General features: G+C 46.2%; 88 protein-coding genes, 1 tRNA gene, 2 pseudogenes and 1 riboswitch (2 of these 92 cut by a window edge). Of the genes and pseudogenes, 53 read left to right on the top strand and 38 right to left on the bottom strand.

From position 1 onward, the window contains the following. Positions 1-263, bottom strand: partial view of a lactate/malate family dehydrogenase gene (locus HQ29_RS03715; RefSeq protein WP_036867624.1) — the 5' end (the start) only. 724 nt of this gene lie to the left of the window's left edge; only the first 263 of its 987 coding nucleotides appear in the window; it begins with the start codon at positions 261-263; the stop codon falls past the left edge of the window. A gap of 175 nt (positions 264-438) precedes the next feature. Here HQ29_RS03715 and HQ29_RS03710 point away from each other — a divergent pair, with 175 nt between their 5' ends. The 10 genes from HQ29_RS03710 to HQ29_RS03665 all read left to right on the top strand — a co-directional run bounded on the left by HQ29_RS03710 (position 439) and on the right by HQ29_RS03665 (position 10,283). Further along, positions 439-729 carry a hypothetical protein gene (locus HQ29_RS03710; protein WP_052079486.1) on the top strand — a complete coding sequence of 97 codons (291 nt, stop codon included), beginning with the start codon at positions 439-441 and terminating at the stop codon, positions 727-729. 269 nt (positions 730-998) lie between these two features. Beyond that, positions 999-1,850: a bifunctional methionine sulfoxide reductase B/A protein gene (locus tag HQ29_RS03705; protein WP_036867622.1), complete on the top strand. Its 852-nt coding sequence runs from the start codon at positions 999-1,001 to the stop codon at positions 1,848-1,850. An 855-nt stretch (positions 1,851-2,705) separates the two neighbouring features. Beyond that, positions 2,706-4,250, top strand: coding sequence for a glycine--tRNA ligase (locus HQ29_RS03700; RefSeq protein WP_036848069.1), 1,545 nt, complete (start codon positions 2,706-2,708; stop codon positions 4,248-4,250). A 14-nt stretch (positions 4,251-4,264) separates the two neighbouring features. Next, complete coding sequence (locus tag HQ29_RS09860) at positions 4,265-4,837, top strand: FKBP-type peptidyl-prolyl cis-trans isomerase (protein WP_052089775.1); 573 nt, start codon at positions 4,265-4,267, stop codon at positions 4,835-4,837. Between the two features lie 6 nt (positions 4,838-4,843). Beyond that, positions 4,844-5,608: a 5'/3'-nucleotidase SurE gene (gene surE, locus HQ29_RS03690; RefSeq protein ID WP_036791257.1), complete on the top strand. Its 765-nt coding sequence runs from the start codon at positions 4,844-4,846 to the stop codon at positions 5,606-5,608. 20 nt (positions 5,609-5,628) lie between these two features. Continuing rightward, positions 5,629-6,780, top strand: a complete 1,152-nt coding sequence (gene lpxB / locus HQ29_RS03685) for a lipid-A-disaccharide synthase (RefSeq protein WP_036867620.1) — start codon at positions 5,629-5,631, stop codon at positions 6,778-6,780. 105 nt (positions 6,781-6,885) lie between these two features. Then, positions 6,886-6,967: transfer RNA gene (locus HQ29_RS03680), tRNA-Leu, on the top strand. Positions 6,968-7,176: 209 nt separating this feature from the next. Continuing rightward, positions 7,177-8,160: a dihydroorotate dehydrogenase-like protein gene (locus tag HQ29_RS03675; protein WP_036791253.1), complete on the top strand. Its 984-nt coding sequence runs from the start codon at positions 7,177-7,179 to the stop codon at positions 8,158-8,160. Between the two features lie 27 nt (positions 8,161-8,187). Beyond that, on the top strand, positions 8,188-9,324 hold the full coding sequence (locus HQ29_RS03670) for a DNA polymerase III subunit (protein ID WP_036867618.1): 1,137 nt from the start codon (positions 8,188-8,190) through the stop codon (positions 9,322-9,324). Beyond that, positions 9,321-10,283: an alpha/beta hydrolase gene (locus HQ29_RS03665; RefSeq protein WP_036867617.1), complete on the top strand. Its 963-nt coding sequence runs from the start codon at positions 9,321-9,323 to the stop codon at positions 10,281-10,283. Before HQ29_RS03670 ends, HQ29_RS03665 begins: the two co-directional genes overlap by 4 nt. A gap of 110 nt (positions 10,284-10,393) precedes the next feature. Here the strand turns inward: HQ29_RS03665 and HQ29_RS03660 are convergent, their stop codons facing one another. Beyond that, entirely contained in the window at positions 10,394-11,125 is a 732-nt protein-coding gene (locus HQ29_RS03660) for a hypothetical protein (RefSeq protein ID WP_036867616.1), read from the bottom strand. 310 nt (positions 11,126-11,435) lie between these two features. On the opposite strand from HQ29_RS03660, the gene HQ29_RS03655 reads away from it, so the two are divergent. From HQ29_RS03655 to HQ29_RS03625, 9 genes and pseudogenes are all read left to right on the top strand, one after another. Then, the gene (locus tag HQ29_RS03655; RefSeq protein WP_036864214.1) at positions 11,436-13,430 is read left to right on the top strand and encodes a urocanate hydratase; all 1,995 of its coding nucleotides are present in this window, start codon (positions 11,436-11,438) and stop codon (positions 13,428-13,430) included. 50 nt (positions 13,431-13,480) lie between these two features. After that, the gene (gene ftcD, locus HQ29_RS03650; RefSeq protein ID WP_036867614.1) at positions 13,481-14,386 is read left to right on the top strand and encodes a glutamate formimidoyltransferase; all 906 of its coding nucleotides are present in this window, start codon (positions 13,481-13,483) and stop codon (positions 14,384-14,386) included. Positions 14,387-14,389: 3 nt separating this feature from the next. Next, entirely contained in the window at positions 14,390-15,649 is a 1,260-nt protein-coding gene (hutI, locus tag HQ29_RS03645) for an imidazolonepropionase (RefSeq protein ID WP_036867613.1), read from the top strand. A 40-nt stretch (positions 15,650-15,689) separates the two neighbouring features. Beyond that, the gene (locus tag HQ29_RS03640; protein WP_036848096.1) at positions 15,690-16,316 is read left to right on the top strand and encodes a cyclodeaminase/cyclohydrolase family protein; all 627 of its coding nucleotides are present in this window, start codon (positions 15,690-15,692) and stop codon (positions 16,314-16,316) included. Positions 16,317-16,342: 26 nt separating this feature from the next. Next, positions 16,343-17,842 carry a histidine ammonia-lyase gene (hutH, locus tag HQ29_RS03635; RefSeq protein ID WP_036867611.1) on the top strand — a complete coding sequence of 500 codons (1,500 nt, stop codon included), beginning with the start codon at positions 16,343-16,345 and terminating at the stop codon, positions 17,840-17,842. A gap of 186 nt (positions 17,843-18,028) precedes the next feature. Next, positions 18,029-18,748 carry a leucine-rich repeat domain-containing protein gene (locus HQ29_RS09855; protein ID WP_052089772.1) on the top strand — a complete coding sequence of 240 codons (720 nt, stop codon included), beginning with the start codon at positions 18,029-18,031 and terminating at the stop codon, positions 18,746-18,748. A 15-nt stretch (positions 18,749-18,763) separates the two neighbouring features. Beyond that, positions 18,764-19,258, top strand: a pseudogene (locus tag HQ29_RS10660) (leucine-rich repeat domain-containing protein); the annotation flags it as partial. 168 nt (positions 19,259-19,426) lie between these two features. Beyond that, positions 19,427-21,709 carry a TIR domain-containing protein gene (locus HQ29_RS09850; protein WP_316930805.1) on the top strand — a complete coding sequence of 761 codons (2,283 nt, stop codon included), beginning with the start codon at positions 19,427-19,429 and terminating at the stop codon, positions 21,707-21,709. Position 21,710: 1 nt separating this feature from the next. Further along, positions 21,711-22,133 (top strand): hypothetical protein, encoded by a 423-nt coding sequence (locus HQ29_RS03625; protein WP_036791224.1) that lies wholly within the window; start codon positions 21,711-21,713, stop codon positions 22,131-22,133. Positions 22,134-23,234: 1,101 nt separating this feature from the next. Here the strand turns inward: HQ29_RS03625 and HQ29_RS03615 are convergent. The 4 genes from HQ29_RS03615 to HQ29_RS03600 form a co-directional block, all read right to left on the bottom strand. Next, complete coding sequence (locus tag HQ29_RS03615; protein WP_036848104.1) at positions 23,235-25,355, bottom strand: M3 family metallopeptidase; 2,121 nt, start codon at positions 25,353-25,355, stop codon at positions 23,235-23,237. Positions 25,356-25,574: 219 nt separating this feature from the next. Beyond that, positions 25,575-28,367, bottom strand: a complete 2,793-nt coding sequence (locus tag HQ29_RS03610; protein ID WP_036867607.1) for an outer membrane beta-barrel protein — start codon at positions 28,365-28,367, stop codon at positions 25,575-25,577. A gap of 414 nt (positions 28,368-28,781) precedes the next feature. Continuing rightward, the gene (locus tag HQ29_RS03605) at positions 28,782-30,155 is read right to left on the bottom strand and encodes a DUF5723 family protein (protein WP_036867605.1); all 1,374 of its coding nucleotides are present in this window, start codon (positions 30,153-30,155) and stop codon (positions 28,782-28,784) included. A gap of 18 nt (positions 30,156-30,173) precedes the next feature. Beyond that, on the bottom strand, positions 30,174-31,769 hold the full coding sequence (locus tag HQ29_RS03600; protein ID WP_152566480.1) for a hypothetical protein: 1,596 nt from the start codon (positions 31,767-31,769) through the stop codon (positions 30,174-30,176). Between the two features lie 245 nt (positions 31,770-32,014). Between HQ29_RS03600 and HQ29_RS03595 the strand changes: the two genes are divergently transcribed. The 5 genes from HQ29_RS03595 (at position 32,015) to HQ29_RS03575 (ending at position 39,793) form a co-directional block, all read left to right on the top strand. Continuing rightward, positions 32,015-34,303, top strand: a complete 2,289-nt coding sequence (locus tag HQ29_RS03595; RefSeq protein ID WP_036867601.1) for a T9SS type A sorting domain-containing protein — start codon at positions 32,015-32,017, stop codon at positions 34,301-34,303. A 41-nt stretch (positions 34,304-34,344) separates the two neighbouring features. Further along, positions 34,345-35,526 (top strand): DUF4369 domain-containing protein, encoded by a 1,182-nt coding sequence (locus tag HQ29_RS03590; RefSeq protein WP_036867599.1) that lies wholly within the window; start codon positions 34,345-34,347, stop codon positions 35,524-35,526. A gap of 195 nt (positions 35,527-35,721) precedes the next feature. Further along, on the top strand, positions 35,722-37,524 hold the full coding sequence (gene sppA, locus HQ29_RS03585; protein ID WP_036867597.1) for a signal peptide peptidase SppA: 1,803 nt from the start codon (positions 35,722-35,724) through the stop codon (positions 37,522-37,524). Between the two features lie 90 nt (positions 37,525-37,614). Beyond that, positions 37,615-38,727: a tetraacyldisaccharide 4'-kinase gene (gene lpxK, locus HQ29_RS03580; RefSeq protein ID WP_036867595.1), complete on the top strand. Its 1,113-nt coding sequence runs from the start codon at positions 37,615-37,617 to the stop codon at positions 38,725-38,727. Beyond that, on the top strand, positions 38,717-39,793 hold the full coding sequence (locus HQ29_RS03575) for a mannose-1-phosphate guanylyltransferase (protein ID WP_036867593.1): 1,077 nt from the start codon (positions 38,717-38,719) through the stop codon (positions 39,791-39,793). Before lpxK ends, HQ29_RS03575 begins: the two co-directional genes overlap by 11 nt. A gap of 9 nt (positions 39,794-39,802) precedes the next feature. On the opposite strand, the gene HQ29_RS03570 is transcribed toward HQ29_RS03575, so the two are convergent. Next, entirely contained in the window at positions 39,803-42,736 is a 2,934-nt protein-coding gene (locus tag HQ29_RS03570) for a golvesin C-terminal-like domain-containing protein (protein ID WP_052089767.1), read from the bottom strand. 81 nt (positions 42,737-42,817) lie between these two features. Between HQ29_RS03570 and HQ29_RS03565 the strand changes: the two genes are divergently transcribed. The 4 genes from HQ29_RS03565 to HQ29_RS03540 all read left to right on the top strand — a co-directional run bounded on the left by HQ29_RS03565 (position 42,818) and on the right by HQ29_RS03540 (position 48,194). After that, positions 42,818-44,179, top strand: coding sequence for a UDP-N-acetylmuramoyl-tripeptide--D-alanyl-D-alanine ligase (locus tag HQ29_RS03565; protein ID WP_036867883.1), 1,362 nt, complete (start codon positions 42,818-42,820; stop codon positions 44,177-44,179). A 487-nt stretch (positions 44,180-44,666) separates the two neighbouring features. After that, complete coding sequence (locus tag HQ29_RS03555) at positions 44,667-45,479, top strand: class I SAM-dependent methyltransferase (RefSeq protein ID WP_036867590.1); 813 nt, start codon at positions 44,667-44,669, stop codon at positions 45,477-45,479. 54 nt (positions 45,480-45,533) lie between these two features. Further along, complete coding sequence (locus tag HQ29_RS03550; protein ID WP_036867588.1) at positions 45,534-46,049, top strand: isoprenylcysteine carboxyl methyltransferase family protein; 516 nt, start codon at positions 45,534-45,536, stop codon at positions 46,047-46,049. Positions 46,050-46,877: 828 nt separating this feature from the next. Continuing rightward, positions 46,878-48,194 (top strand): mechanosensitive ion channel family protein, encoded by a 1,317-nt coding sequence (locus HQ29_RS03540; protein WP_052089765.1) that lies wholly within the window; start codon positions 46,878-46,880, stop codon positions 48,192-48,194. A gap of 93 nt (positions 48,195-48,287) precedes the next feature. On the opposite strand, the gene galK is transcribed toward HQ29_RS03540, so the two are convergent. From galK to HQ29_RS03525, 3 genes are read right to left on the bottom strand one after another with little or no spacing between them, the layout of a single operon-like run. Then, on the bottom strand, positions 48,288-49,442 hold the full coding sequence (galK, locus tag HQ29_RS03535; protein WP_036867584.1) for a galactokinase: 1,155 nt from the start codon (positions 49,440-49,442) through the stop codon (positions 48,288-48,290). A gap of 33 nt (positions 49,443-49,475) precedes the next feature. Continuing rightward, complete coding sequence (locus HQ29_RS03530; protein ID WP_036867583.1) at positions 49,476-50,786, bottom strand: MFS transporter; 1,311 nt, start codon at positions 50,784-50,786, stop codon at positions 49,476-49,478. Positions 50,787-50,813: 27 nt separating this feature from the next. Continuing rightward, positions 50,814-51,881, bottom strand: a complete 1,068-nt coding sequence (locus tag HQ29_RS03525) for an aldose epimerase family protein (protein ID WP_036867582.1) — start codon at positions 51,879-51,881, stop codon at positions 50,814-50,816. A gap of 727 nt (positions 51,882-52,608) precedes the next feature. Between HQ29_RS03525 and miaA the strand changes: the two genes are divergently transcribed. From miaA to HQ29_RS03505, 4 genes are read left to right on the top strand one after another with little or no spacing between them, the layout of a single operon-like run. Further along, positions 52,609-53,541: a tRNA (adenosine(37)-N6)-dimethylallyltransferase MiaA gene (miaA, locus tag HQ29_RS03520; protein ID WP_036867580.1), complete on the top strand. Its 933-nt coding sequence runs from the start codon at positions 52,609-52,611 to the stop codon at positions 53,539-53,541. After that, positions 53,538-54,347 carry a 3-deoxy-8-phosphooctulonate synthase gene (kdsA, locus tag HQ29_RS03515; RefSeq protein ID WP_036867578.1) on the top strand — a complete coding sequence of 270 codons (810 nt, stop codon included), beginning with the start codon at positions 53,538-53,540 and terminating at the stop codon, positions 54,345-54,347. The genes miaA and kdsA overlap by 4 nt, the downstream gene beginning before the upstream one ends. Before the next feature lie 36 nt (positions 54,348-54,383). Next, a complete protein-coding gene (locus tag HQ29_RS03510) occupies positions 54,384-55,865 on the top strand; it encodes an arylsulfatase (RefSeq protein WP_052089759.1) in 1,482 nt (493 codons plus the stop codon). Between the two features lie 16 nt (positions 55,866-55,881). Beyond that, positions 55,882-56,787 (top strand): glycosyltransferase family protein, encoded by a 906-nt coding sequence (locus HQ29_RS03505; protein WP_036867576.1) that lies wholly within the window; start codon positions 55,882-55,884, stop codon positions 56,785-56,787. Positions 56,788-57,074: 287 nt separating this feature from the next. Here HQ29_RS03505 and HQ29_RS03500 read toward each other — a convergent pair whose 3' ends face one another. The 7 genes from HQ29_RS03500 to HQ29_RS03465 form a co-directional block, all read right to left on the bottom strand. Further along, complete coding sequence (locus tag HQ29_RS03500; protein WP_036867574.1) at positions 57,075-57,800, bottom strand: HesA/MoeB/ThiF family protein; 726 nt, start codon at positions 57,798-57,800, stop codon at positions 57,075-57,077. Beyond that, on the bottom strand, positions 57,791-58,900 hold the full coding sequence (gene thiH, locus HQ29_RS03495) for a 2-iminoacetate synthase ThiH (protein ID WP_036867572.1): 1,110 nt from the start codon (positions 58,898-58,900) through the stop codon (positions 57,791-57,793). Before thiH ends, HQ29_RS03500 begins: the two co-directional genes overlap by 10 nt. A gap of 28 nt (positions 58,901-58,928) precedes the next feature. Next, positions 58,929-59,699: a thiazole synthase gene (locus HQ29_RS03490; protein WP_036867570.1), complete on the bottom strand. Its 771-nt coding sequence runs from the start codon at positions 59,697-59,699 to the stop codon at positions 58,929-58,931. A gap of 12 nt (positions 59,700-59,711) precedes the next feature. After that, the gene (gene thiE, locus HQ29_RS09845; RefSeq protein ID WP_052089757.1) at positions 59,712-61,709 is read right to left on the bottom strand and encodes a thiamine phosphate synthase; all 1,998 of its coding nucleotides are present in this window, start codon (positions 61,707-61,709) and stop codon (positions 59,712-59,714) included. Between the two features lie 42 nt (positions 61,710-61,751). Next, entirely contained in the window at positions 61,752-63,524 is a 1,773-nt protein-coding gene (gene thiC / locus HQ29_RS03480) for a phosphomethylpyrimidine synthase ThiC (RefSeq protein WP_036867568.1), read from the bottom strand. A gap of 56 nt (positions 63,525-63,580) precedes the next feature. After that, on the bottom strand, positions 63,581-63,781 hold the full coding sequence (thiS, locus tag HQ29_RS03475; protein WP_036848169.1) for a sulfur carrier protein ThiS: 201 nt from the start codon (positions 63,779-63,781) through the stop codon (positions 63,581-63,583). A gap of 138 nt (positions 63,782-63,919) precedes the next feature. Next, positions 63,920-64,041, bottom strand: a riboswitch (TPP riboswitch). Between the two features lie 491 nt (positions 64,042-64,532). Further along, on the bottom strand, positions 64,533-67,376 hold the full coding sequence (locus tag HQ29_RS03465) for a M16 family metallopeptidase (RefSeq protein WP_036867867.1): 2,844 nt from the start codon (positions 67,374-67,376) through the stop codon (positions 64,533-64,535). 454 nt (positions 67,377-67,830) lie between these two features. Here HQ29_RS03465 and HQ29_RS03460 point away from each other — a divergent pair, with 454 nt between their 5' ends. The 14 genes from HQ29_RS03460 (at position 67,831) to HQ29_RS03395 (ending at position 83,651) form a co-directional block, all read left to right on the top strand. Continuing rightward, positions 67,831-68,481, top strand: a complete 651-nt coding sequence (locus HQ29_RS03460; RefSeq protein ID WP_036848175.1) for a CoA transferase subunit A — start codon at positions 67,831-67,833, stop codon at positions 68,479-68,481. Between the two features lie 21 nt (positions 68,482-68,502). After that, entirely contained in the window at positions 68,503-68,886 is a 384-nt protein-coding gene (gene kal / locus HQ29_RS03455) for a 3-aminobutyryl-CoA ammonia lyase (RefSeq protein ID WP_036791144.1), read from the top strand. A gap of 148 nt (positions 68,887-69,034) precedes the next feature. Next, positions 69,035-69,853 carry a 3-keto-5-aminohexanoate cleavage enzyme gene (gene kce / locus HQ29_RS03450; protein WP_036791142.1) on the top strand — a complete coding sequence of 273 codons (819 nt, stop codon included), beginning with the start codon at positions 69,035-69,037 and terminating at the stop codon, positions 69,851-69,853. A gap of 46 nt (positions 69,854-69,899) precedes the next feature. Next, positions 69,900-70,940, top strand: coding sequence for an L-erythro-3,5-diaminohexanoate dehydrogenase (kdd, locus tag HQ29_RS03445; protein ID WP_036791139.1), 1,041 nt, complete (start codon positions 69,900-69,902; stop codon positions 70,938-70,940). Positions 70,941-70,945: 5 nt separating this feature from the next. Further along, complete coding sequence (gene kamA, locus HQ29_RS03440; RefSeq protein WP_036791136.1) at positions 70,946-72,190, top strand: lysine 2,3-aminomutase; 1,245 nt, start codon at positions 70,946-70,948, stop codon at positions 72,188-72,190. Positions 72,191-72,217: 27 nt separating this feature from the next. Further along, complete coding sequence (gene kamB, locus HQ29_RS03435) at positions 72,218-73,219, top strand: lysine 5,6-aminomutase reactivase subunit KamB (protein ID WP_200878514.1); 1,002 nt, start codon at positions 72,218-72,220, stop codon at positions 73,217-73,219. Then, on the top strand, positions 73,216-74,616 hold the full coding sequence (gene kamC, locus HQ29_RS03430) for a lysine 5,6-aminomutase reactivase ATPase KamC (RefSeq protein WP_081964559.1): 1,401 nt from the start codon (positions 73,216-73,218) through the stop codon (positions 74,614-74,616). Before kamB ends, kamC begins: the two co-directional genes overlap by 4 nt. A gap of 26 nt (positions 74,617-74,642) precedes the next feature. Then, complete coding sequence (gene kamD, locus HQ29_RS03425; RefSeq protein ID WP_036792633.1) at positions 74,643-76,199, top strand: lysine 5,6-aminomutase subunit alpha; 1,557 nt, start codon at positions 74,643-74,645, stop codon at positions 76,197-76,199. 28 nt (positions 76,200-76,227) lie between these two features. Further along, entirely contained in the window at positions 76,228-77,019 is a 792-nt protein-coding gene (kamE, locus tag HQ29_RS03420) for a lysine 5,6-aminomutase subunit beta (protein ID WP_036791130.1), read from the top strand. A 12-nt stretch (positions 77,020-77,031) separates the two neighbouring features. After that, positions 77,032-77,691, top strand: coding sequence for a 3-oxoacid CoA-transferase subunit B (locus HQ29_RS03415; protein ID WP_036867562.1), 660 nt, complete (start codon positions 77,032-77,034; stop codon positions 77,689-77,691). Between the two features lie 43 nt (positions 77,692-77,734). After that, positions 77,735-78,943, top strand: coding sequence for an acetyl-CoA C-acetyltransferase (locus tag HQ29_RS03410; RefSeq protein ID WP_036867560.1), 1,209 nt, complete (start codon positions 77,735-77,737; stop codon positions 78,941-78,943). Between the two features lie 7 nt (positions 78,944-78,950). Then, entirely contained in the window at positions 78,951-79,724 is a 774-nt protein-coding gene (locus HQ29_RS03405; protein WP_036791122.1) for an enoyl-CoA hydratase-related protein, read from the top strand. A 28-nt stretch (positions 79,725-79,752) separates the two neighbouring features. Next, positions 79,753-80,595 carry a 3-hydroxybutyryl-CoA dehydrogenase gene (locus HQ29_RS03400; RefSeq protein ID WP_036867558.1) on the top strand — a complete coding sequence of 281 codons (843 nt, stop codon included), beginning with the start codon at positions 79,753-79,755 and terminating at the stop codon, positions 80,593-80,595. 263 nt (positions 80,596-80,858) lie between these two features. Beyond that, positions 80,859-83,651: a M60 family metallopeptidase gene (locus HQ29_RS03395; RefSeq protein WP_036867556.1), complete on the top strand. Its 2,793-nt coding sequence runs from the start codon at positions 80,859-80,861 to the stop codon at positions 83,649-83,651. Positions 83,652-84,392: 741 nt separating this feature from the next. Here the strand turns inward: HQ29_RS03395 and proS are convergent. After that, positions 84,393-85,874: a proline--tRNA ligase gene (gene proS, locus HQ29_RS03385; protein WP_036867553.1), complete on the bottom strand. Its 1,482-nt coding sequence runs from the start codon at positions 85,872-85,874 to the stop codon at positions 84,393-84,395. Positions 85,875-86,188: 314 nt separating this feature from the next. Between proS and era the strand changes: the two genes are divergently transcribed. The 4 genes from era to HQ29_RS03365 are packed head-to-tail and all read left to right on the top strand — an operon-like array spanning position 86,189 to position 91,461. Then, complete coding sequence (gene era / locus HQ29_RS03380; RefSeq protein ID WP_235300043.1) at positions 86,189-87,109, top strand: GTPase Era; 921 nt, start codon at positions 86,189-86,191, stop codon at positions 87,107-87,109. 31 nt (positions 87,110-87,140) lie between these two features. Continuing rightward, positions 87,141-88,457, top strand: a complete 1,317-nt coding sequence (der, locus tag HQ29_RS03375) for a ribosome biogenesis GTPase Der (RefSeq protein ID WP_036867552.1) — start codon at positions 87,141-87,143, stop codon at positions 88,455-88,457. A 25-nt stretch (positions 88,458-88,482) separates the two neighbouring features. Continuing rightward, positions 88,483-88,938 carry a PH domain-containing protein gene (locus HQ29_RS03370; RefSeq protein WP_036867551.1) on the top strand — a complete coding sequence of 152 codons (456 nt, stop codon included), beginning with the start codon at positions 88,483-88,485 and terminating at the stop codon, positions 88,936-88,938. A gap of 51 nt (positions 88,939-88,989) precedes the next feature. Next, positions 88,990-91,461, top strand: coding sequence for an outer membrane beta-barrel family protein (locus HQ29_RS03365; RefSeq protein ID WP_082226827.1), 2,472 nt, complete (start codon positions 88,990-88,992; stop codon positions 91,459-91,461). A gap of 373 nt (positions 91,462-91,834) precedes the next feature. Here HQ29_RS03365 and HQ29_RS03360 read toward each other — a convergent pair whose 3' ends face one another. Next, positions 91,835-92,368, bottom strand: coding sequence for a hypothetical protein (locus HQ29_RS03360; RefSeq protein WP_036867547.1), 534 nt, complete (start codon positions 92,366-92,368; stop codon positions 91,835-91,837). Between the two features lie 105 nt (positions 92,369-92,473). Then, the gene (locus tag HQ29_RS03355; RefSeq protein WP_036867545.1) at positions 92,474-93,136 is read right to left on the bottom strand and encodes a Crp/Fnr family transcriptional regulator; all 663 of its coding nucleotides are present in this window, start codon (positions 93,134-93,136) and stop codon (positions 92,474-92,476) included. A gap of 136 nt (positions 93,137-93,272) precedes the next feature. On the opposite strand from HQ29_RS03355, the gene hcp reads away from it, so the two are divergent. Continuing rightward, positions 93,273-94,913: a hydroxylamine reductase gene (hcp, locus tag HQ29_RS03350; RefSeq protein ID WP_200878516.1), complete on the top strand. Its 1,641-nt coding sequence runs from the start codon at positions 93,273-93,275 to the stop codon at positions 94,911-94,913. A gap of 85 nt (positions 94,914-94,998) precedes the next feature. Here hcp and HQ29_RS03345 read toward each other — a convergent pair. From HQ29_RS03345 to HQ29_RS03265, 15 genes and pseudogenes are all read right to left on the bottom strand, one after another. Next, a pseudogene (locus HQ29_RS03345) lies at positions 94,999-95,553 on the bottom strand (outer membrane beta-barrel protein); the annotation flags it as partial. A 608-nt stretch (positions 95,554-96,161) separates the two neighbouring features. Next, positions 96,162-97,418: an NADH:ubiquinone reductase (Na(+)-transporting) subunit F gene (gene nqrF, locus HQ29_RS03330; protein ID WP_036791091.1), complete on the bottom strand. Its 1,257-nt coding sequence runs from the start codon at positions 97,416-97,418 to the stop codon at positions 96,162-96,164. A 46-nt stretch (positions 97,419-97,464) separates the two neighbouring features. After that, positions 97,465-98,082: an NADH:ubiquinone reductase (Na(+)-transporting) subunit E gene (nqrE, locus tag HQ29_RS03325; protein WP_036791089.1), complete on the bottom strand. Its 618-nt coding sequence runs from the start codon at positions 98,080-98,082 to the stop codon at positions 97,465-97,467. Between the two features lie 43 nt (positions 98,083-98,125). After that, positions 98,126-98,755 (bottom strand): NADH:ubiquinone reductase (Na(+)-transporting) subunit D, encoded by a 630-nt coding sequence (locus HQ29_RS03320; protein WP_036791087.1) that lies wholly within the window; start codon positions 98,753-98,755, stop codon positions 98,126-98,128. Between the two features lie 9 nt (positions 98,756-98,764). Beyond that, complete coding sequence (gene nqrC / locus HQ29_RS03315; RefSeq protein ID WP_036867535.1) at positions 98,765-99,472, bottom strand: NADH:ubiquinone reductase (Na(+)-transporting) subunit C; 708 nt, start codon at positions 99,470-99,472, stop codon at positions 98,765-98,767. A 30-nt stretch (positions 99,473-99,502) separates the two neighbouring features. Then, positions 99,503-100,723, bottom strand: a complete 1,221-nt coding sequence (locus HQ29_RS03310) for an NADH:ubiquinone reductase (Na(+)-transporting) subunit B (RefSeq protein ID WP_036791084.1) — start codon at positions 100,721-100,723, stop codon at positions 99,503-99,505. 27 nt (positions 100,724-100,750) lie between these two features. Further along, positions 100,751-102,097, bottom strand: coding sequence for a Na(+)-translocating NADH-quinone reductase subunit A (locus HQ29_RS03305; RefSeq protein ID WP_036864333.1), 1,347 nt, complete (start codon positions 102,095-102,097; stop codon positions 100,751-100,753). 882 nt (positions 102,098-102,979) lie between these two features. Further along, positions 102,980-103,348 carry a MarR family winged helix-turn-helix transcriptional regulator gene (locus HQ29_RS03300; RefSeq protein ID WP_036864338.1) on the bottom strand — a complete coding sequence of 123 codons (369 nt, stop codon included), beginning with the start codon at positions 103,346-103,348 and terminating at the stop codon, positions 102,980-102,982. Positions 103,349-103,391: 43 nt separating this feature from the next. Further along, positions 103,392-105,833 carry an FAD-dependent oxidoreductase gene (locus HQ29_RS03295; protein ID WP_036867533.1) on the bottom strand — a complete coding sequence of 814 codons (2,442 nt, stop codon included), beginning with the start codon at positions 105,831-105,833 and terminating at the stop codon, positions 103,392-103,394. Between the two features lie 436 nt (positions 105,834-106,269). Continuing rightward, complete coding sequence (gene dusB / locus HQ29_RS03290; protein WP_036867531.1) at positions 106,270-107,280, bottom strand: tRNA dihydrouridine synthase DusB; 1,011 nt, start codon at positions 107,278-107,280, stop codon at positions 106,270-106,272. 20 nt (positions 107,281-107,300) lie between these two features. After that, entirely contained in the window at positions 107,301-108,971 is a 1,671-nt protein-coding gene (locus HQ29_RS03285) for a SulP family inorganic anion transporter (protein WP_036867529.1), read from the bottom strand. A 17-nt stretch (positions 108,972-108,988) separates the two neighbouring features. Further along, positions 108,989-109,423 (bottom strand): dUTP diphosphatase, encoded by a 435-nt coding sequence (gene dut, locus HQ29_RS03280; RefSeq protein WP_036848509.1) that lies wholly within the window; start codon positions 109,421-109,423, stop codon positions 108,989-108,991. A 20-nt stretch (positions 109,424-109,443) separates the two neighbouring features. Continuing rightward, on the bottom strand, positions 109,444-110,424 hold the full coding sequence (thiL, locus tag HQ29_RS03275) for a thiamine-phosphate kinase (RefSeq protein WP_036867527.1): 981 nt from the start codon (positions 110,422-110,424) through the stop codon (positions 109,444-109,446). Positions 110,425-110,562: 138 nt separating this feature from the next. Next, positions 110,563-111,285, bottom strand: coding sequence for a DNA repair protein RecO (gene recO, locus HQ29_RS03270; RefSeq protein WP_036867524.1), 723 nt, complete (start codon positions 111,283-111,285; stop codon positions 110,563-110,565). 99 nt (positions 111,286-111,384) lie between these two features. Beyond that, positions 111,385-112,839 (bottom strand): aminoacyl-histidine dipeptidase, encoded by a 1,455-nt coding sequence (locus tag HQ29_RS03265; RefSeq protein ID WP_036791063.1) that lies wholly within the window; start codon positions 112,837-112,839, stop codon positions 111,385-111,387. A gap of 157 nt (positions 112,840-112,996) precedes the next feature. Between HQ29_RS03265 and HQ29_RS03260 the strand changes: the two genes are divergently transcribed. After that, positions 112,997-113,656: a thiamine diphosphokinase gene (locus tag HQ29_RS03260; protein ID WP_052089755.1), complete on the top strand. Its 660-nt coding sequence runs from the start codon at positions 112,997-112,999 to the stop codon at positions 113,654-113,656. 6 nt (positions 113,657-113,662) lie between these two features. Then, on the top strand, positions 113,663-114,322 hold the full coding sequence (locus HQ29_RS03255) for a ribonuclease H1 domain-containing protein (RefSeq protein WP_036867520.1): 660 nt from the start codon (positions 113,663-113,665) through the stop codon (positions 114,320-114,322). A gap of 126 nt (positions 114,323-114,448) precedes the next feature. On the opposite strand, the gene HQ29_RS03250 is transcribed toward HQ29_RS03255, so the two are convergent. From HQ29_RS03250 to HQ29_RS03240, 3 genes are all read right to left on the bottom strand, one after another. Beyond that, positions 114,449-114,859: an HIT family protein gene (locus HQ29_RS03250; RefSeq protein ID WP_036791056.1), complete on the bottom strand. Its 411-nt coding sequence runs from the start codon at positions 114,857-114,859 to the stop codon at positions 114,449-114,451. 26 nt (positions 114,860-114,885) lie between these two features. Further along, on the bottom strand, positions 114,886-115,275 hold the full coding sequence (locus HQ29_RS03245; protein WP_036848278.1) for a hypothetical protein: 390 nt from the start codon (positions 115,273-115,275) through the stop codon (positions 114,886-114,888). A gap of 63 nt (positions 115,276-115,338) precedes the next feature. Beyond that, positions 115,339-115,343, bottom strand: partial view of a hypothetical protein gene (locus tag HQ29_RS03240; protein WP_152566478.1) — the end only. 373 nt of this gene lie beyond the right edge of the window; only the last 5 of its 378 coding nucleotides appear in the window; its start codon lies beyond the right edge, outside the window; it ends in the stop codon at positions 115,339-115,341.

Genomic DNA, 115,343 nt, shown 5'->3' with positions numbered 1-115,343 from the left:
GGGACACTCACCGTATATGCCACAAATGCAACCGGAGGCAGGGTCGTCAGCTGTTCCGGTTCTGTTATGATATCGACCTGAATGGGATAGACGCCACATTCGTAAAGCTCTTCCCGCATTCCCAACAGCTTTTTCTCATCCCGTCCGAAGAGAATCAGGTGAGAAGAAAAACGCATTGCCACCGACATAAAAGCCAGTGCACTTCCGATGTGTCCGGTAGCTCCGATGATCAGGAAAGGGGCAGAGGTAAGGAATCTGTTCATTTACTCTTTTGTCTTTTCTTATACTCACAAAGATACGTTTTTTGTAGAAGCAGAAAAGCAGAAGAAAACTTGCACGTTGGGAAAATTATCACTAATTTGGCAACAAGTCAACAGAGACAATTATGAGTACATAATCGTCTTTAGTCATAAACTCTATAAAGAACCACTCTTAATTATGTCGAGAACTTTTACATTCAACGAACTGAGAAGACTAAAAGATATGTTGCCTGACGGCACTATTCAACGTATAGCGGATGAGTTGGGATTAAAACCTGAAACAGTCCGCAACTATTTTGGAGGAGCTAACTTCAGAGAAGGAAGAAGCACCGGTATACACATCGAGCCGGGTCCTGATGGAGGAATCGTTAAACTGGATGACACCACTATCTTGGACTATGCGCTCAAAATAATGAGAGAAGAGAGAGGAGACAACTTCGACTTCTTTCCCCGTGGCGTAGAGGAATAAATCTGTTTTTATAGCGATAGATAAGACCCTTGTCTCACGGTCAAGGTTCATATATGTTTGTATGAGAAAGATCGTGAGCGTAGGGTCTTTTTTGAACAATCCGGATTAGAATCAATCCTGCTAACCATTTTATTACCATGAGAACAAATTACTATTGTCAGAAATTAAATGTCGTGCCTCTGTTTTGGGGCTTTTTGCTACTAATCTTTATCGGCTTGTCCGGCTGTAAGAGCCCGTCTGCCGTAAAACCTAACACCAATACAGACAAAATGAACAAGTATAAGAAGCTGACTCCGGAAGAGGAGGCGGTGATCGTGGGAAAGGGAACGGAGGCTCCTTTCACCGGCAAACTGCTGGATGAGAAACGCTCCGGAACGTATGTCTGCAAGCGATGCGGCGCTGCGCTGTACCGCTCGGAAGACAAGTTTGATAGCGGTTGCGGTTGGCCGTCGTTCGATGATGAGATCGAAGGGGCAGTACGAAGAGTGCCCGATGCCGACGGATACAGAGTGGAGATCATCTGCGCCAACTGCCATGCCCATCTGGGTCATGTATTCGAGGGAGAGGGCTTCACGTCGAAAGATACCCGCCATTGCGTCAACTCTATATCCATGGAGTTCATCCCCGATTCGGCTAAAGAGCTTCGCCGTGCCTACTTTGCCTCCGGATGTTTTTGGGGAACAGAGTACTTTTTCAGCAAGAAAGAGGGTGTGAAGCGGACGGCTGTCGGATTTATGGGAGGCACTTTGGAGCATCCCTCATACGAGGATGTCTGCACCGGCACTACCGGACACTTGGAGTGCGTAGAGGTAGAGTACGATCCTACAAAAGTCTCTTACGAAGAGCTTGTACGGCTGTTTTTCGAGACGCACGACTTTACACAGCCCGATGGACAAGGTCCCGATATAGGCTCTCAATACCTTTCCGCCATATTCTGTTCGGACAAAGCAGAAGAGGAGACAGGCAAGAAGTATCTGGAGATCCTGAAAGAGAAAGGGTACAAACCGGCTACAACGCTCCGGAAAGCAAGCAAATTCTGGAAAGCAGAGGAGTATCACCAAGGCTATTACGATAGAAAAGACACCACTCCATACTGTCACGGCTATAAGAAGATCTTTTAGTCCGCTACGAAGAAAAATAACGAAAAGAGAGGCAGAACCGCCACATGGTTCTGTCTCTCTTTTATTTTATCCTTCGCTCTTCCCCATACAATCCGCAGGGAAATATATAAGGCATTTCGGTGAGAGCTTTTATATAAAAACAGAGCCCCGATGAGGGTCGGGCAGAACCTCGTCCGGAAGATAAGATTGAGTAGCCGAAAGGGACCAATCAACAATAACAATCTCATAAACAACAAGATACAAGAAATCGCGAATTTGCACTCAGCACTCCTCTCTATCGCTTTCAGGGCTCATTTTCGCGTTAATAGGTGTAAATTTTAACACCCTCACCTGTAAACATTTCTTAATAAAGAAATCTGCCTTTTCAGGGGTATTTTAGGGCAAAAACGCGTAGTCTGCTGATTATTAACATTTTAATGATTTTGGCTAAACACGTTAATCGAATCCGGTAAACGTGTTTAATGAAATCGGTAAACGTGTTTACTGAAAAATTAAACACGTTAAGCCGAAAGAATATGCTGGTTTAGCATTTTGGCTTAACAGGTATCGGAATTTGTGTTAATAAAACAGCCCGAATTTAACAGTTCGATCGTGCTCTGAAAACGACCCCTCCGATCAAAATAGAGAGCCGAAAAAAGCGAGCATTTTTCGGTATGGAATATATAAAAACGAAGGGCTGAAAATTGCGTTCGATAAGATATTTTAGCAAGGAATTACACCTTAAAATGAAACAGAGGAGATTGAAAAAGAAAATGTATCCCCTTGTTACAAGAAATGGTTATCTTTGTAGGTTGAGATTCGTATGCGATCTCACAAAGATTTCGAGAACAACTAAAAACAAGATAAACAGTAGCCATGGCAAAACAAGAAGAGGTATTCAAGAAACTCATATCGCACTGTAAAGAGTACGCATTCGTCTTCCCCTCGTCCGAGATATATGACGGACTGGGCGCGGTGTACGACTACGCTCAAAACGGGGTCGAGCTAAAGAACAACATCAAGAGATATTGGTGGGAAAGCATGACCCTCCTTCACGACAATGTCGTAGGGATAGACTCTGCCATCTTTATGCACCCGGAGATATGGAAAGCCTCCGGTCACGTGGATGCGTTCAACGATCCTCTCATAGACAATAAAGACTCCAAGAAGAGATACAGAGCGGATGTGCTTATCGAAGATCACCTTGCCAAGATAGACGATAAGATTGCAAAAGAGGTCGAAAAAGCGGCAAAACGCTTCGGCGACAGCTTTGACGAGGAGATGTACAAGCAGACCAATCCTCGTGTTATGGGATACATAGAGCAGCGCAATGCGATACACGAACGCTTCTCTACCTATCTGAACGACTCCGACTACGAGGCTCTTCGCAACCTTATATTGGAACTGGACATCGTCTGCCCCATATCCGGAACAAAAAACTGGACGGAAATACGCCAGTTCAACCTCATGTTTGCCACCGAAATGGGCTCTACGGCAGACAGCTCGTTCAAGGTTTATCTGCGCCCGGAAACGGCTCAGGGTATCTTCGTGAACTATCTCAGCGTGCAAAAGACCGGACGGATGAAGATTCCTTTCGGGATAGCACAGATCGGTAAGGCGTTCCGCAACGAGATCGTGGCACGTCAGTTCATCTTCCGCATGAGGGAATTCGAGCAGATGGAAATGCAGTTCTTCGTTCGTCCCGGCACGGAATTGGAGTGGTATGAAAAGTGGAAAGATATTCGGATGAAGTGGCATCAGGCTTTGGGATTCGGTGCAGAAAATTATCGTTTCCACGATCACGAAAAGCTGGCACACTATGCCAACGCCGCTTCGGACATCGAGTTTAAGATGCCGTTCGGGTTTAAGGAGGTGGAGGGTATCCATTCCCGTACCGACTTCGACCTCTCTCGCCACGAGGAGTTCAGCAAGAAGAAGTTGCGCTACTTCGATCCGGAGCTGAACGACAGCTATATCCCCTACGTCGTTGAGACCTCCATCGGTGTGGATAGAATGTTCCTGAGCATCCTTGCAGCCTCCTATGCGGAAGAGGAGTGCGGAGAGGGGGATACAAGAGTGGTGCTTCGCCTGCCGGCTGCACTGGCTCCGGTGAAGCTTGCAGTGCTTCCGTTGGTACGCAAGGACGGCTTACCCGAAAAGGCGCAAGAGGTGATGGAGATGCTCAAGTACGACTTCGCCTGCCGATACGATGAGAAAGACTCCATCGGCAAACGCTACCGTCGTCAGGATGCAATAGGTACTCCGTTCTGCATCACGCTTGATCATCAGAGCTTGGAAGACAATACCGTAACCATTCGTTACAGAGACGATATGACGCAGGAACGTGTTGCAATAGACCGACTTCACGGCATCATCGCGGAAAAAGTAAGCATGAAGAGCCTGCTCAAAAAACTTAAATAATAAACCTAACGCTTATGACAAAGAAGATATACAGCCTGTTGCTGGTTGCTCTGATCTCTTTCCTCTCCGTGGGTTGTGAGACTTCCACCACTCAAGAGATACAGACAGAGAACCAAAAGAAGAGCGAGGCGTATGTGGAGAAGATCTCTAAAGATCCTTCTTACCATGCCATTCCTTTCCCGTTTGCGGTATATCCCGTTTACTACAAGCAGCGCATGGCGCCGAAGATAAAGGATAAGAAGCCGAAACAAAACAGCAAAGTGAGCATCCGATACGTGGGCAAGCTGGTGGATGGTACCATATTCGACAATGCCAGCTACGTCGAGGATGTGATGAATACGGATCCGAACTACGTGCCTAAGCAGAAACCGATAGCAATGGAAATCATGGCTGTCCGTCCCAATATGCAGGTACAGGGCAGTGTCATCATGGGTATGCAGGTGGCTTTACAGTATATGTCTATCGGAGAGAAGGGTACGGTCGTGATCCCCTGGCAGTTGGCTTACGGAGACAGAGGCATTTCGGATATTCCTGCCCGCTCTGCCCTTATCTTCGATTTGGAATTGGTAGATATTCTTCGAGAGTAAACCGATATGCAAAAGCGTCCTTGTATTCTTATCTCCAACGATGACGGTGTCTTCGCCAAGGGCTTGATGGAGCTGATCATCGCCCTGAAAGATCTTGGAGACATTGTGGTTGTGGCTCCCGATGGGCCTCGCAGCGGTTATTCGAGCGCAATAACCTCCTCCGTTCCTATCCATTACTCCTGCGTCCGAAGAGATCCCGGCATCACGATATACAGTTGTAGCGGAACTCCTGCAGACTGTGTCAAACTGGCTCTGAACGTCATCCTGCCCGAAAGACCCAATATGGTGGTCGCCGGTATAAATCATGGGGGCAATCAGAGTATATGTGTAAACTATTCCGGTACACTTGGAGCTGCAATAGAGGGAACGATATTCGACATCCCCTCTTTTGCCGTATCTCTCATAGAGGGAACGCAGGACTCCGACTATCTTCAAAGCTGTCGCTATGCTCGTGCAGTGGCTCGCCGTCTTCTCAAAGACGGGTTGCCAAAAGGGACTTATCTCAATCTGAATGTCCCGAATGTACCCATAGTGAGAGGGATGAGGCTGTGCAGCCAGGCAGACGGGAAGTTTTATGACGAGTACGTCAAGCAGACCACTCCGATGGGCAAAGAGGTCTATTGGATGGCAGGAGCGTTGATGAGTCATGAGCCGCACAATCTCGGCTGCGATCTTTCCGTAGCTGAAAAAGGCTTTGCAACACTTGTTCCCTGCAAGATAGACGTTACAGACTACGAAGCGATGAGGGAACTCAAACACTGGGAGATCTAAAGAGCGCACAGAGATCCGGGATGAAGTATTTTATAATAGCCGGAGAAGCCAGTGGAGATACACATGCGGCGGATCTGGTAAGAGCCATAAAGAAAAGAGACGGCAACGCTTCCTTTGCATTCGTAGGAGGAGAAGCACTCTCGGAAGCAACGGGAGAAACCCCCATAGTACACTACTCCGGTATGGCATTCATGGGTGTATGGGAGGTGCTGAAACACTTGGGTACGATAAGGAAGTATGCAAAAAAGGTTCAGCAGGCACTGCTGGAGTTTTCGCCTGATGTTGTGATACCGGTGGACTATCCGGGATTCAACTTTCGTTACATCCTCCCATTTGTAAAGGAACAACTCCCCTCTGCAAGGCTCTACTATTATATCTCTCCGAAGGTGTGGGCATGGAAGAAGAAACGTATTGCCAAGCTGCGCACCCAAACGGACAAAGTCCTTTGCATCCTGCCTTTTGAGGTAGATTTCTTTAAGAAACACGACCTGCACCAGGTGGTATATGTGGGAAATCCGACCCTCGCCGGCGTAAAGCGTTTTCTGCAAGAGAAACCGCACCTTAACGGGAAAAACATTCATCCCGAAGAGCGCGATACGATAAACAGGAAACCTGTCTGCGCAATCCTCTGCGGCAGCAGGACAGCAGAGATACGTGCCAACCTGCCGGTAATGATACGTGCGGCGGAAGAGGTAGAGGGCGGATGCCATATTATTATAGCCGGAGCACCCGGACAAAAAGAGGATCTGTACGCTTCTATTCCCGAAGCAAAAGGGTATCCTGTTCTGTTTGGACACACTTTCGATATTCTCTCCCGCTCTCATGTCGCCATGGTTACCTCCGGCACGGCAACACTTGAAACCTGCCTACTTGGCACGCCTCAGGTGGTCTGTTATGCGCATGGAGCAGGCTATCTTGCCAACTTCGTATTCAAAAGATTCTTTTCGGTTCCCTTTATCTCACTCGTAAATCTTATAGCGGATCGCCCTGTGGTACAAGAACTTTTCGGAGGAAAGTTCACGACAAAGAGGGTTAAAGAGGAGATCGAAAAGATATTGAAAAACAAGAACTATATGCACGCCATGCTGACCGGATACGAAAACGTGTCCGAAAAATTAGGCGAGAGCGATGCCTCCGAAAGAGCCGCAGAAGAGATTTGCGAAAGAGACTGAGTGAAGAATAAATTGAAAAAATATTGCTCAAACGCTTGCGAGATTAAAATATCCTCTCTATCTTTGCACTCACGAAAGAAGAACATCTGAGTGCGATTCTAAAATGCGGCTGTGGTGTAATTGGTAGCCACGCTAGACTTAGGATCTAGTGTCGAGAGACGTGGGGGTTCGAGTCCCTTCAGCCGCACGAAAGATGAAAAATGAAAGCCTGTAAGAGCAATGCTTTTACAGGCTTTTCTGTTTGATAGTTCGCCTATCTTCGTTATCTTTGTTTTCTGTAACGACCTATCTTAAAGTAAAAAGAGAGGTTGTGTGTAGTCCAAAAGGACAGAAGAGTCGGAAAGACTGCACTAACATATAGAACTTGAAATCTAAATAATCACACTAATAAAGCGTATGGATAAGTTATCTACGACCTTTGCAGGACTTCAATTATCTTCCCCCATTATAGTCTCCAGCTCAGGACTTACCTCTAAAAGTCATAATCTGCTTCGCTACGAACAGGCAGGAGCAGGTGCTCTGGTACTAAAGTCTCTCTTTGAAGAGCAGATAGATAGCGATATAGAACACTTGTATGGAGGAGCAGACTCTCCGGAAGCCATGGATTATCTTATGGCTTATGTCAGAGATAACGCCCTGGAAAACCATCTGACTCTACTTCGAGAAGCCAAGCAGGTGCTTTCCATTCCGGTCATCGCAAGCATCAACTGCTTCAAAAAAGACTCATGGATATCTTTTGCCAAAGAGATCGAAGCTGCCGGAGCAGATGCCATAGAGCTAAACTACATGAGCATAGATACCTCTTTCTCTTCTCCTTACGGTGCTATGGAGACAGAGTGTATAGAGATGGTAGATGCACTATGCAAGCAGACCAAACTTCCTGTAATCGTAAAACTGCCGAAGTACTTCTCCAACATTGTTCGTCTTGTACACGACCTTAAAAAGGTTGGAGCCGCCGGCGTTGTTCTCTTTAATCGCAGCTATGCGATGGATATAGAGGTCGAAAGTATGAGAGTAAAGTCAGGAAACATCTTCACTCGTCCTGAAGATATAGAAGATCCTCTGCGTTACACGGCATTGGTACACGGCGCCATACCGGACATGGATGTAGCTCTCTCTTCCGGAGCACACGATACTCAAGGTGTCCTTAAAGGTCTTCTTGCCGGTGCTTCTGCGGTACAGATGTGTAGCAGTATCTACAGAGATGGAGAGGGATTGATCACTCATGTACTGGGTGAACTGATACGATGGATGGATAGACACAAATACTATAACATCAAAGAGTTTATGGGACATCTTTCCGCTAAGGATGATGAGTTGTCTGCAATGTATCTTCGTACACAGTTCATGAAGTACTACTCCAACCATAAACCGAACTAATCAGGTTCGGACACCTCATTGATCTTTATGATAGATCCTTTTGAGAATATCATAGGGCAGGAGAAGAGTGTCGCCTATTTGAAGCAAAACATTGCTTCCGGCACTCTTCCTCATGCCCTTCTTTTTTATGACAGGGATGGAGGAGAAGGACTTCCCCTCGCTCTTGCCACCGCAAAGGTTTTGCTCGCACGTGGACGAAGCGAAGAAGAAAAAAGCACAATATACAAGAGAGTAGATACTCTTTCTCATCCTGACCTGTTACCGCTCTATCCTATTGTAAAGAAGGATAAACTTGAAACGTCCGAAGACTATCTCCCTCTCTTTCGAGAGCAACTCTCAAAGGAGCCACGCCTTACCTATAAAGAGTGGGGCGATGCCCTTTCGCTTCAAAATACCCAACTCTCCATATCCGTTAAAGAGGCGGAGTATATCGAAGAGAAACTATCCTATCGTCCTTATGAAGCAGACTATCGGGTAGTCCTCTGTTGGCTTCCTGAGAAGATGAATATTTCGTGCGCCAACAAACTCCTAAAATTACTGGAAGAACCTCCAAAAGGAGTACAGTTTCTTTTTGTTGCAACAGCTCCCGAACTGCTCTTATCTACTATTATCAGCAGAGTGCAACGCATTCCGGTGCATCCCATAATGCCCGAAACAATGTCTCAATGGCTTGTGAAAAATTATGGTATTGCGGAAGAGATCGGAAAGCGTATAGCTCACCTATCTTCCGGCAGTATTGTCTTGGCTAAAATGCTCTTGGAAAGTGGAGAAAAGACAACGGAAGAAGCTCTTAGAGCTTACAAGATACTTACCCTATCCATGCGAGGAAATGCCAAAGAGATGAAGCAGGAAAGTGAAGAACTGCATACGGAAAGTAGAGAATATCTCACGGCTCTCTGCAAAGAGTTGGCAGATGCCGTGCGAGAGGCATTTATATGCGGTTTAACTTCTGCCGAGCAAGATCAGGAGGTTCTTCTATATTCCAGAAAAGATAATATTAGGATAGTACGCCAGCTCTCCTGCGTGATTTCGGGAAGGAATGTGGAACAGATTTCCGATGCCATAGATACGGCACGAAAAGAGCTGATGCAGAATGTCAGCGCAAAGATGGTTTTCTTTGATTTGATGCTACAACTGTTCAAATCTTTCTCTGCAAGAGCATGAAACAGACAGCTTCTTACCAAAAAGATATTCTGGGAGAAAAGTTTGAACAGCTCCAAACAACTCAACCGGAAGACTATGAGGGAAAAGTCGTCTGCACGTTAGTCCGAAGAAAGACAAACGCCTCCTCTCAAAAAGCTGTGTTGTACATCCATGGCTTCAACGACTATTTCTTCCAAACCGAGATGGCAGAGCGATTTTGCTCTAAGGGATACCACTTTTATGCGATAGACCTCCGAAAATATGGTCGCTCCTGGATGCCTCACCAACTATTCAACAATGTCCGCGATCTTAAAGAGTATGATGAGGATATACAGTGGGCATTGGAGCAGATCCGAAGCGAGGGTAATAAAAAAGTGCTACTGTGCGGACACTCCACCGGAGGGCTGCTGGTAACCTATTATGCACTTCGCTATCCGGATAGCGATCTGTATCATGCCCTATTCTGCAACAGTCCGTTTTATGGCTTTCAGATAAGTGCTTTAGTTCAAAAAGTACTACCGGTGGTCAGTAAAATCGGCAACCGATATCCGGAGCTACCATTACCCGTTGTTCCTTTTACCGACTTTTATGGAAAAGCTCTGCACATATCGGAGCATGGAGAGTGGAAATATGATCTCAGACTTAAGCCTCACGTTCCAAGTGATACTAAGCTGGCTTTTGTATCGGCAGTGGAACAGGCACATCGCTATCTGGATGAACATACGGAGATAAAGGTCCCTATGCTGGTGATGTGTTCGGATAAATCTTTCACACCGGTACAATGGGATAGTCGAATAATGACCTCCGATATTATCCTGAATGTAGAACACATTCGGGCTTATACCAAGCGACTAAGCGGAGACATCACTTTCTCCCCCATTGCCAATGCCATACATGACTTGGTATTGTCTCCAAAAGAGGTCAGAGAGGAGGTATACCAAAAGCTCTTCAAATGGTGCGAGCGTGTAATGCCAATATGAAAACCCGGAGCCTTCAAACTCTCTTTACAAGATAGAAAAGGTGTCTCTTCAAACTCTTTCGAGTTCTAAGGGACACCTTTTTCTATATCAACAATCAGTACATCTACCTGTTATTGCACTTCGAAGAAGTAAGTAATATTGGAGTAAAGTCCTTTGGCTCCATCCTTTGCAGCAGACTCTTCCGGGGTATAAGTCTTACGTATCACCTCGTTGAGCAGATATCGTCCTTTCCACAAAGGCAACATCTCAAGCATGCCTTCATTAAGTCTATAATAGTTTTTCCTCCAACCATTGTCTGCCAAGATATTCAGAGCAATTCTTTTGGGTACTTCATTGTTCTTGAAAACAGGGAACTTGAAGACTTGAGAGCCATTCTGTTCAGAACGTGTAGGAGGAAGAAGAGAAAGTCCATTCTCGAAAGGACTCTTTTCCATAGGGGATGCTTTAGGATTTCCCACCTTTATCCAGAAAACAGAGAGGTAGTGCAGCTCCGATCCTTGCCACTTTGTAGGAGAGAAGCAGTCGTAGTGTACTCTGTACCAACCCTCTTCAGTAGGAGTAAAAGATGCGGAATAGCAGATTTCTTCCGCCTCTGCCTTCAGATCTATAACAGCTCCGGAAGGAGTGGTAACTTTAAACTCTCCGCTCCACAGTCCCTTCAACCAATCCTTTATCGGGGTTTTATCACTCATGGAAAACTCTCCGAAGAAAAGCTCCACCTTGTGCGCTTCTCCGACAACACCTGTCGTTTTGGACTCCAACCACATGGTGTGTGCACTCGCTACCGGAGCAATCATAAATAGAAGAAGGGGAAGAAAAATCCTGCTTAAATGTTTGTTCATAATGTTGTCTGTTGTTTGTTCTTATGTTTTTGGTAATATTTCCGTTTTATTTGTGCAAATATCATCAATAGTAAAGAGTATCCCAATACCAATCTATGGGTAATTTTTCCGCTGTTTCCACTGAAACATTACCATTCTTCAAGAAAGAAGAAAAAGGCTTTTGAGTAGCAGATCTTTGACATCCCTTTCTTTTGTAGGGGTGCTATATTTTTCGTATCTTGCGAGACATTTTTGAGATCCCATTTACCCCATAAAGAGCGGATCTTATACTTGTAAAATGGAATAAATCACATATAACCTAATACATAATATGGATGCCAAAATTTTTACGTTAGAGGCTTCTCTGCCTCAATATCCGACTTTTGAAGAAGGCATTCGTCGAGCTCCGGACCGTGGTTACCGCCTGACTCCTGCTCAGACGAGAGTGGCACTTCAAAATGCTTTAAGATATATTCCCGTAGAACTTCATGAAAAACTTGCTCCGGAATTTCTGGAAGAGTTGAAGACCAGAGGTAAAATTTATGGATATCGTTTCCGTCCACAGGGAGATCTGAAAGCAAAATCTGTAGATGAGTATAAAGGAAAATGCTTGGAAGGGAAGGCTTTCCAAGTGATGATAGATAATAATCTCTGTTTTGATGTTGCGCTGTATCCATACGAACTTGTTACCTACGGAGAGACAGGACAAGTCTGCCAAAACTGGATGCAGTACCGCCTCATCATGAAATATCTTGAGGAACTCACCCAAGACCAAACACTGGTCATCGAGAGTGGGCATCCTCTTGGATTGTTTGCATCCAAGCCGGATGCTCCGCGTGTAATCATTACCAACTCGATGATGATCGGATTGTTCGATAACATCAAAGATTGGGAAATTGCAGCACAAATGGGTGTGGCAAACTACGGACAGATGACAGCCGGAGGATGGATGTATATAGGTCCTCAAGGTATTGTGCATGGTACTTTCAACACACTTTTGAATGCAGGTCGCCAACGTCTCAACATCCCGACAGGAGGCAATCTTGCAGGAAAACTCTTTATATCTTCCGGATTGGGAGGCATGAGTGGAGCTCAACCGAAAGCTGCTGACATTGCAGGAGCAGTATCCATCACGGCAGAAGTGGACTATTCACGTATCATTACACGCCACTCTCAAGGATGGGTTAAATATATTGCTCACTCCATACAAGAAGCATTTGAGATCGCACGAAAAGGTATCGAAAGCAAAGAGCCGATCTCTATTGCATTTCATGGAAATATCGTAGATCTGTTGGAGTATGCTCTTAAAGAGAACATACATATAGATCTGCTCTCCGACCAAACCAGCTGTCATGCCGTGTATGAAGGAGGATATTGCCCGGTGGAACTCTCTTTTGAAGAGCGCACAAAACTTCTAAAAGAAGATCGGGATGCCTTTGCCGCTGCGGTGGATAGAAGCCTAAGACGCCACTATGAAGTGATCAAAGGATTGGTGGCAAAGGGCACATACTTCTTCGACTATGGTAATGCGTTCATGAAAGCAATCTACGACAGCGGAGTGCAAGAGATCTCCAAAAACGGCATTGACGATAAAGACGGCTTTATATGGCCAAGCTATGTTGAAGATATAATGGGTCCGGAGCTGTTCGACTATGGTTATGGCCCGTTCCGTTGGGTATGTCTGTCCGGAAAAGAAGAAGATCTTCGTGCAACAGACCACGCTGCCATGGAGTGTATAAATCCGGATCGCAGAGAGCAAGACCGAGACAACTATATTTGGATACGAGATGCAGAAAAGAATGCTCTTGTAGTTGGGACAAAGGCTCGTATCCTCTATCAGGATGCGGTAGGCAGACAGCAGATAGCTTTACGCTTCAATCAGATGGTGCGTGAAGGCAAAGTCGGTCCTATCATGTTGGGACGAGATCACCACGATACTGCCGGAACAGACTCTCCTTTCCGTGAGACATCGAACATCAAAGATGGTTCAAACGTGATGGCAGACATGGCAGTACAGTGCTTTGCAGGCAATGCCGCTCGTGGTATGAGCCTTATCGCTCTTCACAATGGTGGTGGCGTTGGTATCGGTAAAAGTATCAACGGCGGATTTGGTATGGTCTTGGACGGCTCCGAACGTGTCGATACCATTCTCCGCACAGCAATGTTGTGGGACGTTATGGGTGGTGTAGCCAGACGTTCATGGGCTCGCAATGAGAATGCCATGAGTACCTCCGAAGAGTTCAACCGCACACATGCCGGAGAGGGATACCATATCACCATTCCTTATCTTGTTGATGATACTCTCCTCGACAATCTTCTGAAATAAAACCTATAAAACTAAATACAAACAATTTTCACATTCAACCACAATTTAAGATGGCAACTGTAAAAAGACTTATGGAGTGCGTGCCTAACTTCAGTGAAGGTCGCAACAAAGAGATTATAGAAAAGATTGTTCAACCATTCCGTGCTACGGATGGTGTCAGACTTCTTGATTATAGCAGCGATGAGGATCACAATCGCACGGTAGTTACCGTTGTTGGAGATCCCGAACCTCTAAAAGCTGCTGTTTTGGAAGCAATTGGGATAGCTCAACAACATATAGACCTTACAAAACATGAAGGACAACACCCTCGTATGGGTGCTGTGGATGTTGTGCCGTTCATTCCTATCAAAAATGTCACCGTGGACGATGCCATAGCTCTATCCAAAGAGGTAGGAGCGGAAATAGCAAGCCGCTACAACATCCCTGTATTCCTTTATGAAAAGTCTGCCTCTGCACCTCATAGAGAAAACCTTGCAGCTATCCGTAAGGGTGAGTTTGAAGGAATGGCAGAAAAGATCAAACAAGAAGAGTGGAAGCCTGACTTTGGTCCGGCAGAACGTCACCCAACCAGCGGAACAGTAGCCGTAGGTGCACGTATGCCTCTTGTTGCGTACAATGTAAACCTCAACACTTCCGATCTTGAGATTGCATCTGCCATCGCAAAGAAGGTTCGCTTCATCGGCGGGGGGCTTCGTTTCTGTAAGGCAATGGGTGTAGAGCTCACAGAAAGAGGCATCACTCAAGTCTCCATGAACCTCACCGACTACACAAAGACTGCCGTTTACCGTGCACACGAAATGGTACGCATGGAAGCTCGCAGATATGGTGTGGAGATCGTAGGTGCTGAGATTGTAGGTCTTGTACCTATGGCTGCTCTTATAGATGTGGCAGAGTACTATCTTGGTCTTGAACAGTTCTCTATCGACCAGGTATTGGAAAACAAAATAATGGAATAAACGATGAAACCCATCGGCAATATTTTTATCAAGAACATTGCTCAGATTGTAACCTGCGAGGGAAACAAGGCAAAGCGAGGAGCGCAAGAGATGAATGCCATCGGTGTCATCGAAGGTCCTGCTGCCATCATAGCTCGCGACGGCATCGTAACATACGTTGGCAGCATGGCGGGTGTCTCCGAAGAGGAGACCCGTGGCTGTCATGAAGTAGATGCTTCGGGGTGTTGCATCCTTCCCGGATTTGTCGATAGCCATACCCATCTTGTCTTTGGTGGGTATAGAGAAGACGAGTTTCAGTGGAGACTTGCAGGAGACAGCTATATGAGTATCATGGAGCGCGGTGGTGGTATTGCCAGCACTATGCGAGCCACTCGCAATGCGACCCTTGAAGAGCTTACCGCTTCCGGAAGATCGCATCTCGATGCCATGCTCAGACAAGGTGTTACCACAGTGGAAGCCAAGAGCGGCTACGGTATGGACCTGGAGACAGAGATCCGTCAGCTTGAAGCCGTGGCAGAGTTAGAGCGTACACATCCTATATCTCTCTACTCCACATTCATGGGGGCACACGATACTCCTCCCGAATACAAGGGGAAAGAGATGGAGTTTATCCACTTCCTGCTTGACAAGGTCATGCCTGTGGTAAAAGAACGCAACCTTGCAGAGTGTTGCGACATCTTCACAGAAAAAGGAGTATTCGATCACGAACAGACGCGTGTACTGCTCAATGGAGCCAAGAAGATGGGCTTTGCGGTAAAGATGCACGCCGATGAGATTGTACCTTTTGGAGGAGCGGAAGTTGCTGCAGAGCTGGGATGCTTGTCGGCAGACCACCTGCTTCAAATCTCGGATAAAGGTATTGCCGCAATGGCAGACAGCAACACCGTAGCCACCGTACTGCCTTGTACGGCATTCTCCTTGAAAGCAGAGTATGCACCAGCCCGCAAGATGATAGATGCCGGCTGTGCTGTGGCAATGGCTTCAGACCTCAATCCGGGCAGCTGTTTCTCCTCTTCCGTTCCTCTTATGATCGCTCTTGCCACCATATACATGAATATGACAGTAGAGGAAGCCATTACCGCTCTTACCATCAATGGTGCTGCGGCAATAGGTCGTGCCGATCAAGTGGGCAGTATTCAGGTAGGCAAGCAAGCCGACATGGCTATTATCCGCTTCCCCTCATACAAGTTCCTCTCCTACCACTTCGGTATGAATCTGGTACGAGACACCATCAAGAGTGGTGTTCGTTACCCTGTAATCTGATTTCTATACAAAACTCAAACTAATTTATTCCCCTAAGACAATGCTTAAAGACTTAAACATACAAGAATTTATACTTGAAACCGCAGGTTCGGAACCTGTACCCGGAGGTGGCAGTATCTCTGCTCTGAATGGTGCCATAGCAGGTGCACTCGCTCAGATGGTTGCCAATCTCACCATTGGCAAGAAGCGTTATGTGGATGTAGAAGAGGAGATGAAAGAGTTGGCTGTCAAGGCTGAAGCTCTTCGCCAAGAACTCATCGCAGACATCGACAGAGACAGCGATGCTTACCGCTTGGTATTTGAAGCATTCAAGCTTCCCAAGGAAACAGACGAAGAGAAAGCCTATCGTACCGAACAGATACAGGAGCGTACCAAACTTGCAGCCAATATCCCGATGGCGGTGGCAAGACGTGCATACGAACTGCTAACCCTTGCCGAGACTGTTGTGGCAAAGGGTAACAACAACGCCATTACCGATGGTTGTGTGGCAATGATGTGTGCTCGCACCGCAGTCTTGGGCGCACTCCTCAATGTTCGTATCAACCTCACCTCTATCACCGATCAGGAGTTTGTGCGTACTTTGGCAGAAGAAGCAGATCGCTTGGAAGCCGATGCCATCGCAAGAGAGAAGGTCATCTTCGAGAAAACAAAGGTATCTCTACAATAATAGAGATACAGACAACCCCATTTGTTATGGAAAGAAAGATTATTGTAGGCGGTACAGACCTTACCATCGAGCAGTTGGAGGAGTTCATCCTCTACCCTCATATCGTGGAGTTGGTACCGGAAGCCATTCAGAAGATAGAGCATTGTCGGGAGTATCTCGACCGAAAGGTTGCCACTTCAGACCGTCCGTTGTATGGTATCACTACCGGATTTGGCTCTCTTTGTAACAGAAGCATCTCTTCCGAAGACCTTACCACGCTGCAAGAAAACCTCATCAAGAGCCACGCCTGCAGTACAGGGAAAGAGGTCAAAAAAGAGATCGTCCGCCTGATGATGCTTCTTAAAGCACACGCACTATCCTTCGGGCATAGTGGCGTGCAGCTTTGTACGGTAGAGTGGATCGTGGAGATGCTCAACAAAGACATCACTCCGGTGGTGTTCGACAGAGGTTCTCTCGGAGCATCAGGCGACCTCGCTCCTCTTGCCAACCTCTTCTTGCCGATGATCGGATACGGAGAAGTGTTCTACAAAGGCGCAAGAGTACCGGCGAAAGAAGCACTGGCAGAGGCAGGTATCGCCCTTGTTACGCTCAAAAGTAAGGAAGGACTCGCCCTGCTCAATGGTACGCAGTTCATGTCTTCCCATGGAGTCTATGCCCTCATACAGGCAAAAAAGATTCTCACCATGGCTACCGGTATAGCGGCTCTATCTCTTGAAGGATTCAACGGACTGGATGCTCCTTTCACGGAAGAGCTGCACACCATCCGCAACCATAAGGGACAAGTGGAGATCGCACGCCACATGAGAAAGATTCTCGAAGGCAGCACTCACATCCGTGAGCCGAAACCATACGTGCAAGATCCGTACTCTTTCCGCTGTATTCCTCAAGTACACGGAGCATCATACGATGCCATCGCACACGTTCGCCGTGTTGTGGAAGAGGAGATCAATGGCGTAACGGACAACCCGACCATATTCCCCGATCAGGATATGATCCTTTCGGGAGGCAACTTCCATGGTCAGCCGTTGGCTATCGTATACGACTTCCTTGCTCTTGCACTTGCCGAGCTGGGAAATATCTCCGAACGCCGTGTGGCTCAACTCATCTTCGGTCTGCGCGATCTGCCCGAATTTCTTGTGGCAAAGCCGGGACTCAACTCCGGTTTCATGATTCCGCAATACGCCGCAGCCTCTATGGTGAGTCAGAACAAGATGTACTGCTTCAACGCTGCATCCGACTCCATCGTCAGCTCGAACAATCAAGAAGATCACGTCTCCATGGGTGCCAATGCAGCCACAAAGCTTCTACCGCTCATAGACAACCTCTATCGCATCTTCGGTATAGAGCTTATGAATGCAGCACAAGCCTTTGAGTTCCGCCGTCCGGCTACTACCTCCCCTGTTCTCGAAGCTCTTCTCAAAGAGTTCCGTACCGTAGTACCGAGAGTGGAGGACGACGTTGTGATGTACCAACAGATAGAAGATGCTTATCGCTTCGTTCAGACCTATCCTTTCATCGCAATGTAATTTCACATTCAGATATACCGACTTTCATACTTCAGCGTCCGCATCTTTCAAGATTGCGGACGCTGTTTTTATTATCCGTTTTGCTATCAGAAACTTATCTATTAAAATAGTCTTAACTTCTCTTATTATTTACTACCTTTAGCTCTACATTTTATTACAACGTTATCTTCCCCTTTATATCTCAATATGGATAGAACACACAAACCGAACTCAATCCTTAAACTTGAAAAAAAGTATAGCATCACGCTTGAAAATATGACCGGTCTTGAAGTAAATTATAAGCATAAAAAATACTTTCAGCTGGACACAAATGGAGAGGTTGTAAGGTTATCTTTAATTCGTTCAAATATAGAAGAGTTTGAAAATATAGATTTATTTCCTTTTCTAGAAGACTTGAATCTTTCCTTAAACAATCTTAAAAAGATTGATAAGATAAAAAATCTCTCAAGATTAAAAAATTTAGATCTATCAAATAATCAGCTGTATGAATTTGAGAGTTTCATAAAACTCACAAACTTAAAACGTCTAAATCTGTCAAATAATCAAATATATGAGATTAAAAATTCTAATGGACTTAACAATCTGGAATTACTAAATCTATCAAACAATCAAATCGGTAAGATTCGAGACTTTAAAGAATTAGAAAATTTAGAAATTCTCTACCTCTCAAATAACCGATTAAACAATATTGATAATATTGACGGACTGACAAAATTGCGTTCTCTAGTTCTTTCTCACAATCAAATAGGTAAAATATCTAGACTCAATGAATTGACAAAATTAGAGAACCTAGATCTTTCTTATAATCAAATAGCTAGAATAGAAGGTTTTGATGGACTTATTGAATTAACAATTTTAGATCTTTCCCATAATCAGATAACTAAAATAGAAGGGCTCAATCAATAAAAAAAACTATATACTCTATACCTATCTAACAACCAACTAACTTCAATAGAGAATCTTGAAGACTCTGTAAGCTTAAAATATCTTCACCTCTCTCATAATCAAATAGATAAAATATCTGGACTTAATAGATTGACAAAATTGGAGAGCCTAGATCTTTCTTATAATCAGATTGCTAGAATAGAAGGACTTAATAATCTTCCAAAACTTAATCACATTTCTCTGTCTAACAATCAAATATTTGCAATAAGTGGCCTAAGCAATCTTGTAAGTTTAAATAGTTTATATCTTTCCCAAAATAATATAAATAAAATAGAGGGTCTTAATGAGCTTAAAAAGTTGAAAGACCTTTTTCTAGAAAACAATAATTTGAGCAAAATAGAAGGTCTTAATGAGCTTACAAACTTGAGTAGACTATCTATCTCCAATAATGATTTGAATAAAATTGAAAATCTTGGCAGCCTTAAAAATTTACATGAGTTATCTCTCTCTAATAACCAATTAAGCAAGATAGAAGGTCTTGATGAACTCATCTATATAGATTGTCTATATCTATCAAACAATAAGTTAGAAGAGATTAAAGACCTTAAAAACCTTAACCACTTAAAGTCATTATATCTTTCAAATAATAACATAAAAAACATTATAGAGCTTTTACCTGGCACATTACAACGAATATCAATGCTGCAAATCAATGGGAATCCATTTCTATACGAAGAAGGAATTATTTTAGCTCCATTTACAAATCATAAAAACGATATCCTAAATCTACTTTCTGAGAAAAAAGAAAAAAAAGAGGAATTTGAGTATCCTTACAAAGTAATGTTACTCGGGAATCATGAAGCGGGAAAGAGTACTTTTTTGAGATATTATGATAAGAAATATACATTGAATGGAAGTACTCACATTTTACAGATATTTAAGTCCCAAAAAGAAAGCTTCCCAAAGATAAATTTTTATGACTTTGGAGGGCAAGATTATTACCATGGTATCTATCAAGTATTCTTTTCCAATAATGCTCTAAATATGCTTTTTTGGTGTGATAAGACAGATCGAAACAAAAAAGGAAAAGACAGAGAAGGTATCAATATTTTGAACTTTAACAGAGCCTATTGGCTTTCTCAAATCCAATATGCTTCTCAGAGAAAGGAACTATATCAGTCCAAAGAAGAAGAGGAAGAAGATACTTTTGTGATACAGACTCATGCAGATAATTCCAAACAAAAAACAATAGAGAAAACAGCACCTCAAGTAATAGAGCAGTTTTTTATCTCGTTACCCGATACTAAAGAGTCCGAAAAAGAAGAAAAAAGAAAAAGAAAAGAAAGAAGAAAAGGATACAATAATGCTCTTCGCTACTTGGTGTTTAGACTAAAAAGTGAAATAGAGAAAAAGGATACACAGAAACAGTATCCTGAAAGTCAAATAAAGTTGTATAAGAAAATACAATCTCTTCAAAAAGAAACAGGATATAATTGTAGAGAAATAAGAGAGCTATTTCCTAGTTATAAAGAGAGTAAAGAGAGTCTCTTAAAAGCAAAACTTTACCAACTCTATAGAAAAGGAGAAATCCTATATTATAGAGGGGATAAAGAGCTTGAAAATGTGGTGTGGCTAAATCCGGTAAAAACAGTAGAGCATATCCACTCTATTCTTAGCAAGGATAGTATGAAGCAGATGAAAGGGAGAGTTCCCAAAGCAAATATGAAAGAAGTTTTCGAGAAAGATCCTCTTTTGCTTCGCCTGCTCGAGATTGAAAAAGTGATTTTTCACGATCAAAAGAAAGGAGTATATATTATCCCCGGTTATCTTCCTCTTGCAGAAGAGGAAGAAGCATACAGCTGGCTTACCATTGGGTTCCTTGCTCCGAACTTTACACTTAAGTTTGAAAGTTTTATTCCATTTGGACTTATCAATCAGCTGATCTGCTACTATGGAAGTGGAGAAAATGAGCTAAAAAGATACTGGAGAGACCAACTCATCTTTACTCTAAGAGGGGAATATATGGTTTGGATTGCTTTAGACTTTGAAAAACTTAAGATAGAGGTTTACATCAACCCTCTTCCTAAAGGGAAACAGACAAAAGTTGTTGAAATAGAAGAGGAGATTTTCTTGGATCTCTTCTGCTTCTATTGGGATAAAAGACCTTTACAAAAAGGTATAGAGTCTGAGACCCCAAAATTTTCTCAAAGAGAACGAGAATCTGAAAACAAGACACAAAGAGAATTAGAGATTAGAAATAGAATAAAGCAGGAACTGAAATTAGAGCGTCAGAAAAATCCTATCCCCGATCTTTATATCTCTTGTTATGATCCCAAACTCAAGCCGGAAGGACAACTTTATGTTAAGCTTCAAAAGTTGGATGATCCGGAACAAACCAAGAGCACGATAACTGCATATCCTCTTACACAAGAAGGAGAAATAAATCGGGAAAAGGAGCTAAGAGTATCTACTAAAAGGTATAAACACTTCTCTATAAACCCGGATCTTAGGAGCATCAAACGGATATTTATATCTTACTCTAAAAGTGATATTGATGACCTAAATGAGCTAAATAAGTTTTTGACCGATATGATAAGAGAGGAAAAAATAGAGGTGTACTATGACAAAACTACTACTCCGGGAGATCTTATACATGAAGTGATCAAAGAAAAAATCATAGAAGCAGACTATGTGATAGCCCTTGTGAGCCAGAATTATATCTCAACAGATTATATTAGAGATGTAGAACTTCCTCTTATAAAAGAACATAATAAGCCCCTTATCCCTATCATCATAAAGCCCTGCACATGGACAATGAATGATATATCCAAGCATTATGCTGTACTCAAAGGGGCTGAAATAAGCTTTCCGGATTGGAATAAAGGCAGTAATCCTGATAACTACAATGCTTGCAGAAGTGAGAATTGGAGAAAAGCGGTAGAAGAACTAAACGAAAAGATATTCACCAACAAATACAACTAAAATGGGACGAGAAGAATACAAGAGACAACACTTGGAATTTATTCAAGGAGCAATCAACAGAATGGCAAGCAACTCTTTTCAGATAAAGGGTTTTACCGTTGCGGTAGTAGCCATCTTAGGATCTTTATATACAGCCAACAGGGAGTATTTCTGCATCCTTTCTGCCTTGCTTGCCACCATATTGTTTGCCCTGATAGATGCCTATTATCTACAATTGGAGAGAAAATACAGACAACTATACGATGAAAGCGTAGAGATGATGGATAACGACTCCCTCTCCTTAAAGGAGATCTACAACATGGATGTAAGCGAAATAAAAAAGTCTTACTGCAAAGCTCTGTTTTCCAGAAGCCTTTGCGTGCCTTATCTTCCGATATTGCTCCTTATTCTCATAGGTTGCTTGGCAAGCTGTCATTGTCTGTAAGGAGAGAGCACAAACAGCCATCCGCTTTTTGCCGCTCTCTTTGGTGAAAAAGAGGAGAGCGGATAGCGCAAAATAGAGGGGTTTATCTTGCCGAAACAGAGGGGTAAGATAAGCCTCTTTTGCCGTGAACTTTTATATAAAAATGGAAGTCCAAAAATCGGTAGAAATGAGGTCGGATTTGAAGCGAAATTGGGAAGAGAGTTTGGAGGAAAGCCGGTAAGAGATTTATAATAAGAGAGATACAAAAGAACGCGAATTTGGGAAAAATTTTTTCTCAGTCCGTTTCATGGGGCTTTTTCGCGTTAATAGGTGTGAATTTCAACACCTCTATCTATAAACAAATCCTAATGCAATTTTGCACCCCAAAACAGCTAAAAAGGGGTCGAAAAGTTTAAGATGCTATCTATCAACACTATAAGCAAAATTTCTAAACACGTTAATCGAATCCGGTAAACGTATTAAATGAAATCGGTAAACGTGTTCATTGAAAAATTAAACACGTTAAGCCGAAAGAANTAATCGAATCCGGTAAACGTATTAAATGAAATCGGTAAACGTGTTCATTGAAAAATTAAACACGTTAAGCCGAAAGAATATGCTCGTTTACCGTTTTGGGTGAACCTGTATCAAAAATCGTGTTAATAAAACCGTCCGAATTTAACAGTTCGGTCGTGCTCTGAAAATGACCCCTCCGATCAAAATAGAGAGACCGAAAAAAGTGAGCATTTTTCGGTATGGAATATATAAAAACAGCCCTCCGGAGAGGGCTGTTTGGGGTGTAAAATTTCAGGGTTTATTGTTGCTCTTCCGAAGCAGAATTTCAAGAAGAGATTTTTGCATAGCTTCTCATCCACGGCGCTGCTTTTGAGCTTCGGACTTGCCCCCGTACCTGAGATGTCTTTCTCGTTCGTGCTCTCTGCATTTTATCTCTGAATCTCTCTTCAAAATCTCTTCTAACAAGATAGCTTTGCCCAAAAAGATCCCTTTTTCAAAGGTTGCAAGAAGATTTCAGACGCCGGATGACGGAAGCCATAAACAGCAGAGGCGACACCCGAAGATAGGGATGCCGCCTCTGCTGTCTGTATGTAAGGCTCTGTGAGATTAGAGACCTTTGGCTCTTAGAAGAGCTTTAGAGTCCGGAGCTTCGAGTCCGGTAAGCTCTGTGAACTGCTTTTCCAAATCTTTGGTATTGCCAATAGAGACGATCAAGTCTCTGTACTTTTGTCCCAATTCTCTGCTAAGACCACCGTTTGCCGAGAAGAGGTCTCCGGTATTCACTGCCAACACTTCCGACCAGAGGTAAGAGTAGTATCCTGCTGCATATCCGCCGCCAAAGACATGACGGAAGTAGAGTGAGTGATAGCGTGGAGGCACTTGCTTGTTGTAGAGCTTAAGATTTGACAAGATCTCATCTTCTTTCTCCTTGATAGAGGTTATCTTTTCGGCACTTTCCGATGAAAGGATATGCCATCCCATGTCTACCAACACGGCACTCATGTTCTCTCCGAGAGAGTATGCGGAGTGGAAGTTTTCGGATTCTCTCACTTTCTTCTTAAGTTCGGCAGGCATCGGCTCACCGGTAGCGTAGTGTTTCGCAAAGTTGTCGAAGACAGCGTCCACGGTGATGAAGTATTCGTTGAACTGAGAAGGGTATTCCACGAAGTCTCTGCTCACGGCTGTTCCGGAAAGGGTATTGTATTTACAGTTAGAGAGCATACCGTGTATGGCGTGTCCGAACTCGTGGAACATGGTTTCTACATCGTCTATGGAGAGAAGAGCAGGCTGTCCTTCGGCTGGTTTTGCATAGTTGCAAACATTGTAGATGATAGGCAGCTGACCGAAGTATGAACTCTGTTTTGCGAAAGCGTCCATCCATGCACCGCCTCTCTTAGAGTCTCTGCGGAAGAAGTCTGTATAGAATATCGCAAGGAGAGTACCGTCTGCATCCTTCACGTTGTACACCTTTACATCGGGATGATAAACCGGAAGGTCGTTGCGCTCTTCAAATGTAATGCCGAAGATTGCGTTTGCAGCGTAGAAAACACCATTGTTCAACACGTTGTTAAGCTCGAAATACTGCATCACTTCAGCCTCATCGAAGGCAAACTTTTCTCTCTTCATCTTGGCAGAGAAGTAGAATCTGTCGTAGGGTTCAAGAGAGAAGTCGGCACCCTCGGTCTTACGAGCGTAGGCTTCGATCTCGGCGGTCTCTGCGTTGATCTTAGGGATGTAAGGAATGATAAGGTCTTGGAAGAATGTGTAGACGTTTTGAGGCTCTTTTGCCATAGCGTCCTGCAATCTCCAGTCTGCAAATGTTCTGAAGCCTAAAAGCTCTGCTTTCTTGGCACGAAGACGGATGATCTCAAGGGCGATAGGCTCTGTGTTGAAGCCGCTATCGGGAGATGTTCTGGAGACAGAGGCTTCAAACAGTTTTCTGCGCACCTCTCTGTTGTCCAACGAAGCGAGAAGAGGTTGTTGTGTAGTATTGGAAACCACGAGGAAATATTTCTCTTTTCCTCCTGCTGCTTGTGCATCCGCTTCGGCTTGCTTGAGTTGGGCATCGGAAAGACCCGACAGCTCTTCTGCTGTGGCAACCCATACACCTGCGGCGTTGGTACCTTTCGTTACTTTCGACTCGAACTCTTGTTGGAGCGATGCAAGGCGGGTGTTGATCTTTTCCAACTCTGCCTTCTTGTCTGCTTCAAGGGCTGCACCTTCGCGCACGAAGCCGTCGTAGATCTCTTTCAGGAGCTTCTTGTCTTCTCCCTCCAAAGTTTCGTAAGAGTTTTCATACACGACACGGATGCGCTCGAAAAGCTTGTCGTTGAGGCTGATAAAGTTTTGATGCTCTGCAAGAAGAGGAGTTACCTCCTGCTCTATTGCCAAAATGCTGTCCGAGCTGTTGGCGTTGGCAAGAGCGAAGAAGACGTTGGATGTGCGGCGCAGTACCGCTCCGGAACGCTCGTATGCAAGGATGGTGTTCTCGAAAGAGGGAGCTTCGCTGCTGTTGACGATGCTTTCGATCTCCTCTCTCTGCTGTTCCATACCTGCCTTGAATGCAGGCATATAGTGGCGGTTGTAGATTTTGTCAAACTCCGGAGCACCCTGTTCCAATGTGCTTCCGGCTACAAGAGGATTATCTTTCACGGATTCCGATTGTTTCTTTTCGCAGGCAGTGGCAAGAACCACCAGTGCTGCAAGGCTGAGTAATAATTTTTTCATACTGAAAGTTGAGTTTGTATTATCCGTCCGAAGATAGCTATTTTTTTGGGTGTAAAGAAATATAACTTTACGGAAAGAAGATGAAAAACAAAAGAGCCGAAGCAAAATGCTCCGGCTCTTCCCATCAACCTACGAATGCTCTATTCTAACGCTTTAGGGTTTACATCATTGCCATGAGAAAGATTTTCTATGCGATTGTCAGAAAGAGCCGTCGGGCTGTTATCTTGGACGACCTCCGCCGTAGCCGTAGCCACCATAGCCGCCGTATCGTCTGCCTGTTCTCTGAGTATCGGCATTGGAAGAGCTGCCTCCGCCAAAGAAATTGAAGTTATACTTGAATGTAACCATCGCATAGGTGGTTACCGTTGCCACATAGCTGTCTGTGATATTCCTCGCAGTCTGGGTGAACGAATATGCGGTGCGCTGTCCGAGTATATCGAACCAAGACAACTCGACCGTTGCGGCATTGTTCTTCAAGAAACTTTTTGAAAGTCTCGCATTGAGAAGATGGTAGTTGCCGTTGAGAGCTTCGTTGAACCCTGTCCGGTTGGTAAAGTTATAGTCGGCAGTCAGCATCATGTTCCATGGCAGAGAGAGGCTCACATCGCCATGAAGCTGCACGATTCTTGTGTCTCTATCGAGCTGCGAAGAGATATTGTTTCGGGTCGTATTCCAGTTGGCACGGCTGCCGAGCGATATGGATAGAGGCTCTTTATTCCATCGGAAAGAGAGCGATGCGCTTGGACGCTGCGAAGTGGTCTCGCCGAGCACTCCGTTGATATAGCCCTGATTGGAAGAAGCACCATACCCGGCACCCAAATCCAATGTAAGAGGCATCTTCCCTATCCCTTGAGAATATCTGAGGTTGGCATTGAGACCGTAGTCTCCATCCGCATTGACGTAAGTGGACTCCCGCGCTCCCGTCGCAGGATCAATGGTGCTCTTGCTCACGATGCTGCGTTGGTTATAATTTCCGAAAGTATGAAAGTTGACAAACGACCTCGTTTTGTTGTTGCTGAAAGAGAATCCGCCATACAGGTCATGCGAAAAGCTCGGCAGAAGATCCGGATTACCGATCACTTTGTTGAGAGGATCGCGAAGGTCGGCAATAGGCATCAGCTGGTTCATGGAGGGCTGATAGGTGTTTCCCCGATACTCGAAGAAGAGACGGTTGCTGCGCTCCTTGCTGTACTCCACTCTTAGCGTCGGAGAGTAGTCCCAGACAAATCGTGTTCGAGAATCCGATGTCCCGTTTCCGAGACCGTATCTGCTCTCCGTGCTTGTCGGTATCCAGGAGAAGCCGAGCTGTGTATTGAGGCCTTTTCCGGTATTGTACCGAAGATTAAAGCCAAAGTTGTTAGAGATCATGCTGTACTCGGTATTCTTCGAGTAAAGAGGGTCTTGTACCGTGTATCCTCCCTGCGCATCTTTGTTGTACGCCTGTCTGTCGCTGCCGGAGAAAGATAGTGAGGGATTGTATTCCAGCTGGAGATAAAATCTTTTCGCAAGAGGTTCGACCCAAGATGTACGAAAGCGCGCACTGACACCGCTATTGGCTTGGATGATGTTCTGATCGAGATTGATCTCGTTTCCAGCCTGGTTATAAAAGAGGGTCTTTGATATGACATTGCTGTTCTCGGAGCCGTTGCTGTAGTTCAGCATACCTCCCACGAGAATATTCCGTCCGTTGTTGTTGAGTCTTCTTGCCGCATGGAAGCCTATATTCGCACGCAGGTTGTCCGACTCCGATACCTCCGTCCGCTCTCCATCGTTGATCTTCGTGCCATCCGGGAGGAACGTGTTGTGCTTCTGCGAGAAGTCGCGCATGTTGGAGGAGTACCTCACAGCCGGACGCACGTAGATGGTCGTGAGAGTATCCGGATGCCATTCCATGCGAGTGTTGGCACGGAAAGTGCGATCGCCGGAGAGATTGTCGAAGTGCTGATTGTTCTGCTGGGATTTGTTGTTTCCGCCCAAAAGTTCGGTGTTGAGGTTGTAGCCGGTTCTGCGATTTCGGTTATCGTCATAAGAGATGTCGGTAACAAAGCTCAGCTTTTTGCTGATGTTCTGATCCAGATTAAGTCCGAAAGAGTGTTCCGTAGGCATTCCGTTCATGTTGCCACCCTTGGGCAGATTGTTGGAGTTACCGAGAAATGTTAACCTTGTCTTATCCATAAAGGCGTTGATCATCGCATTTGCCTCATATCTGTTCTCCGTGCCGTATCCGCCGGAGAGGTTTCCCATCAATCCTTTCTTTCTCTCTTTTTTGACGACAAGGTTGATGATCTTCTTGTTCTCCCCGTCGCTCATTCCGGTCAGACGGCTCTCGTCGCTCTTTTTGTCCACCACTTGGAGCTTGTCTATCATATCCGAAAGCAGATTTTTGGTTCCCATCGTGATGTTGTCGGTAAAGAAATCCCTGCCGTCCAGCTGGAGACCCTCGATGCTCTCGCCGTTGTACTTGATGGCTCCGTCGTCCGAGACCTCCATGCCCGGGAGCTTCTTGATCAGCTCCTCGACGCTGGCACCGTCGCGCACCTTAAAGGAAGAAGCGTTGAACTCGGTCGTATCTTTCTTCACCGTAACCGGTGCGAGATACTTCGTTACCACCACATCGGTGAGGTTCTGCGTCTCTTCCACGATAAATATCTTCCCGAAGTCCAGCTTGTACCTGTCCCCCGCAACCGTGATGATGCTGTCTTTCGTCTGAAAACCCATATAGGTAACCCGGAAGACATACTTCCCTTCCGAGACATCGCCTATCGTTATGTTCCCTTGCGTGTTTGCGGCATTGCCCTTATAGAAAGAGCTGTCTTTGGCATGCAGCAGACGCGCCGAAGCTCCCGAAGCCAAGCGTCCGCTCTCCTTCTCTACGATGGTTGCCTGAATGGTGTACTGCTTCTTGCCCTGGGCATGAAGCGTGCCGGGCACAGCCGCCCAACCTGAAAATAAAGTGATAAATAGAGCAAGGAGACAGATCCGTCGACCCTTGCTTTCCTGTTTTGAAGACATAATCGTGTATGTTTTTTACTGTTTTTCCTCTATTGGATGCCTATTCCCCGATGCAGGTTTAACGGCGGTAACGATTTTTCTCTCCAAACATCCCCAAAAAAGGTCGCTCGGAAATACCGGGGAGAACCTCATAAAAATCACTCCTCAAGCAACCCTCCTAAACTTTCGTGCGCATGGAAGAAAATTTTCGTGCGCACAAAAAAATATTTCCATGCGGACGAAAAAATATTTACACACGTACAGAAAAAAAATTGCGCACGTACAGAAAAAAAATTGTGTACGTACAAAAAAAAATTTTTGTACGTACAAAAAAAAATTTTCGTACGTACGAAAAAATATTTTCGTACGTACGAAAATTCGGCTGCTTTCGAGAGGAAGTTTTCAATCACGCTTTACGGATTGAAAACCAGCAGATTAAAACCTCAAACTAATACCCAGACGAACTGCCGCCCGACGAACCCCCGTATAGTCCAAAACCAAAAGATTATCCACGGCAAAAATGGTCTGAAATCCGTCTCCCAAAATAACGGCTCCACCGAGACTGAAAGGGGTGCTTTTCATGGAGCTGACACTTGCCGCCATCGTAAAGAATCGTGCCGGACGGTAAGAGGAGCTGAGTGCCGCCTCGTAGTGGAAAAGTCCGCTCACCCATGCCCCACCGACAAGAGCCTTTATCTTGACAGGATCTGTCGGAGTGTATTCTGCCGTGGCACCGAGACGGGTGTATAGAGAAGAAAAGTAGGAACGTTCTGCATCACGAGCCGTGACGGCAGACTCCAGCTGTCGGATGAGAGCATCCAACGAAGGATCTTTGCCCTGATTTTTATTGATGAGAGCGTTGGAAAAATCAACGCCCTTGAACTCAAGAGCTTTATCCCCGGAGAGATCCAGCTCTACCGATTTCAGATTCTTGCCATTCCAGCGGATGAAGCCGAGATCGGTTATCGAAAGACCGAAAGACCAGTGTCTGTCGAGACGATACTCCGCACCCAGATCCATCCCCAGACCATAGTTGGAGAAAGATTTATCGTGCAGCATATCTCTGCCGAGCGCACCCAGGTCCACGTCCCCTTCCGAATTTACCCGAAGTTTCTTGGGGCTGTTTACCACATAATGCTGTGTGCCGCTCAACGCCAGAGTACGCCCCTGCTCGTCTGTGCGAAAAACAAAATCTCCGCCGTCCGAAAAAGCTCCCGATGCCATCGTGAGCAGCTTGAGCCGCCCCCCGATGCGGAGATTGCGCTGCTTCAATATCCTGTCGTTGGCATACCCGATAGCCAACTGCACATAGCGTCTGTGTGCCATCGGAATATGCCCAAGGGAATGATCCCGACCCATATAGTGAGCATTGCCATTGGCGACAAAGTCCGCCAACGAAGCAGGAAGAGCCGTTGCCACATCCGCACGGATGCCGAGCTGAATGGAGTAGAATCCGCTGCCGAACTTCTCTCCATAGGTGAAGAGATCGGTATTCGCCATCGCCAGAAAAGGCTGACCGGCTGCACTCCTAAGTGCCCGATCCAATATCAGATAAGTCCCCTTCTCATCTTTATGCAGAACACTGCTCGGAGCCACCGGCAGACGAAGGTCTAAGCTGACCTGAGAAATGAAAGGCAACCCCACAATCACTCTGTCGTGATCAGGGATATAAGAAGGATTTTGAGAAATCCGCGCAAAGTCCGCATCGGTGGTCAGCAGTGTGTGATCCGGCTGTTGCGCCTTTGCCGAAACGGCACAGATGAAAAGAAGAGCAACGAGAGAAAGTGTCCTATATATATATGTATTCATGAGTGAATGGCTGTGAGGTTAAAACTTGTGGTTGATTCCGGCAGAAATATGCAGTGCCATGCTTTGAGAAGGACGCAGCTGAACAGTCTCCTCAGACAGTGTGCGGATATAGCCTTGCACCTTTACTTTTGTCGCATTCCGGATAAGACGGCTCTGCTCTGCGGTCAGCTCCGCAACTATACGGCTGTCGGCAAAACTCTTTCCGTCCGTGCTTCCGGTTATACCTCCGGAAACTGTAACCATTGCGCCCGGTATCTCTTTTCCTTTGGCATCCAAAAAAATGAACTTTTCGCAGACAATCTCGAAAGGAATGTTGCTCCGCCCTACGATGCACAGGCTGATGGTCTCATACAACCCGTCGAAACGTTTGAGTTCTTCCAAAGAAGAGAGAGGAAGCGTTACTTTCACGGGAAATTTCTCTACGCGAAGATCGAGAGGCTGTTCGAGGCGGTATCCTCCGGCAAGGCTTAGCTGCGAGTTGAAAGCAATCTTTCCTCTCGTCGGGACAATCACCTTGCAATCTATCTCCATGCCGGACTTATCCAAAGCCGAAAGGAATGCTTCCAAGGCGTCTCCGTCATATCTTATAGTATGGACATCCTCCTGTCTCAGACTCTTTATGTCAAAAACTTTTATCGGCGGGATATAGAGAGGAATAGAGCTTGATTTCTTGAGAGATTTCAGCTTGGCACCAACAGACATACCCATATCCACGCCCTTGGTTTTCAGCGTAAGATCAAACTTCGTGCCCTTTAACCACAGAGCTTGAGCACGACTCCACTCATCGAAATTCCACTTGGTGGTATTCGTCCGAAAAATTATTTCCGTAGGATCTACAACGCCTTTGAACTCCTTTATGTTTGCTTTCAATATCTCGATTTTTATCTCTATCGCTTCTCCTTTCTTCAAAACAACATCTCCAGGACTGTTTTCGGGGATGATGGAAAACTCATAACCCATGTTGATGGTATTACCATTGCCCGGCAAAAGATTCACTCCCGGCAAACGGAACGTGGCTTCCAACTCTTTATCTTTCCCGTTGGAGCTCAAATACAAACGGATGGGCTCTCCCTGTTCATCGGTTGCATTGACCAGTCCAAGGATGAACGTTGCTTTCATGGGAACGTTCGAGAGCTTCACACGAATATCTCCTTCCAAAACGATCCTCTCGGAAGATTTTATCTTGTCCGATAGTGAGAATGTAAATCGACCAAGCTCCAGAGGAAAGATTTCACCGATTTTATTCAGATCATTTCCGGGTATCACCATATCTTCAGAGTACCCGGCAGAAGGCGCTACAAACGTAAATTCAGCATCCTCTACCTGTTGGGCGGTAAAAGAGCCGAGATCCCACCGGAAAGCGTTCGGATCTTCCAACTTGATCAACAACCTGTCCTGCTCTCGGTCTATCTTCAAGGCTCCGTTTCCCAACTTATGCCCTAAGAGCACTTCTCCTATACCGACATCGGCATATCCCAAAGGAAGTACCCAATCTCCTTTCTCTTCCATCCGGATTTCCGGCTTCCGAGAAAAAAGATCGGCATCTCCGCAAGACTGGAAAGAGATTGACATCAATAAGCCGCAGAGAAGGGCTACTAAATCTTTTCTTATCATATCTGTTACTCTATTGTATATTCCTCATTCTATGTACACAAAGGTAGTTATTTTATAAACTTCACATCTCATTTGTGCCTTTGACTTGAGGTAAAATCAATATTCGGAGTTTTAATAGAAGAAGAAAAAGAATAGATACCAATTCGGACGGCATTATTGGATGCTGTTTTATGCTGTTATTTTAACTCAATGTTTTATCTTTGTGGAAGAAACAGAATAAATCATAAAAGAAGCTACAACGCCTTATGAGCAATAGAGGCAGGTATCGGGGTAGAATACTTTGGGGCTTTTTAGCCCTGTTCTGTTGCGGACTATGCTTGCAAGCGGGGGCTCAGATCGTCTCCAAACGCCCTCGCATAAGTATGCAACAGATGGGTGTGAGCATACTGCAACAAGGGCAGATCCCGACTCTTGAACTTGCTCCTCTGAATGTAGATTCCATGCTTATCGTCTCGCAAAAGAGAGCAAAAGACCTTAGAGGAGCAGAGCTGTTTGCTCATAAAAGACCGGTAAGCGTAAATCTTCTCCAAGACGGACATAGACAAAAAGCCTCTGATGGACGAACATTGATAAGATATGCCGTAAAGGTTCCCAACGCCAAGGGACTCAACTTTTTCTTTGACAGATTTTTTCTTCCGGAAGACAGCTACATCACCATCTATTCTCTGGACAATTCGGAAACATTCATAGGACCCTTCGGAAATGAAAACAACTCGGAAAGCAAGGCTCTTCCCACCATGTCGATCGAAGGAAGTGGTGTCCTCATCGAATTGGATCTCCCCTCTTCTTCAGGAGAGAAAGCAGAACTGCATCTTGGAGAGGTGAATGCCGAGTTCCGTGCTCAACCTCGCGAATCCAATCCCAAAGCATTGCCATGTACTCCTAATGTTGTCTGCCTGCCTCAGTATAGCAGAGAGAGCAAAGCTGTGGTCAGTCTTATCGTCAACGGAACGGTAAGAGGATCCGGCGTCATGATCAACAACACAGCAGAAGATGGGCGTCCCATCTTAGCCACAGCATCTCACGTTTTGCTGAGATCGTTCTTCGATATAGACAAGGATTATGATCATCTTGCAAAGACAGTCGTGGCATACTTCTCTCATCAAACGACCGACTGTGAAGGGCTTATAGCTCCTCCGGTACAGCAATCCATTGCAGGAACAAGACTCCTCACGATTTATGAACCGGGAGACATGTGTCTGCTGGAGCTGAACCAGAAGCCTCCCATAGAATATAACGCCTACCTTGGAGGGTGGAACAAGACTGTCTCCAATCCGGATGGTCCTTTTGTCTGTGTGCATCACCCCAACGGGATGCCCAAACGTTTGTGCATGACCACAAAGCAGGTTCTGAAAGGTTGGCCTCCGAGCTTGAGCTATCCTTATCCCATAGAGCCAAATCTCTATTATTGGTGGGTAAAAAAATGGGATCTTGGAGTAACAATGCCGGGGTCTTCAGGTTCGCCTCTCTACGATGCGGAAGGTTATATGATCGGATTCCTTACAGCCGGAGCATCCGAATGCGACTCTCCTTTCAACGATGTATACACAGGTATCGGATTCAACTGGGATAGCAGAAAGAAGCCAACTATGCCAACAATGGGACAAATACTTGACCCGACAGGCTCCGGCATGGGAAAGATAGCAGGAAGACCATTGTACAAAGAAGCAAAGGAGGTAAACACATGGTCTAATGTGATGGATAACTACAAGGCTGATATTCTCAAGTCGCTCTCCCTATATACCAATAAGATAAATCCTCTTCCCAAGACAGTGGCAGAACGTTTTCGCGTTCCTGCTTCGGCATCCCCCATCACACTGCATGGGATGACTACAACGCTTCACATTCCTGTATCCTTAAATAAGGTTCCTCCAGTAGCTGTTCCGTACACGATTTATCGCCGCATGCCTTCGGGAGATGTCGAAAAGATTTTATCCGGAGACGTTCGCTTGGATGATGTGGTTAGCAGCAATAAACAAGCGATCCACACAACTGAAGATGTGGTGGCTCGTGGAAGTGTCGAGGTGTTCAGTAGCTTTACAGAGCCTATCACCTTGTCTTCCGGGAATGAAATACTTGTGGCTTACCAGGTGGATGCGATGCAGTCTGGCATCACTCTGCTTACAGCTCCGATCCGTGGCAGGGAGAATTATCTGTGGACTTCCTCCGATGCTGCATCATGGACAGAATGGCCGGAAGCATTTAGAGGCATATCGCTCTGCACAAGACTTTCCTATACCGGAGAAAAACTGGACTATGAGGATCTGCCTCTTGATGCAAAAGACTACTTTAGATTGCGCTACACGGGAGGAGATCTCCTTGTACAATTCAAAGAGAATCCATCCGGAGAGATGTTTAGCAAACACACCATAACTCTTTATACCCTTTTGGGGCAGAGAATGATACAGAGCGAATCTCAATCTCAAAGCGTTACGCTGAATGTTGGATCATTTCCTCCGGGCATTTATATCATTCACGTAACGGACGATAAAGGCAACAAACACTCGAAAAAGATCCTTTTAGATCCGAAATAGAATAAGACATCCCAATATTCCTACCTCATATACACCCCAAGATGAAACGTTCTCTACACACAACATTCAGTAGCAAGCTATTTCTTCTCTCTCTGCTTGCCTTGTTTATTACCTCTTGTACTTCCAACAAAAAGAGCATTATCGATGGTCATGTTAGAGGGGCTGAAGGTAAAACCATCTACTTGGAGCAGAGAAAGCTATCTGGTGTAGAGGTTTTGGATTCTGTCAAACTCCACGCTAATGGTTCTTTCAAATTCACCGAAGAACTTGGAGAACTTCCCGAGTTTTACAGGCTAAGAGTGGAAAATCAAGTCATTACTTTGGCAATAGATACGATATCACACATCAGAGTAGAAACGGATTACTCCAGCTTTGCCACCGGATACACTGTGGAGGGATCTGCCACATCGGAAAAAGTAAAAGAGATATTCCTTGCTCAACTGGATGCCAATGTAGGTATATCAAAGGACTTGGCAGAATATGTGGACGGACACATGCCGGACTCTGTATTCCAATCCAAACAGAAGCAACACATAGAGCAGTACAAAGAGGTAGCTATCAAATACATCTATGAAGACCCTGCATCTTTGGCAGCGTACTATGCGCTGTTCCAAGAGTTGGGTGGTTACCTCATCTTCAACATCTATGAAGAGGCAGACTCAAAGCTGTTTGCCATTGTCGCTACGGCTTTCGATGCCGAATATCCGGACGCTGAACGCTCTAAGCATCTGCACAAACTGGCTCTGCAATCTATTGCTGCAGTTCGCAGTCAAAAGAACCAGCAACAATTACAAAAAAGCTTTGAGAACAGTGCCGCAGTTGTAGGCTATCTGGAAGTAAGTCTTCCGAATGCCAAGGGAGACACCATCTCTCTTTCTTCTGTTGTAGGAACAGGGGAGATCACTCTTCTTTCTTTTACTGCCATGGGCGCAGAATGGTCTGCGGCATACTGTGAGAGTATTGATCTTTTATACCAAAACTATCATAACAAAGGGCTTCGCATTTACCAAGTCGGTCTTGAAAGAGATGGACACATTTGGTACAGCACCATTCAGAACTATCCTTGGGTAAATGTACAAGATACGGATGGTGTCTTCTCCAAATATATCGGTCTCTACAATCTGAACACGTTGCCGACAATGTTCTTAATCAAAGACGGAGAACTCAAGGCAAGATTCACGGACTTTAACGAGGTACTCGCTACGCTCAACAAGTGGCTCTAACATAAAAACCAAAAGAAATCTTTCTGCCGTATAGTGTCTTAGAGACAGAAAGAACAATCACATAGCTTTCTAAAATCCGCACCTGACCGATTCACTGATGGGATGAATCTATCTTGCTATGAACGAGCGCGGTTTGAATAATATGTTTATATTTGCAACTATAATAGTATTTATAAAAATAGGCAGACAAAACAGATGAAACAATTTATTAAAATGGTCTTTGCTTCTTGCTTGGGAGTGATCTTAGCAAGCGTAGTGGCAATGATCCTGTTTTTCTTTGTGGTAGTTTCGGCTATAACAGCCAGCATATCAGCTTTCACAAGCAGAGAAGATACTTCTGTATTTCAAGTTGAAAGTGGAAGTATATTAGAGATAGTTCCGGGAGGAGTTATCTCCGAAAGCAAAGCAGACAATCCTTTTGCAGCATTCTTGCCGGGCAAACGAGATAGTGAGGGGATGCTTACTCTTTCTGAGATAAAGAAGGCAATCCGCTCAGCTGCAGAAGACCAAAATATTGAAGCAATTTATATCGACTTCTCAGGTGTCGGTATGGGTTATGCCACAGCACAAGAGCTTCGTCAAGAGTTGGAGTCTTTCAAGAAAAGTGGCAAAAAGATCTTTACGTATGCAGATATGCTATCGGATAAGAGCTACTATCTTGCCAGCGTTGCGGATAAGATCTATATGAATCCCGAAGGTATGTTGACAATGATGGGATTGAGCCGTCAGGTGATGTTCTATACCGGACCTCTTCAAAAGCTCGGTGTGGAGATGCAAATCTTCAAGGTGGGTACTTTCAAGGGTGCCGTAGAGCCTTTTGTTCTGAAAAAGCTAAGTGAGCCGAACAGATTGCAACTACAAGAATATATAGACGGACTTTGGGACAATGTGGCTGATGCCATAGTTGCTTCTCGTGGTATCAATCGCGATAGCCTTGAAGCATTTGTGAACAGAGGATACGGCATGGGATCTATCCGAAAGGCTGTAGAATATGGTTTGGTGGACTCTCTGATGTACAGCCTTGACGTGGAACCTATGCTGGCGGAGCGTTATACAGGAGAAAGAGACAAAGAACTCTATAATGGTGTAACGGTTTCACAATATCTCCGTTCCAAAAGTGCTCGCCATGTATCTAAAGGGGACGCTATCGGTGTAGTTATTGCTGAAGGAGAGATTCGAGAATCTGCAGGAGAATTTGAAAATACCACCATCATTGATATGGATGTTGCAAAGAAACTGCGAGAATTGGCAGAGGATGACGACATCAAGGCGGTGGTTATGAGAGTAAATTCTCCGGGAGGATCTGCATTCCTTTCCGAACAGATTTGGAAAGAGGTCAATGATCTTAAAGCCAAGAAGCCGGTTGTTGTTTCCATGGGAGATTATGCTGCCTCTGGCGGATATTATATCTCTTGTGCTGCCAACAAGATATTCGCAGATCCTACGACCCTTACCGGAAGTATTGGTATCTTCGGGCAGTTCCCGAACTTCACAGGAGCAGCCAATAAGATTGATTTGACAATGGATGTGGTAAAGACACACGAATTATCAGATCTTGGAAATACACTTCGTCCTATGACAGATAAGGAGAAAGCTGTAATCCAAAATATGGTAGAACGCGGCTACGAGTTGTTCAAGAAGCGTGTGGCAGACGGAAGAGGCATGACCGTTGCTCAGGTCGATAGTGTGGGACAAGGTCGTGTATGGCTGGGACAAAAAGCCATCGAATTGGGACTTGTAGACAAACTGGGTACTTTTGATGATGCCGTGGAAGAGGCTGCTCGTCTGGCTGAAGTGGACAAGTACTACCTCTACTATCCGAAAAGCGATAAAAAAGAGTGGTGGATGAAGCTTGTCGGTGGCTATTCAGATGTGAAAGCCAATCTATTCGACTCGCTTCTCTCTCCGGAAGAGCAAAAGTTCCTGAACGCTATCCGTAAGGCTCAGCGTACGACAGGAATCCTGGCAATGCCGGAAATAGACATTACAGAACAGTAAAATAATCAGAACCCCGAAAGGACTTTTACAGGTGCTTTCGGGGTTGTATATTTAATAAGCCCTTGGATAGGGCTATTTAGGGCAGGGAAGATGACCATACCTAAACGTAATATATTGCTAAAAATCCCCTCCGTATTGTACGGAGTAGGCGTCGCTTTGCGCAATTTTGCGTTTGACAATGGTTGGTTACTTTCCGAAAAGCCACCTGTTCCCACTATCTGCGTAGGAAACATTGCAGTGGGAGGTACGGGAAAAACGCCTCACATAGAGTTTTTGATTCGCCAGCTCTCTCCTTTCTATCGCATAGCCGTTCTCTCCAGAGGTTATGGCAGAAAGAGCAGCACTCCTATGGAAGTTCTTCCGGAGCATACGGTGGATTTAGCCGGAGATGAACCTTTGCAGATCAAACAAAAGTTCCCCAATGTCTATGTCTATGTAGATGGCAGCAGACTCAGGGCTATGGCTCATTTTGAAGCTATGCCCAAAGAGCTGCGTCCGACATTGATCTTAATGGACGATGGCTTTCAGCACAGATATGTCAAGCCTACATATACTATTCTTCTAACCTCATTCCAGAGACCATTTACGCAGGATGATCTTCTTCCGTACGGCAATCTGAGAGAGCCTCAGGAGGCTAAGTATAGAGCAGACGCTGTAATTATCACTCGGACGCCAAGCAGTATAAAGCCGATACAGATGAAACTGCTGGAAGGAGAGATGGAGCTACAAGCACATCAATCTCTATACTTCAGTTCCATGCGTATGATGCCTCCAAGGAGGATACTTACTGATGAACAGATAGGTTCTTCTTCTCATACCATTCCTCCTCCCAATAGAGGGTCGGAGGTAATTCTCGTGGCAGGTATTGCCAATCCGAACATTTTCTTTCTTCGCCAAAAGGGAGAAGGTTATGTAGAAAAGATGAGATTTGCATTCCCGGATCATCATAACTTTCAGAAGAAAGAGGTCGAATCTATCATCGAACAGCTAAGAAAACATTCGAATGCCTATCTGCTTACAACGGAAAAAGATTCGGTAAGACTCTATCCGCACCTGCTATCAGTAGCTTCGGAAATACAAGCCCGATGTTATTGCGTTCCTATGGAGATTGCGATGGCTTCAGATGCTCAAGCTAAATTGCTGACTGAGATCCGCAATGTTTTGGCACTGGAAAATAAAAGAGAAAAAAAGCATGAGAAGTAACCATTACTGCATTATTCTTGCCGGTGGAGTAGGAAGCAGATTCTGGCCACTGAGCAAAGCGTCTCAACCGAAGCAGTTCATAGATGTGTTGGGAACAGGCAAGAGTTTCATACGCATGACATTTGACAGACTTTCTCCACTCTTCCCTACAGAGAACTTTTACGTTATGACCGGAGAAGCCTATCGGGAAGATGTCTTGGCAGAACTGCCCATGCTAAAAGCTCATCAGGTTCTCACGGAACCGGAAAGACGCAATACCGCTCCATGTATAGCCTATGCGGCATATAAGCTGAAGCAAAAGGATCCGGATGCTCTGTTATTAGTTACTCCTTCAGATCATTACATTGCAGACGAAGGACGCTTCCGTGATTGCATTTCAAAACAACTCGAAGATGCCGAAAGAGAGGATGCTCTGTTTACTATCGGCATCCGTCCTACCTACCCTGCCATAGGCTATGGTTATATAGAAGTGGAGCGAAGCTTCATGAGACTGAATCGTTCCCAGCCGGTGCTTCAATTCAAAGAAAAGCCATCGCTACCCGTTGCTGTGGATATGTTGGCTAAGGGCAACTATCTCTGGAATTCCGGGATGTTTATATGGAAAGCCTCGGTTCTCTCCTCTGCTTTAGAGACTCACTTGCCCGAAGTATCATCTCTGTTTGCCTCTATCTCTTCCTATAATACTCATCAGGAGAGTGCAGATGTGCGCCTTGCTTTTCTCCGTTCGCCTTCGGTCTCTATTGATTATGGGCTTATAGAAAAGGCTCATAATGTAAAAGTTGCACCTTCCGATTTTGGATGGAGCGATCTTGGAACATGGGAAAGCCTTTATCATCAGTTGGATAAAGATGATGCAGAGAATGCTGTCTCCGCACCGAAAGCCAAGGAGGTAGATCTGCGGGAGTGCCGAAATTTGCTCGTCAAGTCCTCTTCTCCCAACAAACGCCTTGTATTATATGGCATAGAAGATATGCTGGTTGTCGATACCCCTGAAACTCTCTTCATCTCTCGTCGTGGAGACGAGGCTGCGATGCACGAGATTATAAAAGAAAAGCAGGAGAAGTAGTCCGATAATCTACTCCCTCAACACCCTCAAAAAGATATTCATAATCCACGCTCTATCCTCTTCCGAGCTTATTGTCTCGAATGGGATGGACGATAGCACGATGTGATAAGGAGACTTCGTGGTTATCCCCAAGGGTGTCCCATCATGGGTGGCAATAAACATCCTCACATCTTTTTGGTTATAGGGCCAGAGAGCATCTACCTTATCTATATAGTAATGGTTCGGATTTGGGAAAGAGTGCACCTGTACACTGTAATAGTTTCCTGCTTCTTTCGGATTGGTCAAGTCTCGGATCATCATCTGTCCGTTTACGGGAACAGTCTGCACTGAATCGGGAGATGCAAGATTAAGAACCGTGTTAAGGAAATTCCTATCGTAGCTGTCAGGTAGAGAGTGAACAGGTGTGGAGAGATCCGATACAAGGTGAGCGGCTGTCAGTATCAATCGTCCGCCACCCATCAGATAAGACTCTACGGCAAACTGCAAATCCGGACTCATGCTTTTATACTTCATCTTTCCATAAGAGGGAGTACCTATCACCGTACTGCGTTGCTTGCCCAAAACAAGATCCACCACCGCATATCTCTTGAGCATTTCCGGCTCTTTCTCTACACGACTGACCGATGAAGAGAAGAACGAACAACCCGAAGCCATCAAAGCCTTACCGTGAGTATAGGGGTAGTCGAAGCTATTTCCGGCAACATGATCCACGGCGGATATATCTTTCAGATAGGGCACGCCGGAGTCATACTCTCCGAAGAGAGAGGGTGCACTCACCCTGTCAAAGCCGTTTACCACAAGTACATCGCCATGTGTCTGAATGCTTATACCGGCAGACACTATCTCGGAAGGGAAGCTCTCTCCTCCGTCATTCACTCCTGTAATCTTGAATGAATATATGCTGTTCTTCTCCACAGGGAGAAACAGAATAGAGTCGGCAACAATCAATCCGTTATCAAATCCGCCATTATTCTTCCTCGTATAGACCATATAATGGTGAGGAGAGGCAGAGGGCTCCAATGGATCGTGTCGAGGCGACCATGTCAGCACTACCGAATCTTGCCCCCAAGGCTCTACTGCGACACCGGTAGGCGGAAGAGGTTGCACCACATACTTCTGACCAAACTCGTAAGACAAAAACTTCAGGATACCTTTATATATGGCTCTCGAATAGGTGAAGCGAAAATCGGGATCAAGACCGTACTGCATATCTGCACGATTTTGATGAGAGATCATTTCGAGAAGCAACGAAGGAGCGTGTTGCCATGTTGCTTCCGAGTAGTTTTTATCCCACATTCCTCTCCGTACCCAATCTTTCCGATACGTACGCCTCAAATCCTCCATGATGGTTGTCTGCACAATATCGGTAAGATCTCTTGCGGCACTGCGAGATATACCATTAGGATAACGCCCCTCCTCGTGCTGGCTGTTGTATATCCCAAGTACTCCGAAAGTCTCCTCTCCATCCCTCACACCGGCATCCGAGTGCAGAGCAAAAGAGAGGTCGATAGGGATGTTCAATCCACCCAAATAAGAAGTGGTGGGAAGCCCACCCATCAGATAGTTTACCCACTGTCCGCGAGAACGATAGTCATCCACATAATCATTGGAGCTCTTGCTTCCATTGTATATACTATCGGGAACACCTGCCCACTGCATCCAGTATCTCGCACTCTCCGCATACCTCGGCATTCCGCTTACAGAGTAGGTAGCGGGAATTGTACGCTTTCTTCTTCCACGTCCTACCACCTGTGGGTATCCACGCTCTACGTGTCCCATGCCCCCACCTATCTTTACCGCATCTGCCGTTACTATCTTTCCTGCCGTTGCGCTTTCGTTGGTAAGGGTTATAAAGTTTTGGTCTACGCCCTCTTTTTCAGGCTTAAAAAGAAATGTTCCGAGATAGATCCATGTTCCTCCTCCCATTGTTTGGTTCACCACAAAAGTAGATACCCCTCCGGCATGATATACGGAATAGTGAGCATCTTCTACACTGTTGGGGAGCGACTTATAGCTGACATAAACAGCATATTCTGCCTCTTTTGTGATCTCCGGTATCCATGTGGCACGGCTCAGTTCTCCTTTTGTTCTACTCTCTATCTGTCTGTAACTGCCTTGAGAAAAAGGGTTCTCGTTATCTCTCAATCTGGCAGAGGTATAAGCAAAACCGCTCTCCTTACCCTCTTCCCACTTTACACGAGCATTTCGTTCGGCATAGACACCTTTCGTCAGTACCGAAGCATCGTTATCTATGATATACTCCTCCCTGTTCAGATCCCTTTCTCGTGGCAGGAGTACCACTGCTCCGGCTTTCTCCAGCATGGGTACCACATAAGGAACGATATAGCTTTGTGTGAACAGATCTTCCGTTGTGCCGAAGACCAAAGGGCGTTGCCACTTCCATTCGTTCTTTTGTGTATCGAAGTATCTACCGTGACTCTGCCACACCGCAATATGTCTGCCTTGCAGACCGGCTGTTATGGCGTATGGCGTACCTGTTTTTCGGACCAACGGATACTCCGTCTTTCTTACCGCCTTTTCGCCCCACTTCTGTCGGGATGAGCGGTAGTGCTTTCCTTTATACGCTTCCGGGATAAGATCCTCTATATTCTGTCCGTCTACCCTGATGGCTATCTTGTACTCCTGCATCCCTTCGGGAAGAAGAGACGAAGCGTAGGCATATATATCTTTTACCATCTCTTCCCGGTAAGGGACATTGAGACCATTCGTATTGAGATTCAAGATAACCATAGAGCCTCCTACGGAAGCCGACTTCACCTCTACCCGTCCGGTAGAAACATTACTAAAGGATGGATGCAGCTCTATATATTGTCCCAGAGGGGTGTACCACTGTTCTTTTCTGATGCTTCTCTGTCCCCATACAGACCCTGTACAGACAAGACAGATAAAGAGAATAAACCAAAATCTTTTTGTACCTATCATGAAAGCAAATATAAGAGAAATATCAGAGGTTATCCCTACATTTGTGCTTAGGTAAAAAAGTTTATAGATTTTTATTCCCCCATGGTCAGACTCCTGCACAGTCGCTTTATGGAATGCGCCGGTATCTCTACGGACAGCAGGCATATTGCGCCCGATTCGCTCTTCGTAGCACTCAAAGGCGAACACTTCGACGGCAACACCTTTGCCCTCCAAGCCTTGGCATCCGGAGCCGCATACGCTCTTGTGAGCGATGAGGCTCTGCAACACAATCCCCGATGTATCTGCGTGCCCGATACGCTGCGTGCGTTGCAGGAGCTTGCACACTATCATCGCAGGTTGTTCGATATACCTGTGGTGGGCATCACGGGTACTAATGGCAAAACCACCACTAAGGAACTGACCCTTGCCGTACTCCGTTCAAAGTACAATGTTCTCGCTACGGAAGGCAACCTCAATAACCATATCGGTGTGCCTCTGACACTTCTCAAGCTCAACCCCCGGCACGAAGTTGCAATCATCGAAATGGGTGCAAGCAAAAAAGGAGACATAGAAGAGCTGGTGAATATAGCCGAGCCTACCATCGGGCTGGTAACCAATATCGGAGCGGCTCATCTCGAAGGCTTCGGCTCTCTACAAGGTGTATTGGAGACCAAAAGCGAGCTTCCTCACTTTCTTCTCTCTCGTTCGGATGGCAGAGGAAGCTACATCCTCAATCTGGACGATGCGCTTCTCTCCGACAAGTGGAAAGGGCAAGAGACTTTCTCTTATACCACCCACAGTACAAGCCGGGCGAGACTTTTCGGAGAGCTTCTCCCATCCGATGATCCTTACCTCTCGGCTAAAATCTCTTTCGATGCGCAAACATACCATCTGAAAAGCTCGCTTGTCGGAGGCTATAACCTGCCCAACGCACTGGCGGCACTCTCTTTGGGGCATCTTCTCGGTGTCTCTCTTGAAGAGGGAATCAAGGCTATCGAAGCCTATACCCCCACCAATAAGCGGTCTCAACTCCTCTCTCTGCCGCAGCATACACTCATATTGGACGCTTACAACGCCAATCTCTCCAGCATGAAAGCGGCTCTCTCCAATCTGGAGCTACTCTCTCGTGCGGAGAAGAACGTGTCTGCCATACTTGGCGATATGCTCGAAATGGGAGAAGAGACTGCCCACGTCCATACAGAAGTACTCGAAACGGCTCTATCCATACCACGCTTGTCTCCTCTCTATCTCGTAGGGGATGCTTTTGCCGAGGTATGGCACCGGTTGGCTTGCAGCCATACGGACTCTTCCGTCTATCTCTTCCCGACAAGTGCCGACCTCCTCTCCTCCCTTCGTTTTGGGGAGATACCTCTTCCGCCTGCCGGCTCTACCATCCTCATCAAAGGGTCTCGCGGCATGGCATTAGAACAGGTTTTACCTGTTTTTGAAGCAGAAATACGGTAAGATTATCCTATTTCCGTTTTAAGAAATACTCTTTTGGGGCTGTGTCAAAATTCATTTTTGCACAGCCCTTTTGGGTTGCATCAGAACGCATAAAATACGAGGAGCAAAGAATGAAACCGGAAGAAACACACTCCTTATATGCAACCGAAGCCGAATATCTCAAGTAGCATCGCAGTTTGCGCACTTTCACCCTCCCTCTTTTCTTCTTGCCGCTCTTTGCTGCTCCCTTTCCTCCTCCTGTGCAGCCTCTATTCTTTTCGATTTCATGCGCACTCATGCGAAAAATAGCCATTTTTAGTGATTGCAGGCATTTCGGAAAGTAAATACCTTTGCGCTGTTAAAATGGAGATCTATTGTAGGCTCTCCACACTTATTACAGGTCGTTTTCTTGTCGTTTATGTATGCACGTTGAGTGTTTTGTGAAGAAAACGCCTCCTTTTATCTCTTGTTTCCGAGAGGATTAGAATAACTTTAATGACAAAATAATATGATACAAAACAGACTTACAGATGTTCCCGAAACCATGCTGATAACGCTGTGGGCTAAGGCGGAAGAGGCAAAACGGGCGGATGCTCTGCTCTATGACGAAAAGGCAGTAGAGATCATTCAGAAAATAGAGTACGACTTCTCGAAGTTCAGCAAAGGGAAGTTTTCCCAAGCAGGCTGTTGCATCAGAGCAAGCCTCATAGACAGAGAGGCGAAGGAGTTCTTTGCCAAACATCCGGATGCCGTTGTGGTGCAGCTGGGAGCAGGTATAGATGCCAGATATGAACGGTTGGGCTGTCCGGCGATAACACACTGGTACGATCTGGATCTGGAAGAAGCCATCAATCTGAGACGTCAGCTGCTATCCGAAAGCGAGAGAAACAGCTACATTGCCTCTTCCATGTTTCACTACGACTGGGCAGACAGGGTGAACTCTCACGGCAAACCGGTTCTTATCATCTTGGAAGGCGTTCTGATGTACTTTACTCCCGAAGAGGTTCGAGGCTTTTTCGATGAGATCTGCAAGCGTTTCAGCAACGCCACCGTTCTGTTCGACATGCTCGCATTCTCATTGGTCGGCAACTCCAAACGGCACGACACGCTCCGCAACTTCGGAAAAAACGTGGAGTTTAACTGGTCTCTGCTCGCAACAAAAGAGATGGAAACATGGCATCCCAAGATTAAGCTCGAAAAAGAGTACTATATGAGCCAACATGACAACGGCAGGATTCCGTTCATCTTCCGAATGCTCTACAAGATCCCATACTTTTTCCGCCGTTTCAATCAGCGCATTGTCAAGCTCCGGATCGGCTGATAAACAATATCCTATCCGGTAACAATCTTATAACACAACATAAAAACAGAACAGATGCAGTACATCATCATTACATTTATCATCTTTTTTGCACTACGACTTGTCTCTCTATCTTTCTCCATCCGTAACGAAAAACTCCTGCTGAAAAAAGGAGGAGTGCAGCACGGAAAGCTCAACTCCCTCCTGCTCACACTGGCTCACATTGCCTACTATTTCTCTGCACTCTATGAAGCGTACACTACCGGCGTGGTGTTCAACACCATTTCGATAGCCGGTGTAGCCGTTATGGCATTTGCTTACGGCATGCTCTTCTATGTCATCTACAAGCTCAAAGATATTTGGACGGTAAAGCTCTATATCGTTCCCAATCAGCGTATCGAAAAGAGTTTCCTCTTCAGAACGGTGCGCCATCCCAACTATTTCCTGAACATCATGCCCGAACTGGTCGGGGTGGCACTGCTCTGCAACGCCTGGATGACGCTTGCGATAGGCTTTCCGCTCTACTTCTGTCTCCTTGTTGTCCGCATCAGACAAGAGGAGAGAGCCATGAAAGAGCTGTGGTGTGCATAGCTTGCAGATGGATCCGGAGCGAAAAACCGAACCGTCGGAGCTGTTCCCGGTTCGCTTTTTTGTAAGTCGTCTTGTCGGTCGGAAGTTTTGAAAGTTTCTTTCCGCCGAAATCAGAGATTTTTCTTGACTCTTGAAGGTGTCCTGAAATCCTCTTTTAAGAGGTTTCGGGGCACCTCATTTTTATATATTCCATACCGAAAAATGCTCACTTTTTTTCGGCTCTCTATTTTGATCGGAGGGGTCGTTTTCAGAACACGACCGAACTGTTAAATTCAGGCTGTTTTATTAACACAAATTCCGATACCCGTTCATCCAAAACGCTAAACGAGCATATTCTTTCGGCTTAACGTGTTTAATTTTTCAATGAACACGTTTACCGATTTCATTGAACACGTTTACCGGATTCGATTAACGTGTTTAGCCAAAAACATTAAAACACTAAGAATCAACAATCTACGTATTTTTACCCCAAAATGTGCCTGAAAAGGCAAATTTCTTTATTAGGAAACGTTTACAGAGACAGGTGTTAAAATTTACAGCTATTAACGCGAAAAAGCCCTATGAAACGGACTGAGAAAAAATTTTTTCCAAATTCGCGATTTTCTGTATCTGATTAGATATTAGAGAATTAAGTTCATTTATCTATTTTATTCCCTAAAAGTAGGAGTACGAGATTCGATTTTTGGAGAGCTTCTCCGCACTCCATTTTTATATAAAAGTGCACACCAGGAAAAGCGAATAATTCGGAGCAAAAACGATGCTCTTTCCGTTTGCTCAATAGAGGTAGGGGTGTTATCTTTGTTTCACTGAAACTAAATCCAAACATCCATGAATGAAATACGTTTGTTCCTGAACGAGATTATCTCCAAGCTCAATATCATCCCCACAGATACGGCAGATGGAGGGACGGGAAGCATTCTGCGCCCTCTGCTGATCATCGGTGTCATACTCCTCTTTACCGTTTTGGTGGAGCTGCTTCTGCGTATAGTCTTTGTCCGACTCCTTCCAAAAATACTGGACAGACTCTCTGCTTTGGAAGACCTGAGGGTAGAAAGCCGTAAACTTCTCTCGAAGATCACACGCATCTGCTCGGTTTCGATCTTCTCCAATCTGCTGTCGCTCCCCTTTCCGATGGAGGACAATATGTTCAGAAATCTGCTCGAAATAGTTTGTAGCATATACATAGCGATACTCATCATCCAGATCTTCCACATCGCTCTCGATGCTATAAGGAGCGGAATGCTCTCTTCGGAGAAGTACCGCAATACGCCGTTCGTGAACCTGTTCCAGGTTTTTAAGATCATCGTGTACTGTATCGGTGTCCTCTACATCGTCTCTCTCATCTTCAACATAGACATGAAGACGGTCTTCGGAAGCTTGGCTGCCCTCTCTGCCGTACTGCTTCTGGTCTTCAAAGATACGCTTATGGGCTTTGTGGCAAGCATACAGCTATCGAGCAATGATATGATTCGCGTGGGCGACTGGATCACATCCCCAAAACACAATGTAGATGGAGACGTGGTGGAGATCTCGTTGGCAACGGTGAAGATCAAAGGCTTCGACAATACGATGTACACCATTCCGCCTTATGCGTTGGTAGCGGATCCGGTGATCAATTGGCGTGCTATGCAAGACACCGGAGCACGTAGATGTATGAGAAGTGTATATGTGGATATGAAGACGATAAGGTATGCGGATGACGAACTGATCTCCCGTCTTCAAAACACTGCTGCGCTTGGAGAGTATATCTCTAAGGTTACGGATGAAATTCGTGAGCAGAATGCACAAGTAAGCGAGAACGATCCGCTAAGTATGCGTCGCCTGACAAACGTTGGTCTGTTCAGAAGATATATTGTGGAGTATCTCAAACACAATGATAAGATAAACCAAAATTACACGCTGATGGTGCGCCAGAGAGATCCGGAAGATCGTGGTCTGCCGTTGCAGCTCTACTTCTTTACAAACACGGTGGTGTGGGTAGAGTATGAGGCGATCGTGAGCGATGTCTTCGATCATGTCTTTGCCGTGGTAAAGTATTTCGATCTGGATCTCTTCCAAAACATCAACAGCCTCGACGGTGTACAGATCCCCGACCCTGCGGAACTGCGTACCTACGTTGAGAATATCAGTAAGAAGGGGAAGTAAGAACTCTTGTAAAAGGGCATAAAAAAGGAATCATCTTGGTAAGCTACTGCTTTTCCAAGATGATTCTTTCTTTATAAATGAAGTAAGTTGCTCTTAGTCTATCTTGCGAGAACCGTCGCTGATGACAACGTTGTACACCTTAGGTTCGTAGCCGAATCTCTCTTTGAACATCTTCTTGGCGTTTTCGATAAAGAGTTCGTAAAGCTCTTCCTTCACAAGGTTGATGGTACAGCCGCCGAAGCCACCGCCCATAACACGAGAGCCGGTAACGCCACACTCTTTTGCTATATCGTTCAAGTAGTCCAGCTCTTCGCAGCTCACCTCGTAGAGTTTGCTCATTCCCTCGTGTGTTTCGTACATCTTTTGTCCTACGGTTTCATAGTCGTTGCGTTCGAGAGCATCGCAGACATCAAGTACTCGTTGTACTTCTTCGATGACGTATTCCGCACGCATGTAATCTTCTGAAGATACTTCTCTCTTCACCTCTTCGAGCATCGCCATGGAGGCATCGCGTAGAAACTCTACTTCCGGATGGCGTTTCTGTATCGCCTTCACTACGTTTTCGCAAGACTCTCTACGCTTGTTGTAGGCAGAAGAAGCGAGTTCGTGCTTCACGACAGAGTCCAAAAGGACAAGTCTGTAACCTTGCGGATGGAATGGGAAATATTTATGTTCAAGCGTCTTGCAGTCCAAACGGATCAAGTGATCCTTCTTACCGAATACGCTGGCAAACTGATCCATGATGCCGCACTTCACTCCCACATATTTGTGTTCGGTAGCTTGTCCGATCTTTGCAAGCTCAAACTTATCTATCTTACCGCCTCCGAACATTTCGTTGAGCGCATAAGCGTAAGTGCTTTCAAGGGCAGCGGAAGAAGACATACCTGCTCCGAGAGGAACATCACCCGCAAAAGCGGTATTGAATCCCTTTACTTCCACACCGCGTTCGATGAGTTCACGGCAGACACCATAGATATATTTCGCCCATGATGTACGTGGAGCATCATCCGGTCCGAGCCCGAACTCGATATAGTCTTTAAGGTCTATCGAGTAGGCGCGCACTTTATCTGTACCGTTTGGCTTTATTTCAGCCATCATGCCTTTATCTATCGCACCGGGGAATACAAAGCCCCCGTTATAGTCTGTATGTTCTCCTATCAAATTTATACGTCCCGGAGAAGCGAACACTTCCCCTGTAGATCCATCGAAGTGCTTGATGAATCTACTTCTTACGAAATCTAATTCCATAGCTTCATATTGTTTATTTATATTGTAAAAGGGTTACGCACCCTTGTCGCGTTTAAGTACCTTATAGCCTACAAGTGCATAGTAGAGAAGATAGATCTCACCGGCTATCACGAGGAGCCATGTCCAGTCCCAGCCGCCAATCTTATCTGCCAACACACCTTGTACGAACGGCAATACCGCTCCACCTACTACCCCCATCATGAGAGCGCCCGAACCTTTAGAGGTATAGCGTCCGAGACCTTCGACAGCCAAGGAGAAGATGGCGGGCCACATGATTGAGTGGAAAAGACCGGCACCTACAAGCAACCAAGGGTTCTTGGTCATCATCGTAGCGACGATGAACAGCGTGGCACCTATGGAGGTTACCATGAGCTGAGTATTGGCTTTCACCTTGCTGAGGAAGCTGCCAAGCAGACGACCCACAAGCATACCGAACCAGTAGAGAGAAGCCATCTTGCCTGCGGTTTTAAGGTCAAAGCCGAGGTCGGTAGCGTAGAGATTGATGTTTGAACCTGCTGCCACTTCCACTCCTACGTATGCAAAGATGGCGATAACACCCAATGTCAAGTGGCGGAAACTCCATACACTCTCTGTAAGAACCTCGCCTGCTTTCTTCTCCGTACTTGCAATAGTAGGGAGGTTAAGGCGTGGCAACACAGCGATGATAGCCACTACCATAAGCATCAGAACAAGGATGGGGATGTAGAGAGAAGTGATGTTGATGTTGAGGACATCCTGATTGGCAAAGATCACAGCGGTAACAAAAAGAGGACCGATGGTGGTCATTGTGGAGTTACCCACACCGGCGATGGTCTGGCGTTGTACTCCGGATGTTCCCTTAACGTCGCACGCCACAATGTACGGATTGATTACGGCTTGAAGGAAAGTAAGTGCAGTACCTGCCACGAACGCTGCAAGCAAGAAGATGTAATAAGCCATCGGCAGTTCGATAGGCCCTGTGTACTTGAAGTTTTCCGTACTTCTTGCTTCGTCCAGAGTGGCTTGAAAGTTTACGATGTCGAATTTATCGAACACATAAGCAGAGATCTCATAAAGACCGAAAGCCGCCACAAGGATGGAGAGACCCAGTATAAGTGTCTTCTTGTAGCCGTTCTTCTCGATGAATCTGCCACTCACAGTACCCATCACAAGATAGGCAAGGAAGAAAGAGAAAACCAACAGAGTGGTAAAAGTATTGGTGTACTCGCCCCCTTTGATCAGGAACGCCGCCTCCATTGGTTTCTGAAGTTGCTGGTTAAGACTCGTGATAAGTCCGACAAGCGACATAAGCACCACCATTATTATAAATGGTACGGTGTAGCTTTGCTTTTGATTTGTAGTCATACTGATTTCTATTATTGTTTTTAGTTATTATCTCTCGACAGAAAAACGGAACTCGCTCTCCGAGTGGAACATCTCGCCCGGACGAAGAAGAGTAGAAGGATACTCCGGACGGTTTGGAGAGTCCGGATAGTGCTGTGTCTCGAAACAGACCGCCGAACGAGCAGGATAACGCTGATCGAACTTCCCTCTGATATTTCCGGTCATCCAGTTTCCGGTGTACACCTGCATAGCCGGTTCGGAAGAGAATACCTCCAATACGATACCGGTTTTGGGCGATGAACAGCGGCAGCAGAGCCCGTACTCTCCTTCCGGTTTATCTATTACGTAGCAGTGGTCATAGCCTCTCGCCCAGATGAGCTGGTCTATCGGTGTATCTATTCTCTCGCCTATGGTATGCGGTGTAGAGAAGTCGAACGGAGTACCGATCACCGATTCCGGCTTGCCGTAAGGGATTGCCGTCTGATCCGTAGGCAGGTAGTGTTTGCCCTGAATGGTAAGGACGTGATCATGGATGGAAGCATCGCCCGCACCGGAAAGGTTGAAGTAGGAGTGGTTTGTGAGGTTCAGTACAGTAGGTGCCGTGGTTGTTGCCTCATAAGTCATGTGCAAAGCTCCTTCGCCGGTCATCTTATAGGTGAGCGTTGTAGTGAGTTCGCCCGGATAGCCTTCCTCTCCATCGGCAGAGACATACTCAAGCACGAGAGTGTCCGGTGTGGCATTCTTTACCGTCCAAACCTTGGCGTTGAACCCTTGAATACCGCCATGAAGCGAGCTGGAAGTCTGGTTGAGCGGTAGCGAAAAGGTCTTGCCGTCTATGGTAAACGATCCGTTGTTGATACGATTGGCATATCTGCCACAGATGCCGCCGAAATACTGCTCTTCGGAGTCTATGAACTCTTGTAGAGAGTCGTGTCCCAAAACGACATCCACACGGTTGCCGTCCTTGTCCGGAACGATCAGTGAAACTACTTTTGCGCCAAAATTGGTAATGTAGGCCTCTACGCCTTTTCCGTTGGATAGGTGATAAAGATCCACCTCTTTTCCCTCATGAGAGGTCTTAAATAAGTTCCTTTGTGGAATATGAATATTGCTCATATCTGTATGTAATATTTATACTCATTCAAAAGTACTATTTTTTGTTGATATTCTTGCTGTAAAAGTTCTAAACAGAGAGACGGGAATAATTTATTTCCACTTACTCCCGAATATTATTCAAAGAATTTCTGTTTTTGCCTGTATTCGGACTGAAATATTACTCATTGAAGAGAGCATCTCTTCGATAAGAACATCCCACGTAACAGCGATGTTTATCTGCCGGGGCTTATCCTTTAGTGCTTTTCTCCAAAACCTTTAGTGCTTTTCTCCAAAACCTTTAGTGCTTTTCCCCGAAACCTTTAGTGCTTTTCTCCAAAACCTTTAGTGCTTTTCTCCAAAACCTTTAGTGCTTTTCTCCGAAACCTTTAGTGCTTTTCTCCAAAACCTTTAGTGCTTTTTCCAAAAACCTTTAGTGCTTTTTCCCAAAACCTTTAGTGCTTTTTCCCGAAACCTTTAGTGCTTTTCGCCCAAACCTTTGGAGAATCTTTTTCAAACCCGTTTGTAAAAACTTTTATCCCTTATCAAATCTTTCTCTAAACCGCTTCGCTTCCCCATTTCAAGGCTCGACCGGCAGAAATCACGCCTTGACCGGCAGGCTTCAAGCCTTGTTGCCTGCAAATCGGGGCTTGGTTTGAAAAAGTTAATCGCTTCAAAGGAACTTTTTATGCTGTTGGGGAGTTTTTCTGAAGCAGTTCTTAATATCTATCATTAACGCTATCTTTGTTCTATGAACAAGGCGCAGAAAGATTTGGTGGTGATCATGGGACCCACAGCAAGCGGAAAGACAGCCGTGGCAGCCCACCTCGCACTGCTTATGGGAGGTGTCATCCTGAGTGGAGACTCCCGACAGGTTTACAGAGGAATGGATATAGGAACAGGAAAAGACCTGGCAGACTACATCATCAACGGGACCAATATCCCCTATTATCTCATCGACATTTGCGAGCCGGGCGAGGAGTACAATATCTTCAGGTATAAAAAGGACTTTGCCGAAGTGATGAATGCGCTACCTAAAGAGACTCCGAAGATTCTTTGCGGCGGGAGCGGTCTTTACATCGAATCTGTTCTGAACGCCTACGAGATGGCAGATGTGCCGGAAGATCCTCTGTTTAGAAAAAGTCTCGAAGCCTTTAGCCTCGAAGAGCTGATAGAGCAGCTGAAAGCACACACCACTCTTCACAATAGCACCGATACCTCTTCACGAAAGCGTGTGATCCGGGCACTGGAGATAGCCAAACACCCCCACACCGGAACACTTCCGCACAAAGGCACTCCTTTGAGCTACGACCTGTTTGCAATAGAGATCAGCAGAGAGCTGAGACGAAAGAGGATCACCGAACGGCTTCATGCCCGTCTGCAAGAGGGGATGATAGAGGAGATCGAAGCGCTTTTGCGTGCCGGCGTGCCGGAAGAGATGCTGTTGCAGTACGGACTCGAATACAGATACATCACTCTCTATCTGACGGGTAAGCTAAACCGTGAAGCGGCTGTTTCTCAGCTGGAAATAGCCATACACCAGTTTGCCAAAAGGCAGATGACATGGCTTAGAGGCATGCCGAAGCGAGGTCTTAACGTGGAATGGGTAACGCCCGAAGCCACTCCGGCAGAGACGGCACAAAAGATATTGGACAGAATAAAACAAAAACAAAACGAGATATGACCCTATTGGAAAGACTTACTTCAAGCAAAAACTTCTTCCTGCTTGCCGGTCCTTGCGCCATAGAAGACAGGGATACAGTGATGCGCACGGCAGAAAAGCTGAAGGAGATAACAGAAAGACTACAGATTCCGCTCGTGCTCAAAGGTTCTTACAGAAAAGCAAACCGCTCACGGCTGGACTCCTTTACCGGAATAGGAGACGAGAAAGCGTTGAAGATTCTGCACGAAGCAGGCAAGACATTCGACCTGCCTACCGTGACGGATATTCACGAGACTTTCGAGGCGGAAATGGCTGCGGCATACGTGGATGTGCTTCAGATCCCGGCGTTTCTGTGCAGACAGACAGACCTTTTGGTGGCTGCCGCCAAGACCGGAAAGGTAGTAAACGTGAAGAAAGGACAGTTCATGTCTCCCTCCGGCATGCGCTTCTCCGCAGACAAGATCACCGAAAGCGGAAACCCTAACGTGATTCTGACGGACAGAGGAACAACGCACGGATATGGAGACTTGGTGGTAGACTTCCGAAGCATCCCCATAATGCAGGAGACGGGACACCCTGTGGTGATGGATGTAACCCACTCTCTGCAACAGCCCAACTCCTCTTCGGGCGTGACGGGAGGCTTACCGCATCTTATCGGGACCATCGCTCGCGCCGCCATCGCAGTGGGTGCGGACGGACTCTTTATAGAGACTCATCCCGACCCCTCAAAGGCTTTGTCGGATGGGGCTAATATGCTACCTTTGTCCAAGATAGAAGAGCTGCTTGCCTTGTGTGTTCGCATACGGGAGGCGGTAGCTCGACAGTAAAAGATTAGAACAAAAGATTTAGACCCCGAAAGAGATATGAAACAGAAAGCCTCTATCCTTACTGCAAGCGCTCTGCTTACAGGTCTGGTGGCTCCGGCTGTCGCTATGCAGAAAGGGCAACATCCTCTAAGGACAAAAGATGGGAAGCTGTTCAATGTGATCTATATCATGGCCGATGACTTGGGCTATGGCGATCTCAGCTTCTACGGGCAACAGAAATTTCGGACACCCGAAATAGATCGGCTCGCAGAGAGAGGAACGGCTTTCATGCAGGCTTATGCCGGAACATCCGTAAGTGCACCATCGCGGGCAAGTCTGCTCACCGGCTTGCATACCGGACATACCCACGTGAGGGGCAACAGAGAGATAGCTCCCGAAGGACAGGAACCGGTGGGAGACAGCACCACTTACACCCTCGGCAAGCTCTTCAAGAGTGCAGGCTATGCAACCGGAATATTCGGGAAGTGGGGATTAGGCTATCCCGGCTCGGAAGCGACACCCGACAAGATGGGCTTCGATGAGTTTTTCGGTTACAACTGTCAGCGGATGTCTCACCGTTATTTCCCCGTTTACCTTTGGGATAATGACAGAAAAGTGTTCTACCCGGAGAATGAAAACGACGGCAGGAAGACCTTTTCGGGTCATGAGATCCACCGCCGGGCATTGCAGTTTATAGAGCATCATCAAGATAAACCGTTCTATGCAATGCTGACCTATACGCTTCCGCATGCAGAGCTTAATCTGCCTCACGACTCCATCTACCATTCATACATCGGGAAGTTTCCGGAGGAGAAGCCGTTCGTTTACAGGGGCGGTTACCCCGCATCGGAGCGTCCGTACACCTCTTTTGCCGCAATGGTTGCGCAGCTGGACGCGTACGTCGGAGAAGTGGTGCGGAAAGTGGAGGAGCTCGGAATGGCAGAAAGAACCATCATTATAGTAACCAGCGATAATGGTCCGCACAGAGAAGGCGGAGCGGATCCGGATTACTTCAAAAGCTATGGTTCATTGCGCGGTGTGAAGAGAGACCTTTACGAAGGAGGCATACGCGTTCCGTTCGTGGTCTATTGCCCCGGACTCGTCCCGGCATCGAGGAGAGAAGAGACCCCGATAGCCTTTTGGGATTTGATGCCGACCTATGCCGCCATGGTGGGACGCACGCTGCCTGCCAAAACGGACGGGCACAACATATTGCCTCTATTCATGGGGAAGAAGCAGCCGAAGCTATCGAAGCGCACGCTCTACTGGGAGTTTCATGAAGACGGAGGCAAACAGGCGGTACGTCTTGGCGATTGGAAGCTGATCCGAACCCGGATAGCGACAGGCGGTCCCAAGCTAGAGCTGTTCAACATTGCCAAAGACATCAGGGAGGAACAGAACCTCATCGACCGCTATCCGAAGGTGGCGAAAAGCCTTGAAGCTATCATGGAGAGGGAGCGTACGGAGTCGAAGCTGTTCGATTTTGGTCGAGCCTCCTTTCTCAAGCGCAGTCAAGCACAAAAGGATACCACAAACTAAACATAAGATATAAGATATGAAGCCAACACTATTTGTTCTCGCTGCCGGAATGGGCAGCAGATACGGCGGACTCAAACAGCTCGACGGCGTGGGTCCAAGCGGAGAAACCATCATGGACTACTCTATCTACGATGCTCTCCGTGCCGGTTTCGGAAAGCTTGTCTTCGTGATCCGAAAAGATTTTGAAGAAGATTTCCGCAAGATCATTGTCTCAAAATATGAGAAGCACATCCCTGTGGAGGTGGTTTTTCAGGCGATAGACGCCCTGCCGGAAGGCTTCAAAGCTCCGGAAGGAAGAGAGAAACCATGGGGAACGAACCATGCCGTGATGATGGGCGAGAGCGTTATCGACGAGCCGTTTGCCGTGATCAATGCAGACGACTTCTACGGCAGGAACAGCTTTGAAGTCCTTGCCGAAGAGCTTCGCAACATGGCAGGCACCACAGGAAGATACTGCATGGTGGGTTATCGGGTCGGCAACACGCTTTCCGAGAGCGGTACGGTGGCCCGCGGTGTGTGCGAAAAGGATGCCGACGGCTACCTCACGACCGTTGTGGAGCGTACCGATGTTGCCAGAGTGGACGGCAAGATCTGCTTCACCGGAGACAATGGCGAGAAGGTCGAGACGGACGAACTCACTCCCGTTTCCATGAATATGTGGGGGTTCACTCCGGACTATTTTGCTCACTCGACCACGGCTTTTGTAGACTTTTTGCGTGAAAACATCAACAAGCCGAAGGGCGAATTTTATATCCCCTTGGTGGTAAACAATCTGATCCGAGACGGGAAAGCCACCTGCAAAGTACTCGATACGACCTCCAAGTGGTTCGGTGTAACCTATGCGCAAGACCGTCCGGAAGTGGTGGCAAAGCTCCAAAAGCTTGTGGATGAGGGCGAATACCCTAAGAAGTTGTTCTCTTAAACGCCCTGCAAGGAGCGCAGACTCCAACCGTCAATCCCCAAAACATAGCAGCATCAGCCGGAAGAGATCCTCGCCCGGCTGATGTTTTTATATCCGGAATCGCTCTCCGGCTGCCCTTTTGCTCCTCTCCGAAACGGCTTTGAAAGAAGAAGAAACGCCACTCCGAAACGAAAAGAAAAAACTTCTGAAACCAACGGGATAAAGCCTGAATAAAAAAATGATGTGGCTTACATCCGATTCTTGCGGTGTTTTCTTGGAATTGTTTTTGCGGTTTTCTCTGTTTCCTGTTATGGCGCAATGTCAAAGAGGTCGATGTCGAGCGTCAAAGTATTCACCCTGAGCATCCTTCCCGACAGAGCGGAAGGGAGTCCGAGCAGAACTTTGACCGCCTCGGCAGCCATGAATGAGCCGATCACGCCGGCAGTAGCCCCAAGCACTCCCACGACAGAACGGTCGGAGGCAGGGTCGTAGTCGGCAAAAAGATCGCGATACCCGCCACTGCCGTTGTGGTGAAACAGCGAGGTCTGACCGGTGAACTCCGACACGGCTCCATACAGATACGGAATGGAGAGCGCCGCAGCCGTCTCATCCATCAGGTAGCGAGTGGCAAGATTGTCGCAGCCGTCAATCAAAAGGTCATATCCGGCGGCTATGCGCATTGCGTTCTCCGTAGAGAAAGGTTCGTTGTAAGCGATCGGCAAGCAGGCAGAATCGAGCTTGTGCAGACGCTCAGCCGCTACAACGGCTTTCGGTCTGCCCAGATCTTCCTCCCGATAAAGGATCTGACGCTGGAGGTTGGAGAGGCTCACGGTATCGAAGTCGACAATCCCGATCTGCCTCACTCCGGCTGCGACGAGATAGTAAAGGATGGGAGAAGCGAGTCCGCCCGCACCCACGACCAATACTTTCTTGGAAGAGAGCCGGCGTTGTCCCGCCTCTCCGATCTCAGGGAGCATGGTCTGCCTCCGGTATCTCTCCGAGAAAGAGGCTTGAAGAGAAGTGTTCACATCCATTCGTCCCAGTCTTTCCACACAGGTTCGTATCCTTTTGCTCTGATTGCCGCCGCTATCTCTTCCACGCTTCTGCCATCGTTTATGACAAACTGTTCCAGCTCTTTGTGAGGAGCGGAAGCGTATCCGCCCGGCTCTGTGCTCGAGGCTGCACTCATCGTCGTAACGCCTATGCGCATTGCCATGTCCCGGAACTCCGCACTCTCTCTGGTGGAAAGAGATATATCAACTTCCGGGTCGAAGATACGGTAAGCGCATATCAGCTGTGCCATCTGTCTGTCGCTGATAGGATCTTTCGGCATGAAAGATCCGACATGAGGACGCAATCGAGGCAGAGAGATGGAGTATTTGGTCCTCCAGTGAGAGCGCTCCAGATAACGCAGATGAAGGGCAGTGAAGAAAGAGTCGGTACGCCAGTTTTGAAGTCCGAGCAGAGCACCTATACCTATTTTATTCACTCCCGCAGTACCGCAACGGTCGGGAGTCTCCAGCCTAAAGCGGAAGTTTGCTTTCTGTCCGCGGGGATGAAAGTCCGGATAGGTGCGTTCGTTATAGGTCTCCTGATAGACACAGACATAGCTGATACCGGCATCGACCAAGCGGGCATACTCTTCCGTCAGAAGAGGCTGAACCTCCAAAGAGATCTGCGCAAAGTGAGGACGCACGGCTTTTACGATCTTCTCGTAGTAGTCCGCATCCGTCAGACGAGGAGCTTCTCCCGATACAAGAAGAAGATGTCGGAAGCCCCACCTTTTCAGTACCTCTATCTCTTCCATCACCTGATCCACTTCCAGCTTTACTCTGTGAATCTTGTTATGACAGTTGAAACCGCAATAGACACAAGAGTTGGAGCAGTGGTTCGATACATAAAGCGGAATGTACATCTGGATGGTACGACCATAACGTCTCAGTGTAAGCTCTTCTGCCTTCTTCGCCATCTCTCTTAGAAACGGCTCTGCGGCGGGAGAGATAAGGGCTTTGAAATCTTCCGGAGTGCAACTCTCCTTGGATAAAGCTATCCGCACATCCCGGTCTGTCTTGTTGAAAATGGAATTCTCTTCGGTATCCCAGTCGTGCTTGATCAGTTCATCATAAAAGGTCATCGTCTCTCTTGTTTCAGGTTGGCATATCTTAATCGTTGAAAAATCCGTCTATCGGAGAAGTTGCAGACGCGCAGTTCATCACCGCCGGCAGTCCTGCCTCATAGGCTATGCGCCCTGCCTCTACGGCAAGTTTGAACGCTCTTGCCATTGCTACGGGATCGCCTGCACTGGCAATAGCGGTATTGACAAGCACTGCATCCGCCCCCATCTCCATCGCTTCCGACGCATGAGAGGGAGCACCAAGTCCGGCATCTATCACTACCGGGACACGGCTCTGTTCGATAATGATCCTAAGCAGATCACGAGTAGAAAGCCCTTTGTTGGTGCCTATCGGAGCACCGAGAGGCATTACCGCCGCCGCTCCTGCTTCCTCCAAATATTTACACAAGATAGGATCAGCCTGAATGTAAGGCATTACTATAAACCCCTCTTTAGCCAATACTTCCGTGGCTTTAAGCGTCTCGAACGGGTCGGGCAAAAGGTACTTGGGGTCGGGATGAATCTCCACCTTTATTATACGGGAGCCGAATGCCTCGTATGCCAAACGTGCTGCAAAGATCGCCTCTTCGGCGTTCCGCGTTCCGGATGTATTGGGCATCAACTGCACTCTGGGGCGTCTTATCGCTTCCACGAGACGGTCATGCTCATTGTCCGTTTCCACTCTCTTTAATGCCACGGTTACCAGCTCCGACCCGGATGCATCTATTGCCCGATACATCTGTTCGTTGGAAGCAAACTTCCCGGTGCCCAAAAACAGACGGGACGAGAAGCTCTGATCTGCTATGATAAGCTTTTCCATACTTTTTTATCTCTATCTCTTTGGTTTATTAAATTCTCTATTCACTGCCTCGACAAGGGTAACACTCTCTTCGTAGGGAGACTTGGCACGGTTGATAAGCCCCGAAAGCGCAACGCCTTGTACTCCCATCCCCGCAAGTTCTCCCAAATCTTCCTTCACGATACCTCCTATTGCAAAGAGAGGAAGAGGCAGGGGGAGCTGCCGGTTATAGGCAACCAATCTCTGCATACCCTCTTTCCCCAGTATCGGACTCAAGAGTTTCTTTGTCTCCGTATGTCTGTAAGGTCCCACTCCCACGTAGTCCACGCCTTGGAGAGCCCTCATTGCAACATCTTCCGGTCGGTTGCATGTTCCTCCCACAATCTTATCAGGTCCCAATCTTTTGCGAGCTTCCGATAGCGCAATATCTTTCAAACCCAAATGCACGCCATGTGCATCGCAGGCAAGAGCCACTTCGACATCATCATTGATAATGAGAGTACCGCCGTAGCTGTCCACCAACTTTTTCAGCGGAAGAGCCAAAGAAAGCCTCTCCGATGAGGTTGCCTCTTTCATCCGAAGCTGAATCCATCTCACTCCGGCATCAAGAGCAGCTTTCGCCCGGCTCAATACCTCTTCTTTGTCGTAACTGTCGGTGATATACTGCAAACGGCACGCCGATAGTCTCGCCTTTTTGGAAAGCAAGCCCGAATGGTCATGAGTGCCAAGGAGAGTGGCATTGGAGCGACGAAGAGCATCCACCAAAAGCTGGGATAAACGGCATGCCGTCGGAAGATCGTACCCTTGCGCCAGTCGTGTGGCTATACCTGCGGAGAGGACACATCCTGTCCCATGCTTATCCCAAGGGGTACGAGGAACGGTGAAGACGCGGCTCGTACCATCCGACAACAGGAGAATATCTTTCACGCAAGATGATTCGGAAAAATCTCCATGCCCTCCTTTCAGCAGGATATTCACACGATATTTTTGAGCCAAAACCATCAACTTCTCCGGCTGAACGGTACCAAACAACCGCTGACACTCCGGAAGATTGGGAGTTATAAGAGTGATGCTCTCCAACAGCTGCTCCAAGACATCTTCCTCCCAACGTTCATGGAGCGCATTATCCGAGGCTGACGCTTTCAATACAGGGTCCCAAACAATATGCCTTACTCCGTTCTTCTTCAACACCGAAGCGATGAGAAGAGCGTCTTCAAGCGAACTCACAAGTCCGATCTTGGCAGCCAACGGACGATGTTTTTCCAAAAGACATTTCAGAGGAGCCTTTATCTGCTCGGCGGGTATGGGCAGACACTTCTCAAAATGAAGCTCATGCTGCACCATGAGAGCCGTGATAACGGAAAGGGGATAACCGCCCAAAGCCTCTATGGCTCTTATATCTGCCGCCACGCCTGCACCCGAACAGGGATCATGCCCGGCGATGGTAAGCACTTCGGGACGAGGAAGTCGGAGAAAAGCCTCTTCAAGATTTTCCCCTGCCTCTGCGAGGTATCCCAGAACGGCACAGCCTGCAAAGCCCCAGTCCGAAATCCGGACAGCCCTCTCCGGAGTGATACCACCCAAAGCGATGACCGGGAATGGAAGCGAGGCGAGTTCGGCTCTGCACTGCTCTCTATCCAGACTTCCCCGATAACCGGGCTTGGATATGCTGTCGAACAGAGGGCTCAAAAGGGCATACGAAGGCACGAACGGCAATGCGCGCAACTCCTCTATGCTGTGAGCAGAAACGGATATGCGCCCCACTCTCTTCTGCCATTCCGCATACTCGGAAAGACGATCGGGGCGGAGATGAATTCCTTCAACTCCGGCGGTCTCCACCAAATCGAAATAGTCGCAAAGCACCACTCTGTGCCGATACTCCGGCTCGATGGCGCATATTGCCGCTTCGTAAGCCTCACGAGAAGCATTCGGAAGTCGCAGATGAAGGGCTTCCAATCCCAAGGCAAACAGACTGTTGTATCTGCCTATAACCTTAGGGGAAGCATCGGGAGGTGTTATTACTATAAGCATTGTTCCTTGTCTCGTTAGGGAATAGATGTGTTCTTCTCCTGTTTATGCTTCCTCTTTTATTCTGTTGTGCAGGTTTTTGGACGCACGCATAGAGCAGAAATGTTCTCCGCACATCGAGCAGAAGTGAGCCGTCTTATGCCCCTCTGCCGGGAGTGTTTCGTCATGAAACTTCAGTGCGGTCTCGCTATCCAAAGCGAGGTGAAACTGATCTCTCCAGCGGAATTCGTATCGAGCCTTGCTCATGGCATAGTCTCTGAAGTAAGCCGAAGGGTGTCCCTTGGCAAGGTCTGCCGCATGAGCTGCCAGCTTGTAGGTAATCACACCCTCCTTTACATCGTCTCTGTTCGGAAGACCAAGGTGTTCTTTCCGTGTAACATAGCAGAGCATGGATGTGCCGTACCACCCTATCATGGTTGCTCCGATAGCGGATGTTATATGGTCGTATCCCGGTGCAATGTCTGTAACCAACGGGCCAAGCGTGTAGAATGGAGCCTCATTACAGAGTTCGAGTTGCAGCTCCATATTTTCCTTTATCTTCTGCATGGGAACGTGTCCGGGTCCTTCGATTATAACCTGCACATTGTGTCGGTCTGCAATGCGAGCCAGTTCTCCCAGTGTGCGAAGCTCGGCAAACTGCGCCTCATCATTGGCATCCGCAATGCTTCCGGGGCGAAGACCGTCACCGATGGATACCGCCACATCGTAGCGTGCAAGGATCTCGCAAATCTCCTCGAAGTGTTCGTAAAGGAAGCTCTCCCGCTTGTGCATCGTACACCAATTCGCCATAATGGCTCCTCCACGAGAGACTATGCCGGTAAGCCTGTTCATTGTGAGCGGAATGTGTTGCCAACGAAGACCGGCATGGATAGTGAAGTAGTCCACCCCTTGCTCTGCCTGCTCTATGAGAGTATCCTTGTAGATCTCCCAGCTGAGCTTGGAAACATCCCCTTTTACCTTCTCTAAAGCCTGATAGAGAGGCACTGTACCCACCGGTACGGGCGAGTTTCTCACAATCCATTCACGTGTTTCGTGGATGTTGCGACCGGTAGAGAGATCCATTATTGTATCCGCTCCCCAGCGAATGGCCCACACTGCCTTCTCCACCTCTTCCTGAATGGAGCTGGTCAGAGGCGAGTTCCCGATATTCGCATTCACCTTTACCAGGAAGTTCCGCCCTATAACCATCGGTTCGCTTTCGGGGTGATTGATATTGGCAGGCAGGATGGCACGCCCGGCTGCTATCTCTTCACGGACAAACTCCGGCGTGATAAGCTCCGGAAGATGTGCGCCGAACGACTCCCCTTTCTCCTTCTTGTACTGCCCTTTGATCTGATCGCAGAGCTGATTTTCACGGATAGCCGCATACTCCATTTCGGGAGTGATGATGCCGGCTCTGGCATAAGCCAGCTGTGTAACGCACTTGCCCTCCTGCGCCACAAGCGGATGATCTTCCAGGTGTTCAAAGCGAAGATAATCGAGACGACTGTCTGCACGACGCTCTCGACCATATTCGGAAGTGAGGTTCTCCAACCTCTCCGTATCTCCGCGAGCGGCTATCCACTCTTGGCGGAGCTTGGGCAGTCCCTTGCGTGGATCCGCATGATAGTCCGGATCTGTATAAGGACCGGAAGTGTCGTACACCACTACCGATTCGTTTTCTGTCCGTACACCTTTGTCGTCAATAGTAGGAGAGAGATCTATACGGCGCATCGCCACTCTAATATTGTGCATCTTGCCGGGAACGTAGATCTTTACGCTGCCGGGCAGAGGCCCTGTCGAAATAGTCAGATTTTCTGTTTGGTCTTTTGCTCTCATCTTATAGCTTTTTCTTTTTGATGTTATTGTGTGATATGTTTTCTGCGTTGTGTGGTTCATCCGCCCCGTACTGCTCCGATGATGAGTATATCATCTCCCGGTCGGATTATGGTCTCTGCCCATGCCGTACGCTTGATGATGGTTTTATTGATAGCGACGGCGACATGCCCATTCTCCCATCCATGCTCTTTCAGGATGGTTTCCAGCGAACTGTTTTCCGGTATCTCTATCCGTTCTCTGTTGAGTGTAATCTCCATATTTCCCCGTAGATTTAATACGTTAAACAAGCATACAAATAAAAAAAGGCAGCTAAGCCGAAGACTTAACCACCATGAATATCAAAGGGGAAAATGGACAAAATATAAAGCTGCAACCATGGCGCAAACGCGCCACCGTATGATGAAGACTTCTTTTCCCTACGCCGGCATTATCCGGATCAGGTTACGGGTATCATCTCAGCCTATACACGATATTCTGCTTACACAGATCCATATATATGGCACCCCCAAGAATGTTGATGGGTTAGTCTTTTTGCCTAACCGAGCACAAAGGTACACTATTTCCCGAAAGATCAAATGTTTTTTATAAAAAAGTAGCCGACAGACGGCAAGAAAAGAGACATCTCCACTCTTGATCCCCTCTCCTGCCCCCCTTTTACCCCCACCCATTTTTCTCCAAACGTGTCTAAGAGTCTCTCTAAACGTGTACACTTCAGCTCTTTAACAGATTAAAAAGTGAAAATCGAGGTTTGAATACCGGAAATCAAGCCTTGACTTCCAACATTCAAACCTTGACTATCAAAAGTCAGGGCTTGAATGGAAAATGTAGAAAGGTTCAAGAGAAGATCTGTTCGTATTAAATCTCTTTTGTAAACAGGTTCGGGAGAGAAAGATGTATGGAATAGAGCAAGAGTAGAAGCAGAGAATCCGGAAAGAGAAAAGGAGAGAAGAGGCATTGCGCCTCTTCTCTCCTTTTGGGATACAGGGTATTGATCCGTGACGGATCTGCTTATTTGCCTTCTTCTTTTACGCCCTTGAATACCACTTCAAAGTATCTGCCGTTTGCAAGGATTTCCTTGAGGTAGGCTTGTATGTCTTGAGGAGTGATGGACTTCAATGTCTTCAAGTAGTCTGTGTGGAAGTCTTCACCATGCTCGATATCCCTCCAAATAAGACCCAACCAGTATGAGTTTTCGTTGAGACGTTCGTGGTAGTTCTTCTCCATGTTAAGGATACTTTTTTCAAGGTAAGAGCTGTCTATGCCTTTTTCAGCCATTTCCTTAAGCTCGCTCTTCACTTTGTTGTTGAGAGCTTCTGCCTTTTCAGGAGCTGTGTTGAAGACGATGTTGAGTCTCTTTGTAGCCACAGGGTATCTGCTGTAAGAGCCGTTTACGGATACGCCATAAGTACCTCCCTCTTCTTCGCGAATGGATTTGGTGTACTGTTGGCTGAGGACAGCTGTAAGAAGATCCATCTTGAGTTCGTTTTCAAGAGAGATTTTACCATCTGCGGCATAAAGATCCACAACGACAGCCAGAGGTGTATCCACTGTCTTGGTGAAGTGGTTTACTCTACCCTTTGCAGCAGTTCCGGGAACTTTATTACCCATTGCTTTTTCTCTGACCTTAGTGGCAGGAAGAGAGGCGATATACTGCTCTACGAAAGGCTTAATCTCTTCTTCTGTAAAGCTACCCACAAGTGCGAAAGTGAAGTCGCCTGCATTGGAGAAACGTTCTTTGTAGATCTCCATGATGCGGTCGTAGTTGGCCTTCTCAAGGTTCTCTACAGAAAGAGCTGCCACTCGCTTGTCGTTGTTGAAGATTGTAGCGGAGATGCTATCCGGCAATACGGACATAGGGTTCGCCTTTTGGCTGTTGAGGTTGCTGATGGTGCGTTCTTTGAATGCCTGATAAGCTTCTTTGTCTGTGCGCTTGGCTGTGAAGTTGAGGTAAAGAAGCTGGAACATGGTTTCCAAGTCGTCCTTTGTAGATGATCCTGATACGTTTTCGCCAACATAGTCTACCGATGTAGATACGGAAGCAGAACGACCTGCAAGAACCTTTGGAAGGTCTGTTGCAGAGAACTGTGCCAATCCACCCACTTCAATGGCAGAACCGAATACTTTGGCGTTATCCAACTCTTTTTCGTAATAAGGCAGGAGACCTCCCTTGCTGCGACCGCTCAAAAGGATCTGGTTCTCTTTCAATGTTGTAGGCTTGACGTAAACCACGGCACCGTTGCTAAGTGTCCACTTGTCTGCACCAAAGGATACGTTTTTCTCTACTTTGGTTACCTTGCCGGGCTTAGGCAGCGTCTCCATCAACTTAACGTTTGAAACAGTCTCCTTGATAGGCTCTACCGCTATCGCGTTGGCCTCTTTGTACATCGCCAAAGCGGCTTCCTTTGTAGGCATTTCCACGCCTTCTTTCTCCGGTCCGAGTACCATGATGGAAAGGTTGTCGTATGGAGCGATAAGGCTTTGCTGTACATACTGATTGAGTCCTGCAAGAGGAATGTTTGGAGCAAGCTGGTCGAACATCATCTTCTTAGTCTCCGGAGTGAGGAGCATACCACCTTTAAGGAAGTACTCTTTATACTCTTCGGCATAAGAAGCATTCTTACGGTTTGCCTTGCCTTTCACTGCATTGTCGAGGTTTTTAAGGAACTCTGTTTTGGCGCGATCGTATTCACTTTGAGTGATACCGTATTTTATAAGTCTGTTCTTCTCTGCCACCAGTGCGTTCATAGCCTCTTTAAGTCCGCCCTCTTTTACTTGTGCCGTAAAGCCAAAAGCATCTTTGGTTACTGCAAAACCAAGCAAACTGCCATCTTCGACACCGGCTCCGAGGAATGGTGCATTAGGTTTATGTGCGATCTCTTCCAAGCGTTCGTTCATGGCATAAGTAACCACATAGGAAAAGTATTCCAAAAGAATGCCCTTGATAGAAGCACGATCTTCTCTTGAAAGAGCGTCTCTCTTGTAGTTGAGCATGAGTAAAGTCATTGGAGATTCCTTGTCTGTGGCAATACCTATAAGGGGTTCTTGGTGATCTTCAACCTTAGTATATACACGCTCGGCAGCATCCGGACCGGGAGCAGGAATGTCTTTGAAAATCTCTTTGATCTTGTTTTCGACATAATCTACATCAATATCCCCCACGATGATGAGACCTTGAAGATCCGGGCGATACCACTTCTTGTAGTAGTCTCTAAGCTCTTGATACTTGAAGCCGTTGACTACTTCCATGCTACCGATAGGCATACGCTTGCCATAAAGGTTGCCTTCAGGGAAGATGTTAGGTAGAACTTTCTCAAGCATTCGAGAGAATGCGTTACGACCGCCTCTCCATTCTTCGGTAATCACACCGCGCTCTGCGTCGATCTCTTTTTCTTCCAAAGAGATACATCCGGACCAGTCGTGCAAGATGAGCAGGCAGGAGTCCACAATGCCTTGACGGGTAGTAGGAGCGTCCATGATGGTGTAAACGGTTTCGTCAAAACCGGTATATGCGTTGAGATTGTAACCGAAACGCACACCTACTTTTTCGAGATAATTTATAAGGTTCTTGCCCGGAAAATTCTTTGTTCCGTTAAAAGCCATGTGCTCGAGGAAGTGAGCCAAACCGCTTTGAGAGTCTTCTTCAAGAATGGAACCTACTTTCTGAGCGATGTAGAAGTGGGCACGTTCTTTGGGTTCGGTGTTGCGACGAATGATGTAAGTGAGACCATTGTCCAACTTACCTACACGAACCTCTTGGTCTGTCGGAATCTCTTGAGCATAAGCCACTGTTCCGAAACTACAGAGTAGCGCCACAAGAGCCACTCCTCTTGAGATTAGTTTTTTTAGATTCATTTTGGTTTTGTACGTATTAGTGATGAATTTTGTGTCCTGATATATGAGCAGGGCAAAGATAGTCAAAAAGCACTATAAGAAAGAGAATTAGATATTCTTTTTTTATATAGCTCCGTTTTATTTGGAAAACGTACAGGGGAAAAATCTAAAGATCCTTATGAAGGGATCTTTTTTGACAAAAACATCCCTATGCCTGTTCCTGAAAAGGTCTTATTCTTGAAATACCGGAAAAAGAATAGCCCCAAGAAGTGTGGTTTTTTGCAGACACAATTTTTTTTCCTTACATTCGCATTGCCAGAAGAAAACCTTTTTGAAAAAGACAGATGAGTATGGGTAAAAAGGTGTTCCCTGGAAGATGAAAAAACGACACTGAAGAATATAGAATACAATAATATAAGAAGTAGATGCCCTGCAAATAAAGGCAGGCTTTACAACGTAAAAACTATTACACCACATGGCTAAGAAGTTGATCTCTGCGGCTGAAGCAGCCGCGAAAGTAAAAGATGGCATGACTCTCATGATTGGCGGCTTTCTTGGAAACGGATCCCCTGAAAATATCATAGACCTTCTTGTAGAGAAAGGCGTGAAAGACTTGACTCTCATCGTGAATGACTCCGGATTTCCGGACAAAGGATGTGGGAAGCTTGTTGCAAATAATCAAGTAAAAAAACTGATTGTTTCTCACATCGGCACTAATCCTCACTCAGGAGAAAAGATGCGTAATGGCGAGATGGAGATAGAGTTTTCTCCTCAAGGGACATTGGCAGAACGCATCCGTTGTGGTGGTTCCGGACTTGGAGGTGTACTCACTCCGGTCGGCTTAGGTACCATCATAGAAGAAGGGAAGCCCCAAGTGGAAGTGGATGGAAAGATCTTTCTGTTGGAGAAACCTCTGCGTGCGGATATTGCTTTGATAGGTGCTTCCACAGGAGACGAAATGGGTAACCTTATATATAAAGGTACAACCCAAAACTTCAATCCACTTATGGCTATGGCTGCCGATCTTGTCATTGCAGAGATTGAAGAGATAGTCCCGGCAGGCTCTTTGGCTCCGGAGAGCATACACACGCCTCATATCTTTGTTGATCATATCGTACAACACTAATGAAATAGAACTTTTAATAGTATGAAAAAATCGTTGATTCGCGTGCGCATGAGTTCTCATGACGCTCACTATGGTGGAAATCTTGTAGATGGAGCAAAGATGCTCCAACTTTTTGGAGATGTTGCAACCGAACTTCTTATCGCTCAAGATGGAGACGAAGGTCTCTTTGTCGCGTATGATAACGTGGAGTTCCTTAATCCTGTATTTGCCGGAGACTATATCGAAGCGACAGGAGAAATCACAAAATTGGGCAACACTTCTCGTAAAATGGTATTCGAGGCGAGAAAGGTAATCCGCCCAAGAACAGATATTTCTGCTTCTGCAGCTGATGTCTTGGAAGAACCTATCGTGGTGTGTCGTGCCAGCGGAACATGCGTGGTGCCTAAAGAGTGTCAAAGAAAATAAATCTTCTTGATCCTTTGGTCCTTTAACAAGATCGGGGGATAGAAATGCGAATAAGTTCTTTAACAAGAAATTACTAACACCGAGCAAGTATCGGGTGAAGCGTGTCTCGTATCTCTCGTTCTTTTGCTCCTTATCAGAAATAGACACAATGGAAAAACTTATTATCACAGCAGCTATCTCCGGAGCGGAGGTAACTAAAGAACACAACCCCGCAGTACCTTACACTGTGGAAGAGTGCGTAAGAGAAGCAAAGTCTGCATTTGATGCAGGAGCAAGTATCATCCACCTGCATGTCCGTTGGGATGATGGTACTCCGACACAGGATAAGCAAAGATTCAAAGAGGTAATGGATGCCATATACGCAGCTTGTCCGGGTGTTATCATCCAACCTTCTACGGGAGGAGCTGTGGGTATGACAAATGATGAGCGTCTTCAACCCACCGAACTCAAGCCCGAAATGGCTACTTTGGACTGCGGAACACTCAACTTCGGTGGTGATGAAGTATTCACAAACACAGAAAATACGATCAAGTATTTTGGACAACGCATGATAGAATTGGGCATTAAACCTGAACTTGAGGTGTTTGACAAGAGTATGATCGACATGGCGCTCCGCCTGGCAAAAAAAGGATATATCCAATCTCCGATGCACTTTGACTTTGTAATGGGAGTAAATGGCGGTATTGCCGGAGAGATGAGAGACTTTGTTTTCCTTCGTGGCAGTATTCCAAGCGATGCTACTTATACCGTTGCAGGAGTAGGTCGATATGAATTCCCTTTAGCCATGCTTGCCATCATAGATGGAGGTCATGTGCGTGTCGGATTTGAAGACAATGTATTCATCTCTAAGGGCGTATTGGCTAAATCTAATGGAGAACTTGTGGAGAAAGTTGTTGCAATGGCAAAAATGTTCGGCAGAGAGATTGCCACTCCTGATGAAGCAAGACAAATTTTAAGTATCAAATAAGGACTAAACAAAGTATTCTAACAAAAAAATAATTGAAACAACCGTTATGAAAAAAGGCAATAAGTACGGAACACACCGCGTGATAGAACCGGTAGGCGTCCTTCCACAACCGGCAAATAAGATCGACAACAATATGGATGAGATCTATGACAATGAGATACTCATCGATGTACAAACTCTAAATATAGACTCGGCTTCTTTCACAGATATTTCTGCTCGTGCAAATGGCGATGAAAAGAGAATTGCTGAGATCATGATGGAAATAGTAGAGAAACAAGGCAAGCACCGCAATCCTTGGACAGGTTCGGGTGGTATGCTTCTCGGAACTGTGGAAAAAATCGGAGATGCTCTTGTAGGTAAGACAGACCTTAAGGTCGGTGACAAAATAGCTACTCTTGTTTCTCTTTCACTAACCCCACTACGAATAGACAAGATCAAAGAGATTCGTAAAGATGTGGATCAAGTAGATATAGACGGAAAAGCTATCTTGTTCGAGAGTGGTATCTATGCTAAAATTCCGGCAGATCTCCCCGAAAAATTGGCTCTTTCTGCTCTTGACGTAGCAGGAGCTCCGGCTCAAACAGCAAAACTTGTTCGTCCGGGTGATACAGTGGTAATTATTGGAGCGGGTGGTAAGTCCGGTATGCTTTGCTGCTATGAGGCAAAAAAACGTGCGGGTGTAACCGGTAAGGTTATTGGCATTACTCATTCTCAAAAGAGTACGGATCGTCTTATCTCTTTAGGTTTTTGTGATCATGTATTCTCGGCAGATGCAACTCAACCTGTTCCCGTATTGGAAAAGATAGAGGCTCTTACAAATGGAGAGCTTGCTGATGTAACAATCAATAATGTTAACATACCTGATACAGAAATGACAAGCATCCTTATCACTAAGGATACAGGTATAGTTTACTTCTTCTCTATGGCTACAAGCTTTACGAAAGCGGCTCTTGGAGCAGAAGGTGTAGGTAGCGACGTGACTATGTTGATCGGTAACGGTTATACCAAAGGACACGCTGAAATCACTCTTCAAGAACTCAGAGAGTCTGAAGCTCTAAGAAAGATTTTCACAGAACTCTACGCATAAGCCTTATGAGAGAAAGTAATAGGAAACTGTTCTTTCCGAATGTTTCAGATGAAGAATGGAACGATTGGAAATGGCAGGTAAAAAACAGAATAGAGACTGTCGAAGACCTTAAAAAGTATATTTCTCTCACACCGGAAGAGGAGCAAGGGATTCGAGAAAGCCTCAAGACTATAAGAATGTCTATCACACCTTACTATTTAAGTTTGATAGACCCTAACGATCCTCATGACCCGGTAAGAAAGCAGTCTATTCCGACAGAAAATGAGCTTCATGTAAGTCCTTCGGATTTACAGGACCCTCTTCATGAAGATAGCGACTCTCCTGTTCCGGGACTTACACACCGCTATCCGGACAGAGTTTTATTCCTCATCACGGATATGTGTGCAATGTATTGCAGACACTGTACAAGACGTCGCTTTGCCGGACAAAGAGACGCTGCTTCTCCTCAAAAGCGTATAGATGCGTGCATAGACTACATAGCACGTACTCCTCAGGTAAGAGACGTTCTACTTTCCGGAGGAGATGCTCTTCTTATGAGCGACTCCAAGATTGAGTACATACTGCAACGTCTTAGAGAAATTCCTCATGTGGAAATTATCCGCTTCGGATCAAGAACTCCGGTTGTAATGCCTCAGCGTATTACTCCTGAGTTTTGTGAAATGATAAAGAAGTATCATCCGATATGGCTGAATACACACTTTAATCACCCGAACGAGATAACAAAGGAGTCGTCAGAAGCTTGTGCACGTTTGGCAAATGCCGGTGTCCCTTTGGGAAATCAAAGCGTACTCCTGCGTGGAATCAATGATTGTACTCATATTATGAAGAAGCTGGTACATGAGTTGGTAAAAATCCGTGTTCGTCCTTACTATATCTATATATGTGACCAAAGTATGGGTATCGGACACTTCCGTACTCCTGTATCCAAGGGTATAGAAATCATTGAGAATCTTCGCGGACATACTTCCGGCTATGCAGTACCGACTTTCGTTATAGATGCTCCCGGTGGTGGCGGTAAAATACCGGTTATGCCATCGTACATGATCTCTCAAAGTCCTAATCGTGTGGTAGTGCGCAACTACGAAGGTGTTATAAGCACTTATACCGAACCGGAAGATTATGTAGAAGAGTGTCACTGCGAGGAGTGCAAGAAGCAGAAAGCCAAAGAAGGCGTTGCTGCACTATTGGGAGGTCAACAACTTTCCATAGAACCTAAAGAACTTGCAAGACACAAACGGAACGAACACTAAGGCAAAAGACCATGCCCCCTTAAAAGTATGCCTTTTATAAAAGACATATTAGAGCACGAGAGTGTATCCATCGTTGGCTTGGAGAAGAATACCGGAAAGACAGAGTGTCTTAATTATATTCTTCGTAGAATAAGCACGATGGATACCTCTATTGCTTTAACTTCTATTGGGGTGGATGGCGAAGATACCGATCGTGTAACCAGGACACCGAAGCCGGAAATAACCATATATGAAGGGATGACCTTTGTTACTTCTGAAAATCACTATCAAAGGCGCAGGCTCATCTCCGAAATATTGGATGTCAGTAGTGAACAAACGGCTTTGGGAAGACTCATAACAGCACGTTCCGTACTATCGGGGAAGTGTTTGATCTCAGGTCCATCCAATACGGCGGGTACAAAAAGACTGATAAAGCGACTAAAGGGACTAAATATAGAGACAACATTGGTAGATGGAGCTCTCTCCCGTATGAGCTTGGCTTCTCCGGCTGTAACGGATGCCATGGTACTTGCAACAGGAGCCGCTCTTTCTGCCAACATTTCTCAACTCGTGCGTCAAACACAGTTTGTAAAACGGCTTATAGGTATCTCGGCTATTGAATCTGCCTTAGCCTCATCCCTATCAAACATAACGGGAGGGATTTGGGCTGTTGATGAAAATGATGCGATTCATGATTTGGGAATACCGTCGATTTTCTTGGCAGAGAAAAGCACCAAAGAGCTATTTGGTTTTGGGAATAGGATATACGTATCGGGGTTGGTAAGTGATAAGTTCTTGGAGACTCTCAGATTACAAAAAAGAAATGTAGAGCTGATTGTTCAAGACTTTACAAAGCTATTTCTCTCTCCCAATGTCCTTGATGCCTACGAAAGGGAAGGAAATATTGTAAGAACTCTTCAACAAACCAATCTCATAGCCGTTACCATAAATCCTCTGGCTCCGAATGGGATCTGCCTCAATTCGGATCTACTGAAAGAAGAGATGCAAGAGGCTCTGCAAATCCCGGTATATGATATTAAAAGAATATGATGTCGATTAAGCAAGCGCTAGAAGAGATAAGCGGATTTCGCTTTATGCTTGAGGATTTGAGCATTCTCTCTCCTGTTGGGCGCAGATGCCTTTCAGAGTCTCCGTTCCTGACCGATAAGACAGAAATAGAACAAGCTCTTTCTGAAGTAGAGTTGCTAAAAGAAAGATTACTCTCTCCGGAATTCAAAGAACCTGTTACTGTCATGGAAGTAAAGTTGATGCAGTTAAGAGATATCAAAGGAACTCTTTCAAGCCTGTCAGCAAAGGTTCAACTGACCGATATAGAGCTCTTTGAGATAAAAAATTTGGCTCTATTAGCGGTACACTGCCGGGAATTGGGAGAGCAGCTAAATCTTTCTTTCCTATTCGTTCCTGACTTGGAACCTGTTGTTGACTTGCTGGACCCGGAAGGCAAACGCATCCCTCATTTTTATATCTATGATTCTTACTCTCCGACTCTGGCTTCACTAAGGGCTCAAATACGACACATGGCAGAAAAGGGCTATCCGGAAGAGGAAATAGAGAGTGTACGTATTCAGTCTGTTCGTCTTGAAGATGACATTCGTACAACCTTGACAGCCAAACTGCAAGAATATGCATCAAGCCTTGTTGTAGCTCTGAATGAAATGGGACATTTGGATCTCTTATTGGCTAAAGCTAAGCAAGCGATCAAAATGACCCTCTGCAAGCCTTCAATAGTCGAGGAGAAGACATATTTTGAGGGACTATTCCATCCGGAAGTCAGTACTTACTTAGAGGAAAAAGGAAAAAGGTTTCAGCCCGTTGATGTAGTTTTACCCCAAAGTCCAACCGTGGTTACCGGAGCAAATATGGCCGGGAAGAGTGTTTTCCTGAAAAGTATTGCTCTTGCACAAACCTTGACACAGTTTGGATTTTTTATTCCGGCAACCTCTGCAACAGTTGCTCCGGTAAAAAGGATTGCTATAATATCCGGAGACGGAGAAGATGAGAGCAGAGGCTTATCTTCTTATGCTTCTGAAATGCTAAAAGTCAACGACATTGTTTTAGAAGCACAAAAGGGAACGTCTATGCTGGTCCTCATAGACGAATTGGCAAGAACAACGAATCCGGTAGAAGGACAAGCCATTGTATGTGGAATGTTGGAGTTTTTGGTAAAAGAGAATGTACGTGCCGTTATTACCACTCACTATGGCATAGATATGCCTGTAAGAAAACTTAGAGTAAAAGGTTTCAGAGAAGAAAGGTGTACTTCCGGCAAAGTAAGCGTAGAGCATATAAATGATTATATAGACTATTCATTAGAAGAGACCACAGCACGAGATGTGCCTCATGAGGCTATCCGTATAGCTGAGATAGTAGGAGTAAACGATGAATTTCTTCTACACATCAAAAGACATTTGAAGAATAACATATAAAATATAAAGTATCAGCAGTAGCAATGATGCAGAAAAGTAAATTAGGAATAGACTTTAAGGATGTAGAGTACGCAAGAAGCGTTGCTCGAAAGATTGCAGATGGAGTGCAAGACTTCGTAAAAGATTACTCTACTGTGGCGGTAGAACGCACACTTTGTCGCCTTATAGGCGTGGATAATGTAGATGCCAATGGGGTGCCTCTACCCAATGTCCTTGTCGATGATCTTAAAAGCAAAGGAGTACTGGAACATGGTGTTCTCTTCTTTTTGGCGAATGCAATGGCTGCAACCAAGCTTTCAGCCCAACAGATCGCTGAAAAAGTAGGAGCCGGAGAAATGGATATTACTTCTTTCCCTTACATTTCCAAAGAAGAAGTAGCAAAGACACTGAAGCCTTCTGTAGATGAAAGTATCACTAAGATTTCAGATAGACGCAAGAAAAGAGAACACTATCTGGCTACTATCGGTGAAGGTTCTAAGCCTTATCTCTATGTGATTGTTGCTACCGGTAATATATACGAAGATGTTGTACAAGCAGAAGCTGCTGCAAGGCAGGGAGCAGATATTATTGCCGTAATTCGTACCACTGGGCAGAGTCTTCTCGACTATGTCCCTTATGGTGCCACGACAGAAGGTTTTGGAGGAACATTTGCGACTCAGGAAAACTTCCGAATTATGCGTCAAGCATTGGACAAAGTCGGAGAAGAAGTCGGGCGATACATTCGTCTCTGTAACTATTGTTCCGGACTATGTATGCCGGAGATTGCAGCAATGGGAGCATTGGAAGGCTTGGATGTCATGTTGAATGATGCGCTTTATGGTATTCTCTTCCGCGACATCAATATGCAACGAACTCTTGTTGACCAATTCATGTCTCGCGTCATCAATGGTTTTGCTGGAGTTATCATAAATACAGGAGAAGACAACTATCTCACAACAGCAGATGCAGTAGAAGAAGCTCATACGGTATTGGCTTCTGATATCATCAATGAACAGCTTGCACTTCTTGCCGGTCTTCCGGAAGAGCAAATGGGACTCGGTCATGCTTTTGAAATGGATCCAGAACTTGAAAATGGTTTCTTATATGAATTGGCACAAGCACAGATGACAAGAGAGATCTTCCCAAAAGCTCCTCTAAAATATATGCCTCCGACAAAGTTTATGACAGGAAATATCTTTAGAGGACACCTCCAGGATGCCCTGTTTAATATGATTGGAATTTGGACACATCAAGGTATTCAGCTCTTGGGAATGCCTACCGAAGCTATCCATACTCCATTTATGAGCGATAGGTATCTTTCCATCGAAAATGCAAAATATATCTTCAACAACATGCGTTCCATAGGAGAAGAGATGGAATATAAGGAGGGAGGCATCATTCAAACAAGAGCAAAAGAAGTCTTGGCTAAGACTATCAAACTACTGGATGAACTCGAAAAAGTAGGACTTTTCACTGCTATTGAGAAAGGAATCTTTGCAGATGTAAAGCGTCCAATGAATGGAGGTAAAGGTCTTGCAGGAGTTGTAATGAAGGGAGAGCACTATTACAATCCTTTCATTGAGATTATGAACCCGGTAAAATAGTAACATCTAACAATCGTATATTACAGTTATGAGCGGAGGATTATATTCTACAGAAGCCAACGATTTCGACCAAACGCTGGATCTGACCAAAATAAAACCATACGGCGATACCATGAATGATGGTAAAACTCAGATTAGTTTTACCCTTCCAGTACCTGCAGGAGACGAAGCCATTGAGGCGGCAAAACAACTTTTAAGGAAAATGGGATTTGATAATCCCCAAATAGTGTATCACAAAGAGTTAACGGAAGGATTTACTTTCTTCAACTGCTACGGCAGCTCTACCGTGACGATAGATTACACTCAGATTCATGTTCCCAAGGTTGATTCCGAAAAATGGGACATGCAGATGACCGATGACTTTATCAAAGAGCATATTGGTCGTAAAATCGTTGTAGTGGGAGCAAGTACGGGAACAGATGCTCATACAGTGGGTATTGATGCAATCATGAACATGAAAGGTTTTGCAGGGCACTATGGTCTGGAACGCTACGAGATGTTTGAAGCACTCAATATGGGCAGTCAGGTATTGAATGAAGATTTCATAGCCAAAGCGATTGAGATCGGAGCGGATGCGCTTCTTGTTTCACAGACCGTTACTCAAAAAGATGTACACATAAAGAACATGATAGAGCTTGTAGAAATGTTGGAAGCAGAAGGTCTCAGAGATAAAGTCATATTGTGTGCAGGAGGTCCCCGTATCTCCCATGAGTTGGCAAAAGAGTTGGGATACGACGCCGGATTTGGTATGAACACTTATGCTGATGATGTCGCTTCTTTTGTTGCCCAAGAATTAGACCGAAGACTTAATAAACAATAAAACCTATACCTTATGGATAAAAATCAGATACGAGAAGTCATTGCTCGCCGGGTGGCTCAAGAATTAAAGGACGGTGATGTGGTAAACTTAGGAATAGGTCTTCCGACTCTTGTTCCAAACTATCTCAGTCCCGATATCAAGGTATACTTGCAATCGGAAAATGGACTTATAGGTATGGGACGTACTCCGGAAGCCGGGAGTGAAGATCCTAACTACATCAATGCCGGAGGTGGTGCCATTCTTCCCGATGTAGGAGCTGCTTCCTTCGATAGTGCAACATCTTTTGCCATCATTCGCGGAGGACACGTAGACATCAGTGTTTTAGGAGCACTTCAAGTTGATGTAAAAGGAAATCTTGCCAACTGGAATATTCCGGGAAAGATGGTTCCGGGCATGGGAGGAGCTATGGACCTTCTTACAGGAACACGTAAAGTGATTCTTGCCATGGAGCATACTGCAAAAGGTGCTCCTAAGATTATGACGGAGTGTACTCTTCCTCTTACAGCAAGAGAAGCGGTAGACATGATTATTACAGAAATGTGTGTTATTTTTGTCACTGAAAAAGGTCTGGAAGTAGCAGAAATACATCCGGAGTTTACCAAAGAAGATGTAGAAGCAGCGACAGCAGCTCCACTCATCTTCAGAGAGAATATCACAGCTATGGCAGTTTAGTGCTCAGAAAAATCTCAGAAAAAGATATTATAACATTATACAGATGAAAAAAGTATTTATTGTTGCTGCAAAGCGCACACCTATAGGCAAATTCATGGGTAGCCTATCCCCATTCAGCCCTGCTCAACTTGGAGCAATGGTTGTTCGCAACATCTTGGAAGAAACTAAGATCGATCCTTCTGTTGTAGATACTCTCATTGCAGGAAATGTTCTTTCTGCCGGACAGAAACAGGGCGTTGCTCGTCAGTGTGCCATTTTAGGAGGTATCCCACAAGAAAAGACCGCTTACTCCATAAATATGGTATGCGGAAGTGGCATGAAAGCAGTGATGAATGGTATTACAGATATTATGGCTGGGTTTGCCTCTGTGGTTATTGCAGGTGGCACGGAATCCATGACGAATGCCGGTTTCATCCTTCCGGGGGATGTGCGTTCCGGTTTCAAGATGGGCAACCTTCAAGCCATAGACCACATGGTAAATGATGGTCTTACAGATGCTTACCACAACTATCACATGGGAATTACTGCAGAAAATATCGCAGACCAGTGTGGTATCTCAAGAGAAGATCAAGATCGTTTTGCAATACTTTCCCAAGAAAAGGCTATCGCAGCCGTAGATGGAGACAAGTTCAAAGAAGAAATTGTTCCGGTTGAAATCATAACTAAAAAAGAGACCATTCTATTTGAAAAAGACGAATTCCCCAATAGAGGTTCTTCTTTAGAGAAATTAGCCAAGTTGCGTCCTGCTTTCAAAAAAGAAGGAACAGTAACTGCCGGCAATGCTTCGGGACTGAACGATGGTGCTTCTTTTGTGATGTTGGCAGATGAAGACGCGGTAAAGAAGTACAATCTTACTCCTCTTGCTGAGATTGTTGCATTTGGAGAAGGCGGTGTAGATCCTCAAGTAATGGGGCTTGGTCCTGTTCCTGCTATTCGCTCTGCTCTGCAACGTGCAGGCATGAAATTGTCCGACATGGAGATCATAGAGCTTAACGAAGCATTTGCAGCACAATCTCTTGGAGTAATCAAAGGATTGATTGAAGAACACGGAGTCTCTCGTGAATGGATTGACGAACGTACCAATATTCATGGAGGAGCTATTGCTTTGGGCCATCCTATCGGTGCAAGTGGGAACAGAATTCTTGTATCTCTTGTGCACGAACTTAAGAGATATGGAAAGGAGTATGGTCTTGCTTCTCTCTGTATCGGAGGAGGTATGGGAACAGCCATTATCATTAAGTCTGTAAAATAAACTCTGCATGAGCCACGTACATACAGAAATAGATGGGCATGTAGCGGTTCTTCGTATAGATGACGTCAAAACACTCAACGCTCTTCATACTGCTCTGATAAAAGAACTCATTCTTCGCTTTGAAGAAGTGGAGCAGAATGAAGACGTTAGAGTGATCATCCTCACCGGAACAGACCGAGCCTTTGTAGCCGGAGCAGATATACAGGCTATGAGTAAGATGGATCATGTGGCAGCCAAAGAGTTTGGGACGCTTGGTGCAGCTGTCTTTCGCCGTATAGAGGCTTCTCCTAAGCCTGTCATTGCAGCAGTAAACGGCTTTGCCTTGGGAGGTGGTTGCGAACTCGTTTTAGCCTGTGATATTCGTCTTGCATCCGATAAAGCTAAGTTTGGGCAGCCGGAAGTAGGACTCGGCATAACTCCTGGTTTTTCCGGCACTCAACGTTTAGCCAGAGCCATAGGGTTCTGTAAGGCTAAAGAGCTTATCTTTACAGGAAAAATCATTGGTGCGGAAGAAGCAGAACGTATCGGTCTCATCAACACCGTTGTACCGCATGAGACACTCATGCAGGAAGCCATTCTTTTGGCAAGACTAATTGCAAAAAAAGCTCCTATCGCTGTACATCTGTCCAAGAGAGCCATCAATGAAGGTTGGGACTTGAGTATAGAAGAAGGGATAGAACTTGAAGTCGATCTTTTTGCCCAATGCTTTGAAACAGAAGATCAGAAGAGAGGAATGGAAGCATTCCTGAAGAAAGAGAAGGTCGTATTCAAAGGCAGATAAACACAATAACCATCAACACTCAAAAGATATGAAGATAGCAGTAATAGGAACCGGAACCATGGGCAATGGTATAGCACAAGCCTTTGCTCAAGGTGGTTATCAAGTGGTCATGAAAGACCTTTCTCAAGAGGTTTTGGATCGTGCAATAACCAATATAGACAAATCTCTTGTCAAGCTCGTATCCAAGCACTCCATCACGGAAGAGGAGAAAGGCAATATTCTTTCTCGCATCTCCTCTACGCTCATCTACGAAGATATAGCAGATGCATCGCTTGTGGTGGAAGCCATTGCAGAGAATATGGAGCTAAAAAAACGTGTCTTTAAGGAACTTGACCAGGCTTGCAAGCCGGAGACTATTCTTGCCACAAACTCCTCTTCACTCTCTATCACAGAGATTGCTGCTTGCACAAAGAGACCGGAGAAAGTTATCGGTATGCACTTCTTCAATCCTGTTCCTGTGCTCAAACTCGTCGAAGTGATTCGAGGTCAACTCACTTCCGATGATGTCTTTGCCTGTGTAAAGGGAGTGGCAGAAAAGATCGGAAAAGTTCCCGTTGAAGTAAACGAAGCACCGGGATTTCTTGTAAATCGTCTGCTCATTCCTATGATCAACGAAGGAATCGGAGCATTGGCAGAAGGAGTCGCCTCCAAAGAAGAGATAGACGAAGCGATGAAGCTTGGCGCCGGGCATCCTATTGGTCCGTTGGCGCTGGCAGATCTTATCGGATTGGATGTTTGTCTTGCCATCATGGAAGTGCTTTATCATGAGTTCGGAGATAGCAAGTATCGTCCACATCCGCTTCTTCGCAAGATGGTACGGGCCAATCTCCTTGGACGTAAGACCGGAGAGGGTTTCTTCTCATACAAATAAAGAAGTAGAATCAACAAGATAACGAGGGCTGAACTTCCTATTGGGAGTTCAGCCTTTATTTTATTATACTGCTTCTCTGTCAAGAAAAAGCAGAAATAGAATATCCCTCCTCTATATATTTAACAAAAACAATTTCCTCTTTAACTCTATAAGTTTGCAAACAAGCATCTTATCCCTTTGACATCTCATTATTTATATATACTTTTGCGGAAGCATTTTTAGCACATTATTTAGTTTCACAAAAGAATTCGCAACCATTTTTCATGAAGAAAACACTATTTCTCCTGCTGTTTTCGTTCCTGTTCGTGTCTTTCTCGGCATCCTCATGCAAAGACAAAAACAAGAACGAAGTGTATGCTTTTGACCTGAAAGAAAATACGCAAGTAGCCTTATCTTCGGAGGAGCAGACCAAAGAAATTCCCATCGCAACCAATATCCCGGAGTGGAAAGTATCTGTTCCCTCATCTGCCTCATCGTGGTTATCGGCAAGAGGATTGCGTAACCGTCTCGCCATTACAGTAACAAAGAACACCGGAGAAGAGCGCTCTGCTCAGCTTACACTAAGTGGAATGGGAGTCTCTGCAACGATCAATGTAAAGCAGGCAGCGCAAGGACCTTTTGTGGAAGCCTCTACCACCACGCTTCTTATTGAGAAAGGAGGAGGCAAGAGCACTGTCGGCATCTACACTAATGCAGAGTACGAAGTAGTAATACCTTCGGACATCTCTTGGATAAAAGCATACAAGAGCATAGCCACTGTAGAGCCGAAAGAGCTTTATATCGAGGTGGATTGGAATGAAGGAGCAGAACGAAAAGCAGAGCTACTGCTTCAAACGGTCGGGACTACTCCTATTGCCCAGACAAAGATTACCATTACCCAGAAAGGAGATAACGGCTACGATGGCAAGACCTCCGGCACCATAGATGAAGACATCAAGGTTCCGGTATTTTCGGGTTATGCGTCATCCGTACAGAATGGCACTCCGATAGAAAACTCTTTTGACAACAACTATACGACCATCTACCACTCATCGTGGTCGAATTCCGCGCCCAACTATTTTCCCATCACTTTGGAGTACAATTTCAAGGACCAACCACGGATAGATTACCTCATCTATCACCCAAGAAAAGATGCTCAAAACGGGCACTTCAAGCTTGTGGAAATCTGGGCAAAATCGGATGGAAGCAACGAGTTCAAGAAGCTCATCACACACGATTTTAAGGGCTCTTCCAATCCTGCAAAGATTATATTTGATAAGCCCTTGATACAACCTTCAGCGATAAGATTCGTTGTGCTCTCCGGACATGGAGACGGAAAGGGTTTTGCGGCGTGCTCCGAAATGGAGTTCTACCGTATCAATCCCGATAAGTTTGATCCCACAACGATCTTTACGGATATTACGTGTTCGGAGCTTAAACAAGGTGTAACCGAGTCTCAGATCATGAATATAGAGAATGATCTCTACCGCCAGATCGCCTACTATCTGTACAAGGGCACTTATCCGAAAGAGTTCCGCATCGACTCTTTCCGTGCATGGCCTCACCCCTCTACTCAGGCAAAAATAAACAGAACCGGTACTTACAGTCTTTTGGATAACCCTACCGGAATTGCTGTAAACAGAGGCGAAAACATTATCGTATTTGTCGGAAAGACTGGTGGACAGACTTTGAGTCTGCGTCTGCTTAATTTGGACAAACCGAATGGAGATGGCTACAACGACAATTATGTCTACTCTCTACAAGAGGGAGCCAACAAAATCAAAGCGGATGCAGATGGACTTCTCTATGTATTATACCACACGGAAGAGTATGCCAATGCTCCTAAAGTGAAGATTCACTTTGCTACCGGAAATGTTCAAGGCTACTACGATGTTCAGAAGCATGCACCTTCAAGATACAACGAGCTGCTTGCGAAGGCCAACCATAACAAGTTTTTTGACATTGTGGGTACAAAGGCTCACCTGACGTTCCCCGTTGAGAGCTATCGCTCTTTCACCGGAGCAGATGGTAAAAAACTCATAGATCTTTACGATAAACTGGTTTTGGACGAACAGGTTTTCATGGGGCTTCAGAAGTACGATCGTGTTTATGGTAACCGCGCCTACTTTCACGTCATGTACCACTCTTATATGTATGCAACGGGGTACCGCACAGCATATAGTGTTGGTACGCTTCCGACCATCCTTGATCCCAATAAACTTGTGGAAAGTATCTGGGGACCTGCTCACGAGCTGGGGCATATCCATCAGACATCCAGAGGCTTCAAATGGAGAGGTACTACCGAAGTTACGACCAATGTACACTCTCTGTTCATTCAAACATCTTGGGGGCAGCCCTCTCGCATCCAGTACGAAAATCTTCTCAAAGGCGACGGTTTTGTGAACAGATACGACAAAGCATTCTCTTACGCTTTCGTGGAGCAGCGTCCGTATATCATCATCCCGGATGTTTTCTGTCAGTTGGTTCCATTCTGGCAGGTTCAGCTCTACTTCTCAAATGTGTTGGGAAACAAAGACTTCTACAAAGAGTTCTACGAATATACTCGCACGGATCCCAATCCGGAAGACAACGGACGGGCGCAGGTCGAGTATTCTCTTCGTGCCTCTCGTGCCGCGGGTTACGATCTGACAGAGTTCTGCGAACGCTGGGGATTCTATCGCGTCGGTTCATGGGAAGTGAACGACTATGGCAAGGAGATGGTTACGGTAACCGAAGCCCTTGTTTCCGAAATCAAACAGAAGATAAGCAAGCTCGGTCTCAAGAAGATCACAGACCGCATCGAGTACATTTCGGACTCCAACTGGCAGATTTACAGAGACCGCAAGAGTATCACCAAGGGCGGAAAGAGCAGGGTCGTAACGGAAGGCAGACACACGATGTTCGAAGTAAACTCCGGCTGGCGCGACTATGTCGCGGTGGAGATCTACAACGCTTCGGGCAGACTCATCTGTGTGGCAAACAGCCCTAAGTTCGTACTTCCCGGCTCATTCGACAAGAGCTGCAAGGCTTACGCCATCTCTTTTGACGGCAAGAAGGAAGAGATCCCATACGAATAACAACATACTTTGTGATTAAGGAGTTTCTGCTCCTTTACGAATCCCTCAGAAGTTTTTTTGTCCAACCACTTCTGAGGGATTCTCTTTCTATATCCGCAGTCAAAGCCCCAAAGATTTCAGGCAAAAGCTGTATCTGAAAATCTCCTTCCGCAAGCAGCAAAATTTACGTGCGCACGTAAATATTTTTTTGTGCGCACGTAAATATTTTTTTGTGCGCACGTAAATTTTTTTTCGTGCGCACGTAAATTTTTTTTTGTGCGCACGTAAATTTTTTTTGTGCGCACGTAAATTTTTTTTCGTGCGCACGTAAATTTTTTTTCGTGCGCACGTAATTTTTTTTCTGTGCGCACGTAATTTTTTTTCTGTGCGCATGGAAATTTTTCTCCTCCCAAAGGCTTCGGGAGAAGGAGGTAAATCTGTTCTCGGCGGCGGAAGAGTATATGGAGTGGAACGTCCGAGGGCGTCCTCGAAATCGGGCAAAAAAGGAAATATCTGTTAGAGGATTGCCCTTTCGGGCTGTTTATAAAGGGAAAAATCACTCTTTCGGGGTATTGGCAGACTTGCGGAAATACCCGAACTTTGTAGACAGAAAAGAGGCAAAAAACTACGTTCTCTTATTGTTCAAAAAAAGAACTTCCACAAAAGTTTTATTTGTAATCCAAAAAAATGGGAGCCGGACAGATCTGTCGGCTCCCATTTCTATTTCTGAGGTTGTGTCGGCTAACCTCTGCCTTCCGGCTATTAGTAAGATCTTGCAAACAACACTCTCCTTGCGGATGGTTTGCCCGTAACCATACACTGCCCCGGAGTGGTGTCTCCTTCAAAAGGAATACATCTGATGGTGGCTTTGGTTTCCTGCTTGATGAGCTCTTCCGTTTCGGGTGTTCCGTCCCAGTGAGCAAGGATGAATCCGCCATCTTCTATCTTCTCCTTGAACTCTTCGTAGCTGTCCACCGTTATGGTGTGTGTGGCACGATAGTCGAGTGCCTTTTGGAAAATGTTTTGCTGTATGTCTCCGATCAGGGTCTCCACGTAGTCCGCAATGCCGTCGAAAGATCTTGTCTCTTTCTCCAACGTGTCTCTGCGCATCACCTCCACGGTGCCGTTTTCGAGATCTCTTCCGCCCAAGGCAAGGCGCACGGGTATTCCTTTCAGCTCATATTCGGCAAACTTCCAGCCCGGCTTCTTGTTGTCCGAGTTGTCGTATCTTACCGATATTCCGCGCTTTTTGAGTTCTTCCACCACCGGAGCCACTTTTTCGTCTATGGCTTGGAGCATCTCCATGTTCTTGTAGATAGGCACTATCACCACCTGGATCGGAGCCAATCGCGGAGGCAATACCAGTCCGTTGTCATCGGAGTGGGTCATGATGAGAGCACCCATAAGGCGTGTCGAAACGCCCCAAGAGGTTGCCCAGACATACTCCGCCTTACCCTCTTTGCTCGTAAACTGAACATCGAAAGCCTTGGCAAAGTTTTGTCCGAGGAAGTGAGAAGTCCCGCTCTGAAGGGCTTTACCATCCTGCATCAACGCCTCTATGGTATAAGTGTCGAGTGCTCCGGCAAAACGTTCGTTGGCACTCTTGCATCCTTTTATCACGGGCATTGCCATGTATTTCTCCGCAAATGTTCCGTAAACATCTATCATGGTTCGGGTCATCTTCAGAGCCTCTTCTTCGGTGGCGTGTGCCGTGTGTCCTTCTTGCCACAAAAACTCTGCGGTACGCAAGAATAGGCGTGTACGCATCTCCCAGCGTACAACATTTGCCCACTGGTTACAGAGCAAAGGAAGATCGCGATAGCTCTGAATCCAGTTTTTATAAGTGCTCCAGATGATGGTCTCAGACGTCGGACGGACGATAAGCTCCTCTTCCAGACGAGCCTCCGGATCCACTATCACACCGGTGCCGTCGGGATTATTTTTCAGACGATAGTGAGTAACTACGGCACACTCCTTGGCAAAACCCTCTACGTGATCCGCCTCTTTGGAGAGGAAAGACTTCGGGATAAAGAGCGGGAAGTAAGCATTCTGTACACCTTCAGCCTTGAACATATCGTCCAAAACGCGTTGCATCTTCTCCCAAATGGCGTATCCGTAAGGCTTTATCACCATACAGCCGCGCACGGCAGAGCTTTCTGCCAAGTCTGCTTTAATCACAAGATCCTGATACCACTGCGAATAGTTTGTGGCACGTGAAGTGAGTTCTTTTAGTTCTTTTGCCATAATTATCTTTACCTTTCTCTTATATTCTTATTCTTGAGAGCGGAGAGGCAATGACCTCTCTCCAAACAGGATCCAAAGTTACAAATATTTACGCAATAGCAGACCGCTGAAATGTCTCTTTTTGAATGGGATGCAGTGAAACGGATTTACACTTTCCCGCTCCGAAGAGAAGATAAAAACTGCTTGGCAAAAAGGGATTGAAAATTTCCTCAAAAGAGCTCCGATAAGTGCGTTATTCTTTGGAACGACACCGAGATAGCCTCTCAGTCTCAGACTATTTTTGTACTTTTGAAGAGAAATACAGGCTTTATAAGATGGATAAAATAACAGAAATGCTTGGGGGAGTAAGCAGCGAACATCGCTCCGGCTTCGTAAACATTGTGGGAAATCCGAATGTGGGGAAATCCACGCTGATGAATATCCTTGTCGGAGAAAAGATTTCGATCATCACGTCCAAGGCTCAAACCACTCGCCACCGCATTATGGGGATTGTCAATACTCCCCTCTTGCAGATCGTCTACTCCGATACGCCGGGTGTGCTGAAGCCCAACTACAAGATGCAGGAAAGCATGTTGGAGTTTTCGGAAAGTGCTTTGGGTGATGCAGATGTGCTGGTTTACGTCACGGACACAGTGGAGAAACCCACCAAGCATGACACATTTCTCCGAAGAGTTGCATCGTTGGAGTGTCCCGTCTTATTGGTCATCAACAAGATAGATCTCACTACACAAGAGGGCTTGGAAGCTCTCATATCGGAGTGGAAAGAGCTTTTGCCCAAAGCCGAAATATTCCCGGCTTCCGCTCTGCACAAGTTCAACATGGAGCAGCTTAAGAAAAGGATAGAGGATTTGATACCATTATCCCCTCCATATTTTGATAAAGATGCTTTAACCGATAAGCCTGCAAGGTTTTTTGTAACGGAGATCATTCGAGAAAAGATACTGCTCTACTACCAGAAGGAGATACCTTATTCTACAGAAGTGGTTGTAGAAGAGTTCAAAGAGGAAGATGCTCTGATCCGCATACGAGCCGTAATCGTTGTAGAACGCGACAGCCAAAAAGGAATCGTGATAGGGCATGGAGGACAAGCCCTGAAAAAGGTAGGAGCAATGGCAAGAAAAGATTTGGAGAAGTTCTTCGAGAAGAAGATCTTCCTGGAAACGTATGTCAAAGTGGAGAAAGATTGGCGCAACAGAGACAACTTCCTGCGTGCCTACGGATACAAGATAGACTGACATACCAAACGATAAACATAAGAAGAAAGATATGAGCAACCTTATAGCAATAGTAGGACGCCCGAATGTGGGCAAAAGTACACTGTTCAACAGACTGACCAAAACGAGAGACGCAATAGTGACAGACGTTGCCGGCACAACACGAGACCGCCAGTATGGAAAGGCAGAATGGTGTGGCACCTCTTTCTCGGTAGTGGATACCGGCGGATGGGTAGTGCATAGCGAAGATATTTTCGAGGATGAGATCAACAAACAAGTACAGGTAGCGATAGACGAAGCCGACCTTATCCTTTTCGTTCTTGATGTCAATGAGGGCATTACGGATATGGATGATGCGGTGGCAAACATACTGAGACGAACAAAGAAGCCGGTAATGCTGGTAGCCAATAAGGCAGACAACTTTTCGATGCAGGTGTATGCCGCGGAGTTTTATCGCTTTGGTCTGGGAGATCCATACTGCATCTCCGCAATCAACGGATCCGGAACGGGAGACCTCCTGGATGCTATGGTGAAACTGCTACCCGAATCCAAACCGGACGAAGAAGTCGAAGAGAACATCCCTCGAATAGCTATCGTCGGACGTCCCAATGCAGGAAAGTCTTCTCTTATCAATGCCTTTCTCAATGAAGACAGACATATCGTAACAGATGTAGCAGGCACGACAAGGGACTCTATATACACGCACTACAATAAGTTCGGGCACAATTTCTATCTGGTAGATACCGCAGGAATGCGCAAGAAAGGTAAGGTGAACGAAGACTTGGAGTACTACTCCGTGATCCGCTCCATACGAGCCATAGAGAACAGCGACGTGTGTGTGCTGATGATAGACGGCTCGAAAGGGATAGAGAGTCAGGATATGAACATCTTCTCGGTGGTGCAGAAAAACAAGAAAGGGCTTGTAGTCTGCGTGAACAAATGGGATCTCGTGGAGGACAAAAGCCAGAAGGCGATAGACTATTACCAAAAAGTGATCCGTGAACGTATGGCTCCTTTCACCGATTTTCCTATTATCTTCATCTCCGCAACCAACAAACAGCGTATCATGAAGGTATTGGATATGGCTCAGGAAGTATTCGACAAGAGAAAGAAACGCATCTCAACAGCCAAGCTGAACGAGATCCTGCTTCCTATTATAGAGAAAACGCCTCCCCCCGCAACCAAAGGAAAGTACATAAAGATCAAGTACATCACGATGCTCCCACAGGTTTCTGTGCCTTCGTTTGTCTTTTTCTGCAATCTTCCACAGTGGGTAAAAGAGCCGTACAAACGCTTTTTGGAAAATAAGATAAGGGAAAACTGGGACTTCTCCGGTACGCCTGTAAATATCTTTATGCGAGAAAAATAGTCTAACCCATAATAAACGGACTAAGATGGGAACTTACAAAAAACACTATCTGAAGATGGACAGGCTCGCTCGGATAATAACCATACTGACGTATGTATTTATCATCCTGCTGTTCGTTTTCCTTTTCCCTTCCGGGACATTTATAGCAAAAGCATCGCTTGTAGCCATACTTCTATTTTTCGGAGTACTTATCTTTTTGGCTCCCATCTATATTCAGCGGACTCCCAACAGCATAGTCATCGGAAAACTTTTGCACAAGAAGGTGATAGACCTGAGCAGTGCAACCATAGACCAGGCCCCGATGGATATTCTTGAGGGAGCCATTCGCACATGTGCCTCAGGCGGTATCTTTGGTTACTGGGGCTACTTCTACTCCAAAGCTCTGGGGCACTTTCGCCTCTACATAACATATAGAACGGGTAATCTGCTTATAATACGCCGTTCCGGCAAAAAGCCGATAGTGATCAACGATGTCTTTTGACACTGTTGGTTACTCACTTTGATTTTTTGTATTTATCACTTTTATAACCGTATGAAACGCTTAACCATGTTAGCGTTGCTGGTATTTTTTATCGGCAGCAACGCTCTTTTTGCCCAACAGGTCATCGCATCAGGGCAAGTAACCGAAGCCGCAAAAGGGCAGCCTGTGCCTTTTGCAAAAGTAACAATAAGATGTATAGAGGATAAGGACACCCTGCTATACAGACAGGTTACAGACGGCAAGGGAGAGTTCCGAATAGCTTTCGTCCCAAAGAAAGAGAACTATGTCTTCATCCAATCTTCGGGCTTCAAGTCTCTTCTGAACGAACTTCCCAAAGTCTCCAACGAGCAAAAACAGCTCGCCCTTGGCAAGCTATTGCTGGAAGAAGCTCCCATCGAGCTGGAAGATGTAAAGGTTGTTCACGTCCGCCAGCTTATTTCCGTAAAAGGAGATAAGATAGACTATTCCGTAGACAAAGACCCTGAAGCCTCTGCGCAAGACCTTCTAAGCATGTTGCGCAAAGTGCCCCTTGTTACGGTGGATGGACAGGAGAACATTCAGGTAAAAGGCTCTTCCAACTTCAAGATCCTTATTAACGGCAAGCCCAATCCGCTTATAGACTCCAACCCGAAAGAGGTTCTGAAGTCCATGCCGGCATCGAGCATTCAGAAGATAGAACTCATTACCGATCCGGGCGTAAAGTATGACGCCGAAGGCGTTGGTGCGGTACTGAACATCATTACAGCGCAGATGTCTGCGGACGGAACCATGGCAACCATCAGTCTCAACGGCGGTTATCCGACCACTTATGGCGGTTCGCTCTATCTCTCTTCCAAGATTAAGAAGTTTGGAGCAACGGCAAATCTCTCATCGTTTAATAATGAGACGGATATGAGCATACTTATGGAGCAGATGCAAGGCAACACTCTTCTGCTCGCGGAAGATGCACGCCAAAAACGTAGCATGAATGGTCTGAGAGGAAATATCCTGCTCTCTTACGAGATAGACGACAAGAATCTGCTCACATGGACAACAGCCATCTCCAATATCCATACCGGTGCAGACTCTCAAACAGATATATTCAGACCTCTTCCGGTAGAGCAGAGAAGCAAAAAAAACAGCCAAGACAAAGTTCGCTTCGATGAGCTGAACACATCGTTGGACTATCAGCGCTCCACTTCGAGACAGGGCGAGCTCTTCACCTTCTCATACAGGTACACCATCACTCCGAACTATTTCTACAACTTGATCGAACTTCCTTCTCTGAAACGTTCGGAGCGTATGAAGAGCAATGATGCCATGAAAGAGCATACCGGGCAATTGGACTACACGCTCCCGATAGGCAAGCACAAAGCAGAAGTGGGTACGAAATATATTCACCGCGACAACGAAACATCTCCTGTCTACGAGATATTGGATAACCAGAACAAATGGGTTCCGGGAAGCTACTATGCCACCGAGTATGCTCGCAATGGCTTGCTACACAAAAACGTGGTCTTGGCAGGATATGCCTCTTACAGCTATTCGGATGGACCTCTTTCTATAAATGCCGGTCTGCGTGCAGAGAGAAACTGGATCAAGGCGCAGTATAAGAACCTCGAATCGTCTCGCATCAATCGCGGCTTCACGGACGTCATTCCTCAACTCTCGATCGGCTACGTCCCCTCGCCTGCCCTGCAAACACGCTTCGGTTATAAGGAGATGGTGGTAAGACCATCGTTGAGACAGTTGAGTCCGTTCGAGATCAACTCTTCCGAGACAAGCCTTAGCAAGGGCAACCCGAACCTGAATCCGTCACGCATCCGGAACTTTAATCTCTCCGTCACACACATGGGTACGAGATACATGATCAATGCCGGAGCAGACTACTCTTTGCAGTACAACAACATCGAGAGCGTTATCTACAAAGAGGACGGATCCAATATGCTGATCTCCACGTTCGGCAACCTCAAATCGCCTACACATCGTGTCAGTGCCAACGTTTACTCTACGCTCACTCCGACCAACTGGTTAAGGCTCTCCGGCTTTGCCAATCTCTCGCACACCTCACGCGGAGCAACCAAGAGCGTGGACGTCAATGGTATTTCTCGCGAACTGAATCTGCCGGAGTTTTCAAGCGTGAGCTTCTCCGGTAATATCAATGGTATGATTACGCTTCCGAAGAGCTTCGGCATCAATGTGAACCTCTTCTACTTGAGCAAGCAAAAGATGTTGCAGACCACCATGGGCGACCACTTCATCCACTCGCTGTCTCTTACCAAGCAGTTTATGAAGGACAGACTCACCCTTACACTCTCTGCCGTGTCTCCGTTTATGGAAACTTTGGACTTGAAGATAGAGTCAAGAGTAGGAGCATTCAAGAATGTCAATCACATCCAAGTGCCTATCCGCCGTATCTCTCTCGGACTTACATTTAAGTTCGGAAGCATGAAGGGACAAGTGAAGAAGACATCGAAGACCATCGTGAACGACGACTTGTCTAAGGCAAGCAGCAGTACGGATCTCCCCAATACAGGTATGTAATATCCGATAAGGCTGATGACAAACTGCTCCGAACCCGTTCGGAACAAAGGATAAACGGATTAAAAAGTTTGTCCGAAGCTTAAAAATATTCCAAATCAAGGCTCTATTTGTAGCTATCGAAGCTTGAAGTGTAGAAACCAAAGCTTGATGCGTACAGATAGAGCCTTGATCTTAATCCCCAAAGCGGTTCAGACCATTTTTTGAACCCGATTAAAGAGATTTTTATTGCCGTTAAAAACAGAAGGTTAAAGGAGAAAGAGAAAGAGAGCGACGCACACCCGAAACCATCTTATCCCTCTTCATGCAGAAAGCCCACCCGGACAGGAAAAACTCCTTATCCGGATGGGCTTTCTCTATATGCGATGAAAATCCGTCAGAACCTGTAACCGATACCTACGTCTACCATGGCACCGTAGCTAAGTTCAAGATAGTCTCTCTTGAGCATTTCGGAATATGCCGTATGAGCAGCACCGATAAACACTCCGATCTTGCTTTTGAAATAAAAATTATCGGTGATGCGGAGATTATACCCCCACGCAGGCATTGCGCCATAGGCGTGTAGGAAAAGCTTCTTATCCGCCTCCGGAAGAGCAAAGCCCCCCAGATGAGTGATGCCGTAAAGGTCCAAAGCAAAATAGCCGGAGCGGTCTCCACCGTAGTACCAGCGTGGTGAGATTCGGATGGCAGGGTTAAGACCGTTGAAGCCCACCTTATCTTTCATAAAGAGAAAAGCAACATCGTATCCCACTCCGGTCTTGATAGCAAAAGCATCCGAAAGAGAATGTTCGTAGTAGACATTGTTCTGCATACCAAGCTCTATTCCCCATCGACGTTTTGTTTCTCTGCTCTGTGCCAATAGCAGTGTAGGGAAAAGAAATGCACATAAAAAGAGTAACGTTTTTTTCATAGATGATAGTTATTTGGTTTCAACATCCAATGATGACTTCGTCTGCGAGGCAGCTCTACCAACAAAAGTAGGTAAAAATCGGCTGAAACAAGCGTTCTTGGCGCATTAAAGCATCATTCTTATCTGATCATACTTCAAAATGCGCCCTTTTCCCCGGTCGAACTCGATGATACCCTCTTTCGTCATTTCGGAGATAGCCCTGGAAAGAGAGGGACGCTCCACACCAAAATATTCCGCAAGGGATGTAACGCTCCGCCCAAGCTCAAAGACGCCATTCTTAGACCGCTTGGAGATATAAAAGGCAAACTTGGCCTTGATGCTTTTGATGGAGAATATCTTCAGTCTTTCGGATAGAAACTGCATCCGGTCGGCGGTGAATGCCATAAAGCCTCGAAAGAAATAGGGACACTTCGCCATCTGTTTCTCTATGGTCTCTTTCGAGTAAAGCACAATCTCCGACTCCTCCAAGGCGATCACATCCACGGGGAAGCAGTTTTCTCTGGCAAAGAGAAAGACTGCCGCCAAAGGGTAGGGAGCTTTGATCTCGTCGATATGCAGAGTAAGACCCGGATCGGAAACGAGCTCGGTCTTGACCCTTCCTTTCGTAAGCATATAGAGATGATCCACTCTGTCTCCCTGATATGCAATGTACTCTCCTTTCTTGTAGTGCTTTACCACGTGCGGTATCTCACAGCTCAGCTCATAGGTTTCTTCCTCTGCGCCACTGCTGCATTGCGTGCAGAAAAAACGTATATCCGGTGTTTCCATAACTTATCCCTTTTTGCGAAGGTACATAATATTCTACTCTTCTGTGTGATAATTATCACGAGAAGACTAGTGCCGACACTATACTTTTGCCATACATAGTTAGAATTACAACCTAAACAGTCAGAAAGAAATGAGTATGTTTTGTTTTCAGTGTCAGGAAACAGCCCAAAACAGAGGCTGTACAGTGCGTGGAGTATGCGGTAAGACTCCCGATGTTGCCAACCTTCAAGACCTTTTGATCTTCTTACTGAAAGGAATATCCGTCCTTGCATCTGCTCTTCGTGAGAAGGGGGAAAAGGTTCCGGCAAAAGCAAATCGGTTTGTGATGGAGTCGCTATTCATGACCATCACAAATGCCAACTTTGACAAAGAGAGATTTGTCAAACGTGTTCACGAAGCCCTTTCTCTACGGGACGAGCTGCTTGAAGCATTAGGCTCTGTCCCGGAAGAGAGAGGATCGGACAGCCTTTCATGGCGAGCAGAAAGCGTGGAAGAGATGGAAGCCAAAGCAGCAACAGTGGGCATTTTGCAAACGGAAGACGTAGATGTCAGATCGCTAAGAGAGCTTCTGATATACGGACTCAAAGGGATGGCTGCCTATGCCGAGCACGCTTTCAATCTCGGTTTTGAACAGGAAGAGATCTTTATCTTCATGCAGGATGCTCTGGTTGCCACCACACAGGATCTATCGGTGGAAGAGCTGACGGGATGGGTATTGCGCTGTGGTGAGTACGGCGTAAAGACGATGGCTCTACTGGATAAAGCCAACACGACAACCTACGGAAGCCCGGAGATAACCAAGGTTAATATCGGCGTGAGAAAGAATCCGGGCATCCTCATCTCCGGGCACGACCTCAGAGATATGCAGGATCTGCTGGAGCAGACTCAAGGTACGGGAGTGGATGTCTATACCCATAGCGAAATGCTTCCGGCGCACTATTACCCTGCCTTTAAGAAGTACGAACACTTTGCCGGTAACTATGGCAGCGCGTGGTGGAAGCAGAACGAAGATTTTGAAACGTTCAACGGAGTGATTCTGTTCACGACCAACTGTATAGTGCCGCCCCGCAGCACTTCCACTTATGCGGACAGGGTTTATACCACCGGAGCTTCCGGATTTGCGGGCTTCAAGCACATCGCAGACAGACAGGAGGGTAAAGCAAAAGACTTCTCTGCCCTTATCGAACACGCCAAACGCTGCGCTCCTCCGGTGGAGATAGAGCAGGGAGAGATCATCGGAGGCTTTGCCCACGCACAGGTATTCGCTTTGGCAGACAAGGTGGTAGAGGCGGTAAAGAGCGGAGCTATACGTAAGTTCTTCGTCATGGCAGGATGCGATGGACGCATGAAAGGCAGAAGCTACTACACGGAATTTGCAGAAAAACTTCCTAAAGATACGGTCATCCTCACAGCCGGATGCGCCAAGTACAGATACAACAAGCTTCCGCTCGGAGACATCAACGGCATTCCGAGAGTATTGGATGCCGGACAGTGCAACGACAGCTACTCTCTGGCTCTGATTGCTTTGAAGCTGAAAGAGGTGTTTGAGCTGAATGACGTGAACGATCTCCCCATTGCCTACAACATCGCATGGTACGAGCAGAAAGCCGTCATAGTACTGCTGGCTCTTCTTTCACTTGGGGTGAAAAACATTCATCTGGGACCGACTCTCCCTGCATTCCTGTCTCCCAACGTGGCAAACGTGCTGGTGCAGACTTTCGGAATAGGCAGCATCACCACTCCGGACGAAGACATGAAGATGTTTCTTGGCGAGTAAGAAGAGAGTTTCACGCTTTACACTCTCCTTTTAAGCAAGCAGGGTTGAAAGTTTTTTCAACCCTGCTTCTATTTATATAATGGTATTATTTCACTCCGGTGCTGCGATCCAGGTCCGTATTCTCCAAACTCTTGTTTCGCTGAACGGTAGACTTCTTACCCGAACCAAAGCTGTACGCAACCTTCAAGCCCAAAGAGCGCGCGGTAATGTCATTGAAACGCTCTTGATAAAATCCGTCCCCCCATTCGGACGTCTGCAGTCTGCTGTATTTCTTGAAAGGATTTCGGACATCCAACGTTACGGAGAGCTTATCTTTCAGCAGCTTTGTCGTAACGTAAAAGGAGCAGGAGTAGTTGTGTTTCGTCCGCACTCCGAGCTGCGGCGGAGCCTGCGTGTACGTATAGTTTCCTCCCAATGAGACATTTTTGCGAGGGTTCCGGTCTGCATTCAAAGAGATATTGTACACAAGATCTTTCTGCAAGAGCGCTCCTTTATCTCCGTAAAAAGCAAGATACCCTCCGTTGAGAAAGATATTTGCGGATAGTTTTTCGGTCGGTCTGTAGTTGAGCATTATGGAGGAAGAGAGGTTTCGGAATCTGTTTCCGTTCGTATAGAATTGTAAGAGGCACTTACTTGAGTGGTCTGTGAAGGCTGAGTGCTGAGGGAGAAATCCAAAGAAGGCTCCGGATGCCGCCTGAGACGGGGCAAAAAGCCGAAAATCTCCCCCATCTTTTTACCTCCTTCCGCAGGGGGTGAAATTTCCGTCCGCAAGGAAATAAATTTCTGTATATGCAAAAATATTTTTTCGTATATGCAGAAATTTTTTTTCGTATATACAGAAATTTTTTTTCGCAGGTACGAAAAATTTCTTTCGTTCGTACGCAAATTTTCTTTCGCAGGTATGAAAAAAATCTTTCGTTCGTACGCGACTTTATTTTCGTACCTAAGAAAATTTATTTTTGTACGTACGAAAATATTTTTTTGTACGTACGAAAAAAAATTTTTGTACGTACAAAATTTCGGCTCTTTGCGAGAGGAGCGAAAAATGTGTGCTTATGTGCTCATTTTCAAGCAGTAACAGCCCTCTCTCCGGGTTGCTCCCGGATGAGGCGGAAAAGGGAGAAAAAGTGCGTTTCGGAGCTTCGGAATTTTGCCCCGAAACGGGCACGAAAAAAAACAAGTGCGGTCTCCGGAATTGTATCTTCCGAAGACCGCACTCGGTATGTTTCGATTCTTTCCCGCGGGGGATCAACCAAAGTCGTCGAAGTAAAGCTGTTCGCGAGGAACGCCCAAGCTGTCGAGCATGCCCTTGACGGCATTCGCCATCGGTCCGGGACCGCACATATAGTACTCGATGTCCTCCGGCGCTTCGTGGTTGATGAGGTAGTTGTCGAGGATCACCTGGTGGATGAATCCGGTGTATCCCGTCCAGTTGTCCTCCGGAAGCGGATCGGAAAGGGCGATGTGGAAAGAGAAGTTCGGAAACTCTCGCTCTATTTCGCGGAAGTCTTCCTCATAAAAAATCTCGTTCTTGGAGCGCGCACCGTACCAGTAGGAGACTTTTCTGCCGGTCTTGAGCGTCTTGAACAGATCCAATACCTGTGCCCTGAGCGGTGCCATACCGGCTCCACCTCCGATGTAAAGCATCTCGGCGTCGGTGTCCTGGATGTGGAAATCTCCATAAGGACCCGACATCATCACCTTGTCTCCCGGCTTGAGGCTGAAAATATAGGACGATGCGATACCCGGCTTGATGCCTGCCGCCCACGTTCCGGTATTGCGGTCGAACGGAGGTGTCGCGATACGAACGTTGAGTGTGATGATGTTGCCCTCCGCCGGGTAGTTCGCCATAGAATACGCACGGATGGTCTCTTCATCATTAGATGCTTCAAGAGGCCAGAGCTTGAACTTGTCCCACTCCCCCTTGAAACGGTCTCCGATGATCATGTCGGAAAACTTCACGTTGTACTTCGGTATCTTGATCTGAGCATACGATCCGCTCTTGAAGTTGAGCACCTCGCCCTCCGGCAGCTTCACGACAAACTCTTTGATGAAAGATGCTACGTTGTTGTTGGAGACTACCGTGCACTCCCACTCTTTTACACCGAAGACTTCTTCCGGAACCACGACCTGCATGTTCTCTTTTACCTTAGTCTGGCAGGAGAGTCTCCAATGGTCTTTGATCTCTTTGCGAGAAAAGAATCCTACTTCCGTGGGCAGGATCTCTCCGCCACCCTCGACCACGCGACAACGGCACTGTCCGCAAGAACCACCGCCCCCGCAGGCAGATGAGAGATAGATGCCTTCGCCTTGAAGCGTGTTGAGAAGCGTTCCGCCGATGGGAACGTCAAACTCTTTTTCTTCATTCACCGTGAGCTTGACGTCTCCGGATGGCAGAAGCTTTGCTTTGGCTACCAAAAGAAGTGCTACAAGCAGAAGGGTAACTACAAGAAAGACCACTACGCTGGCTCCTATTGCAGCTCCGTTTATTGCTAATAATAACATTATGATGTTTTGCTTTTATTGTTGTTAGACTTTCTGTAATGACCTCTTATGATAGCTTGATACCGGAAAAACTCATGAAAGCGATACCCATGAGAGCCGTGATGATGAACGTGATACCCAATCCGCGCAAAGGCTTCGGAATGTCCGAGTACGCAATCTTCTCACGAATGGCAGCCATACCGATGATAGCCAGCAACCAGCCTATACCGGAACCGAAACCGTAAGTGGTGGCAAGCCCGATATTGGCAAACTCTCTCTGCTGCATGAAGAGCGATCCGCCGAGGATGGCGCAGTTTACAGCGATAAGAGGCAAGAAGATACCCAATGACGCGTACAAAGATGGGCTGAATCGCTCCACGATCATCTCCACAAGCTGTGTGAAAGAGGCGATGATCGCAATGAAGAGGATAAGGCTCAGGAAGCTGAGATTGACGTCTGCAAATTCAGGCCCCAACCATGCCAAAGCTCCCTCTTTCAACACATAGTTTTCCAACAGATAGTTGAGAGGAAGCGTACAGGTGAGGATAAACGTAACAGCTAACCCTAACCCCAAAGAGGTCTTTACATTCTTGGAGACAGCAAGATACGAACACATACCAAGAAAGTATGCAAACACCATGTTGTCAACAAAGATGGACTGTACAAATAAACTGATATATTCCATTGTGTCTCTGTTTATGTCTTAATTATTACACTATTACGTCGGGTTATTTTTCTTGCAGCTCCGGAGTGTAGGATCTGTGTACCCATATCACAAGAGCAACGATGATAAGAGCCATAGGCGGCAAGATCATCAAACCATTGTTTACATATCCCATTTCATAGAACGAATCCGGTACCACTTGGTAGCCAAGCAGCGTTCCGGAGCCGAACAACTCGCGGAAAAATCCTACGATCACAAGAATAATACCATATCCTAAACCATTTCCGATACCGTCAAGGAAAGATGCGCCCGGCTTATTGCCCAAAGCAAACGCCTCAAGACGTCCCATCAAGATACAGTTCGTAATGATCAGACCCACAAAGACAGAGAGCTGCTTGTTTACATCATAAGCAAAAGCCTTCAACACTTCACTTACGATAGTTACAAGAGCAGCCACCACAACAAGCTGCACGATAATACGGATACGGTTGGGTATCGTATTACGAAGCAACGAAATAATCACATTGGCAAAAGCAATAACCACGGTTACCGAGATTGCCATAACAAGAGATGGCTCAAGCTTCGACGTTACTGCCAAAGCGGAGCAGATACCCAGCATCTGAACAACAACCGGATTGTTCTTGCTGAGCGGACCTATCAGGATTTCTTTATTCTTTTTACTTAGTAATGCCATGACACTGGTTTATTTATTGCTTTTAAGAAACTCTTGGTACATTTTGATACTATCGCGAATCATGTCGTTGACACCGTTAGAGGTAAGCGTACTACCGCTTATCGCATCCACGCCGTTCGCCAGCTTGCTTCCGCCTTTAACAACCTGAACGGGAGCAAAAGCACCATCCGTAAATATCGTTTTGCCTTCAAATGCAGAGGTAAAGAACGGTTCCACTATCTGAGCACCAAGTCCGGGAGTCTCCCCTTGGTGGCTGAAGTCCACGCCGTATATCGTTGCAGTATCATCGTTAATAGAGATAAAGCCCCATACAGGTCCCCAAAGACCGGCACCGCTCATGGCCAAGATATATTTCTTCACACCATCCACTTCTGCTATAAAGACAGGATACTCGCCATTGTCTCCTTCACGAACAACCTTGGCAAAGTCTGCGGCAAATGCCGGATCCTTCACGCCTGTACCCTCAGAGCCTTCCACTCTTTCACCGTTTGTTCTCACAAGGAAAGCCTCCTTGATATATTTGCCGTACTCTGCTTGTGCATTCTGAGCCGTAGCAGAGACCTTTATAGACTTCAATATCTGTTGCATCTTGTCTATATTGGCATTGGCTGTTTGGCGTCCCTTGAGACTTTGCGATGTAAACGCGAGTCCCACAGCGACCAAAATCACCATCACGGCTGCATATATAATAGTATAAGAATTGCTATTTCTATTCATAACCTTTTATCTGTTAAGTGAGGTGATTACTTATGCTACTTTCTTAGAGTTGGCAACCGTGGCTCTGCGCATTCTCTTCTTCACGTTTGCATCCACCACATAGTAGTCTATCAGCGGAGCAAAGGCGTTCATCAGCAAGATTGCCATCATCATACCCTCCGGATAACCGGGTTGAAGAAGACGGATCACGATGGCAAAGAATCCGATAAGGAAGCCATAGATCCACTTACCCAGCTCTGTTCTTGTTGCAGTTACCGGGTCTGTTGCCATAAACACAGCGCCAAAGGCAAAGCCACCAAGCAACATATGATCCAAAGCAGACACCTGCATTCCGGCAGTGGCACCGCTAAGGTTGAAGAGAAGAGCCGTTGCAAATCCGCCCAAGAAAATAGAGCAGATGATCTTCCAGCTTGCAATACCTGTGGCAATGAGTATCACTGCACCGATAAGGATAGCCAGAACGGATGTTTCACCGATAGAACCCGGAATGAGCCCCAGGAAGTAGTCCCAAGAAGAGAGAGCATTGCCCACCACATCGGTTACGGGTTGCAGTCCTTGCTCTTTTGTCATACCGGCGATCTGTCCTAAAGGAGTCGCTCCGGAGAATGTATCCACGGGAGTTCCACCGCCAAGACCGAAAGTAGAACCGGTTCTGACGAACACTTCATTACCGGACATTGCCGCCGGATAAGCGAAGAAGAGGATCGCACGAGTTACAAGAGCGATGTTGAAGATATTATAACCAGTACCTCCGAAAGCCTCTTTGGCAAACACTACCGCAATGATAGTGGCAACGGCAATCATCCAAAGCGGAGTCTCTACCGGTACGATAAGAGGAATAAGGAAGCCTGTTACCAAAAATCCTTCTGCTACTTCGTGTCCACGTATCTGTGCAAAAATAAACTCTGTGCCGAGTCCGGCAACGTAAGCTACAATGATCTTGGGCAGGATAGCCAGAAGACCATACAGGAACATAGCCCAAAAGCCTGCCTGTTGTCCTATAGCCATGTAGTGCTGATAGCCCAGATTGTACATCCCGAAGAAGAGAGCGGGCATCAGAGCCACGAGTACCACCGTCATGGTACGCTTCGAGTCCATGGCGTCATGGATATGTACTCCTCTTCTGGACGTAGTAGAAGGCACGAAGAAGAACGTTTCTAAACCATCGAAGACGGAATGAAACATAGATAACTTGCCACCCTTCTCAAAGTTTGGCTTTATCTTGTCGATATATTTTCTTAACGCGTTCAATGTATTGTCTGTATTAGGGAAGTGTTATCAATTCATTTCTTTATAGAGCATATCCAATGCACGGCGCACCAGATACTGCAACTCCAGCTTCGATGTATCTACAAACTCACACAGAGCAAAGTCTTCCGGAGCCACTTCATAGATACCTCTCTCTTCCATCTTATCTATATCGAAAGAGACTATTGCACGCACAAGGTACTCCGGATATATATCCATCGGGAACACTTTGTCATACTCGCCCGACACGATAAGGGCTCTTCTGCCTCCGCGTATGCGTGTGTCGAAGCTGAACTCTTTCTTACCCATAAGGAATGCTGGATAGGATCTCGACACGCTGTATTTGTTGAATCCGGGAGCAGCCCAGCCGAACATCTCATGAGTGTCATCACCTTCGGGGATCACGGAGATCACCTTAGAGAACGGGCTCATAAAAGCATATTCGTCCGTCAGCATGGTACCCGTAAGCACATCTCCATCTATGATACGCTTCTTGGCAGAGTCGTTCACCAGTTTATCTTTCACCAGTTCTGCCACATTCGCACCGCATATAACGTTTGCGATGCCTCTCGTTGCCACGCACTCTCCGGCGATACCCACCTTCTTGGAGAAGTCTGTCTTCCCTGTGCGTAAGAACTTTCCGATAATAACCAGTTCGGAAGCAGATACAGTCCATACCGTGTCTCCCTTATTCACCGGAGCCGTATGGTTGATAAGCACGCCCACGTTACCGGCAGGGTGTGGACCTGCTACTTCTACCACTTCACAGTTGGAGAGCTTAAAGCCCGATCCGGCAGGGATACCGACATAAACCTTCCCGGTTGTCAGCTTTGCCAGCAGGTCTATCGCTGCCTGCATATCCTCCACTCTGTCCCCGAAAAGAGCTTGTGCCTTGGGAGTAAGGGGAGCGGTTACATTGGCGGTAACAAAAATATCACGAGGGATAATGGTAGGATTTGGGAGGTAGTCGTATGGGCGTTGACGCAAAAGAGCAAACATACCGCTCGAGAGGAGCAGTCCAAGCAGCTCTTCCCTGCTCTTACCCTTTGTCTCCACAGAGAACGGAGCGTACTCGATAGAGGCTTCCGGAGCGATCTCAACGCTCAAGATCTTACGTTTATCTCCTCTGTTGATGGCTATCACTTTACCACTAACAGGCGATACGATCTTTATCTCCGGAAAACTTTTGTGGAATAGAACGGGTGTTCCGGCGAGGACACTGTCTCCTACTTTCACCTCCAGCTTGGGCAGCAGACCGGGATAATGGTCCGGCACAACGCCGTAGGTGGTAGAGGGCTGCGCGTGCACCTCAACCTCTTGAGGCTTGCCAACAATGTTGATGTCCAAGCCCTTTTTAATTTTAATCACTTTAGCCATTAAATAAGTATACTATATTTGAAAACTATTTCCGCAAGTCGCTATATACACAGTGGGTTAAGAGGCTCTTTTGCCCCCGATATACAAAAATGTACGACCCAACTCAATAGACTTGCAAAATAAAGAAAAAAATTAGTTATGACCAAATGAGCTGTTCCCTTTGTTCTCATATATTTACACACAAAACGACATCCTCTTCCGACCCAAAGTGAATGCACCCCAAAACGATGCCGAAAAGCGCCTCTTCTCTCCTCGGTTTTTATATATTCCATACCGGTAAAATCCCCTCTTGTTTCTGCTCTCTATTTTGATCGGAGGGGTCATTTTCAGAGCACGACCGGACTGTTAAATCCGGCCCGTTTTATTAACACCATTTTCGATACAGGTTCACTCAAAACGCTAAACGAGCATATTCTTTCGGCTTAACGTGTTTAATTTTTCAATGAACACGTTTACCGATTTCATTAAACACGTTTACCGGATTCGATTAACGTGTTTAGCCAAAATCGCTAAAACACTAACCAACAGATTCTTACGTATTTTCATACTAAAATACACCTGAAAAAGCAAATTTCTTTATTAGGAAACGTTTACAGGTCGGGGTGTTAAAATTCACACCGATTAACGCAAAAACAGCCCATCAAACGGACTGAAGAAAAAATTTTTTCGAATTCGAGATTTTTCATATCCCTCTCAAAATCAATCCATTGAAAATATTTCTTCTTTCTGTTTTTAAGAGAAACAAAAAATCCGGAAGTTTTCAGCGCATCTTCCGGACGCCGTTTTTATATAAAAGCGACAGCGTACCACCCGGTGTCAAGAGAGATGTTTTTGTATCTCTGCACCCGAATGGTACGCTGTCTGTACGATTATTGTAGAAGTTTATACCTCAGCTCCCTCAAACAGAGGCTGCAACAGCTCCGGAACGGAAAGGTTCAAACTTCTGATTTCTGCCAGTTTCTGCTCGCCTTTACGAGTGAGAGAAAAGAAGACTTTACGCTTATCTTCCCGTCCCAATCGCCGTCCGATCCACCCTCTGTCTTCTACTGCCGAGAGGAGCTTGGATGTATGAGCCGGCAGAAGACCAATGCGAGCCGAGACTTCGGAGGCAGAAACCGACTCCCCCGATATGACACAGAGTGCCATCGCTTGGTTCAGATCGCATTGGGCAGACTCCATAAGCTGCTGCTCCAAATCCCGAATAGAGATCATCAGTTCCCTCATCAGGCATATACATCTTACATTCTCCATAACGCTTTATTCTTGTAGAAGAAAAGATTCGGAAGCCTCAAAGTTAGATGAAAAGATTGATATTGGCATCGTCCGCACGGTTCATGTAAGTGGCTACACCGCCTATCGAAACCTCCTCGATAAGCTCTTTGCGATCCACTCCCATAACATCCATGGACATCTGACAAGCTATAAACTCCACGCCGTTCTCAAGAGCCTGAGCGCGCATACTCTCCAAAGAGTCCACGTGTCTCTTTTTCATCACAAAGCGCATCATCTTTGCTCCCAATCCTCCCATATTCATCTTGGAAAGACCAAGCCCTTTACTGTCTTTGGGCATCATGTATCCGAACATTCGTCCCCAAAAGTCTTTCGTAACCTTAGAGCGTGAACGGCGCTTTATGGCATTGAGTCCCCAGAACGTAAAGAAGATTGTAACCTTCTGCCCTGTGGCTGCTGCTCCGTTGGCAAGAACGAATGTCGCCAGAGCTTTATCCAGGCTGTCGCTGAACAGGATAAAGGTCTTGCCCTTTGCCGGAGAGGTACTCACGCATGTCCCCTCCGCCTTGCAAGCGGTCTTTTCTACCGTTACCACAAACTTACCTCCCTTTGTCTCTTTTGCAATGAGGGTGTGCCCCGTGGTGTCGCACCATGCTTGGGCATCTCTCGAAAAGCCCGGATCGGTGGACTCTATCGCCAAACGTTCCCCGACATTTATCTTGTCTATCGACTGCTTCAACTTCAGTATCGGACCCGGACAGGCAAGTCCGCACGCATTCACCTGCATCACCGTGGCAGATGTATCCGCAGAGGCTTTCGGTTGGGAGAAAGTATTCTCCGGCTTGGAGCTGTAGTCCGCCACTATTGTAGAGTACAGTCTGTATCCGCCAATCAGATTGTACACATCGGTAAAGCCGTTCTGCAACAGAATATTGGAGCTGAGGTAGCCTCTGAAACCTACCGTACAGTAGATATATACCGGTTTATCTTTCGGGATCTCTCTGTGTCGGAAGCGCATTTCTTCCAATGGGATATGCATCGAACCGGATATGTGCTCCACATCGTATGCTTCTCTCGGACGCACATCCACTATGGTTACCTTCTTCGGATCTGCTGCCTGCATCTCTCTCCAGTATAGCGGCTTCATCTTACCCGAAATGATATTCTCCGCCACATAGCCTGCGAGAGCCACGGGGTCCTTTGCAGAAGAGAAAGGAGGAGCGTATGCCTGCTCGGTCTTCATCAGATCGTAGATGGTGCCTTCGTGCTTGATGATCTGCGCAATGGAGTCTATCCGCTTATCCACCCCCGAAACACCTACGCACTGAGCGCCGTAGAGACGGCCGGTTTCGGGATGAAATACGATCTTCAACGTCAATGGAAAAGCGTTCGGATAGTAGCCCGCATGGCTGTTGGGCTGAACAGTGGCTGTAAGATAAGGCAATCCCTCTCTCTTTGCAGCCTTTGCGGCAAGGCCGGTAGAAGCTACGGTGAGGTCGAACACCTTGGCTATTGCCGTACCGATAGCTCCTTCGTAAGTCTGCTTTTGCAGTCCGCTCATGTTGCCTGCCACTATACGCGCCTGTCTGTTGGCAGGTCCGGCAAGATAGTTGGTCCAGCTCTTTCCGGTGATCGGATGCCTGAACTCTATGGCATCTCCTACGGCAAAAATATCAGGATCTGAGGTTTGGAGATAGTCATCTACCTTTATACCTCTTGCTTCGCCTATCTCTAAGCCGGCATCCGCAGCGAGTTTATTGTTCGGGCGCACCCCTATTGAAAGAAGGATAAGATCGGCTTCGAGTGTCTCTCCCGAGTCAAGAGAAAGGCTCAGTGCACTGCCTTCGGCTGCTTGGCGAATGGCTGTAACCGCTTTTCCGAGATAGAGTCCCACACCTTTCTGATGCATATGAGCATGAACGACAGAAGCCAAAGAGAAGTCTATCGGAGCCATTACTTGCGGTGCCATTTCTACGACACTCACTTCGATATGACGGGCATGAAGATTTTCTGCCATCTCCAATCCGATAAACCCACCGCCTACAACCACGGCTCTCTTCACCTTATGGCTGTCCAAGTAGTGCTTTATGGCGTCCATATCTTCCACGTTACGAAGCGTGAACACACCCGGACTATCTATGCCGGGAAGCGGTGGAACGACCGGAACGGCACCGGGTGAAAGCAAAAGCTTATCGTAGCTCTCCATGTAGGTAGTGCCGTCTGCACGACGCACTTCTACCTGCTTCCCGGCACGATCTATACGGAGCACCTCGCTCTCTACACGGATATCCATGTGGAACATACCGGAGAAAGACTGCGGTGTTTGCAGGAACAACATATCTCTCTCTTCTATTACTCCACCGATGTAATAGGGTAAGCCACAGTTGGCATAAGAGATATACTTCCCTTTCTCAAAGAGCACGATCTCGGCGTGTTCATCTAATCTTCTAAGTCGGGCAGCAGCAGTAGCACCTCCTGCAACCCCGCCTACTATTACGTATTTCATGATTTATATGGTATTGTATTCCTTTTACGTATTACTTTTGCAAAGATAGAAATATTTTCCATAGGAAATATATTTCATCAGAATAATATCTATTCCTAAAGCGTAAAAGACTTAAAAATAGAGTCATAAGCGTCTCCTTCTGCAATATTCGGCTTTGGATAAAATGTTTAACCCGTCTATAAAACCGGCTGAATATTATCAATACTTTCTCTGATGCTTTATAGTTTTAGAAATAGAAGCGTGAGTGGTAAACTTCAAGATTTGGTTTGTGGCAAACAAGCCTTGATGTGTAGAGATCAAGCCCTGATTTCAGAATCGGAACAGGTTAAACAGATTTTATGAACGTGGACAAAGAGAGTTTTTATCCCTTTCAAAACAAAAGCTCCCACCGGCAAATGCAGCGATGGGAGCTTCTTTTGGAAAAACTATCGAGTTTTTACTTCAAGTCCGGATTTACCACAACAGTGGAGAGATCGAATCTTAGCGGAATGTTATCCAGTATCTCAAACAGCTCATCCTTAGTCGCGGCTCTCAACATATCTATACGGGTCTGCTTAAAATCCGGTATCCCCTTAAAAAGAGGTGTGGCTGCAAGATGCCTCCGAACGTGCAGAATGCCTCTGCGTTCGTCTGTCTTCAGGATGCTCTCCTCTATCTGGCGCTTGAGGATGTCTATATACCATGAGAAGTGGTGCGCCGGAGCTTCTTTGCCATCGAGCAAAGCACGCATCTCTTCAAAGCACCACGGTCTGCCTATACTCGCTCTGCCCACCATCACAGCATCTACTCCGGTCTCCCGAAAGCGTCTGAGAGCATCTTTACCGGAGACAACATCTCCATTACCGATGATCGGGATAGAGATACGAGGGTTTGACTTCACTCGCGCAATGGGTTCCCAGTCCGCCTCACCGGTGTACATCTGACTCCTTGTACGCCCGTGTATGGTAAGGGCAGCAGCACCGGCATCTTGAATTTGTTCTGCCAAATCCTCTATGATGATATTTTCCATATCCCAGCCGAGCCTTGTCTTCACGGTAACCGGAAGGGATACAGCCTTGACGACAGCCGCTGTAATCTCCAGCAGGAGAGGCGGATTCTTGAGCATTCCGGAGCCACAACCTTTCCCGGCAATCTTTTTCACGGGACAGCCGAAATTGATATCTATAATATCCGGTCCGGCTTCCTCGCATATTTTGGCTGCCTCCACCATTGTCTCCGTATCCCGTCCGTAAATCTGTATTGCCACGGGGCGTTCGCTATCCTGTACCTGCATCTTGATCACGGTACTCTTGATATCCCGTATCAGTGCATCTGCCGAGACAAACTCGGTATAGACCATAGCCGCACCGAAAGCCTTGCACATGTGGCGAAAAGAAGAGTCCGTAACATCTTCCATCGGTGCCAAAAGCAGAGGATATGCCCCTAAATCTATATTTCCTATCTTCATTCGCTTTTTCAGGAGAGAGCCTATCTCACTCTCTCTAATGCTTTGTGTATATTGTCGCAGACGTTCTCACGTCCCAGCTCGTCCAGCAGTCCGGACTGCTCCAACTCCTTGTACACTTCGGGCTGTACGCCGGAGAGGACAAGATGAATGCCCTGTTTCTTATGAAAGTCCGCCATCATGCTAAGGTTGTGAAGCGCTGTACTATCCACAAAAGGCACTCTCCGCATCCGCACAATACGAGCCGTAGGTTTGTGATGCACCTGACGCATGGTTTCGTCGAAGCTGTTTGCCATCCCGAAGAAGAATGGTCCTGCTATCTCGTAAACATCCACCCCGTCCGGAACATCCAGCACCTCTTTGCGGTCTGTATCGGAATGGGAAAGAGCATCGAACTGTTTGTCGTGGCGAGTGATACCGGTTGCTTTCTGCAATCTTCGCATGAAAAGAAGTACGGCAAGCAGCATCCCTATCTCAATGGCTACCGTCAAATCTATGAGAACAGTGAGGAAAAAGGTTACGAGAAGAACGATTATATCACTCTTCGGGCCCTTAAAAATAGCCAGACATGAACGCCATCCGCTCATGTTATACGATACTATCACGAGCACTCCGGCAAGAGTAGCCAATGGGATATAGGCAGTAAGAGGTCCGAGAAAAAGGAGGATGGCAAGCAGCATGACAGCGTGTACAATGCCGGCAACAGGTGTTCGTCCGCCGTTGTTGATATTGGTCATCGTGCGTGCTATTGCGCCTGTTACGGGGATGCCACCGAAGAAAGGCACCACGACATTAGCGGCTCCTTGCGCTATCAACTCTACATTGGAGTTGTGCCGAGCACCGGTAACCCCATCCGCCACAGAGGCTGAGAGCAGACTCTCTATAGCACCGAGCATGGCGATGGTAAAGGCTGAAGGGAGAAGTTTTTTCAGTGTAGCCACACTGAGATCCAGAGTCTGAAACTCCGGAAGACCCGATGTGAATGTAAAGTGATCGCCTATGGTAGCCGGAGCATTGGGCATTCCGAAAGAGGTAAGCGCATATCCTCCGAGAGTAAGCACGATGAGAGCCAAAAGCGATCCCGGTATCTGTCTGTGTATCTTGGGAGCATAGACAATGGTCAGCACCGCTAAGACAGTGAACAGAAGCGACCACGGATTCCAACTATCGAGATGAGCGAAGTAGGTCTGCCACTTCCCGATAAAATCTCCCGGTACACTCTCGATCTGCAATCCCAGTATATCTTTCACCTGAGTGGTGAAGATGGTTACCGCAATACCTGCCGTAAAGCCGAGAATAATGGGATAGGGGATGAAGCGGATCACCGTTCCCAAACGCAGAAAGCCCAGCAACATCAGCATTGCCCCCGCCATCACCGTAGCCACAGCAAGTCCGGCAATACCAAACTCCTGAATGATGCCAAAAACAATGACGATAAAAGCTCCCGTAGGACCGCCTATCTGTACGGTGGAACCACCAAGAGCGGAAACGATAAAACCTCCGAGAATGGCTGTGATAATACCTTCGGTCGGACTTACACCGCTTGCTATCCCGAAAGCAATGGCCAACGGCAGAGCCACGATGGCAACAATGATACCTGCTATAAGGTCTTTGAAAAATTTCTCTTTCGTGTATCCTTGAAGAGAGTAGTAAAGTTCCGGAAGTCCTATCCGTGCAATCTTCTCTTTAGACATGATTCTCCTTTTATTCGTTATACTTTACCTGTGTGTCCGAACCCTCCTGCTCCTCTCTCCGAGTCGGTCAGGCTTTCCACTTCGTCCCACTCCACTCTCGTGTAAGGGGCTACAACCATCTGGCAGATTCGCTCTCCCGGTTGAAGCGTGTATGCTCCTTGAGAGAGGTTGATGAGAATGATGCCGATCTCTCCGCGATAATCCGCATCTATCGTACCCGGTGTATTGACAAGTGAAATGCCATGCTTGAGAGCCAAACCGCTTCGGGGTCTCATCTGAGCCTCGTATCCGCGCGGAAGTTCTATAAACAGCCCGGTGGGGATAAGCCTTCTTTCCAAAGGTTGAAGCGTAAGAGGCTCTTCTATGTTTGCTCTCACGTCCATCCCTGCCGAGTCCAATGTCCCATATTCGGGGAGTTCGTTCAAGGTCTTGCGCACAATGCGCACACGCACTTTATCCATGTTGTTGTCTATTATTCCTGTTCTTTCAGCTCCACTTCCCTTCCATCCTGGGTTATCAGAAGTGCCGGAGCACCTGGCTCCGTAACGTAACCTACAATGGCAATGCCTTCCATCTGCTCTATCACATCCTTAAAACCCAACGGAACAGTAAAGAGCAGCTCATAATCTTCACCGCCATAAAGAGCAGCAGAAAAGACATTGATGCCGATCTCTTCCGCCATTGAAGCGGTCTCATAATCTATCGGAAGACGCTCCTCGTAGAGCTTCATTCCCACGCCGGACGCTTGGGAAAGAGCGAGCAGATCGCTTGCGATGCCCTTTGTAACATCTATCATGGAGGTGGGTTTCACACCTGCAAGAGAGAGCATATCCATAATATCGAAGCGAGGTTGAGGTGTAAGCTGACGCTCCAACAGGTAGGTGCGATCTCCAAGATCGTGTTTGTAGTCGCTACTGCCATCGTAAGCCTCCTGCTCTCGTTCCAATGCTTTGAGTCCCATATAGGCTGCACCAAGATTGCCGGATACGCAAATGAGATCGTTGGGTGCTGCTCCTTTTCTGCAAACAACAGTGTCGGGGTCTGCACTTCCAATGGCTGTAACGGCAATGGTAAAGCCTGCAACGGATGGCGCAGTGTCTCCACCGAGGAGCTTTACACCAAAACGCTCTGTTGCAATCCGGATACCTTTATAGAGTGTCTCCAAATCTTCCACCTCCCACTGTGCCGTAACACCGATGGCAACGGATATATAAGCCGGAGTGGCATTCATCGCAGCAAGATTGGAAAGGGTGGTCGCCACCGCTTTATAGCCCAAGTGATGGACGGGCATATAGCGAAGATCGAAATGAACCCCCTCCAACATAAGATGCGTGGCGGTAACGCCCATACCTTTAAGGTCGAAGAGTGCAGCATCGTCCCGGTTGTCAAGGCCTTCAAATGATGCTGTAAGTCTGTCTATAAGAGCATTAGCTCCTATTTCTGATATTTGCATGGTGTAGAGATTGAATTTTTATTCTTTGGCGGAAGCCGAAAGAAAGCTCCGACTTTTCTCTGCAAAATTAGCCAATTAGATAGTATTGAGCAATTTTCTTATCGGAAGAGCTTAGGAGAGAAGCTGCTCAAGAAAAGATTAAGAGAAGGTCTCTTTGAGGACAGGCAGGGACTTAAGATCCCCTATGCTATGGAGATGAATATCATAGTAAGAGAGCAAAAGATCGAGCAGTCTGCCTCTATCTTCCCGGGTCATCGCAAAGGCAGAAGGAAGAGGATGCTGTTGTAGCTCATGCAGTAACCGAGAAGTGTTGCGCTCCGGTTCGGATGCAGAGAAAGATGGTGCATAGCAGCCCTCTTCTCTGTGCAGGATATAACCGGGGCGGTAACGCGTGTGGTCGGGAGCGATACCGAAATCATCCAACAGCTTGACCATAAGATGAAGATGAAGCGAAGCAAGTACGACATCGGGTTCTTTATCCAGTGCGTCTATCGCAGACAGTATTGTACGGAACAGTGCTCCCTGCTCTTCTCCCTGCATGGGAGCTAAAAGACGATGGAGAAACTCTGTCAGAAAAATAGCGACTCCGTTAGCCACCAACGAGCGTGATGGTGCCGAAGGAATGAGAAGGGGTTGCAACTCTCCCACAAGGTGAATCTGTCTTAATGGTTTGTGGTCATATACCAACTCTACCACTGAAAGCGGAACATACAGAGGACGAAAGCCACTACCTTTCTTGCCTGCCACACGGGGAATCTGGAATGATACCGATCCGAGATTTTCCGTGAAGAGGTGTGCAATGGATTTTGTGTCCGAGTATTTTACAGTGGTAAGCGATATGGCACGAGTGTGTATCTTCATGTTGATTCCGAAAAGAGATTCCGAACAATAGAGGCGAACCGAAATGAGAATGTCTTTTTCGGTTCGCCTCTATCTATTTTTGGTCTGACCTGTTCAGAGTTAAAGTGCTTTGAGAGCTTCTACAAGATAGTTATAGACTCTTTCCACACTTGGGATATTTACTTTCTCATCCGGTGAGTGAGGATGACGGATTTCAGGACCAAAGGAGATCATGTCCATATCCGGCATGACTCCCTGAAGGATACCGCACTCCAAACCTGCGTGCATCACCTTTACTCCCGGAGCTTCTCCAAACATCTTGGTGTAGGTATCTCTCATGACATCCATCACGTAAGACTCCGCATTGGGCTGCCATCCGGAATAGCTTGCGCTCATCTCCACTTTTGCACCGATAAGAGCAAAAGCACTTTCGATAGAGGATGCCACCATCATCTTACGGCTATCCGAAGAGCTTCTGGTGAGGAACTTCACATCCAATTCTCCATTACCAAGTCTGAGATAGGCAAGATTGGATGAACTTTCCACTGTATCGGGGAAGTCGTGTAACATGGTTACAACTCCATTCTGCACTGCCTCTACGGCATGGATAACATTGTCCTGTATCTCTCTTGGTACTATCTGTTTGGGAAGTTCGCACTTGTGTGCTTCCAACCTTACTTCGTTCTCTATTCCGTGATACTCCCTATTATAAAGGTCTCGATAGTCCGACACAGCTTCCCATAGCATATCTGCATCTTCCTCCGGAAGAGTTACGATAGCACGACACTCACGAGGAATGGCATTTCTGAGGGAGCCTCCTTCTACAAAAGAGACACATACACCAAGATCTTCCACTATCTTCTTGAGAAAGCGGAACATCAGCTTGTTGGCGTTTGCTCTACCCAAATGGATATCTACTCCGGAGTGTCCGCCTTTAAGACCATTCAGAATAATCTCCACAGCGATATCGCCTTCCGGAACAGGCTGATTGTCTTCGTAGCTGAGAGTAGCTCCGACATCTATGCCTCCGGCACATCCAATATAAAGATTGCCTTCTTCCTCAGAGTCGAGATTCAAAAGAATATCTCCTTTGCTGAATCCGGGTTGTAGCCCGAAAGCACCAACCATTCCGACCTCTTCATCAATTGTAAAGAGAGCTTCCAACGGGCCATGCACGAGACTCTTATCTGCCATAACGGCTAAAGCATAAGCGACCCCGATACCGTTATCCGCACCAAGAGTAGTTCCTTTTGCCTTTACCCATTCGCCATCGACATAAGCATCAATAGGATCTTTGCTGAAATCGTGAGGAGTACCACTATTTTTCTGTGGAACCATATCTACGTGAGATTGCAGCGTTACCACTTTTCTCGATTCATATCCGGGAGATGCCGGCTTACGCATGATGACATTGCCTACTGCATCTTGTTGTACTTCCACCCCAATCTCCTTACCTATCCGAAGAAGATAGTCGCAGACTTCCTTTACCTGACCGGTAGGACGAGGAATTTGTGTAAGGTCGTAGAAATAAGACCAAACAGACTGTGGTTTCAGATTTTTAATCTCTTGTGCCATAAATATGAGGTTAATGGTTTTAAGTATGAGCGTTAGTTGCGGATAAAAAAGAGTGTAAAAACCCTGTTATCCGAACGTTTCAAAGATAGAAAATATATTTTGACATTCCTAAATTTTTATAGGAAATGGCTACCTTTGAGACCTAATATTTTGAAGCATGAACCTTATAGATACCTCTTTATCTGCTTTATCTCCTTCTGCGATAATTCTGGCACAAGGAGAATATCCCACATCTCCGGCAGTGAGAAAGTTTCTCTATGACTCTCCCAACCTGGTCATCTGCGATGGCGCATCAAAGCATCTCCTTACAGACACGGCTCTTCATCCTAAACTGATCATTGGAGATGGAGACTCTATTCCTGCCGAAATAATGAGGAAGTATGGAGAACTATTTGTTCAAATAGCCGATCAAGAGACCAATGACCTTACCAAAGCAGTAATCTGCTGTAAAGAAAGAGGATGGAGTGAGGTGATGATAGTTGGAGCGACCGGATTGAGAGAGGATCACACTATCGCCAATATCTTTCTTTTAGAGGAGTACAGACGTATGGGAATGACTATCTGTATGGTAAGTGATTATGGCTCTTTCTTTCCCATTGTAGGAAATATCACTTTCAGAGTAAGACCTAAGCAGCAGATTTCACTATTTCCCATCACCGAAAAGCCTTTCTCCACAAAAGGTCTTCTATATGAGATAGAAGAACAAGGATTTTCTGCTCTCTGGCAAGCATCTCTCAATGAATCCGTTGGTGAAGAGTTTGTTATCCGCTCTTCTCGTCCTGTCATAGTCTATGTTGCCAATGAGGTAAAAGGGTGATTCGGGATGAAACAAAAAAGCAAGAAAACCTATATCGTCTGGAGTGGGAAGACTCCGGGGATTTATCATTCGTGGAACGACTGCAAAAAAGAGGTAATCGGGGTAGATGGTGCAAAATACAAATCTTTTGAGGATATAAGCGAGCAGGAAGCAGAGGCGATATTGGAAGCAGGGGCAAGTGCATACCTTTCTACGAAACAATCCTCAACAGAAAGAAAAACAAACAGCATCTCACAAGAAAGGACAAAAGAGCAGGAGGTGGAGTGGCAAAGTATTGCCGTAGATGCGGCATGCTCCGGAAGTCCCGGCAAAATGGAGTACAGAGGAGTATGGACATCTACCGGAGAGTCTGTTTTTTCAAGTAAAGTCTATCCTTGTGGTACAAATAATATAGGAGAGTTTCTTGCCATTGTGCATGCTTTGGCATGGATGGAGCAGCAGGGACATAACTTCACAATATACTCTGACAGCAGAACTGCAATGGTGTGGATTCGCAAAAAAGAGTGCGGGTCCAAGCTTGCAAAAAACAGTAAAACAGAGCTACTCTGGAGCCATATCCGAAGAGCCGAAGAGTGGTTACGAACCCACGACCTGTCCAAGTATAAAATATTGAAATGGGAGACGGATCGCTGGGGTGAGATCCCGGCAGATTATGGCAGGAAATAGTGCTGCAACTATCCCTTTCAGAGAAAAAAGAAGGCATTGAGATTATCCCCTAATCCCAATGCCTTTTATAATCCTTTGCGGATCTTCAATAATGAAGGCCTTCTTCGTAAAAAGTAGAACAATACATCATCTATTGTCTCGCTCGTACACGGATCGAATCTTTCGAGCTGTCTCAGCTAATTCGTCCGATGTTGGAGGAGTCTTAGCCCTATTCTCAGGGCGAAAATCTCCTTCTGAACGTATAGGACCAAGATGAATATGCGCATGTGGCACTTCGAGTCCCATAACAGCCAATGCCATCCGAGGACATCCTGTTACTTCTTCTATTGCTTTTGCTACTCTTTTAGCAAAGCATATAAGTCCGGACAGCTCTTCATCCGTCAGGTCAAAAATATAATCCACTTCTCTTTTTGGAATCACCAACGTATGGGCTTCTACAAAAGGAGCTATGTCCAAGAAAGCAAAATAATGCTCTGTCTCGGCTACTTTGTGGCAAGGAATTTCTCCGTTGATTATTTTGGTAAAAATAGATGACATATATATATGTACATGTTTAACTGAATTTATTCTTGTGATTTTACTCTGTCTCGAAACACAAGCCCTATACTTTTGACACTTTTTGGAGTATCCACATAAGGAGAGCGAGCTCTTTCTATGCGAATCTGAATAACATCTTCAAGGCTTCTGTATTCGATAACATCGGATTCTATATCGGGTTTGTAAGAGATCATATTGCCTCTGAGTCCGAATCGCCTTGCTTCCATTCCCATAGGTCCTTTGTCCGAGAAGTGAAAGAAGTCTATCTGATGTCTTCTGGAAATTTCAAAGATTTGATCTGCGATAAGTTCTCCGGGTGTGAGAGGAGGATCTTGAGTATTTCCAAAGTTGGCACAACCGGTTGTAAAAGCAACAATGGCAACAAAAGTTGCGATAATGGAAAATATCTTTTTCATGACTACTTTCTGTTTTTATTAGATGGATTACAAAATGTTCAAACACTGCAAGAAGGCACTCTATCACT

The sequence above is a fragment of the Porphyromonas canoris genome (assembly GCF_000765975.1).
GTDB lineage: Bacteria > Bacteroidota > Bacteroidia > Bacteroidales > Porphyromonadaceae > Porphyromonas_A > Porphyromonas_A canoris.
The sequence above is the reverse complement of the archived record's forward strand: the minus strand, read 5'-3'. Positions and strand labels throughout refer to the sequence as shown.

Bases quoted from the DNA above. Each gene is read 5' to 3' on its own strand.
- hutH (WP_036867611.1), top strand. From the start codon at position 16,343: ATGGAAAGAAAGATTATTGTAGGCGGTACAGACCTTACCATCGAGCAG.
- nqrC (WP_036867535.1), bottom strand. From the start codon at position 99,472: ATGAATAGAAATAGCAATTCTTATACTATTATATATGCAGCCGTGATG.
- HQ29_RS03500 (WP_036867574.1), bottom strand. From the start codon at position 57,800: ATGGATGTGAACACTTCTCTTCAAGCCTCTTTCTCGGAGAGATACCGG.
- era (WP_235300043.1), top strand. From the start codon at position 86,189: ATGGATAAAATAACAGAAATGCTTGGGGGAGTAAGCAGCGAACATCGC.
- HQ29_RS03510 (WP_052089759.1), top strand. From the start codon at position 54,384: ATGAAACAGAAAGCCTCTATCCTTACTGCAAGCGCTCTGCTTACAGGT.
- HQ29_RS03705 (WP_036867622.1), top strand. From the start codon at position 999: ATGAACAAGTATAAGAAGCTGACTCCGGAAGAGGAGGCGGTGATCGTG.
- HQ29_RS03320 (WP_036791087.1), bottom strand. From the start codon at position 98,755: ATGGCATTACTAAGTAAAAAGAATAAAGAAATCCTGATAGGTCCGCTC.
- HQ29_RS03415 (WP_036867562.1), top strand. From the start codon at position 77,032: ATGGATAAAAATCAGATACGAGAAGTCATTGCTCGCCGGGTGGCTCAA.
- HQ29_RS03355 (WP_036867545.1), bottom strand. From the start codon at position 93,136: ATGGAAACACCGGATATACGTTTTTTCTGCACGCAATGCAGCAGTGGC.
- thiE (WP_052089757.1), bottom strand. From the start codon at position 61,709: ATGCTTATAGTAATAACACCTCCCGATGCTTCCCCTAAGGTTATAGGC.
- HQ29_RS03370 (WP_036867551.1), top strand. From the start codon at position 88,483: ATGGGAACTTACAAAAAACACTATCTGAAGATGGACAGGCTCGCTCGG.
- HQ29_RS03665 (WP_036867617.1), top strand. From the start codon at position 9,321: ATGAAACAGACAGCTTCTTACCAAAAAGATATTCTGGGAGAAAAGTTT.
- HQ29_RS09855 (WP_052089772.1), top strand. From the start codon at position 18,029: ATGGATAGAACACACAAACCGAACTCAATCCTTAAACTTGAAAAAAAG.
- HQ29_RS03525 (WP_036867582.1), bottom strand. From the start codon at position 51,881: ATGAGCAATATTCATATTCCACAAAGGAACTTATTTAAGACCTCTCAT.
- HQ29_RS03490 (WP_036867570.1), bottom strand. From the start codon at position 59,699: ATGGAAAAGCTTATCATAGCAGATCAGAGCTTCTCGTCCCGTCTGTTT.
- HQ29_RS03395 (WP_036867556.1), top strand. From the start codon at position 80,859: ATGAAGAAAACACTATTTCTCCTGCTGTTTTCGTTCCTGTTCGTGTCT.
- HQ29_RS03700 (WP_036848069.1), top strand. From the start codon at position 2,706: ATGGCAAAACAAGAAGAGGTATTCAAGAAACTCATATCGCACTGTAAA.
- dusB (WP_036867531.1), bottom strand. From the start codon at position 107,280: ATGAAGATAGGAAATATAGATTTAGGGGCATATCCTCTGCTTTTGGCA.
- proS (WP_036867553.1), bottom strand. From the start codon at position 85,874: ATGGCAAAAGAACTAAAAGAACTCACTTCACGTGCCACAAACTATTCG.
- kdsA (WP_036867578.1), top strand. From the start codon at position 53,538: ATGACCCTATTGGAAAGACTTACTTCAAGCAAAAACTTCTTCCTGCTT.
- der (WP_036867552.1), top strand. From the start codon at position 87,141: ATGAGCAACCTTATAGCAATAGTAGGACGCCCGAATGTGGGCAAAAGT.
- HQ29_RS03365 (WP_082226827.1), top strand. From the start codon at position 88,990: ATGAAACGCTTAACCATGTTAGCGTTGCTGGTATTTTTTATCGGCAGC.
- HQ29_RS03575 (WP_036867593.1), top strand. From the start codon at position 38,717: ATGAGAAGTAACCATTACTGCATTATTCTTGCCGGTGGAGTAGGAAGC.
- surE (WP_036791257.1), top strand. From the start codon at position 4,844: ATGCAAAAGCGTCCTTGTATTCTTATCTCCAACGATGACGGTGTCTTC.
- HQ29_RS03465 (WP_036867867.1), bottom strand. From the start codon at position 67,376: ATGAATCTAAAAAAACTAATCTCAAGAGGAGTGGCTCTTGTGGCGCTA.
- lpxK (WP_036867595.1), top strand. From the start codon at position 37,615: ATGACCATACCTAAACGTAATATATTGCTAAAAATCCCCTCCGTATTG.
- HQ29_RS03250 (WP_036791056.1), bottom strand. From the start codon at position 114,859: ATGTCATCTATTTTTACCAAAATAATCAACGGAGAAATTCCTTGCCAC.
- kamC (WP_081964559.1), top strand. From the start codon at position 73,216: ATGATGTCGATTAAGCAAGCGCTAGAAGAGATAAGCGGATTTCGCTTT.
- HQ29_RS03605 (WP_036867605.1), bottom strand. From the start codon at position 30,155: ATGAATACATATATATATAGGACACTTTCTCTCGTTGCTCTTCTTTTC.
- kamD (WP_036792633.1), top strand. From the start codon at position 74,643: ATGCAGAAAAGTAAATTAGGAATAGACTTTAAGGATGTAGAGTACGCA.
- thiL (WP_036867527.1), bottom strand. From the start codon at position 110,424: ATGCAAATATCAGAAATAGGAGCTAATGCTCTTATAGACAGACTTACA.
- HQ29_RS03245 (WP_036848278.1), bottom strand. From the start codon at position 115,275: ATGAAAAAGATATTTTCCATTATCGCAACTTTTGTTGCCATTGTTGCT.
- thiH (WP_036867572.1), bottom strand. From the start codon at position 58,900: ATGACCTTTTATGATGAACTGATCAAGCACGACTGGGATACCGAAGAG.
- HQ29_RS03655 (WP_036864214.1), top strand. From the start codon at position 11,436: ATGGATGCCAAAATTTTTACGTTAGAGGCTTCTCTGCCTCAATATCCG.
- HQ29_RS03660 (WP_036867616.1), bottom strand. From the start codon at position 11,125: ATGAACAAACATTTAAGCAGGATTTTTCTTCCCCTTCTTCTATTTATG.
- HQ29_RS03300 (WP_036864338.1), bottom strand. From the start codon at position 103,348: ATGGAGAATGTAAGATGTATATGCCTGATGAGGGAACTGATGATCTCT.
- HQ29_RS03555 (WP_036867590.1), top strand. From the start codon at position 44,667: ATGATACAAAACAGACTTACAGATGTTCCCGAAACCATGCTGATAACG.
- hutI (WP_036867613.1), top strand. From the start codon at position 14,390: ATGAAACCCATCGGCAATATTTTTATCAAGAACATTGCTCAGATTGTA.
- HQ29_RS03360 (WP_036867547.1), bottom strand. From the start codon at position 92,368: ATGAAAAAAACGTTACTCTTTTTATGTGCATTTCTTTTCCCTACACTG.
- HQ29_RS03530 (WP_036867583.1), bottom strand. From the start codon at position 50,786: ATGACTACAAATCAAAAGCAAAGCTACACCGTACCATTTATAATAATG.
- HQ29_RS03610 (WP_036867607.1), bottom strand. From the start codon at position 28,367: ATGTCTTCAAAACAGGAAAGCAAGGGTCGACGGATCTGTCTCCTTGCT.
- HQ29_RS03255 (WP_036867520.1), top strand. From the start codon at position 113,663: ATGAAACAAAAAAGCAAGAAAACCTATATCGTCTGGAGTGGGAAGACT.
- galK (WP_036867584.1), bottom strand. From the start codon at position 49,442: ATGGAATTAGATTTCGTAAGAAGTAGATTCATCAAGCACTTCGATGGA.
- miaA (WP_036867580.1), top strand. From the start codon at position 52,609: ATGAACAAGGCGCAGAAAGATTTGGTGGTGATCATGGGACCCACAGCA.
- HQ29_RS03305 (WP_036864333.1), bottom strand. From the start codon at position 102,097: ATGGCTAAAGTGATTAAAATTAAAAAGGGCTTGGACATCAACATTGTT.
- HQ29_RS03710 (WP_052079486.1), top strand. From the start codon at position 439: ATGTCGAGAACTTTTACATTCAACGAACTGAGAAGACTAAAAGATATG.
- HQ29_RS03640 (WP_036848096.1), top strand. From the start codon at position 15,690: ATGCTTAAAGACTTAAACATACAAGAATTTATACTTGAAACCGCAGGT.
- sppA (WP_036867597.1), top strand. From the start codon at position 35,722: ATGAAACAATTTATTAAAATGGTCTTTGCTTCTTGCTTGGGAGTGATC.
- kal (WP_036791144.1), top strand. From the start codon at position 68,503: ATGAAAAAATCGTTGATTCGCGTGCGCATGAGTTCTCATGACGCTCAC.
- HQ29_RS03540 (WP_052089765.1), top strand. From the start codon at position 46,878: ATGAATGAAATACGTTTGTTCCTGAACGAGATTATCTCCAAGCTCAAT.
- HQ29_RS03675 (WP_036791253.1), top strand. From the start codon at position 7,177: ATGGATAAGTTATCTACGACCTTTGCAGGACTTCAATTATCTTCCCCC.
- HQ29_RS03590 (WP_036867599.1), top strand. From the start codon at position 34,345: ATGAAACGTTCTCTACACACAACATTCAGTAGCAAGCTATTTCTTCTC.
- kce (WP_036791142.1), top strand. From the start codon at position 69,035: ATGGAAAAACTTATTATCACAGCAGCTATCTCCGGAGCGGAGGTAACT.
- nqrF (WP_036791091.1), bottom strand. From the start codon at position 97,418: ATGTTATTATTAGCAATAAACGGAGCTGCAATAGGAGCCAGCGTAGTG.
- HQ29_RS09850 (WP_316930805.1), top strand. From the start codon at position 19,427: ATGCTGCAAATCAATGGGAATCCATTTCTATACGAAGAAGGAATTATT.
- HQ29_RS03505 (WP_036867576.1), top strand. From the start codon at position 55,882: ATGAAGCCAACACTATTTGTTCTCGCTGCCGGAATGGGCAGCAGATAC.
- ftcD (WP_036867614.1), top strand. From the start codon at position 13,481: ATGGCAACTGTAAAAAGACTTATGGAGTGCGTGCCTAACTTCAGTGAA.
- HQ29_RS03615 (WP_036848104.1), bottom strand. From the start codon at position 25,355: ATGAAAAAATTATTACTCAGCCTTGCAGCACTGGTGGTTCTTGCCACT.
- kamB (WP_200878514.1), top strand. From the start codon at position 72,218: ATGCCTTTTATAAAAGACATATTAGAGCACGAGAGTGTATCCATCGTT.
- nqrE (WP_036791089.1), bottom strand. From the start codon at position 98,082: ATGGAATATATCAGTTTATTTGTACAGTCCATCTTTGTTGACAACATG.
- hcp (WP_200878516.1), top strand. From the start codon at position 93,273: ATGTTTTGTTTTCAGTGTCAGGAAACAGCCCAAAACAGAGGCTGTACA.
- recO (WP_036867524.1), bottom strand. From the start codon at position 111,285: ATGAAGATACACACTCGTGCCATATCGCTTACCACTGTAAAATACTCG.
- HQ29_RS03410 (WP_036867560.1), top strand. From the start codon at position 77,735: ATGAAAAAAGTATTTATTGTTGCTGCAAAGCGCACACCTATAGGCAAA.
- HQ29_RS03550 (WP_036867588.1), top strand. From the start codon at position 45,534: ATGCAGTACATCATCATTACATTTATCATCTTTTTTGCACTACGACTT.
- thiS (WP_036848169.1), bottom strand. From the start codon at position 63,781: ATGGAGATTACACTCAACAGAGAACGGATAGAGATACCGGAAAACAGT.
- HQ29_RS03260 (WP_052089755.1), top strand. From the start codon at position 112,997: ATGAACCTTATAGATACCTCTTTATCTGCTTTATCTCCTTCTGCGATA.
- kamE (WP_036791130.1), top strand. From the start codon at position 76,228: ATGAGCGGAGGATTATATTCTACAGAAGCCAACGATTTCGACCAAACG.
- HQ29_RS03570 (WP_052089767.1), bottom strand. From the start codon at position 42,736: ATGATAGGTACAAAAAGATTTTGGTTTATTCTCTTTATCTGTCTTGTC.
- HQ29_RS03460 (WP_036848175.1), top strand. From the start codon at position 67,831: ATGGCTAAGAAGTTGATCTCTGCGGCTGAAGCAGCCGCGAAAGTAAAA.
- HQ29_RS03625 (WP_036791224.1), top strand. From the start codon at position 21,711: ATGGGACGAGAAGAATACAAGAGACAACACTTGGAATTTATTCAAGGA.
- thiC (WP_036867568.1), bottom strand. From the start codon at position 63,524: ATGAGAGCAAAAGACCAAACAGAAAATCTGACTATTTCGACAGGGCCT.
- HQ29_RS09860 (WP_052089775.1), top strand. From the start codon at position 4,265: ATGACAAAGAAGATATACAGCCTGTTGCTGGTTGCTCTGATCTCTTTC.
- HQ29_RS03595 (WP_036867601.1), top strand. From the start codon at position 32,015: ATGAGCAATAGAGGCAGGTATCGGGGTAGAATACTTTGGGGCTTTTTA.
- HQ29_RS03600 (WP_152566480.1), bottom strand. From the start codon at position 31,769: ATGATAAGAAAAGATTTAGTAGCCCTTCTCTGCGGCTTATTGATGTCA.
- kdd (WP_036791139.1), top strand. From the start codon at position 69,900: ATGAAAAAAGGCAATAAGTACGGAACACACCGCGTGATAGAACCGGTA.
- HQ29_RS03670 (WP_036867618.1), top strand. From the start codon at position 8,188: ATGATAGATCCTTTTGAGAATATCATAGGGCAGGAGAAGAGTGTCGCC.
- HQ29_RS03285 (WP_036867529.1), bottom strand. From the start codon at position 108,971: ATGTCTAAAGAGAAGATTGCACGGATAGGACTTCCGGAACTTTACTAC.
- HQ29_RS03265 (WP_036791063.1), bottom strand. From the start codon at position 112,839: ATGGCACAAGAGATTAAAAATCTGAAACCACAGTCTGTTTGGTCTTAT.
- HQ29_RS03405 (WP_036791122.1), top strand. From the start codon at position 78,951: ATGAGCCACGTACATACAGAAATAGATGGGCATGTAGCGGTTCTTCGT.
- HQ29_RS03400 (WP_036867558.1), top strand. From the start codon at position 79,753: ATGAAGATAGCAGTAATAGGAACCGGAACCATGGGCAATGGTATAGCA.
- kamA (WP_036791136.1), top strand. From the start codon at position 70,946: ATGAGAGAAAGTAATAGGAAACTGTTCTTTCCGAATGTTTCAGATGAA.
- HQ29_RS03565 (WP_036867883.1), top strand. From the start codon at position 42,818: ATGGTCAGACTCCTGCACAGTCGCTTTATGGAATGCGCCGGTATCTCT.
- HQ29_RS03295 (WP_036867533.1), bottom strand. From the start codon at position 105,833: ATGAAATACGTAATAGTAGGCGGGGTTGCAGGAGGTGCTACTGCTGCT.
- lpxB (WP_036867620.1), top strand. From the start codon at position 5,629: ATGAAGTATTTTATAATAGCCGGAGAAGCCAGTGGAGATACACATGCG.